The sequence below is a fragment of the Streptomyces sp. NPDC018000 genome (genome assembly GCF_044328025.1).
Classification (GTDB): Bacteria; Actinomycetota; Actinomycetes; order Streptomycetales; family Streptomycetaceae; genus Streptomyces.
This window is the reverse complement of the sequence record NZ_JBIRGM010000012.1, coordinates 57,250-166,997: the sequence shown is the minus strand read 5'-3', so window position 1 is coordinate 166,997 and position 109,748 is coordinate 57,250. Positions and strand designations below refer to the sequence as shown.

Annotated in this window: 97 protein-coding genes and 5 pseudogenes (1 of these 102 running past the window's edge); 43 read left to right on the top strand and 59 right to left on the bottom strand. The window is 69.4% G+C overall.

The window, feature by feature from the left end:
- The first annotated feature begins 1 nt into the window (after nucleotide 1).
- Nucleotides 2-349 carry an IS200/IS605 family transposase gene (gene tnpA / locus ACH4EW_RS23400; RefSeq protein WP_398259857.1) on the top strand — a complete coding sequence of 116 codons (348 nt, stop codon included), beginning with the start codon at nucleotides 2-4 and terminating at the stop codon, nucleotides 347-349.
- A 383-nt stretch (nucleotides 350-732) separates the two neighbouring features.
- On the opposite strand, the gene ACH4EW_RS23395 is transcribed toward tnpA (ACH4EW_RS23400), so the two are convergent.
- The 3 genes from ACH4EW_RS23395 to ACH4EW_RS23385 form a co-directional block, all read right to left on the bottom strand.
- Nucleotides 733-2,712: an ABC transporter permease gene (locus ACH4EW_RS23395; RefSeq protein WP_398259855.1), complete on the bottom strand. Its 1,980-nt coding sequence runs from the start codon at nucleotides 2,710-2,712 to the stop codon at nucleotides 733-735.
- Nucleotides 2,713-2,815: 103 nt separating this feature from the next.
- A complete protein-coding gene (modA, locus tag ACH4EW_RS23390) occupies nucleotides 2,816-3,622 on the bottom strand; it encodes a molybdate ABC transporter substrate-binding protein (protein ID WP_398259853.1) in 807 nt (268 codons plus the stop codon).
- 48 nt (nucleotides 3,623-3,670) lie between these two features.
- Nucleotides 3,671-4,066 (bottom strand): molybdopterin-binding protein, encoded by a 396-nt coding sequence (locus ACH4EW_RS23385; protein ID WP_398259851.1) that lies wholly within the window; start codon nucleotides 4,064-4,066, stop codon nucleotides 3,671-3,673.
- A 206-nt stretch (nucleotides 4,067-4,272) separates the two neighbouring features.
- Here ACH4EW_RS23385 and mutA point away from each other — a divergent pair, with 206 nt between their 5' ends.
- From mutA to ACH4EW_RS23365, 4 genes are all read left to right on the top strand, one after another.
- Nucleotides 4,273-6,138: a methylmalonyl-CoA mutase small subunit gene (gene mutA, locus ACH4EW_RS23380; RefSeq protein ID WP_398259849.1), complete on the top strand. Its 1,866-nt coding sequence runs from the start codon at nucleotides 4,273-4,275 to the stop codon at nucleotides 6,136-6,138.
- Nucleotides 6,138-8,339: a methylmalonyl-CoA mutase gene (scpA, locus tag ACH4EW_RS23375; RefSeq protein WP_398259847.1), complete on the top strand. Its 2,202-nt coding sequence runs from the start codon at nucleotides 6,138-6,140 to the stop codon at nucleotides 8,337-8,339. Before mutA ends, scpA begins: the two co-directional genes overlap by 1 nt.
- A gap of 12 nt (nucleotides 8,340-8,351) precedes the next feature.
- A complete protein-coding gene (gene meaB / locus ACH4EW_RS23370; RefSeq protein ID WP_398259845.1) occupies nucleotides 8,352-9,371 on the top strand; it encodes a methylmalonyl Co-A mutase-associated GTPase MeaB in 1,020 nt (339 codons plus the stop codon).
- A 226-nt stretch (nucleotides 9,372-9,597) separates the two neighbouring features.
- Nucleotides 9,598-10,596 carry an aldo/keto reductase family protein gene (locus ACH4EW_RS23365; RefSeq protein WP_398259843.1) on the top strand — a complete coding sequence of 333 codons (999 nt, stop codon included), beginning with the start codon at nucleotides 9,598-9,600 and terminating at the stop codon, nucleotides 10,594-10,596.
- Nucleotides 10,597-10,706: 110 nt separating this feature from the next.
- Here ACH4EW_RS23365 and ACH4EW_RS23360 read toward each other — a convergent pair whose 3' ends face one another.
- From ACH4EW_RS23360 to ACH4EW_RS23335, 6 genes are all read right to left on the bottom strand, one after another.
- On the bottom strand, nucleotides 10,707-12,068 hold the full coding sequence (locus ACH4EW_RS23360) for an NAD(P)/FAD-dependent oxidoreductase (RefSeq protein WP_398259841.1): 1,362 nt from the start codon (nucleotides 12,066-12,068) through the stop codon (nucleotides 10,707-10,709).
- A 133-nt stretch (nucleotides 12,069-12,201) separates the two neighbouring features.
- Nucleotides 12,202-12,543, bottom strand: coding sequence for a hypothetical protein (locus ACH4EW_RS23355; protein ID WP_398259839.1), 342 nt, complete (start codon nucleotides 12,541-12,543; stop codon nucleotides 12,202-12,204).
- Nucleotides 12,544-12,572: 29 nt separating this feature from the next.
- Nucleotides 12,573-14,303: a cytochrome c oxidase subunit I gene (ctaD, locus tag ACH4EW_RS23350; protein ID WP_398259837.1), complete on the bottom strand. Its 1,731-nt coding sequence runs from the start codon at nucleotides 14,301-14,303 to the stop codon at nucleotides 12,573-12,575.
- A 520-nt stretch (nucleotides 14,304-14,823) separates the two neighbouring features.
- Complete coding sequence (locus ACH4EW_RS23345) at nucleotides 14,824-17,046, bottom strand: NADP-dependent isocitrate dehydrogenase (RefSeq protein ID WP_398259835.1); 2,223 nt, start codon at nucleotides 17,044-17,046, stop codon at nucleotides 14,824-14,826.
- 37 nt (nucleotides 17,047-17,083) lie between these two features.
- Complete coding sequence (locus tag ACH4EW_RS23340) at nucleotides 17,084-18,193, bottom strand: glutathione S-transferase family protein (RefSeq protein ID WP_398259833.1); 1,110 nt, start codon at nucleotides 18,191-18,193, stop codon at nucleotides 17,084-17,086.
- Nucleotides 18,194-18,204: 11 nt separating this feature from the next.
- The gene (locus tag ACH4EW_RS23335; RefSeq protein ID WP_398259831.1) at nucleotides 18,205-19,719 is read right to left on the bottom strand and encodes an MFS transporter; all 1,515 of its coding nucleotides are present in this window, start codon (nucleotides 19,717-19,719) and stop codon (nucleotides 18,205-18,207) included.
- A 309-nt stretch (nucleotides 19,720-20,028) separates the two neighbouring features.
- Here ACH4EW_RS23335 and ACH4EW_RS23330 point away from each other — a divergent pair, with 309 nt between their 5' ends.
- The 5 genes from ACH4EW_RS23330 (at nucleotide 20,029) to ACH4EW_RS23310 (ending at nucleotide 24,590) form a co-directional block, all read left to right on the top strand.
- Complete coding sequence (locus tag ACH4EW_RS23330) at nucleotides 20,029-20,460, top strand: hypothetical protein (RefSeq protein ID WP_398259829.1); 432 nt, start codon at nucleotides 20,029-20,031, stop codon at nucleotides 20,458-20,460.
- 132 nt (nucleotides 20,461-20,592) lie between these two features.
- Entirely contained in the window at nucleotides 20,593-22,179 is a 1,587-nt protein-coding gene (locus ACH4EW_RS23325) for a N,N-dimethylformamidase beta subunit family domain-containing protein (protein WP_398259827.1), read from the top strand.
- Between the two features lie 369 nt (nucleotides 22,180-22,548).
- Nucleotides 22,549-23,541: a dihydroxyacetone kinase subunit DhaK gene (gene dhaK, locus ACH4EW_RS23320; RefSeq protein WP_398259825.1), complete on the top strand. Its 993-nt coding sequence runs from the start codon at nucleotides 22,549-22,551 to the stop codon at nucleotides 23,539-23,541.
- A 27-nt stretch (nucleotides 23,542-23,568) separates the two neighbouring features.
- On the top strand, nucleotides 23,569-24,183 hold the full coding sequence (dhaL, locus tag ACH4EW_RS23315) for a dihydroxyacetone kinase subunit DhaL (RefSeq protein WP_398259823.1): 615 nt from the start codon (nucleotides 23,569-23,571) through the stop codon (nucleotides 24,181-24,183).
- Nucleotides 24,180-24,590: a PTS-dependent dihydroxyacetone kinase phosphotransferase subunit DhaM gene (locus ACH4EW_RS23310; protein ID WP_398259821.1), complete on the top strand. Its 411-nt coding sequence runs from the start codon at nucleotides 24,180-24,182 to the stop codon at nucleotides 24,588-24,590. The genes dhaL and ACH4EW_RS23310 overlap by 4 nt, the downstream gene beginning before the upstream one ends.
- A 105-nt stretch (nucleotides 24,591-24,695) precedes the next feature.
- On the opposite strand, the gene ACH4EW_RS23305 is transcribed toward ACH4EW_RS23310, so the two are convergent.
- Complete coding sequence (locus tag ACH4EW_RS23305; protein ID WP_398259819.1) at nucleotides 24,696-25,190, bottom strand: hypothetical protein; 495 nt, start codon at nucleotides 25,188-25,190, stop codon at nucleotides 24,696-24,698.
- A 99-nt stretch (nucleotides 25,191-25,289) separates the two neighbouring features.
- Nucleotides 25,290-26,537 carry an RNA-guided endonuclease InsQ/TnpB family protein gene (locus ACH4EW_RS23300; RefSeq protein ID WP_398259817.1) on the bottom strand — a complete coding sequence of 416 codons (1,248 nt, stop codon included), beginning with the start codon at nucleotides 26,535-26,537 and terminating at the stop codon, nucleotides 25,290-25,292.
- A 27-nt stretch (nucleotides 26,538-26,564) separates the two neighbouring features.
- Between ACH4EW_RS23300 and tnpA (ACH4EW_RS23295) the strand changes: the two are divergent.
- Nucleotides 26,565-26,981: pseudogene (gene tnpA, locus ACH4EW_RS23295) on the top strand (IS200/IS605 family transposase).
- 84 nt (nucleotides 26,982-27,065) lie between these two features.
- Here the strand turns inward: tnpA (ACH4EW_RS23295) and ACH4EW_RS23290 are convergent.
- Nucleotides 27,066-28,316 (bottom strand): annotated as a pseudogene (locus ACH4EW_RS23290) (phosphodiester glycosidase family protein); the annotation flags it as partial.
- Between the two features lie 292 nt (nucleotides 28,317-28,608).
- Here ACH4EW_RS23290 and ACH4EW_RS23285 point away from each other — a divergent pair.
- On the top strand, nucleotides 28,609-29,136 hold the full coding sequence (locus ACH4EW_RS23285; protein WP_398259815.1) for an NUDIX domain-containing protein: 528 nt from the start codon (nucleotides 28,609-28,611) through the stop codon (nucleotides 29,134-29,136).
- 66 nt (nucleotides 29,137-29,202) lie between these two features.
- On the opposite strand, the gene ACH4EW_RS23280 is transcribed toward ACH4EW_RS23285, so the two are convergent.
- Complete coding sequence (locus ACH4EW_RS23280; protein WP_398259813.1) at nucleotides 29,203-30,147, bottom strand: M56 family metallopeptidase; 945 nt, start codon at nucleotides 30,145-30,147, stop codon at nucleotides 29,203-29,205.
- The gene (locus tag ACH4EW_RS23275) at nucleotides 30,144-30,476 is read right to left on the bottom strand and encodes a BlaI/MecI/CopY family transcriptional regulator (RefSeq protein ID WP_398259865.1); all 333 of its coding nucleotides are present in this window, start codon (nucleotides 30,474-30,476) and stop codon (nucleotides 30,144-30,146) included. The genes ACH4EW_RS23280 and ACH4EW_RS23275 overlap by 4 nt, the downstream gene beginning before the upstream one ends.
- Before the next feature lie 267 nt (nucleotides 30,477-30,743).
- Between ACH4EW_RS23275 and ACH4EW_RS23270 the strand changes: the two genes are divergently transcribed.
- Both ACH4EW_RS23270 and ACH4EW_RS23265 read left to right on the top strand, forming a co-directional pair.
- Nucleotides 30,744-31,412, top strand: a complete 669-nt coding sequence (locus ACH4EW_RS23270; protein ID WP_398259811.1) for a DedA family protein — start codon at nucleotides 30,744-30,746, stop codon at nucleotides 31,410-31,412.
- Nucleotides 31,412-32,014 carry a phosphatase PAP2 family protein gene (locus ACH4EW_RS23265; RefSeq protein ID WP_398259809.1) on the top strand — a complete coding sequence of 201 codons (603 nt, stop codon included), beginning with the start codon at nucleotides 31,412-31,414 and terminating at the stop codon, nucleotides 32,012-32,014. Before ACH4EW_RS23270 ends, ACH4EW_RS23265 begins: the two co-directional genes overlap by 1 nt.
- Nucleotides 32,015-32,081: 67 nt before the next feature.
- Here ACH4EW_RS23265 and ACH4EW_RS23260 read toward each other — a convergent pair whose 3' ends face one another.
- From ACH4EW_RS23260 to ACH4EW_RS23210, 11 genes are all read right to left on the bottom strand, one after another.
- The gene (locus tag ACH4EW_RS23260; RefSeq protein WP_398259807.1) at nucleotides 32,082-33,296 is read right to left on the bottom strand and encodes a PP2C family protein-serine/threonine phosphatase; all 1,215 of its coding nucleotides are present in this window, start codon (nucleotides 33,294-33,296) and stop codon (nucleotides 32,082-32,084) included.
- Between the two features lie 178 nt (nucleotides 33,297-33,474).
- Entirely contained in the window at nucleotides 33,475-34,251 is a 777-nt protein-coding gene (locus ACH4EW_RS23255; protein WP_398259805.1) for a GNAT family N-acetyltransferase, read from the bottom strand.
- The gene (locus ACH4EW_RS23250) at nucleotides 34,248-35,168 is read right to left on the bottom strand and encodes an NADP-dependent oxidoreductase (RefSeq protein WP_398259803.1); all 921 of its coding nucleotides are present in this window, start codon (nucleotides 35,166-35,168) and stop codon (nucleotides 34,248-34,250) included. Before ACH4EW_RS23250 ends, ACH4EW_RS23255 begins: the two co-directional genes overlap by 4 nt.
- A gap of 157 nt (nucleotides 35,169-35,325) precedes the next feature.
- Nucleotides 35,326-35,460: a hypothetical protein gene (locus tag ACH4EW_RS23245; protein ID WP_398259801.1), complete on the bottom strand. Its 135-nt coding sequence runs from the start codon at nucleotides 35,458-35,460 to the stop codon at nucleotides 35,326-35,328.
- Between the two features lie 240 nt (nucleotides 35,461-35,700).
- A complete protein-coding gene (locus ACH4EW_RS23240; protein WP_398259799.1) occupies nucleotides 35,701-36,609 on the bottom strand; it encodes an NAD(P)-dependent oxidoreductase in 909 nt (302 codons plus the stop codon).
- Nucleotides 36,610-36,663: 54 nt separating this feature from the next.
- On the bottom strand, nucleotides 36,664-37,287 hold the full coding sequence (locus ACH4EW_RS23235) for an adenosylcobinamide amidohydrolase (protein WP_398259797.1): 624 nt from the start codon (nucleotides 37,285-37,287) through the stop codon (nucleotides 36,664-36,666).
- A 211-nt stretch (nucleotides 37,288-37,498) separates the two neighbouring features.
- Nucleotides 37,499-38,722 (bottom strand): beta-ketoacyl-[acyl-carrier-protein] synthase family protein, encoded by a 1,224-nt coding sequence (locus ACH4EW_RS23230; protein WP_398259795.1) that lies wholly within the window; start codon nucleotides 38,720-38,722, stop codon nucleotides 37,499-37,501.
- Nucleotides 38,719-38,997 (bottom strand): acyl carrier protein, encoded by a 279-nt coding sequence (locus ACH4EW_RS23225; RefSeq protein WP_398259793.1) that lies wholly within the window; start codon nucleotides 38,995-38,997, stop codon nucleotides 38,719-38,721. The genes ACH4EW_RS23230 and ACH4EW_RS23225 overlap by 4 nt, the downstream gene beginning before the upstream one ends.
- A gap of 86 nt (nucleotides 38,998-39,083) precedes the next feature.
- Nucleotides 39,084-39,260, bottom strand: coding sequence for a hypothetical protein (locus tag ACH4EW_RS23220; protein WP_398259791.1), 177 nt, complete (start codon nucleotides 39,258-39,260; stop codon nucleotides 39,084-39,086).
- The gene (locus ACH4EW_RS23215) at nucleotides 39,257-41,128 is read right to left on the bottom strand and encodes an acyl-CoA dehydrogenase (RefSeq protein ID WP_398259789.1); all 1,872 of its coding nucleotides are present in this window, start codon (nucleotides 41,126-41,128) and stop codon (nucleotides 39,257-39,259) included. Before ACH4EW_RS23215 ends, ACH4EW_RS23220 begins: the two co-directional genes overlap by 4 nt.
- 13 nt (nucleotides 41,129-41,141) lie before the next feature.
- On the bottom strand, nucleotides 41,142-42,419 hold the full coding sequence (locus ACH4EW_RS23210) for a beta-ketoacyl-[acyl-carrier-protein] synthase family protein (protein WP_398259787.1): 1,278 nt from the start codon (nucleotides 42,417-42,419) through the stop codon (nucleotides 41,142-41,144).
- 198 nt (nucleotides 42,420-42,617) lie between these two features.
- On the opposite strand from ACH4EW_RS23210, the gene ACH4EW_RS23205 reads away from it, so the two are divergent.
- Nucleotides 42,618-43,910: a hypothetical protein gene (locus tag ACH4EW_RS23205; protein WP_398259785.1), complete on the top strand. Its 1,293-nt coding sequence runs from the start codon at nucleotides 42,618-42,620 to the stop codon at nucleotides 43,908-43,910.
- Nucleotides 43,911-44,087: 177 nt separating this feature from the next.
- Here ACH4EW_RS23205 and ACH4EW_RS23200 read toward each other — a convergent pair whose 3' ends face one another.
- Nucleotides 44,088-45,020, bottom strand: a complete 933-nt coding sequence (locus ACH4EW_RS23200) for a carbohydrate kinase (protein WP_398259782.1) — start codon at nucleotides 45,018-45,020, stop codon at nucleotides 44,088-44,090.
- Nucleotides 45,021-45,269: 249 nt separating this feature from the next.
- On the opposite strand from ACH4EW_RS23200, the gene ACH4EW_RS23195 reads away from it, so the two are divergent.
- On the top strand, nucleotides 45,270-45,830 hold the full coding sequence (locus ACH4EW_RS23195; protein ID WP_398259779.1) for a hypothetical protein: 561 nt from the start codon (nucleotides 45,270-45,272) through the stop codon (nucleotides 45,828-45,830).
- On the opposite strand, the gene ACH4EW_RS23190 is transcribed toward ACH4EW_RS23195, so the two are convergent.
- Nucleotides 45,789-46,988, bottom strand: coding sequence for an RNA-guided endonuclease InsQ/TnpB family protein (locus ACH4EW_RS23190; RefSeq protein WP_398259777.1), 1,200 nt, complete (start codon nucleotides 46,986-46,988; stop codon nucleotides 45,789-45,791). The two genes, ACH4EW_RS23195 and ACH4EW_RS23190, sit on opposite strands and share 42 nt — an antisense overlap.
- A 54-nt stretch (nucleotides 46,989-47,042) precedes the next feature.
- Here ACH4EW_RS23190 and tnpA (ACH4EW_RS23185) point away from each other — a divergent pair, with 54 nt between their 5' ends.
- Nucleotides 47,043-47,471 (top strand): IS200/IS605 family transposase, encoded by a 429-nt coding sequence (gene tnpA, locus ACH4EW_RS23185; protein ID WP_398259775.1) that lies wholly within the window; start codon nucleotides 47,043-47,045, stop codon nucleotides 47,469-47,471.
- A 235-nt stretch (nucleotides 47,472-47,706) separates the two neighbouring features.
- On the opposite strand, the gene ACH4EW_RS23180 is transcribed toward tnpA (ACH4EW_RS23185), so the two are convergent.
- Both ACH4EW_RS23180 and ACH4EW_RS23175 read right to left on the bottom strand, forming a co-directional pair.
- Complete coding sequence (locus tag ACH4EW_RS23180) at nucleotides 47,707-48,024, bottom strand: cupin (protein ID WP_398259863.1); 318 nt, start codon at nucleotides 48,022-48,024, stop codon at nucleotides 47,707-47,709.
- A 45-nt stretch (nucleotides 48,025-48,069) separates the two neighbouring features.
- Nucleotides 48,070-48,540 (bottom strand): annotated as a pseudogene (locus ACH4EW_RS23175) (GNAT family N-acetyltransferase); the annotation flags it as partial.
- 250 nt (nucleotides 48,541-48,790) lie between these two features.
- Here ACH4EW_RS23175 and pgm point away from each other — a divergent pair.
- Complete coding sequence (gene pgm, locus ACH4EW_RS23170) at nucleotides 48,791-50,431, top strand: phosphoglucomutase (alpha-D-glucose-1,6-bisphosphate-dependent) (protein WP_398259773.1); 1,641 nt, start codon at nucleotides 48,791-48,793, stop codon at nucleotides 50,429-50,431.
- Nucleotides 50,432-50,475: 44 nt separating this feature from the next.
- Here pgm and ACH4EW_RS23165 read toward each other — a convergent pair whose 3' ends face one another.
- Entirely contained in the window at nucleotides 50,476-51,747 is a 1,272-nt protein-coding gene (locus ACH4EW_RS23165; protein ID WP_398259771.1) for an MFS transporter, read from the bottom strand.
- Between the two features lie 200 nt (nucleotides 51,748-51,947).
- Here ACH4EW_RS23165 and ACH4EW_RS23160 point away from each other — a divergent pair, with 200 nt between their 5' ends.
- Both ACH4EW_RS23160 and ACH4EW_RS23155 read left to right on the top strand, forming a co-directional pair.
- The gene (locus ACH4EW_RS23160) at nucleotides 51,948-52,841 is read left to right on the top strand and encodes a hypothetical protein (RefSeq protein WP_398259769.1); all 894 of its coding nucleotides are present in this window, start codon (nucleotides 51,948-51,950) and stop codon (nucleotides 52,839-52,841) included.
- A gap of 195 nt (nucleotides 52,842-53,036) precedes the next feature.
- Nucleotides 53,037-53,633, top strand: a complete 597-nt coding sequence (locus ACH4EW_RS23155; protein ID WP_398259767.1) for a hypothetical protein — start codon at nucleotides 53,037-53,039, stop codon at nucleotides 53,631-53,633.
- Between the two features lie 86 nt (nucleotides 53,634-53,719).
- Here the strand turns inward: ACH4EW_RS23155 and ACH4EW_RS23150 are convergent, their stop codons facing one another.
- Both ACH4EW_RS23150 and ACH4EW_RS23145 read right to left on the bottom strand, forming a co-directional pair.
- Nucleotides 53,720-54,832, bottom strand: coding sequence for an XdhC family protein (locus tag ACH4EW_RS23150; protein WP_398259765.1), 1,113 nt, complete (start codon nucleotides 54,830-54,832; stop codon nucleotides 53,720-53,722).
- A gap of 48 nt (nucleotides 54,833-54,880) precedes the next feature.
- Nucleotides 54,881-55,180, bottom strand: coding sequence for a DUF1876 domain-containing protein (locus ACH4EW_RS23145; RefSeq protein WP_398259763.1), 300 nt, complete (start codon nucleotides 55,178-55,180; stop codon nucleotides 54,881-54,883).
- Between the two features lie 165 nt (nucleotides 55,181-55,345).
- Here ACH4EW_RS23145 and ACH4EW_RS23140 point away from each other — a divergent pair, with 165 nt between their 5' ends.
- From ACH4EW_RS23140 to ACH4EW_RS23130, 3 genes are all read left to right on the top strand, one after another.
- Nucleotides 55,346-56,176, top strand: coding sequence for a PP2C family protein-serine/threonine phosphatase (locus tag ACH4EW_RS23140; protein WP_398259761.1), 831 nt, complete (start codon nucleotides 55,346-55,348; stop codon nucleotides 56,174-56,176).
- Nucleotides 56,177-56,242: 66 nt separating this feature from the next.
- Nucleotides 56,243-57,235, top strand: a complete 993-nt coding sequence (locus ACH4EW_RS23135) for an MASE1 domain-containing protein (protein WP_398259759.1) — start codon at nucleotides 56,243-56,245, stop codon at nucleotides 57,233-57,235.
- Nucleotides 57,236-57,657: 422 nt separating this feature from the next.
- Nucleotides 57,658-59,205, top strand: a complete 1,548-nt coding sequence (locus tag ACH4EW_RS23130; RefSeq protein ID WP_398259757.1) for a sugar transferase — start codon at nucleotides 57,658-57,660, stop codon at nucleotides 59,203-59,205.
- Between the two features lie 114 nt (nucleotides 59,206-59,319).
- Here ACH4EW_RS23130 and ACH4EW_RS23125 read toward each other — a convergent pair whose 3' ends face one another.
- Nucleotides 59,320-60,303, bottom strand: coding sequence for a GDP-L-fucose synthase family protein (locus tag ACH4EW_RS23125; RefSeq protein WP_398259755.1), 984 nt, complete (start codon nucleotides 60,301-60,303; stop codon nucleotides 59,320-59,322).
- A gap of 113 nt (nucleotides 60,304-60,416) precedes the next feature.
- Between ACH4EW_RS23125 and gmd the strand changes: the two genes are divergently transcribed.
- The 5 genes from gmd to ACH4EW_RS23100 are packed head-to-tail and all read left to right on the top strand — an operon-like array spanning nucleotide 60,417 to nucleotide 65,509.
- On the top strand, nucleotides 60,417-61,430 hold the full coding sequence (gene gmd / locus ACH4EW_RS23120) for a GDP-mannose 4,6-dehydratase (protein ID WP_398259753.1): 1,014 nt from the start codon (nucleotides 60,417-60,419) through the stop codon (nucleotides 61,428-61,430).
- Nucleotides 61,427-61,735: a hypothetical protein gene (locus ACH4EW_RS23115; protein WP_398259751.1), complete on the top strand. Its 309-nt coding sequence runs from the start codon at nucleotides 61,427-61,429 to the stop codon at nucleotides 61,733-61,735. The genes gmd and ACH4EW_RS23115 overlap by 4 nt, the downstream gene beginning before the upstream one ends.
- On the top strand, nucleotides 61,732-63,993 hold the full coding sequence (locus tag ACH4EW_RS23110; protein ID WP_398259749.1) for a LamG-like jellyroll fold domain-containing protein: 2,262 nt from the start codon (nucleotides 61,732-61,734) through the stop codon (nucleotides 63,991-63,993). The genes ACH4EW_RS23115 and ACH4EW_RS23110 overlap by 4 nt, the downstream gene beginning before the upstream one ends.
- Nucleotides 63,990-64,685, top strand: a complete 696-nt coding sequence (locus ACH4EW_RS23105; RefSeq protein ID WP_398259747.1) for a hypothetical protein — start codon at nucleotides 63,990-63,992, stop codon at nucleotides 64,683-64,685. The genes ACH4EW_RS23110 and ACH4EW_RS23105 overlap by 4 nt, the downstream gene beginning before the upstream one ends.
- Nucleotides 64,682-65,509, top strand: a complete 828-nt coding sequence (locus ACH4EW_RS23100; protein ID WP_398259745.1) for a glycosyltransferase family 2 protein — start codon at nucleotides 64,682-64,684, stop codon at nucleotides 65,507-65,509. Before ACH4EW_RS23105 ends, ACH4EW_RS23100 begins: the two co-directional genes overlap by 4 nt.
- 54 nt (nucleotides 65,510-65,563) lie before the next feature.
- Here ACH4EW_RS23100 and ACH4EW_RS23095 read toward each other — a convergent pair.
- The 4 genes and pseudogenes from ACH4EW_RS23095 to ACH4EW_RS23080 form a co-directional block, all read right to left on the bottom strand.
- Nucleotides 65,564-66,186: pseudogene (locus tag ACH4EW_RS23095) on the bottom strand (transposase); the annotation flags it as partial.
- A 105-nt stretch (nucleotides 66,187-66,291) separates the two neighbouring features.
- Nucleotides 66,292-66,723 (bottom strand): adenylyltransferase/cytidyltransferase family protein, encoded by a 432-nt coding sequence (locus tag ACH4EW_RS23090; protein ID WP_398259743.1) that lies wholly within the window; start codon nucleotides 66,721-66,723, stop codon nucleotides 66,292-66,294.
- A gap of 495 nt (nucleotides 66,724-67,218) precedes the next feature.
- Nucleotides 67,219-69,966: a S8 family peptidase gene (locus tag ACH4EW_RS23085; protein WP_398259741.1), complete on the bottom strand. Its 2,748-nt coding sequence runs from the start codon at nucleotides 69,964-69,966 to the stop codon at nucleotides 67,219-67,221.
- A 107-nt stretch (nucleotides 69,967-70,073) separates the two neighbouring features.
- Nucleotides 70,074-71,648: a phospholipase A2 gene (locus ACH4EW_RS23080; protein WP_398259739.1), complete on the bottom strand. Its 1,575-nt coding sequence runs from the start codon at nucleotides 71,646-71,648 to the stop codon at nucleotides 70,074-70,076.
- A gap of 228 nt (nucleotides 71,649-71,876) precedes the next feature.
- Here ACH4EW_RS23080 and ACH4EW_RS23075 point away from each other — a divergent pair, with 228 nt between their 5' ends.
- Nucleotides 71,877-72,611 (top strand): hypothetical protein, encoded by a 735-nt coding sequence (locus ACH4EW_RS23075; RefSeq protein WP_398259737.1) that lies wholly within the window; start codon nucleotides 71,877-71,879, stop codon nucleotides 72,609-72,611.
- A 218-nt stretch (nucleotides 72,612-72,829) separates the two neighbouring features.
- Here the strand turns inward: ACH4EW_RS23075 and ACH4EW_RS23070 are convergent.
- Nucleotides 72,830-73,172, bottom strand: a pseudogene (locus ACH4EW_RS23070) (VOC family protein).
- A 30-nt stretch (nucleotides 73,173-73,202) separates the two neighbouring features.
- A complete protein-coding gene (locus ACH4EW_RS23065; RefSeq protein WP_398259735.1) occupies nucleotides 73,203-74,363 on the bottom strand; it encodes a glycosyltransferase in 1,161 nt (386 codons plus the stop codon).
- A gap of 102 nt (nucleotides 74,364-74,465) precedes the next feature.
- On the opposite strand from ACH4EW_RS23065, the gene ACH4EW_RS23060 reads away from it, so the two are divergent.
- The gene (locus ACH4EW_RS23060) at nucleotides 74,466-75,980 is read left to right on the top strand and encodes a hypothetical protein (protein ID WP_398259733.1); all 1,515 of its coding nucleotides are present in this window, start codon (nucleotides 74,466-74,468) and stop codon (nucleotides 75,978-75,980) included.
- Here ACH4EW_RS23060 and ACH4EW_RS23055 read toward each other — a convergent pair.
- From ACH4EW_RS23055 to ACH4EW_RS23045, 3 genes are read right to left on the bottom strand one after another with little or no spacing between them, the layout of a single operon-like run.
- Nucleotides 75,949-77,193: a hypothetical protein gene (locus ACH4EW_RS23055; RefSeq protein WP_398259731.1), complete on the bottom strand. Its 1,245-nt coding sequence runs from the start codon at nucleotides 77,191-77,193 to the stop codon at nucleotides 75,949-75,951. The two genes, ACH4EW_RS23060 and ACH4EW_RS23055, sit on opposite strands and share 32 nt — an antisense overlap.
- Entirely contained in the window at nucleotides 77,190-78,872 is a 1,683-nt protein-coding gene (locus ACH4EW_RS23050) for a lipopolysaccharide biosynthesis protein (protein WP_398259729.1), read from the bottom strand. The genes ACH4EW_RS23055 and ACH4EW_RS23050 overlap by 4 nt, the downstream gene beginning before the upstream one ends.
- A complete protein-coding gene (locus ACH4EW_RS23045) occupies nucleotides 78,869-80,134 on the bottom strand; it encodes a glycosyltransferase (RefSeq protein ID WP_398259727.1) in 1,266 nt (421 codons plus the stop codon). Before ACH4EW_RS23045 ends, ACH4EW_RS23050 begins: the two co-directional genes overlap by 4 nt.
- A 210-nt stretch (nucleotides 80,135-80,344) precedes the next feature.
- Here ACH4EW_RS23045 and ACH4EW_RS23040 point away from each other — a divergent pair, with 210 nt between their 5' ends.
- Entirely contained in the window at nucleotides 80,345-80,794 is a 450-nt protein-coding gene (locus ACH4EW_RS23040) for an adenylyltransferase/cytidyltransferase family protein (protein ID WP_398259725.1), read from the top strand.
- On the opposite strand, the gene ACH4EW_RS23035 is transcribed toward ACH4EW_RS23040, so the two are convergent.
- Nucleotides 80,760-81,491: a CDP-alcohol phosphatidyltransferase family protein gene (locus ACH4EW_RS23035; protein WP_398259723.1), complete on the bottom strand. Its 732-nt coding sequence runs from the start codon at nucleotides 81,489-81,491 to the stop codon at nucleotides 80,760-80,762. The genes ACH4EW_RS23040 and ACH4EW_RS23035 overlap by 35 nt on opposite strands.
- 174 nt (nucleotides 81,492-81,665) lie before the next feature.
- A complete protein-coding gene (locus ACH4EW_RS23030; RefSeq protein WP_398259721.1) occupies nucleotides 81,666-82,358 on the bottom strand; it encodes a ribonuclease H in 693 nt (230 codons plus the stop codon).
- Nucleotides 82,359-82,490: 132 nt separating this feature from the next.
- Here ACH4EW_RS23030 and ACH4EW_RS23025 point away from each other — a divergent pair, with 132 nt between their 5' ends.
- A complete protein-coding gene (locus tag ACH4EW_RS23025) occupies nucleotides 82,491-82,682 on the top strand; it encodes a DUF6381 family protein (protein WP_398259719.1) in 192 nt (63 codons plus the stop codon).
- A gap of 144 nt (nucleotides 82,683-82,826) precedes the next feature.
- Here ACH4EW_RS23025 and ACH4EW_RS23020 read toward each other — a convergent pair whose 3' ends face one another.
- From ACH4EW_RS23020 to ACH4EW_RS23005, 4 genes are all read right to left on the bottom strand, one after another.
- Nucleotides 82,827-83,456, bottom strand: coding sequence for a hypothetical protein (locus ACH4EW_RS23020; RefSeq protein ID WP_398259717.1), 630 nt, complete (start codon nucleotides 83,454-83,456; stop codon nucleotides 82,827-82,829).
- Nucleotides 83,453-84,163 carry a hypothetical protein gene (locus ACH4EW_RS23015; RefSeq protein WP_398259716.1) on the bottom strand — a complete coding sequence of 237 codons (711 nt, stop codon included), beginning with the start codon at nucleotides 84,161-84,163 and terminating at the stop codon, nucleotides 83,453-83,455. The genes ACH4EW_RS23020 and ACH4EW_RS23015 overlap by 4 nt, the downstream gene beginning before the upstream one ends.
- A 242-nt stretch (nucleotides 84,164-84,405) precedes the next feature.
- Nucleotides 84,406-85,434 (bottom strand): alpha/beta fold hydrolase, encoded by a 1,029-nt coding sequence (locus ACH4EW_RS23010; protein WP_398259714.1) that lies wholly within the window; start codon nucleotides 85,432-85,434, stop codon nucleotides 84,406-84,408.
- A 166-nt stretch (nucleotides 85,435-85,600) separates the two neighbouring features.
- The gene (locus ACH4EW_RS23005) at nucleotides 85,601-86,806 is read right to left on the bottom strand and encodes an aromatic acid exporter family protein (protein WP_398259712.1); all 1,206 of its coding nucleotides are present in this window, start codon (nucleotides 86,804-86,806) and stop codon (nucleotides 85,601-85,603) included.
- A gap of 332 nt (nucleotides 86,807-87,138) precedes the next feature.
- Between ACH4EW_RS23005 and ACH4EW_RS23000 the strand changes: the two genes are divergently transcribed.
- Both ACH4EW_RS23000 and ACH4EW_RS22995 read left to right on the top strand, forming a co-directional pair.
- Nucleotides 87,139-88,587, top strand: coding sequence for an aldehyde dehydrogenase family protein (locus ACH4EW_RS23000; protein WP_398259710.1), 1,449 nt, complete (start codon nucleotides 87,139-87,141; stop codon nucleotides 88,585-88,587).
- A gap of 217 nt (nucleotides 88,588-88,804) precedes the next feature.
- Nucleotides 88,805-89,353, top strand: a complete 549-nt coding sequence (locus ACH4EW_RS22995) for an Lrp/AsnC family transcriptional regulator (protein WP_398259708.1) — start codon at nucleotides 88,805-88,807, stop codon at nucleotides 89,351-89,353.
- A gap of 48 nt (nucleotides 89,354-89,401) precedes the next feature.
- On the opposite strand, the gene ACH4EW_RS22990 is transcribed toward ACH4EW_RS22995, so the two are convergent.
- Nucleotides 89,402-90,379 carry a hypothetical protein gene (locus ACH4EW_RS22990; RefSeq protein ID WP_398259706.1) on the bottom strand — a complete coding sequence of 326 codons (978 nt, stop codon included), beginning with the start codon at nucleotides 90,377-90,379 and terminating at the stop codon, nucleotides 89,402-89,404.
- A gap of 150 nt (nucleotides 90,380-90,529) precedes the next feature.
- Between ACH4EW_RS22990 and ACH4EW_RS22985 the strand changes: the two genes are divergently transcribed.
- From ACH4EW_RS22985 to ACH4EW_RS22965, 5 genes are read left to right on the top strand one after another with little or no spacing between them, the layout of a single operon-like run.
- Nucleotides 90,530-91,417 (top strand): ABC transporter substrate-binding protein, encoded by an 888-nt coding sequence (locus tag ACH4EW_RS22985; RefSeq protein ID WP_398259704.1) that lies wholly within the window; start codon nucleotides 90,530-90,532, stop codon nucleotides 91,415-91,417.
- 8 nt (nucleotides 91,418-91,425) lie between these two features.
- The gene (locus ACH4EW_RS22980) at nucleotides 91,426-92,400 is read left to right on the top strand and encodes an amino acid ABC transporter permease (RefSeq protein WP_398259702.1); all 975 of its coding nucleotides are present in this window, start codon (nucleotides 91,426-91,428) and stop codon (nucleotides 92,398-92,400) included.
- A complete protein-coding gene (locus tag ACH4EW_RS22975; protein ID WP_398259700.1) occupies nucleotides 92,397-93,170 on the top strand; it encodes an amino acid ABC transporter ATP-binding protein in 774 nt (257 codons plus the stop codon). Before ACH4EW_RS22980 ends, ACH4EW_RS22975 begins: the two co-directional genes overlap by 4 nt.
- Nucleotides 93,170-94,789: an amidohydrolase family protein gene (locus tag ACH4EW_RS22970; protein WP_398259698.1), complete on the top strand. Its 1,620-nt coding sequence runs from the start codon at nucleotides 93,170-93,172 to the stop codon at nucleotides 94,787-94,789. The genes ACH4EW_RS22975 and ACH4EW_RS22970 overlap by 1 nt, the downstream gene beginning before the upstream one ends.
- Nucleotides 94,786-95,631, top strand: coding sequence for a serine hydrolase (locus ACH4EW_RS22965; RefSeq protein WP_398259696.1), 846 nt, complete (start codon nucleotides 94,786-94,788; stop codon nucleotides 95,629-95,631). Before ACH4EW_RS22970 ends, ACH4EW_RS22965 begins: the two co-directional genes overlap by 4 nt.
- Nucleotides 95,632-95,650: 19 nt before the next feature.
- Here ACH4EW_RS22965 and ACH4EW_RS22960 read toward each other — a convergent pair whose 3' ends face one another.
- The 3 genes from ACH4EW_RS22960 to ACH4EW_RS22950 form a co-directional block, all read right to left on the bottom strand.
- Nucleotides 95,651-96,574, bottom strand: a complete 924-nt coding sequence (locus ACH4EW_RS22960) for a LysR family transcriptional regulator (RefSeq protein WP_398259694.1) — start codon at nucleotides 96,572-96,574, stop codon at nucleotides 95,651-95,653.
- Nucleotides 96,575-96,583: 9 nt separating this feature from the next.
- Nucleotides 96,584-97,933 carry a diaminopimelate decarboxylase gene (gene lysA, locus ACH4EW_RS22955; protein WP_398259692.1) on the bottom strand — a complete coding sequence of 450 codons (1,350 nt, stop codon included), beginning with the start codon at nucleotides 97,931-97,933 and terminating at the stop codon, nucleotides 96,584-96,586.
- Between the two features lie 253 nt (nucleotides 97,934-98,186).
- A complete protein-coding gene (locus ACH4EW_RS22950) occupies nucleotides 98,187-99,695 on the bottom strand; it encodes a glutamate synthase subunit beta (RefSeq protein ID WP_398259690.1) in 1,509 nt (502 codons plus the stop codon).
- Nucleotides 99,696-99,936: 241 nt separating this feature from the next.
- Here ACH4EW_RS22950 and ACH4EW_RS22945 point away from each other — a divergent pair, with 241 nt between their 5' ends.
- Complete coding sequence (locus ACH4EW_RS22945; RefSeq protein WP_398259688.1) at nucleotides 99,937-100,377, top strand: hypothetical protein; 441 nt, start codon at nucleotides 99,937-99,939, stop codon at nucleotides 100,375-100,377.
- Between the two features lie 141 nt (nucleotides 100,378-100,518).
- Here ACH4EW_RS22945 and ACH4EW_RS22940 read toward each other — a convergent pair whose 3' ends face one another.
- The 5 genes from ACH4EW_RS22940 to ACH4EW_RS22920 form a co-directional block, all read right to left on the bottom strand.
- Entirely contained in the window at nucleotides 100,519-101,763 is a 1,245-nt protein-coding gene (locus ACH4EW_RS22940; protein ID WP_398259686.1) for a cytochrome P450, read from the bottom strand.
- Nucleotides 101,760-102,734, bottom strand: a complete 975-nt coding sequence (locus ACH4EW_RS22935; RefSeq protein WP_398259684.1) for an amidohydrolase family protein — start codon at nucleotides 102,732-102,734, stop codon at nucleotides 101,760-101,762. The genes ACH4EW_RS22940 and ACH4EW_RS22935 overlap by 4 nt, the downstream gene beginning before the upstream one ends.
- The gene (locus tag ACH4EW_RS22930) at nucleotides 102,731-103,618 is read right to left on the bottom strand and encodes an NAD(P)-dependent oxidoreductase (RefSeq protein WP_398259682.1); all 888 of its coding nucleotides are present in this window, start codon (nucleotides 103,616-103,618) and stop codon (nucleotides 102,731-102,733) included. The genes ACH4EW_RS22935 and ACH4EW_RS22930 overlap by 4 nt, the downstream gene beginning before the upstream one ends.
- Complete coding sequence (locus ACH4EW_RS22925; RefSeq protein ID WP_398259680.1) at nucleotides 103,615-103,953, bottom strand: antibiotic biosynthesis monooxygenase family protein; 339 nt, start codon at nucleotides 103,951-103,953, stop codon at nucleotides 103,615-103,617. Before ACH4EW_RS22925 ends, ACH4EW_RS22930 begins: the two co-directional genes overlap by 4 nt.
- A 233-nt stretch (nucleotides 103,954-104,186) precedes the next feature.
- Entirely contained in the window at nucleotides 104,187-105,329 is a 1,143-nt protein-coding gene (locus tag ACH4EW_RS22920; RefSeq protein ID WP_398259678.1) for a PP2C family protein-serine/threonine phosphatase, read from the bottom strand.
- A 206-nt stretch (nucleotides 105,330-105,535) separates the two neighbouring features.
- On the opposite strand from ACH4EW_RS22920, the gene ACH4EW_RS22915 reads away from it, so the two are divergent.
- Nucleotides 105,536-105,691: a hypothetical protein gene (locus tag ACH4EW_RS22915; protein WP_398259676.1), complete on the top strand. Its 156-nt coding sequence runs from the start codon at nucleotides 105,536-105,538 to the stop codon at nucleotides 105,689-105,691.
- Nucleotides 105,692-105,870: 179 nt separating this feature from the next.
- On the opposite strand, the gene ACH4EW_RS22910 is transcribed toward ACH4EW_RS22915, so the two are convergent.
- Nucleotides 105,871-107,316 (bottom strand): glyceraldehyde-3-phosphate dehydrogenase, encoded by a 1,446-nt coding sequence (locus tag ACH4EW_RS22910; protein ID WP_398259674.1) that lies wholly within the window; start codon nucleotides 107,314-107,316, stop codon nucleotides 105,871-105,873.
- Between the two features lie 582 nt (nucleotides 107,317-107,898).
- Between ACH4EW_RS22910 and ACH4EW_RS22905 the strand changes: the two genes are divergently transcribed.
- Complete coding sequence (locus ACH4EW_RS22905; protein ID WP_398259672.1) at nucleotides 107,899-108,696, top strand: serine hydrolase; 798 nt, start codon at nucleotides 107,899-107,901, stop codon at nucleotides 108,694-108,696.
- Nucleotides 108,697-108,849: 153 nt separating this feature from the next.
- Nucleotides 108,850-109,302, top strand: coding sequence for a hypothetical protein (locus ACH4EW_RS22900; protein ID WP_398259670.1), 453 nt, complete (start codon nucleotides 108,850-108,852; stop codon nucleotides 109,300-109,302).
- Nucleotides 109,303-109,468: 166 nt separating this feature from the next.
- Here the strand turns inward: ACH4EW_RS22900 and ACH4EW_RS22895 are convergent, their stop codons facing one another.
- Nucleotides 109,469-109,748: the final stretch of an LLM class F420-dependent oxidoreductase gene (locus ACH4EW_RS22895; protein ID WP_398259668.1), read on the bottom strand. It continues 650 nt past the right edge of the window; the window shows 280 of its 930 coding nt (coding positions 651-930); its start codon lies off the right edge, out of view; the stop codon is at nucleotides 109,469-109,471.

Here is a 109,748-nt window from a genome sequence, read left to right as displayed (position 1 = left end):
CGTGACGAAGTACCGGCGCGGAGTCTTCAACGACGAGATGCTGACACGCTGCGAAGAGATCACGCGCAAGGTGTGCGAGGACTTCGAGGCGGAACTGAAAAAGTTCAACGGCGAACGCGATCACGTCCACCTCCAGATCGACTACCCGCCCAAGGTCGCCGTCTCCGAACTGGTCAACAGTCTCAAGGGCGTCTCCGCCCGCCGGATACGCCAGGAATTCACCGGCCACATCAACCGCGCCATCACGCACGGACACCTGTGGTCGCCCTCGTACTTCTCGGCATCCTGCGGCGGAGCACCGCCGGCGAACGTCCGTGAGTACATCGAGCAGCAAAAAAACCCGCTCTGAAGTGCGGGTCAGAGCAACCCTGAGACGCATTCATCCCCGGCGTGAACACCGGGTCCTTCTGCAAGAATCCCGGTAAAATGCCGGAGAAGCATCGATCGGCGACACCGAAGGAGAGAGAAGGAGATAAAGGAAATGTGAGATCGCAACCGCTCCGCTCCAGGTCAGGGGCGCAGCACATGCGATGTGCCATGTGGCCGCAGATTCTCGCTCGACGCAGAACAGGTCTTGGCGCGCAAGCGGATCCGACAGGCGTTGAATTTCCGGCCGCGTGAATCCCGCCGCAGCCCGACCGGGTCTGTCCGCCAGGATCTTCACCTTCGCGCAGCGGAGCTGCCCGGCAGCACCTGCTCCCCCCGGAACCCGGATGTCTCACGGGTGATTCCTCACAGGGTGACGACGGTGACCTCGGTCGCCTTCACGCTGGTCCACACGGCCGTCCCCTCGCTGAGACCCAGCTCGGTCGCCGCCTCGGGGGTGATCTCGGCGACCAGATCCGGAGCCTCGTCGGAGGCGATCAGCACCCGGAGCCGGCTGCCCACGGCGGTGAGCTCACGGACCGTTCCGGGCCAGACGTTGCGGGGGCTGCCGCCGGGCCTGTCGTGGTACACGGAGACGGCCTCCGGCGCGACGACCGCGAGGGCTGCCGTCCCCTCGGCGAGGGAGTCCGCGACGACAAGTCGGCCGCCGTCGGTGAGGGCGAGGGTGCCGTCGGGGGCTGCGGTACCGGGCCAGGCGTTGCGGCCGAGCATCCGGGCGACCCACGGCGAGCGCGGATGCCGGGTCACCTCGGCAGGTACCGCGTACTGGAGGGCGCGGCCTTCATCGAGTACGAGTACCCGATCGGCCAGTGAAACCGCCTCGACCGGGTCATGGGTGACGATCAGACAGACGCCGCCGAATCCGGCGAGATGGGTACGCAAGGTGTGCCGGACATGGGCGCGGGTGGTCTGGTCGAGGGCGGCGAGCGGCTCGTCGAGCAGCAGCAGCCAGGGGCTGGCGGCAAGGGCCCGGGCCAGGGCCACACGCTGGGCCTGGCCGCCGGAGAGCTGGGCGGGCCTGCGGTGGGCGAGATGGCCGACTCCCAGCCGGTCGAGCCACTGCTGCGCCTCGCGGCGGGCCTCGGCTCTGGGGACGCCGTGGGCACGGAGCCCGTACGCCGTGTTCGTCAGTGCGTTCAGATGCGGGAAGAGCGCACCGTTCTGCGGCACCCAGGCCACCTGCCGGCGGTGCGGGGGCAACGCGGTGACGTCGGTGTCGCCGAGGCGCAGTCGGGCCCGGGCGCGCGGGGTCAGGCCGAGAAGGGCGCGCAGCAGGGTCGTCTTGCCCGCGCCATTGGGTCCGACGACGGCGATCGTGGTGCCTGGCGCCGCGTCGAGAGTCAGCCGGTTGAAGCCGGTGACCTCGGCATGCAGCGACCGGCGCTCCTCCAGAACCGGGGGTATGTCATCGCTCCGTCGGGCGGCCGGGGGTCCTGCTGTGTCCGTACCGTCCCTGCCGTCCCTGCCGTCCCGGCCGTCGATGTCGTCGGCCGCGGGCTCGGGGCCGCGTGGGCGGTCGCGCGGCGCTCCGGTCCAGCGCCCGCGCAGAGCGATGAGTACGGCCATGGCGATGGCGAGCAGCAGGAGCGATACGGAGGTGGCGGCCTCCGGGGAGTCCTGGAGCAGCAGGTAGACCTGGAGGGGCAGCGTCTGGGTGGTGCCCGGCAGGTTGCCCGCGAAGGTGATGGTCGCACCGAACTCGCCGAGCGCACGCGCCCAGGTGAGTGCGGCACCGGCGGCGAGACCGGGGGCGACCATCGGGAGGGTGACCGTGAAGAACACCCGGGCCGGTGAGGCCCCCAGGGAGGCGGCGGTCTCCTCGTACGAGGGGCGCAGGCCGGCCAGTGCTCCTTCGAGGCTGATGACGAGGAACGGCATCGCGACAAAGGTCGCCGCGACCACCGCGCCCGAGGTGTGGAACGGCAACGTGATCCCGAAGGTGTCCTCCAGCCAGGGTCCGAGCAGACCCCGGCGACCGAAGCAGAGGAGCAGCGCCACGCCTCCGACGGTGGGCGGCAGCACCATCGGCAGGAGGACCAGCGAGCGGACGAGCGCCTTGCCGGGGAAGTCGACCCGCGCCAGCAGCCAGGCCAGTGGCACCCCGAGCAGGAGTGAGAGGCCCAGGGCCCAGAACGAGACGAGCAGCGACAGCCTGAGCGCCTGCGTGACATCGGGGCTGGTCAGATGGGTGCCCAGGTCGGCCCAGGAGGTACGGGCCAGGATGCTGATCAACGGCATCAGCAGGAACGCGACGGCGAGCAGCGCGGGGAGCGCCAGGGCGACAGGGGTGCGCGCGCCGGGCACACGGCTGCGGAGGGCTCTCATCGGAGGTTCCCGGGATCGGTCGGTATGTGCAGGACTGGCTCAGTCGCAGGGGCTGCCCCGGTTCCCGGCCCGGGCAGCTCCTGCGGTGCGTACGGCATGCCGGCTACGGCTGCTGGAAGCCTGCGGCCTGCAGGATCTTCTGCGCCTGTGGGGTGCTCAGCCACTTCACGAACGCCGTGGCGGCCTCGGCGTTCTTGGACTGCCGCAGCGTCGCCGCCGGGTAGGAGGCGACGGCGTTCTGCGCGTCGGGGATGTCGACGGCGTCGACCTTGTCGGTGGCCGTGGCGGCGTCCGTCCTGTAGACGATGCCCGCATCGGCCTCGCCCAGCTCGACCTTGGTGAGGACGGCGCGGACGTTGGGCTCCTGGGAGACCGGCTCGACGGTGAGCTTCTGGGCGTCGAGGACCTGCTTGCTGTAGCGGCCGACCGGAACCTCGGGTGCGGCCAGGACCACCTTGAGCTCGGGGTCGGTCAGGTCCTTCAGGTTCGCGATCTTCTCCGGGTTGCCCTCCCCGGTGGCGATGACGAGGCGGTTCTTGGCGATGACGGTGGGGGTACCGGTGTCGGACTTCAGCCCGTCCATCGTCCTGGTGTCTGCGGTGACCAGGACGTCGGCGGGCGCGCCCTGCTTCACCTGGGCAGCGAGTTCCTGGGACCCCGCGAAGGAGAACGCCACCTTCGTACCCGGGTGCTCCTTCTCGTACGCGGCGCCCGCGGTCTTGAACACATCGGTCAGAGAGGCCGCGGCCAGCACCGTCAGCCGGCCCTCGGGGGCGCCGGACGGCGCCGCGGACCTTCCGGCGGAGTCCTTCTTGTTGTCGTCACCGTTGCCGCAGGCGGCGAGCGGGAACAGCAGTGCGGCGGTCACGACCGCGGCAGCGGCTCGGCGTCTGGTGAGGGTGGTCGTCATGTTGCCGGGGACTCCTTGGATCTGATGCGCGTCGCAGGTGGTGCGTGATCAGGCGCGGTCGATGTGCACGTTGGTGGACTTCACACGAGCGGTGGCCTGCATGCCGACCTCCAGGCCGAGTTCCTCGACTGCCTCCCGGGTGAGCAGCGACACCAGCCGGTGCGGGCCTGCCTGGATCTCGACCTGGGCCACGACATCGCCGAGCTTCACTCCCGTGACGATGCCCGGGAAGGCGTTACGGGCCGACGTGTACGAGGTCTCGTCCTCGCCTCCCGCGTCCTGGCCGATCTCGATGGAGAAAGCGGCCAGATCACGGCCGTCGATGAGCCTGCGGCCGCCTTCGTCACGGTGGGTCGCGACCCTTCCGGCGTCCGCCCAGCGGCGGGCCGTGTCGGGGCTGACCCCCAGCAGACGCGCGGCCTGCCCGATTGTGTAGGACTGCATATGCGACAAGATATTCGGATTACCATCGCAGCTGCAATCCATTCAGCAGATCCGTGAAGCAAATGCCAGGCGTTACGGAGGAAGCACCGAGCCACGGACGCAGGTCGGTTACGCGACTGTGCGTGAAGGATCAAGCGCGTTCGGAGAGGGCAAGGTCACAGACGGAGCCCCTGCTGCTCGTCCTGGACCTGACCTAGCATCTGGGCATGACGGTCCTGCCTGCCGACGGGCTTTCGTTGGCCGCCGAATTCCCTCACCCCGCCCATGAGCAGTGGCAAAGCCTTGTTGAAGGCGTGCTCCGCAAGTCGGGCAAGGATGTTGCGGGTTCGGCCGCCGAGGAAGCGCTGTCCACCACGGTGGAGGACGGGCTCATCACCCGCCCCCTCTACACCTCGCGCGACAGCGCGCCCGATGCCGGATATCCGGGCTTCGCCCCCTTCACCCGCGGCGGCAAGGCCGAGGGCAATGCGGCGGGTGGCTGGGACGTACGGCAGCGGCACACCCTGTCGGATCCCGCTCGCCTCAACGAGGCGGTGCTCGCCGATCTGGAGAACGGTGTCACCTCGCTGTGGCTGACCGTGGGCGGTACCGGCGGCCTTCCGGTGTCCGCTCTGGCGGGGGCGCTGGACGGCGTCTATCTCGATCTGGCTCCCGTGGTGCTGGACGCCGGCAGCGAATTCGACGCCGCGGCGAGGGAGTTGCTGCGGCTCTACGCGGAGCGGGGCGTCGGCGCGAAGACCGCGCGCGGCAACCTCGGCGCCGACCCGCTCGGGCATGCCGCCCGCAGCGGCGCCGAACCCGGCCTGGCGGCGGCGGTCCACTGGGCACAGCGATGCGCGCAGGAGTACCCCGGGCTGCGGGCCCTGACCGTCGACGCGCTGCCCTACCACGAGGCCGGCAGCTCGGCCGCCGAGGAGCTGGGCGCTTCGCTGGCGACCGGTGTCGCCTATCTCCGGGCGCTGACGGAGGCCGGCCTCTCCGTCGAAGAGGCCTGCGCGCAGCTGGAGTTCCGGTACGCGGCCACGGTCGATCAGTTCCTGACCATCGCCAAGCTGCGGGCCGCCCGGCGGCTGTGGGCCCGGGTGGCCGAGGTGTGCGGGGCCGGCGACGCCGGGGCGCAGCGCCAGCACGCGGTGACGTCCTCGGTGATGATGACGCGGCGCGACCCTTGGGTGAACATGCTGCGGACGACGCTGGCATGTCTGGGCGCGGGTGTGGGCGGGGCCGACTCCGTCACCGTGCTGCCGTTCGATCACGCCCTGGGTCTGCCGGACGCGTTCGCCCGGCGTATCGCCCGTAATACCTCGACGATCCTGCTGGAGGAGTCGCATCTGGCCCGGGTGATCGACCCGGCGGGCGGTTCCTGGTACGTGGAGCGGCTCACCGCCGAACTCGCCGACGCCGCCTGGGCGTTCTTCCGGGAGATCGAGCGGTCGGGCGGCCAGGCGGCCGCCCTTCGCTCGGGAATGATCGGCGAGCGTCTGGCGGCCACCTGGGCGGCACGCAGCAAGGATCTGACGCGACGCAAGGAGCCGGTCACCGGAGTCAGCGAGTTCCCGCAGCTGGCGGAGCGCCCGGTGGAGCGCGAGGCGGCCCCCGCCGAGGTGTCCGTCACGGCATCGGGCGGTCTGCCCAGGGTCCGTCGTGATGAGGCGTTCGAGGTGCTGCGCGCCCGGTCGGACGCGCATCTCGCAGCGACCGGGAACCGGCCGCGGGTGTTCCTCGCCGCGCTCGGCCCGGCCGCGGCCCACACCGCGCGGGCGTCGTTCGCCTCGAACCTGTTCCAGGCGGGCGGGATCGAACCGGTCCACGACCCGGTCTCGGTCGACGCGGCAACGGCCGCCGACGCGTTCAGGGCCAGTGGGGCCACCGTGGCGTGCCTCTGCTCGAGTGACACGCTCTACGCCGAGCAGGCCGGGGCGGTCGCCGAGGCGCTGGGCTCGGCCGGCGCCCAGCGGGTGTTCCTCGCGGGCCGGCCCGGCGAGTACGCCGGTGTCGACGCGTACGTCTTCGCGGGCTCCGATGTGGTGGCCGTGCTCTCTTCCCTTCTCGACCGTATGGGTGTGGCGTAATGCGTATCCCTGACTTCTCCGACATCGAGCTCGGACCGGGCGGCGCCGCCGAGGTGTCCGAGGACCAGTGGCGCGCCTCGGTGAAAGAGTCCTCCGGAAGTTCCGACGGCGATCTGCTGTGGGAGACCCCGGAAGGCATCACGGTCAAGCCGCTGTACACCGGGCGCGACCTGGAGGGGCTCGACTTCCTCGGCACGTATCCGGGCATGGCCCCCTATCTGCGGGGCCCGTACCCGACGATGTACGTCAACCAGCCCTGGACGATCAGGCAGTACGCCGGGTTCTCCACCGCCGAGGAGTCCAACGCCTTCTACCGCCGCAACCTCGCAGCCGGGCAGAAGGGCCTCTCTGTCGCCTTCGACCTGCCGACCCACCGCGGCTACGACAGCGACCACCCGCGGGTGACCGGCGACGTCGGCATGGCGGGCGTGGCGATCGACTCGATCTACGACATGCGTCAGCTCTTCGACGGCATCCCGCTGGACAGGATGTCGGTGTCGATGACGATGAACGGCGCGGTGCTCCCCGTCCTCGCGCTGTACATCGTGGCGGCCGAGGAGCAGGGCGTCGGGCCCGAGAAGCTGGCCGGGACCATTCAGAACGACATTCTGAAAGAGTTCATGGTCCGCAACACCTACATCTATCCGCCGAAGCCCTCGATGCGGATCATCTCCGACATTTTCGCGTACACCTCGCAGAAGATGCCGCGCTACAACTCGATCTCCATCTCCGGCTATCACATCCAGGAGGCGGGTGCGACGGCCGATCTGGAGCTGGCGTACACCCTCGCGGACGGGGTGGAGTATCTGCGGGCCGGGCGGGACGCCGGGCTGGACGTGGACGCGTTCGCACCGCGGCTTTCGTTCTTCTGGGCGATCGGCATGAACTTCTTCATGGAGATCGCGAAGTTGCGGGCGGCCCGGCTGCTCTGGGCCAAGCTGGTCAAGGAGTTCGAGCCGAAGAACGCCAAGTCGCTGTCCCTGCGCACCCATTCGCAGACGTCGGGATGGTCGCTGACCGCACAGGACGTGTTCAACAACGTCACCCGGACCTGTGTGGAGGCGATGGCCGCCACCCAGGGGCACACCCAGTCGCTGCACACCAACGCGCTCGACGAGGCCCTCGCCCTGCCGACGGACTTCTCGGCGCGGATCGCCCGGAACACCCAGCTGCTGCTCCAGCAGGAGTCGGGCACCGGCCGGGTCATCGATCCGTGGGGCGGCAGCGCCTACGTGGAGCGGCTGACGTACGACCTGGCGCGCCGGGCCTGGCAGCACATCGAGGAGGTCGAGGCAGCGGGCGGCATGGCGCAGGCCATCGATGCGGGTATCCCGAAACTCCGGGTGGAGGAGGCCGCGGCCCGCACCCAGGCGCGTATCGACTCCGGGCGCCAGCCGGTGATCGGGGTCAACAAGTACCGGGTGGAGACCGACGAGCAGATCGATGTGCTCAAGGTCGACAACTCCTCGGTGCGCACCCAGCAGATCGAGAAGCTGCGCCGGCTGCGCGAGGAGCGCGACGAGTCGGCGTGCCAGGCCGCGCTGCGGGCGCTGACGGCGGCGGCCGAGCGGGCCCCCGGCCCCGGTCTCGAAGGCAATCTGCTGGCGCTCGCCGTCGACGCGGCACGCGCGATGGCGACCGTGGGCGAGATCTCGGACGCCCTGGAGAAGGTGTACGGGAGGCATGCGGGCCAGATCCGTACGATCTCCGGTGTGTACCGCAACGAGGCAGGTGAATCCCCTTCCGTGGACCGGACCCGGGCCCTGGTGGACCAGTTCGAGGAGGCCGAGGGGCGCCGTCCGCGCATCCTGGTCGCCAAGATGGGGCAGGACGGCCACGACCGTGGCCAGAAGGTGATCTCGACGGCCTTCGCCGACCTGGGCTTCGACGTAGACGTCGGCCCGCTGTTCCAGACGCCGGCCGAGGTGGCACGGCAGGCGGTGGAGGCGGACGTGCACATCGTGGGCGTCTCCTCGCTGGCCGCCGGGCATCTGACGCTCGTACCGGCGCTCCGCGAGGAGCTGGCCGCCGAGGGCCGCGACGACATCATGATCGTGGTGGGCGGGGTGATTCCGCCGCAGGACGTCGAGGCCCTGCACGAGGCGGGGGCGACGGCGGTGTTCCCGCCCGGCACCGTGATTCCGGATGCCGCGTACGACCTGGTGACGCGGCTCGGTGCCGCGCTCGGCCACGAGCTGTGAGCCGCTGACCCGATGCCTACGAAGATCGACATCGACGGCTATGCGAAGGGGGTACTCGACGGGAAGCGGGCGTACATCGCGCGCGCGATCACCCTCGTCGAGTCCACCCGCCCCGACCACCGGGTGCTGGCCCAGCGGTTGCTGCGCGAGTTGCTGCCGCACTCCGGCAACGCCCGGCGGATCGGCATCAGCGGCGTGCCCGGGGTCGGGAAGTCCACCTTCATCGACGCGCTCGGCACGATGCTCACCGGGCTCGGTCACCGGGTCGCGGTGCTGGCCGTCGATCCCTCCTCCAGCCGCACCGGCGGCTCCATCCTGGGCGACAAGACCAGGATGGAGCGGCTCGCGGTGGACCCGGCGGCATTCGTGCGCCCCTCCCCGACCGCCGGGACGCTCGGCGGGGTGGCCAAGGCGACCCGCGAGTCCGTCGTGGTAATGGAGGCCGCGGGATACGACGTGGTGCTGGTGGAGACGGTCGGCGTCGGCCAGTCGGAGACGGCAGTGGCCAATATGGTCGACACCTTTCTGCTGCTGACGCTGGCCCGCACCGGCGATCAGCTCCAGGGCATCAAGAAGGGCGTCCTGGAACTGGCGGACGCCATCGCGGTCAACAAGGCGGACGGCCCGCACGAACGCGACGCACGAGCAGCCGCGCGCGAACTGGCAGGCGCGCTGCGGCTGATGCACCCGGTCGACGCGGCCTGGACGCCTCCGGTCCTCACCTGCAGCGCCCGGGAGTCGACCGGTCTCGACACGCTGTGGGAGCGGCTGGAGCAGCACCGTGCGCTGCTCGAATCGACCTGCCGGCTCGCCGCGAAACGGCGTGAACAGCAGGTCGACTGGACCTGGACGATGGTGCGGGACGAACTGCTGGAGGGTCTGCGCGCCCATCCGCAGGTGCGCGCGCTCACCCCGGGACTGGAACAGCGGGTAAGGGACGGCGAGCTGACGGCCACGCTGGCGGCCGAGCAGATCCTTGGGGCGTTCCGGGGCACGGTCCCGGCGGCGCAGGACGGTGGCCCTGCGGGCTGACGGGCGCCGGTCCGGCGACCGGGTTCAGAGCTCGAGCCGGCACCCGCAGACGGCGCTCGAAACGCTGCTGGACCGGACCGGCACACTCCGGAGAACGCGGGCGTTCGCCGCACGGTCCACCGCACCGTCCCGGATGCCTGAACCTGTCCGCGCTGTGCCGGACGGCGCAATAGCATGGACCGCCCTCGCATGATCCGTCCCTCACGAGCACAGGGAGAGCAGGCACATGGAATTCCGCCGACTCGGCCGCAGCGGTCTGACCATCAGTGAGATCGCCTACGGAAATTGGCTCACCCACGGCTCCCAGGTGGAGGAGGACACAGCGATCGCCTGTATCCGCGCCGCCCTCGACGCCGGAATCACCACCTTCGACACGGCGGACGTCTATGCCGAGACACGGGCCGAAGCCGTCCTGGGCCGGGCGCTCAAGAACGAGCGCCGCCAAGGACTCGAGGTGTTCACCAAGGTCTACTTCCCGACCGGTCCCGGGCACAACGACCGGGGGCTCGGCCGCAAGCACATCATGGAGTCCATCGACAACTCGCTGCGCCGCCTGCAGACGGATTACGTGGATCTCTACCAGGCGCACCGCTACGACCACTCGACCCCGCTGGAAGAGACCATGGAGGCGTTCGCCGACGTCGTCCGCTCCGGCAAGGCCCTCTACATCGGCGTTTCGGAATGGACGGCCGACCAGCTCCACGCCGCACATGGGCTGGCCCGCGAACTGCAGGTGCCACTGATCTCCAACCAGCCGCAGTACTCGGCGCTTTGGCGGGTCATCGAAAGTGAAGTAGTGCCCGCGTCCGAGGAGTTGGGCATCGGTCAGATCGTCTGGTCACCGATCGCTCAGGGCGCCCTCACGGGCAAGTACAGGCCCGGTGCCCCGCTCCCGGCCGGCAGTCGGGCAACGGACGAAAAGGGCGGCGCGAGCATGGTCGCCGGCTGGCTCCGTGACGACGTGCTGGAGCGTGTCCAGCGGCTGCGGCCGCTCGCCGACCAGGCCGGTCTGAGTCTTGCCCAGCTCGCGGTCGCCTGGGTGCTGCAGAACTCCAATGTCTCCGCCGCGATCATCGGCGCCTCCCGGCCCGAGCAGGTGACGGAGAACGTCGGGGCGGCGGGCGTGACTCTCGACGCGGAGCTGCTGAAGGGCATCGACGACATCCTGGACCCGGTGGTGGAGCGGGACCCGGGGCTGACGGCAGGGCACGAGAGCAACAGCTGATTCGGCCCGCACGTGTGGGGCAGGGCCCGCCGGAACACCGGCCCCTGCCCACACCTCGGATCCGCACCGGCCGGGGGAATGCGACCCGGTGCGAGGCCGGAGTTCCGAGGTCAGGTGCCGGTGTGCAACGAGGCCGTTTGCTCGCGGACCTGCGCGGGCGTGAGGTAGGCGTCCGTGTACTCGAAGTCGCGTAGCGTGCCCGGCTTGCGGGCCTGGAATCCGGTGCGTACGAAATCGTCACCGGCGATGGCGTTGAGCAGCCAGTTCGTCATGACCCGTGCCTTGGCCACATTGGTCCGCAGTGCCGACCAGTGGTAGCCACGGGCGACGGCCTGCGCGGTGATGCCGTGCATCTCGATGCCGATCGGCTTGGATACCGCGTCCTTGCCGCCGAGGTCCACGACAAGACCGAGATCCTTGTGGACGTACGGCTTCAACGGCTGGTGCCGCAGCGTGGCGATGAGGTTGCCGGCGAGCCTGCGGCCCTGGCGCATGGCGTGCTGCGCGGTGGGCGGGCAGACCGCGCCGTCACCCTTGCTCAGGTCCGGTACGGCCGCGGCGTCGCCGAGCGCGAAGACTCCGTCGAAGCCCGGCAGGCTCATCTCGGGAGTCACCGCCAGTCGGCCGCGTACGGTCTCCGCGCCGAATGTGGCGACCAGCGGACTCGCAGTGACGCCCGCCGTCCAGATCAGGGTGCGGCAGGCCACCACCCGGCCGTCGGTGAAGATGACCTCCTGCGGCCCGGCCTCGGCGATCGAGACGCCGAGCGACACCTCGATGCCACGTGAGCGCAGCACCTCCAGGGCGCTTCGGCCGAGCCTGTCCCCCAGCTCGGGCATCAGCTTGGGGGCGATGTCGATGAGATGCCACTTGATCAGCTTCGGATCGAGCCGTGGGTAGTGCCTGACCGCGTTGGTGGTGAGGCGCTGCAGACACGCAGCCGTCTCGGTGCCCGCGTATCCGCCGCCGACCACCACGAACTGCAGGCGCGAAGCCCGCTCGTTCTCGTCGTGGCTGGCATCCGCGAGATCGAGCTGAGCGATCACGTGGTCACGTACGAACGCCGCCTCGGCCAGCGTCTTCATGCCCCGGGCGTTGTCCAGCAGGCCGGGGATGTCGAAAGTGCGGGTGACGCTCCCGGGGCTGAGCACGATGTAGTCGTAGGGCTCGTAGACGACCTCGTCGGTGATCTTGCGAATGACGCAGATCTTCGCCTTCGGATCCACTCCGATGGCCCCGCCCGGGATGATCCGGGTGCGGTGCTTGCGACTGCGGCGCAGCGACACCGCGACCGACTGCGGGGTGAGCACACCTGCCGCCACCTGGGGCAGCAGGGGCAGATAGAGCTGGTACGAGAACGGGGCGACGAGCGCGATCTCCGCCTCGCCCGGGATCAGACCGCGCTCCAGACGGCGTACGCACTCCACCCCGGCGAATCCGGCGCCGACGACGAGAATCCTGGGTCGTGCCACAGTGATCGTCCCTTCCCGGGCCTGCACGGTCGTCCGTTCGCTTGCCCCCGTCGCACGCGCCCGTCGTCTCACATCTTGACGAGCCGCATCCGACTTCGCCTGCTGGGGGCGGCGGACGGACGACACCACCGGGTCAGCGGGCCAGGAGGGTGACCGCCGTGCAGGTGCCGCCGACGGCACCCACGAGCACGACACCGGCGGCCACGCCGCGTGCCTTGAGCCTGCGGTAGCGCGCGTCGTATTCGCCGCGCAGTTCGGTGACGCGGACGGAGATACGGCAGAGCATGGCCTGCGAGGCGGCGAGGCGATCCGCGGTGTAGACACGTTCCACGTCCTCGCGCTGTGCCGTGGTGAGCCAGGGCAGCTCGTCGGTGAAGCGGCCGGCCTGCCGTCGCGCCTCCTCGACCTCGGCGTTCCAGAGCAGATAGCCCTCCAGCTGTGCCAGACCGCGGGCGCTGTCCTTGTCGGGGTTCACGCGCTCCTCCTCTCCTGGTGCCGCCGCGCTCACGCCTGCTGGTCCCCCGGGTTCCACGGCGCCCCGGTATCGGGGCGGTCGAGAGCTTCGTGGAGGCCGCGCACCGAGGGGTGGTGGAGTTCGAACGCCGGGGATTCGGAACGGATCCGCGGCAGCGTGTGGAAGTTGTGCCGCGGCGGCGGGCAGGAGGTCGCCCACTCCAGCGAACGGCCGTAGCCCCACGGGTCGTCCACCCCGACGTTCTTGCCGTATTTGGCTGTCTTCCACACGTTGTAGAAGAACGGCAGCATCGACAGGCCGAGGAGGAACGAGGAGATGGTCGAGATCGTGTTCAGCGCGGTGAAGCCGTCGGCGGCGAGGTAGTCCGCATAGCGACGCGGCATGCCCTCGGCACCCAGCCAGTGCTGCACCAGGAACGTGCCGTGGAAGCCCACGAACAGCGTCCAGAACGAGATCCTGCCAAGTCGTTCGTCCAGCATCTTGCCGGTGAACTTCGGCCACCAGAAGTGGAATCCGGCGAACATCGCGAACACCACGGTGCCGAAGACGACGTAGTGGAAGTGCGCGACGACGAAGTACGAGTCCGAGACGTGGAAGTCCAGCGGGGGCGACGCGAGGATCACACCGGTCAGACCACCGAAGAGGAAAGTGACCAGGAAACCGATCGACCAGAGCATCGGTGTCTCGAAGGACAGCGATCCCTTCCACATCGTGCCGATCCAGTTGAAGAACTTCACCCCGGTCGGTACCGCGATCAGGAACGTCATGAACGAGAAGAACGGCAGCAGCACACCGCCGGTGACGAACATGTGGTGCGCCCACACGGTCGCCGAGAGGCCCGCGATCGTGATCGTCGCGCTGATCAGGCCGATGTAGCCGAAGATCGGCTTGCGGCTGAAGACCGGAATGATCTCACTGACAATCCCGAAGAACGGCAGGGCGATGATGTACACCTCCGGGTGGCCGAAGAACCAGAAGAGGTGCTGCCAGAGCAGCGCGCCGCCGTTGGCCGCATCGAAGACGTGCGCACCGAACTTGCGGTCCGCCTCCAGCACCAGCAGGGCCGCCGCGAGGACCGGGAAGGCCAGCAGGACCAGCACACCGGTCAGCAGCACGTTCCAGACGAAGATCGGCATACGGAACATCGTCATGCCGGGGGCGCGCATGCCGATGATCGTGGTGATGAAGTTGACCGAACCGAGAATCGTGCCGAAGCCGGAGAAGGCCAGACCCGTGATCCACATGTCGCTGCCGATACCCGGCGAGCGGACGGCATCCGAGAGCGGGGAGTAGGCGAACCAGCCGAAGTCGGCCGCGCCGCCCGGGACGAGGAAGCCGGCCACCACGATGATCGAGCCGAAGAGGTACAGCCAGTACGCGAACATGTTCAGCCGCGGGAACGCCACATCGGGAGCGCCGATCTGCAGCGGCATGATCCAGTTCGTGAATCCGGCGAACAGCGGCGTCGCGAACATCAGCAGCATGATCGTGCCGTGGATCGTGAACGCCTGATTGAACTGCTCCTGCGAAAGGATCTGGATCCCGGGACGGGCCAGCTCGGCACGCATGACCAGGGCCAGCACACCGCCGACGACGAAAAAGGCGAACGAGGTGAGCAGGTACAGCGTGCCGATCGTCTTGTGGTCGGTGGTGGTCAGCCACTTGATGACGATGTTTCCCGGTTCCTTGGCCCGGACCGGAAGCTCGTTCGCGTACGCTTCCTCTCCCTCGGCTGCCCCTGTTGTGCCCGTCGTCGTCACTGGGACGCTCCTTCGATCGTCATTCGCGAGTGGCCCGAGCACCCGGCAGGGGCGCCGCCTCCACTGGACCGGCCGACAGGCCGATCCCGCGCGCGTCACACCAGATTCCAGGTGCAGCAAATCAGCCGCAGGGCCACTGAGTACGGCCCTGCGCCCGCCGTTGCGTGACTTTCACTCGTCAGGGCGTCCTCGGGCACAGGCCTCGCCCCGCTCGCGCACGGCCGATGTCGTTTCGGCCTTCCGCATCGGTGATGAACGTCTCGGAGCAGCACGAACTCCCGCACGATCCAACGCTGTTACCGAGGAAGCCGGTGAGCGCCCCGATCGGTGACCGGCCCTGGGCGGTCATTCGGACTCAACGGCACAGCAGCTCCGCGTACGCGATTGCGCGAAGAACCTCCGGCGCCGAGCGCCTCGGGTGACCGCTCGGAACACAGAACCGCCCCGGCCGGGCATGGTGCCGACCGGGGCGGGAGGAGTGACGGGGCGCCGAGACGCGCCCCCTCACGTAACAGTCTCGTCAGCAGATGCCGGCGATGGCCTGCGTGAACGTCGCCGACGGGCGCATGACGGCCGAGGCCTTGGCCGGGTCGGGCTGGTAGTAGCCGCCGATGTCGGCCGGTGAGCCCTGCACCGCGATCAGCTCGTCGACGATGGTCTGCTCCTGCTCTCCCAGCGTCTTCGCGAGCCCGGCGAACGCCTGGGCGAGCTGCGCGTCGTCGGTCTGCTGCGCCAGCTCCTGTGCCCAGTAGAGGGCGAGGTAGAAGTGGCTGCCGCGGTTGTCGATGCCCCCGAGCTTGCGGCTCGGCGACTTGTCCTCGTTGAGGAAGGTGCCGGTCGCGCGGTCAAGGGTGTCCGCGAGGACCTGGGCACGCGCATTGCCCGTGGTCGTCGCCAGGTGCTCGAAGCTGGCCGCGAGCGCGAAGAACTCACCCAGGCTGTCCCAGCGGAGGTAGTTCTCCTTGACGAGCTGCTGGACGTGCTTCGGCGCGGAGCCGCCGGCACCGGTCTCGAACAGGCCGCCGCCGTTCATGAGCGGAACGACGGAGAGCATCTTCGCGCTCGTGCCCAGCTCAAGGATCGGGAACAGGTCGGTGAGGTAGTCACGCAGCACATTGCCCGTGACCGAGATGGTGTCCTCGCCGCGGCGGATGCGCTCCAGCGAGAACGCGGTCGCCTTCACCGGCGACATGATCTCGATCTGCAGGCCGTCGGTGTCGTGGTCGGCGAGGTACGTCTTGACCTTGGCGATCAGCTGCGCGTCGTGGGCGCGGTCCTCGTCGAGCCAGAACACGGCCGGGACGCCGGTGGCGCGGGCGCGGGTGACGGCGAGCTTGACCCAGTCCTGGATCGGCAGGTCCTTGGCCTGGCACATGCGGAAGATGTCGCCCGCGCCCACGGCCTGTTCCAGCACGACGTTGCCGCTGCCGTCGAGGACCCGCACCGTACCGGTGGTGGGGATCTCGAAGGTCTTGTCGTGGCTGCCGTACTCCTCGGCCTTCTGCGCCATCAGGCCGACGTTCGGGACCGAGCCCATGGTCGACGGGTCGAAGGCGCCGTTGGCGCGGCAGTCGTCGATGACCACCTGGTACACACCCGCGTAGCTGCTGTCGGGGAGCACCGCAAGGGTGTCGGCCTCCTGGCCGTCCGGGCCCCACATGTGACCGGAGGTGCGGATCATGGCCGGCATGGAGGCGTCGACGATGACATCGCTCGGTACGTGCAGGTTGGTGATGCCCTTGTCGGAGTCGACCATGGCCAGCGCGGGGCCTTCGGCGAGCTCGGCCTCGAAGGATGCCTTGACCTCGGCGCCCACCTGCGGCACCGAGTCCAGGCCCTTGAAGATGGCGCCGAGGCCGTCGTTCGGGGAGAGACCTGCCGCGGCGAGCACCTCGCCGTACTTGGCAAAGGTGTTCGGGAAGAAGGCGCGGACCACGTGTCCGAAGATGATCGGGTCGGAGACCTTCATCATGGTGGCCTTGAGGTGAACGGAGAACAGCACGCCCTCGGCCTTGGCGCGGGCGACCTGCGCGGTGAAGAACTCGCGCAGTGCCGCGACACGCATGACCGCCGCATCGACGACCTCGCCCGCGAGCACCGGCACCGACTCACGCAGCACGGTGGTGCTGCCGTCGTCGCCCGCGAGCTCGATGCGCAGCGAACCCGCCTCGGAGATGACCGTGGACTTCTCGGTGGAGCGGAAGTCGTCGACGCCCATGGTGGCGACGTTCGTCTTCGAGTCGGCCGACCAGACGCCCATACGGTGCGGGTGCGCCTTGGCGTAGTTCTTGACCGAGGCGGGGGCGCGGCGGTCGGAGTTGCCCTCGCGCAGCACGGGGTTCACCGCGCTGCCCTTGACCTTGTCGTAGCGGGCGCGGACGTCCTTGTCCTCTTCGGTCTGCGGGTCGTCCGGGTAGTCCGGAAGTGCGTAGCCCTGTGCCTGCAGCTCGGCGATGGCAGCCTTCAGCTGCGGGATCGAAGCCGAGATGTTCGGCAGCTTGATGATGTTGGCCTCGGGCTTCTTGGCCAGCGCACCGAGCTCGGCGAGCGCGTCGTCGATGCGCTGGCTCTCCTCCAGGCGCTCGGGGAAGCCGGCGATGATGCGCCCGGCCAGAGAGATGTCACGGCTCTCGACCTTGACCCCGGCCGTCGAGGCATACGCCTGGACCACGGGCAAGAACGAATACGTCGCCAGGGCCGGGGCCTCGTCGGTGTGTGTATAGATGATGGTCGAGTCAGTCACCCTGTGCTCCGCTCCACGTCTACAACATTGCTTGACATCAAGATATCTCGTGATTGCCGCAGACTCGACAGGGCCCTGCCCCCTGCTTCGGCAGGAGCCGCCACGGGCGCCGGGTACAGGGACGCCCCGACGGCGGGACTTCCTCCCCGGGCGGCACCGGACCCGGCGGGGTGCCGTCGCCGAACGGGCGTCCACCCAGCTCTTCCCTGTGGTGCGGGGTCAGCCAGCCCGACAGATCGGGGCCGACGGGCACGATGCCGGTGGGGTTGATGCCCGTGTGGACCCGGTAGTAGTGCTGCTTGATGTGGTGGAAATCGACCGTGTCACCGAAACCGGGGGTCTGGTACAGATCTCTGGCGTACGCCCACAGGACGGGATCCTCGGCCAGCTTCGCGCGGTTGCACTTGAAGTGTCCGTGGTAGACGGCGTCGAAGCGCACCAATGTGGTGAAGAGCCTGATGTCGGCCTCGGTGAGGGATTCACCGACGAGATAGCGCCGGTCCGCGAGACGCTCTGACACCAGGTCCAGGCGGCCGAACACATCCTGGTAGGCGGCCTCGTATTCGGACTGCTGCGCCGCGAAGCCCGCGCGGTACACGCCGTTGTTGACATCGCGGTAGATGCCCTGCATGACCTCGTCGATCTCGTCACGCAGGCCATCGGGATACAGGTCGGGCGCCCCCTGCCGGTGCAGCGCGGTCCACTCGGTCGCGAAGTCCAGCGAGATCTGCTGGAAGTCGTTGGTGACGAGCCTGCCGCTGGGTACGTCGACGATCGCGGGCACGCTGACCCCGCCGGGGTAGTCCCGCTCCCGTGCGTCGTACGCCTCGCTCAGGTATCTGATGCCCAGCACCGGGTCCCTGCCGCCCTCGTCCAGGGTGAAACGCCAGCTGCGGTCGTCCTGGACGGGATCGGCGACGGCCAGTGAGAGGGCGCCCTCCAGCCCGAGGAGCCGCCGGGACACGAGCGCGCGGCTCGCCCACGGGCAGGCGCGGCTGACGACCAGCCGGTAGCGGCCGGCCTCGACGGGCCAGCCGTCCCGGCCGTCGGCGGTGATGCGGTCGGCGAAATGGCTCCTGGACCGTTTGAAGGCCTTGTGACCGTACGCCGCGTTGCCATCGGCCTCCGTGCCGGCGGTCGCGCTCATCCCGTTCCCCTTCACGGCGTTCTCCCTACGGACGGACTGCGGACGGACCGACGTGTGCGACTCCTGCTGCGGCGCTCCCCGCGTACATCAGCGAGCCCGATGAGCAGAGCGGCCAGGACGAAGACGATCGCGACGACGAGCCCGTCGTCGTACGCGGCGGCCCACCCGTCGCTGCCCACTCGGGCGAAGAACATCGACCCGACCGTGGCGATCCCGATCGCCGACCCGACGCGCTGGCCGGTCTGGAGGGTTCCGCCGGCGCTCCCCGCGAATGCCACCGGTACTTCGGAGAGGGTCAGCGTCTGGTTCGGGGCGACGACCAGGCCGCTGCCCAGACCCGCCAGGAGCAGTGGGGCCGCCATCGCCCACCCCACGCCTCGCCCGGGCACCAGATGCACGGCGACCACGGTGGTCGCCAGCCCCACGGCCACCGTGGTCAGCCCGGTCACGACGAGGGGGCGTCCGAATCGGCCGACCATTCGGCCGCCGGGGCTCGCCGCGATGGCCGCGCCCAGTGCGAAGGGTGTGATGGCGAGTCCTGCCTGGAGGGCCGAGTAGTGCAGCCCGCTCTGCAGATAAAGCGTGGTGATGAAGAAGATCGAGGTGAATCCGGCGAAGTACAGCAGGCTCAGCAGACAGCCCAGCCAGTAGGAGCGGACCCGGAAGAGCGACAGGTTGACGACCGGTTGCGTGCCCCGCCTGCCGCATCGGGATTCCCACCCGACGAAGGCGACGAGCAGCGCCACGGCCGCCGCGAGCAGCAGCCACTTCCGGTTGCCGGGCCACTGCTGCGACTGCACGAAGGGCAGTAGCAGAGCCAGTACCCCCGTGCCGAGCAGCAGCACGCCGAGGGGGTCGAGGGCACGCAGACGCACAGGGCCGGCCAAGGGGGTGTCCGGGAGCAGGCGTCGGGCAAGCAGGAGGCAGATGGCGCCGAGCGGCAGATTGACGTAGAACACCCAGCGCCAGCCGTGCTCGGCTCCGGCCGCCTGGATCAGCAGGCCACCGGCGAGCGGGCCGACAGCGGTGGAGACGGCGACCACGCTGCCGAACATGCCGAAGGCCCGGCCGCGCTCATGGCCGGAGAACATCTGCTGGATCAACGCGGAGATCTGTGGCGAGATGAGGCCTCCGGCAAGGCCCTGTACCAGGCGGGCGATCACCAGCCAGAGACTGGACTGAGCGGCTCCGCAGGCTGCTGATGCCAGGGTGAACAGGGCGAGCCCGGTCATGAAGACCACGCGTCGTCCCCGCGCGTCACCGAGGCGTCCCGCAGGGATCAGGAACAGGCCGAAGGCGAGTGAGTAGCCGGAAAGGACCCATTGCAGGTCTGACTCCGGGGTGTGGAGCCCTTCCCGGATCGACGGCAGGGCAACGTTGACGATGGATACGTCCAGCAGGGTCATGAACCCTGCGATCAGACACACCGCCAGCGCCTTCCAGCGGCGCGGGTCGTGGGTGTCGGGGCCGGAGGCAGAGTGGCCATTCCACCCCGCAGCACCCCAGTGAGCTGCACTCTCTGCCATGGCTCGCACCCTAGGACCAAGCACCCCGATCCTCGTTCCGGCAGGGCCGCGAAGGCGGAATTCCGGCATCCGTTGCAGTGGACGGCCGGCACCGGTCACAGGCCTCGGCCCGCGCCGTGCCGTCGGCCCCGCCGGGTGATGCGCACAGTCCAGGCCGCCGTGCGGACTACGCGATACGCTCGTTCTGCGGGCACAGTGCGGTCGCTCAGCAGCTGGGGCCGGGTTCGCCGGGAGGCCCCGCAGCGCTCGGGGACGAGCCCGGTTCGGGCGTCAGCCCCGCGCGTCCGTTCCCGGAGGAGGTGCGCCCGGATGGATGCGGAACGTGCTGACCGTCTGGTGTCGGCGCTTCGTGCTCGTGGTGTGATGGCCCATCTCGTGGAGGCAGGTGTCTACGAGTTCGGGATACGCGTCGTCCTCGACGAGGGAATCGAGGCGTTGTGGGACGTCGACGGGGCCTCGGGGCTCGACGCGGAGATCGTCAGTGACGGAGTGCTCATCGGCTTCGTACCTCATGTGCCCGGCTCGGAGGGCTTCACCGAAGAGCAGCTGGTGGACAGCATCGCGACGACGCAGTACTCGGCGGAGGGGCTCCGCCCGCCCAGTGACACTCCCCCGGCCGCGCCACGGACCAACGAGGCTGCTCCCGACAAGTCTGCGCCGTCGCCCGGTCCTCCGGTAGCCCGGTACCAGCGCCGGGCACACTGGATCCGGCGATCCAGCCATGAGGACCCCAGGCGCTGACCGGACACCCGACGCATCGCTCGCCGCACGCGCCTGCCCCCGTCCCCGGTTCGGCTCTTCCGGGTAGTCCCCGAGCACGTGGCGGGTGACTATGGCCCGTGACAGCGCTGCGGAACGGGTTTGGCGATCGACATGAAGCATGGTGAGGAAGAGAACACCGGGAACCCGGACCGGCTGGATCGCAGGCTGTTCCTCACTGCGGCGGCGGGCGGGGCGTTGGCAGGGGGCGTGGCGGCGACCGGTTGCCGTTCCTCCGCGCCCGCGGGCAGCGGCACCGGATCCCACCCGACAGGCGCCACCCACCGCGCTGAGGAAGGGGAGAGGACTCGGGCGGGGGACTCCGACTGGCGTATCCGTTCGGTGGGACCGCCCGGGGCCATCGAGGGCTATGCCGACAGGGTGAGCGTGTTGCCGGGTGAGGAGTTCGGCATGTACGTCTCCACCACCGCTCCCGCATTCCGGGTCTCGGCGTACCGGGTCGGCTGGTACGACGGGGCACAGGCGCGGCTGGTCTGGCGTTCGCACCGTGTCGCCGGGTCGGTCCAGGCCCGCCCCCGGCCGGCCCAGGTCACCCGTACCGTACGGGCAGACTGGCGACGCACACTCCGTGTCCGGACCACCGGCTGGCCGGAGGGCGCGTATCTGCTCCGGCTGGACGCGGACAACGGCCACCAGCGCTATGTACCCCTGATCGTCCGCTCGGCGAGCGCGGCAGGCAGAACCTTGCTGATGCACGCCGTTGCAACATGGCAGGCGTACAACGTGTGGGGTGGCTACAGCCTTTACCAGGGCAAGGACGGTGCATACGACACGCGTTCGCTCGCTGTGAGCTTCGACCGCCCCTATGACGGCAACGGCGCCGAGAAGTTCATGGTGTACGAACGGGCGGCGGTGGTGCTGGCCGAGAGGCTGGGCATCCCGCTCGCGTACACCACCGGCACGGACATCCATCGCGACCCCGGCATTCTCCAAGGTGCCTCCGGAGCCCTCTCACTGGGACATGACGAGTACTGGACGCCGAAGCAGCGCGCATTCGTCACCCGGGCGCGCGACGCGGGCACCAACGTGGCCTTCCTCGGCGCCAACACCTGCTTCCGCAGGGTCAGGCTGGAGCCGGACGCCACCGGGGCCGACCGCACGGTCGTCTGCTACAAGACCGACTACCGGAAAGACCCGTACCTTGCCGACCACCCGGACATGCCGACCAACGACTTCCGCCAGCCGCCCGGCGCCTCCCCCGAGTCCTCCCTGACCGGTGTCCTCTACGAGGGCTATCCCGTGGACGCCCCGTATGTCGTGCACAGGAGCGACCACTGGCTCTTCGAGGGGACGGGCGTGAAGCCAGGAGACTCGTTCGACCATCTGGTCGGGGTGGAGTACGACCGGGTCACGCCGGACATGCCCACCCCGGCGCCGCTCGAGATCATCGCCCACTCCCCTCTCGTCTGTCAGGGCAAGCACAGCCACGCCGACTCCGCCTACTACACCGTGCCGAGCGGAGCGGGCGTCTTCGCCTCCGGAACGATGCGATGGGTCGAGGCTCTGATGGCGGGGACCCGCGAGAACGGACGCAACCACGGCATGGACGCCCGCACAGGGGCCTTCGTCACCCGCGCCACGGAGAATCTGCTCCATGCGTTCGCGGCGGGTCCGTGCGGCCGGAGCAGGCCGAAGCCCAGGGACAACGTGAGAGACGTGTACGCGTCGGCACCACGCTGACGCCATGGGTACCGCCCTGTCGGCGAACACTGTTTGCCACAGGCGCAGCCGGGACGGGACGGTCGAAGGCCACCCGATCTCTTCGGCCGGTCCTCTTCCGGCCACCGCCTGTCAGGATGCGGGTGCCGCAGTCCGTGACCCAGGGCGGCGATCCCTCAATACTGTGCTGAGCCGACAGCTCTCAGCATCCCGAGCGACCGTGATTCAATCCGACGACCCTTCAGCACAATCGGCATCAGGTCGGGACCAGCCCAGCCGGGCTCGCTCCGGGCCGCCAGGAACCGCCTGGATCAAAAACCTGCCCCCAACGATCCGACGTGCGACGACCCGAGCCAGAAGGCCGGCCGCCAGTCTCACCAGGAGGTACACATGAGGATGCTCATCAACGTCCCCGAAACCGTTGTCGCAGACGCGCTGCGCGGTATCGCCGCCGCTCACCCCGAGCTGACCGTGGATGTCGAGAATCGTGTCGTCGTACGGCGTGACGCACCCGTGGCCGGGAAGGTGGCGCTCGTCTCCGGGGGCGGGTCGGGGCACGAGCCGTTGCACGCGGGGTTCGTCGGGCCCGGGATGCTGTCCGCGGCCTGCCCGGGAGAGGTGTTCACCTCGCCGGTGCCGGATCAGATGGTGCGGGCCGCCGTCGCGGTCGACAGTGGATCGGGGGTGTTGTTCGTCGTCAAGAACTACACCGGTGACGTGCTGAATTTCGAGATGGCCGCCGAGCTCGCCGAGGACGAGGGTGTGCGGGTCACCCAGGTGCTCGTCAATGACGACGTGGCGGTGACCGACAGTCTGTCCACCGCGGGGCGGCGAGGCACGGGCGCGACCCTGTTCGTGGAGAAGATCGCCGGGGCGGCGGCCGAGGAGGGTGGGCCGCTGGAGCGGGTGGAGGCCATTGCCCGGCAGGTGAACGAGTCCTCGCGGAGTTTCGGGGTGGCACTCGGCGCCGTCACCACGCCCGCCAAGGGGTCCCCCACATTCGATCTTCCGCCGGGCGAGCTGGAGCTGGGGATCGGGATTCATGGCGAGCCGGGGCGGGAGCGGCGTCCGATGATGACGTCGCGGGAGATCGCGGATTTCGCGGTGGATGCGCTCCTGGAGGACCTGCGGCCGCGTGGACCCGTGATCGTGCTGGTCAACGGGATGGGGGCGACGCCGCTCCTGGAGCTGTACGGGTTCAATGCCGAGGTGCAGCGGGTGCTGTCCGAGCGGGGTGTGGTGGCGGCTCGTACGCTCGTGGGGAACTATGTGACCTCGCTCGACATGGCGGGCTGCTCGGTGACGCTCTGCCAGGTGGACGAGGAACTGCTGCGCCTCTGGGACGCGCCGGTGGAGACGCCTGCGCTGCGCTGGGGCCGTTGACCCGCCGGAACCGGAAAAGGAGATCATGTGCTCGACGCCGACTTCTTCCACCGCTGGATGACCGCGGCCGCGGCTTCCGTGGACCGCGAGGCGAACCATCTCACCGAGCTCGACTCGGCGATCGGGGACGCCGATCACGGCAGTAATCTGCAGCGCGGATTCACCGCGGTGCGGACGGCCCTGGAAAAGGAGACGCCGCAGACCCCGGGGGCCGTGCTGATGCTCGCCGGGCGGCAGTTGATCGCGACGGTCGGCGGGGCTTCGGGCCCGTTGTACGGGACGCTGTTGCGGCGTACCGGTAAGGCTCTGGGCGAAGCGCCACGGGTGGCACGGCAGCAATTGGCGGAGGCGCTCGGGGTGGGCGTCGCGGCCGTGGCCCAGATGGGCGGGGCGCAGGCCGGGGACAAGACGATGCTCGATGCGCTGCTGCCGGCCGCCGAGGCGCTCGGCATGTCGTTCGGGGCGGCCCGGGAGGCGGCGGACGCAGGGGCGCTGGCGACGGTACCGATGCTGGCCCGCAAGGGAAGGGCGAGTTACCTGGGTGAGCGCAGTATCGGGCATCAGGATCCGGGGGCGACGTCCTCAGCCCTGCTGGTCGCCGCACTGGCCGAGACCGATGGTGCGAGTGGCGGTGACGCGTGAGCGGCAGGAAGCAGGTGGGGATCGTGCTGGTCTCGCACAGCGGCCCGGTGGCCGAGTCCGTCGCCGAGCTGGCCAGGGGTCTCGCGGCAGGTGGTGCGACGGCTCCGGTGGCCGCCGCGGGGGGCACACCCGCGGGTGGTCTCGGGACCAGTACTCAGCTGATCGCCGAGGCAGCCAGGTCGGTGGACGGCGGTGCGGGGGTGGCTCTCCTGGTCGATCTGGGCAGCGCGGTGCTCACGGTCAAGACGATGCTGGACGAGGGGGACGAACTGCCGGGCGGCTCGCGGCTGGTGGACGCGCCGTTCCTGGAGGGTGCGGTGGCCGCCGTGGTCACCGCGTCGGCGGGCGGTGACATCGCGGCCGTGGAGGCTGCGGCGTCGGAGGCGCACGGGTACCGCAAGGTGTAGGCACATGGGCTCCGCCGTCGTGAGGCCGCCCCGCACCGGTGTCCGGTGGTGCGGGGCGGCCCCGGGGCCTGTCCGGCCGTGATCGCCGGACGGGCCCGTGGTCCGTCAAGCCGTCGACGCGGCCCCGGCCGCCCCGATTCTGATCTGCACCTTCTGTGTCGTTCCGTTGACCGTCACGGCGAGCGTGATCGTGCCCGGTCGGAGCGCGGTGAGGGTGCCGGTGGACGGGTCGAGGACCGCCGTGTGGCGGTGGCGGGCGTCGTCCCGGTCGCCGATGTGGACGTTCGGGGATCCGGTCCAGTCCGCGGCCAGCGGGAAGCCGACCGGGACACTGCGGGCGCCCTGGGTGACGGTCGCCGTGACTCTCGTACGGCTCCCGGTGCCGAGAACCGGGGGCGCGTCGATTTCCAGCGCGTCGACATGCGCGCGGGTCTGCACGGAGACCCAGTCGGGCCCGCCCTGCCACGGCCGCTGTCGCGCTGCGGCCTGTTCACCGGACGTGACGTGGTCGGCGCCGACCAGCGACCAGCCGGTGAAACCGCCCTCGTCCGCCGGACCGGCCGGTGCCTTGCCGGAGTTGCCGTTGATCAGATACGGCACTCCGTCGACATGCGAGGCGTGAAAGACCCCTACATGGCTGCCGATGAAGGCCGCCCCCTTGCCCGTCGTACGGCGGAAGTCGTTGACGTGCTCCCTGGTCTAAAGTCCAGGGATTCCGGCCTGGGTCGTGTGACCCTTCCGGGGGCTTCCTGCTTCAACGCGCTGTGCCGGGACTTTCGCCCCGGTCCTACCGGCGCTCTGCGAGGCGTTTAGCGTCTCCGCCCGTCCGGCGGCGACGATACGACGTCCCTCGAACAGGACGTTGCGGGCTGCGTTGTGGTCACGGTCGTGCACGGTGCCACACGCACCGCACGTCCACTCCCTCACATGCAGGGGCTTGGGACCGTCCCGAAATCCGCAGGCCGAACAGACCTGAGAAGACGGGAAAGCACGGCCCACCTTGACGAACATGCGGCCGTGCTTGACCGCCTTGTACTCCAGCATGCCCACGAACGCGGACCACCCCGCGTCATACACGGACTTGGCGAGCCGGGTACGGCCGAGACCGGACACCGCGAGATCTTCCACATACACCGCTTGGTTGTCGCGAATGATCTGCGTGGACACCTTGTGGTGCCAGTCCCTGCGCCGGTTGGCGACCTTGGCGTGCTGGCGTGCGACCTTGATACGGGCCTTGGCCCGGTTCTTCGACCCCTTAACCTTGCGGGACAGCTCCCGCTGAAGACGCCTGAGCTTCTTCTCCGCCCTGCGCAGGAAGCGCGGGCTGTCGATCTTCTCGCCATTGGACAGGACCGCGAAGGCGGACAGACCGAGATCGATACCGGACTCCGTCTCCACCTCGGGAAGGATGTCCGGCTCGGTGTCCACCACGAAGCTGAGGAAGTACCGCCCCGAGCTGTCCTTGGTGACGGTCAGGGACGTAGGCGCGGCCGGAAGCCGACGGGACCATTTCACCTTGAGATCGCCGACCTTGGCCACATACACCGTGCCGTTCTCCTTCACGGAGAAGGCGTTGGTGTTGAGGCGGATCGACTGCCGTGTGTCCTTCTTCGACTTGTACCGGGGCGCCCCGACCTTCCGGCCCTGCCGCTTTCCCTTGAGACTGCCGAAGAAGTTCCTGTAGGCGGTGTCGAGGTCCCGAAGGGACTGCTGCAGAACGACCGCCGACACATCCGCGAGCCAAGCCCGTTCCTCGGTGCGCTTGGCCTCGGTGATACGAAGCCGGGACAACTGGGCCGACGTCACATACGGCAGCCCCGCAGCGTGCGCTTCCTTCCGGTCGCGCAAGCAGTCGTTCCACACCACCCGTACGCACCCGAACGCCCGGTCCAGCGCACGACGCTGCGCGGCATCCGGATAAGCCCGATAGTTGTAGCGAAGCTGCACAACCAAGACCCTACGACGCTTGATCTCATGAATCAGGAGAACGACTACAGGCGTGGCAGGCACGTTGTTTCGGCGATGCACGTCCACGTGGTCTTCGTGACGAAGTACCGGCGCGGAGTCTTCAACGACGAGATGCTGACACGCTGCGAAGAGATCACGCGCAAGGTGTGCGAGGACTTCGAGGCGGAACTGAAGGAGTTCAACGGCGAACGCGATCACGTCCACCTCCTGATCAACTACCCGCCCAAGGTCGCCGTCCCCAAGCTGGTCAACAGCCTCAAGGGCGTCTCGGCCCGCCGGATACGCCAGGAATTCACCGGCTACATCAACCGCGCCATCATGCACGGGCACCTGTGATCGCCCTCGTACTTCTCGGCATCCTGCGGTGGAGCACCGCCGGCGATCGTCCGTGAGTACATCGAGCAGCAGAAACGCCCGCTCTGAAGTGCAGATCAGAGCAGCCCTGAGATGCATTCATCCCCGGCGTGAGCACCGGGGCCTTCTGCAAGAGTCCCGGTAAGCCACCTTGAGCCGGCCGCTGCCGTCGGGGGCGGTGAGGGCGAGGCCGTTGGGGACGGTGCGTTCGCCGCCGTCGGACGGGCTGTTCTCCACCCGGAGCGCGTCGCTGCCGGGCTCGCGCGCGACGAGGGTCGACGATCCGCCGCCGTCCAGATTGAGTGCGTTGTACGAACCGGCCTGGCGCATCATCAGACCGAGTTCGGTGAGGGTGACGCCGCCGCTGTCGGCCTGCCGCCCGTCGATGGTGAGGATCTGCATGTTCCGGCCGTCCTTGGAGAAGCCGACGGCGGTGCGGGGTGCTGCGGTGTTGTTGCCCTCGCCGTCGTGGTTCTGCGCGACTCCGTCGACGACGAGAAGTTCACGGCCGCCGACCGCCGTGCGCGGCACGGCTCCGCTGTCAGTGCGTGCCCGGTAGGTCAGGGACACCGGGTCGCCGGGCTTCAGGGCGTCGACTGCGGCGGCCCCGGCTTCACGGCCGACCAGGACGGTGGTGCCGTCGGGGACGGCTCCCGATCCGGGGGTGTCCGAGACGGAGACGATTTCGCCGTCCCGTACGACCGCTTCGGCGACGGTTGTCGCCTTGTCCACGGTCAGGGCACGGTCGGCGGTTCCCCAGGCGGAGGTGTACGCGCCGACTCCCCCGGCGGGCACATTGGCGGCGTTGTACGCGCCGAGCGGATGCTGCCCGGAAGGCAGGGTGAGCGTCCCCTCGAAGTACAGGTTCAGGATGCGGCCTGCGCTTTCGGGGCCGATACCGACGGCCCGGTTGATTCCCGGGGCGGGCGACTGGACGGTGGCCCCGTCCTTGATACCGATCCCCTCCGGCGCGCCGGTCTGGTTGATGTCGAAGAAGTCGCCGTTGACCGCGGCGACAGTGCGCCGGCCCTGGCCGGCGTCGTGTCCGGCGGCGAGTTCGGAGACCGTGCGCCGGTCGGAGACCTTGCCGGAGGAGAGGTAGTCGGCTTGTACGCCGGTGCCGGCGAGGTCGACGGAGAGGGAGTCGACCCGCAGCCACTTGTCGGATTCGAGCCGGTCGTACGAGTCGAGACGGATACCCGGGGCGATCGGGCGCGACGTACGTGCGGTCTCGATGCCGTCGCCGTCCACGACGGATCCGGTCTCCCCTGCCGGGTTGCTCGCGGGTGGTGGGGCGACCGGTCTGAGGACTTCGGCGGAGGTGAGGGGGCGGGGGTCGGGGGTCGAATCGGCGAGGGCGGGAGAGATCGCGCCGACCGTCACCGCGGACACCGTCGCCAGCAGCACGAGCGGTCGGGCGACCGTCCCGTACCGTCGCGCCGTCCTCCCGCGCGGACCGGTCGTCTTTCCGACTATGCCAAGGACCACAAATCCTCCTGGAATCCCGATGGTTGCGCGCCGGCCCGCGGGCAGACAGCGCTGTCGGCGGACAGCATGGCCGCGCGCACAACCACGCACCAGAGGGCATCGGGAACCTCGGGGGAAACGGGGAACGTCGAGTCGATGACAGCGGTGATCACCGGGCAAGGGGTGTCGTGCGTGGCGGCGTACGCTACCGGGACGCAGACTTGACGGCATGCCGTCCCAGAAGCGCGCCACGCGCAGTGCGGGTCTTCTGCTGTTCCGCCGAGTGCAGGGGGCCGCGAACGACAGTGCCGGTTTCGAGGTGCTCATCGGGCATATGGGCGGTCCGTTCTGGGCGGGCCGCGAGAGTGCTGCCTGGTCGATCCCCAAGGGTGAGTACAGCCTTGACGAGGAGCCCGCGACCGCTGCCCGCCGTGAGTTCGAGGAGGAGTTCGGCCGGCCGGCGCCGGACGGTGAGTGGGTGGCGCTCGGTGAGGCCCGTCAGTCCCGTGGCAAGACCGTGATCGTGTGGGCGATGGAGGCGGACCTCGATGCTGCGGCGGCCGTTCCCGGGACGTTCGCCATGGAGTGGCCGAAGGGGTCCGGTGTGCTGCGCGAGTTCCCGGAGATCGACCGGTTCGCCTGGTGCACGCCCCAGGAGGCCGCGGAGCGGCTCGTCACGGGCCAGCGGATCTTCCTCGACCGGCTGCGGGTACACGTGGAGGAAGGAAGGGTGACGCCCGCTCAGGACGGGCCCTGAGTGGGCTTTTCGCCGCCTGTGCGGTTGATCTCCGGTCTGTGCAGGTGGTGTACGACCACGCCGAGATCAGTGCTGTGCGCTCTCACCCTGTGCTGCCTCGATACTGCTGTGCAGATCGCTCGTCGCGTCGAGCGCGGCGGCGCCGGAGACGACCAGGCAGGCCAGCAGCGCCGCAGCGGCCGCCCGGCCGGCGCGGGGCCGCGTGGCGCTGCGGCCGAGGAGTGCGGCGACGCGGCGCGGTACGGGCCCGGCCGCTGCGGCGAGCGCCACTCGTGGGCGAGACTGCGGTGCGCCTTCGGCGGCGCGTGCGGCGAGGGCGGCTCGGCCGATGGCCCGGGCGGCGACCCTGCGGTCACCGATGGCGGAGGCGGCGGCCTCGTCGGCGCAGCGCTCCAGGGCGTAGCCCATGGGCGCACGCAGGGAACGCAGCGCGGGGTGGCAGAGTGCCGCCACTTCGGCGGCGGCGATGAAGAGGTGGTGGTGGCCCGCGAGATGCGCGCGTTCGTGTGCCAGCAGGGCGTCGCGTTCGGCGGGGTCCAGGGCGCGCAGCATCCCCGTGGTGACGACGATCCGGCCGGGAGTGCCTGGACGTCCGGGCAGCGCGTACGCGTCGGGGCGGCTGTCGCGCAGGACGGCCAGCTCGCCACCGGCGTAGTCGGGCGACTGCGCGGCCCGGTGCAGCTCTGCCCAGTGGCGGCGGGCGGCGCGGGCGACGGCGGCGGCGCAGCCCGCGAGCAGCGCCAGCGCGGCAGCCGCGAGGGGCACGGCGACGGCGGGAGCGGTGTCGGAGAGCGGTCCGGCCAGTTCACCGAAGGCGGAGACGACGGAGAACCGGGTCGCGCCCGGCACCACCAGCAGGGCCAGGGCGAGCAGGCTGCACAGAGCGAGGCCGATGCCCGTAGAGGCGAGCAGCCGTACGGCCCGCGCCGGCGGCAGGGCGTCCGCCAGGCGACGGGCTGCGGGTACCGCGACGAAGGGCATCAGCAGCGGAACCCACACGGCATAGATCATCGGGCTTCTCCGTCGAGCAGCTCCCGGAGCAACTGCTCGTCCTCATCGGTGAGCTGCGACACGAATCGGGCCAGCACCGTGCTGCGGTCCTCCTCCTTCTGCAGTTCGCTGTGCATCCGGCGGGCGGTCAGCCCGGGCGCGTCCTCGGTGGGGGTGTACGCAAATCCGCGGCCGGCACGGGTGCGGCTGACCGTACCCTTTTCGTACAGTCGCGACAGGATCGTCGTGACGGTGGTACGGGCCAGCGTCGCCCCGATGGCACCCTGCACCTGGCCGGGGGTGAGGGGTGTTTCGGACGCCCACAGGGCCGCCAGGATCGTGGACTCCAGCTCGCCGGACGGGCGCCGCTCCGATGCGGTGTGGTGCCGTGACGGGCGCTCCGGCGCACGCGCCGGCCCGGCATCCGTTGTCGGCCCGTGGGCCGGTTCGCCGTACGAGCGGCGGTCGGGTTCTCCGCTCGATATCCCCTTCATCTGGGACATGGGAACTCTCCTCCCCCTTCGGGCGTCTACAGTGACGTAGACCGTCTACATCACTGTAGTCAGTCCGGGCGTTCCGCGAGGCCGCCCGCTCACCATTATGGGAGACCTTCCACCGTGTCCGTATTCTCACTGGCGGCCGCGCCACAAGCGGTGAATCTGCTCGACGCAGGTTCACTGCTCGGAGCGTTCGGTGCGCTCGGCATCGCCGTTGTGCTCTTCGCCGAGACAGGACTGCTCGTCGGCTTCTTTCTGCCCGGCGATTCCCTGCTGTTCACGGCGGGTTTGCTCTGCGTGTCGGGCAACCACGGTCCGGTCGAGCTGTCGTTGCCGCAGGTGCTGATCGCCGCGGTGGCCGGCGCGCTGCTCGGTGCGCAGGCAGGCTACTGGATCGGTCGCCGCGGGGGCCGGGCCCTGCTCGCCCGCAGCCGTGCCGGACGGCTGCACGAGGGTGCCGCTCGCGCCGAGGAGCTGCTCGGCAAATACGGCCATGCGCGGGCGATCGTGCTGGCCCGCTTCGTACCCGTCGTACGCACGGTGCTCAACCCGCTGGCCGGGGCGCTCAACGTCCCTGCCGGGGTCTTCACTCTGTGGCAGGTCGTCGGCGGGACGGTCTGGACCGTGGGGCTGGTCCTCGCGGGATACGCGCTGGGGTCTTCCGTGCCCAACGTCGACCGTTATCTGCTGCCGATCGTCGCTGTCGTGGTCGTGATCTCCCTCATCCCGCTCGCCGCCGAGCTGCTCCGCTCCCGCGGCCGGCGCACCGCCGAAGGAGACAACAGCTGATGCTTCTCGCCTCCACCGCCACCTCGATCGACGGCGACCTGTACACCTGGGTCACCGAGCTGGCCCAGCGCTCCCCCGCCGCTCTGGATTCCGCCATCCGGGTCTGGTCGGACTACGGGCTGGCCCTGTTCGGCCTGCTGATGCTCATGTCGTGGTGGCGCTCCCGCTCCGCAGACCCGGCCCGTACCGCCATGGCGCTCTGCGCCCCGCTCGTCGTGGTGGCCGCGTACATCGTCAACGACCTGATGAAGTCGGCATTCCATGAGCAACGGCCGTGCCAGACCCTGCATGTCGTGACCGTGGAGGCATGCCCCTCTCTCGGTGACTGGTCCTTTCCCAGCAATCACGCCGCCATCGCCGCGGCCGCGGCGATGGCGGTCTGGCTGACCGACCGTCGGCTCGGGGCGATCGCGGTGCCTGCCGCTCTGCTGATGGCGGCGTCCCGGGTGTGGATCGGTGTGCACTACCCGCACGATGTGCTGATCGGGCTGGCCACCGGCGCGCTCGTCGCCTGGCCGCTGACGACCGCGGCGCGGCGCTGCGCCCCGGCGGTGGTCCGGCTGCGCGAAAGTCCGCTGCGCCCCCTGGTCGCGACACGGTGACCCCGTCCCGACGCGACAGAAGTCTCGTCGGGCGTTCGATCAGCGTTCGGCTGCCCTGCCGGCCGCTCTACCGGCCGCTGAAGGTCTCAGCGGCCCGGCGAGCACCGTGGCCGGTCGCCACGGACCGGCGGCGGCTGCCTGCGGGTGCCCGGTGCAGGGCGAGGGCAGCGATGTCGTCGCGTCGCACGCCTCCGGAGAAGGACTCCAGGTCGGCGTGGAGCGCGTCCAGCACCTCGCGCGGACCGCGCTCTGCCCAGCGGCCCAGCCGGGCGTCCAGCGGATAGAAGGCACCCGATGTGTCGCGGGTCTCGGTGACGCCGTCGGTGAGGACCAGGAGCGTGGCGCCGGGCGGGAAGTCCAGCAATTCCGCGACCCGCGCCTCCGTGCTGAGCTCCGCCATGCCCAGGGGAACGGATGTGCGGTGCAGCGGAAGCGGGCAGGCCACGCCGTCGTGCAGCAGCCGGGGCGGCAGATGGCCGCAGTTGACGGCCTGTACCTGGTCGGTCCCGTCGAAGTCGAGCACCAGGGCGGTGACGAAGCGTTCCATTTCCCCGGTCTGGGCGCAGAACGCGTTGTGCCGGGCGACGGCGTCCTCCAGCGCATCGACCAGTCCGGTCAGGGTGGGTTCACGAATAGCCGCTTCCCGGAACGCTCCGAGCACGGCAAAGCCTGCCCCGATCGCCGCGAGCCCCTTGCCCTGGACATCTCCGATGATCACCCGGGTTCCGTAGGGCGACTGCACGACCTCGTAGATGTCACCGCCGACCAGGCGGTCCTCCTCGATCGGCGTATAGATGCCGTGGGCATGGATCTGCTCGGTCAGGATGGGCAGCGGGCGCAGAATCTGCCGCTGGAGCGCGACAGCGGCGGAGCGCAGCCTGGCTATCTCGGCGGCGTGACGGATGCGCAGCGCACAGGAGCCGACCCCGAGGTAACAGGCCAGCACAGTGAAGGCGATGCTGATGGTGACATCCCAGAACGTCCCCCCGGTCACCAGTCGGGAACAGACGACGACGGTCGTGATCCAGGTGGCCACGCCCATGGTCTGCCGGATCGTTCCGAAGACCGAGACAAGTGCGGGCACAACCACGAGCAGCGGTATGAGGCGCAGCTCGTCGCCGGTCCAGATGTCGAGGATGCCGATCAGGACGGTCAGCAGTGCCAGCCCGCCGAACAACGCCCCGTTCCCGATCCGGGGGGCGAAAGCGGCTTCCTCCCCCGCGTCCGTACCCGGGAGCGTCGCTCCACGCGTCGCCACCTGGCGCTGGAGCCCGATCGTCACGGTCCATTCCTCCCGGGTTCTGCCGGCCCCGCGCCGACATTCACACCCAGTCCATCCCGTACACATGGGGCAGCACACGAGGCTTACGACCTCTCGAAGTGCGCCGAAGGTCCCGGAATGGGATATACCAGTGACCTTCGGCCCGAAAGTCCCGGGCCGAAGGTCACTGTGTTGCGGTTCAGCGCACGGCTGCCGCACAGGCGTCGCCGTCGTGGCGCACACCGCCGGTTCCCGGCAGGCGCGTCGGTGGGTGTTCCGGTACGAGCGCCGAGAGGAAGGCCGTCCGGCGGCGGAGCGCGAATCCCAGCGATTCGTAGAGCCGGACGGCATTGGTGTTCGAGGCGGAAGCGTGCAGGAACGGTGTTTCGCCGCGTTGCCTGATCTCGTGGGCCACGGCGAGGACGAGGCTGCTGCCGAGCCCCTGTCCGCGCACGGACTCGTCCGTGCAGACGCCGCTGATCTCGCTCCAGCCGTATGGGTGGAGGCGTTCGCCTGCCATCGCGACGAGCGCTCCTTCGCGCCGGACGCCGAGGTAGGTGCCGAGTTCGACCGTACGGGGCAGGAACGGCCCCGGGCGGGTGCGGGCGACCAGGTCGAGCATCTCGGGCACATCGGCCGGACCGAGCCGCACGGCCTGCGGAAACGGAGCCGCCTCGACGCCGGCGTCGACGAGCTGTACGCCCTCGGCGTGGAAGGTGATCTCCCAGTCGTCCGGCGGCGGCTCGTGGAAGGCGGTGATGGTGACTGCACCACCGGGTCCGGCGAGCGCCGCGGCGTCGGCCCAGTCCTCGGCCTCCGGCGCGTCCGGGATCGCGACCCAGGGGGCCACATCCGCCGGGTAGCGCAGGATGCGGCCGCGGCGCTCGGCGAAGTGGGAGTGCGGGCCGGTCAGCGCGGCGCGGACCGGGCTGTCCAGCGGGTGCGCGTCACTGGCAGTGGCATGCGGCGCGCTCACGCGATCGCCTCGATCACGATCTTCCCGTGCGCATGTCCGCTCTCCACGGCGCGCAGCGCTTCTCCCGCCTCGGTGAGGGGGAAGGTCCGGGTCAGATGCGTCCGCAGTACTCCCGTGACGACGAGGTTCGCCACTTCGTCGAGGACCGCCGCGGTGCGGGTCCGTGCGACGGCCGCCCCGCCGAGCTCCACGGCCAGTGGCTTGCCTCCGGCGCTGATCAGCGTGGCCGGGTCCGTGAGCAGCGGGGCCACGGCCCTCAGGGTGTCGCCGCCGACCAGGTCGAAGACCGCGTCGATACCGTCGGGTGCCGCGGCACGGACCCGGTCGGCGACACCGGCGCCGGATTCGACGTGCACCGCGCCGAGCGACTCGATGAAGTCCTTCTTGGCCGCGCTCGCGGCACCGATGACATGGACACCGGCGTGGCGGGCGAGCTGGACCGCGAACGTTCCGACACCGCCTCCGGCCCCGGTGATCAGCAGGGTCGAACCGGGCGCGAGTCCGAGCTGGCGGACGCCGTCGTACGCGGTGGCCGCCGCAACCGGCAGCACAGCCGCGTCGGTGAACGACAGCTCGGCCGGCTTGTGCGCGGTCACGGCGACGGACAGCAGCGTGTACTCGGCGTATCCGCCGGTCGCCGGATTACCGAAGACCTCGTCCCCGACCGCGAATCCTTTGACGTCCGGGCCCACGCCCTCGACGACTCCGGCGGCCTCGCTGCCGAAGACGGTGGGAAACGGCTGCGGCTCGCTGCCGGGCCTGGTGTACCCCGTACGCAGCTTCCAGTCGACCGGGTTGACCCCGGCCGCCCGGACGGCGACGAGCAGCTGGCCGGGGCCCGGCACCGGCATGTCCTGCTCAATGAGGGCCTCCACCTCCGGTCCGCCGTTGCGGGTGAACACGTACGCCTTGGGCATGAGCTCCCTCTCTCCTGTTCATGACAGCGACGGTTCACGGCACCGACGGCCGGGCCGGTCACCGGTCGCTACAGCAGCAGGAAGGTCCTTCTCCATGCATGTATTCCCCGGCCGGTGAACTGTTCATCGGGTGAACTGTTCATCGGGCCGCAATGGTTCAGCGGACGCCGCCCGTGACCGGGTCCACGACCTTGTTCACGAGGAGTTCGAGAAGCCCCCGGTCGTCGCTCGCGGTGCCGCGTTCGGCGGGTGTGTCCGGGTTGACGTCGAGCAGCACATGGGTGGCCCCCAACTCGGGCGAGGCTCCCCGCCGTCACGCACACCGTCGTGGGCCACCCGCGCGACCGAGAGCCTGTCGGGCCTCGGTCCGCAGTCGGGGCACCGTCGATTTCGACTCAACTATCGCTGGATATACGCCGGTCGGCCCCGATACTCCCTCGGCTGTGGCAGTCTGGAGGCGACCGCCCCACCGGGCTCCCCCGTACCGGTGGGGCGGCTCTGCCGTCGACGCGGGCGGGCCGACCGGCGGGGCTCAGCCGCCGTCCCTCTGCTCGGCGCGGCCCGCGTAGTAGGTGGCGATCATGTCCTCGCCGCCGTGCCCTCCCGCCTCTGCGCGCGCGAAACGGTCGGCCGACGCGGCGACCAGGTCCAGCCTTACCCCCGACGTCTGTGCCGCGTCCAGGATGAGGCGGCTGTCCTTGAGCGCGTTGGACACGGAGAAGCTCGGGGTGAGGTCACCGGAGAGGACGGCGGCGGACTTGCCCGGGAGATAGGCCGAGTCCAGCGGTCCGCCCTTCATGACGTCGAGAAACGTCTGTGGGGCGACCCCCAGCCCCTCGGCGAGGTTGAGGCATTCCGCGACGCTGTTGACCACGGTGATCACCCAGGTGTTGACCACGAGCTTCAGCCGCGAGGCCGCCCCCGGGGCCTCGGCGACCCAGACCGTGCGCTGCCCGATCGCGTCCAGCACGGGGTCCACCGTGGCCCGGGCGGTGGAGGGACCGGACACGAAGACCGTCAACGCGCCCTGTTCCGCGGGCTGTTTGGTACCGGAGACCGGTGCATCGAGATAGACGAGGCCCAAGTCCGCCGCTCGGCGGGCGAGATCGGCGGTGGCGTCGAGCCCGACGGTCGAACTCTGGAGCAGGACCTGGCCGACGCGCAGCCCCGGAGTCGCGGCGGTAAGTGCGGTGGCGACGGCGGGGCCGTCGTTGAGCATGGTGAGAACGACATCGGCGCCGCGTACGGCTTCTTCAGCAGTCTCCGTGACCGTGGCGCCGTCGGCGGCGAGCGGGGCAGCCTTGGCCTGCGTACGGTTCCAGGCGCGGACGTCGAGTCCGGCCCGGAGCAGACTCCGGGCCATGCCGAATCCCATGATTCCGGTGCCGAGGACGGCGACTGTCGGCCGCTGCTGGGTGGCGTCGGCAGCGCTTGAGCTCATGAGAGCACTCCCTTTGTCGGCCGTGCCCCGGTCGGCTCGCGGCGCGGTGGGTTCTCAGGATCGCCGCAGCGCACCTTCGAGGACGGCAGCGTGCACGGCCCTGGCGAGTCGCGCACCCCAGCGGGATCGCGGTCCCGCAAAGGGTTCACCGGGAGCGGGTCCCGGTGAGGGGACGGCGATGCAGACGGCGTCGGTGGGGGTGCCCGAGCAGTCGAGTCCCGCGTCCAGGAGTGCCTGGACCTTGGCCTCGGTTGCAGTGGTAACCGCGTTGACAAGTGCGGCGTCGGAGAGTGCCACCGGCAGGGTGACGACGATATTGACCGTGCCCGGCCGCGGCGGCCCCTCGGTGCCCTCGGCCGGGGCGGCGGCCCAGCCCCGTACGCCGAGTCCGCAGGTGGCGGTCGCCGTCACCCCCTCGTCGGCCGCGACTGTGTACGCGGTGACATCGGCGGCCGTCATCAGTCCGGCGCCGGGTCCGGTGAGGTGTTCCGCAGCGGCGATCTCGGCGAGATGGCGGTCGGGGTCCAGGCGCGGATACCCGCCGGGCACCTGGGCGTTGAGGATCCAGGCACGCGGGCCGATGCCTCCGCCGAGCACGGCACTGCTGCACACCCGCCACCCCGGACCGAGCCGCCACACCAGATGGTGCAGGTCCAGGCCGTCCTCGTGCCGGGTCATCAGCTCACCGCGCTGTTCGGGCAGCCGGATACGTACGGAACGGATGAGGCACCCCCGGTGGCACGGCAGGACGGTGGGACGACGGTCGGCACTTGGCCGTCGATCATATGCGCCGGGGGCCCTCGTCAGGACCCCGGCCCCTCGCGGTACAGGCCCCGCCACGGCACCCGTCGCGGCGCGTGCCGATCCACCACGGATTGCGGGACAGCCCTCAGGCACGCTGGAGCGCGATCACGGCGTTGTGTCCGCCGAACCCGAAGGAGTGGCTGACGGCGCGCCGGATGGGCTGCCGCAGGGGTTGCTTGGTGACGCAGTTGATGTCGAACTCGGGCGCCGGGGCGTCCAGGTTGGCGATCGGCGGTACGACTCCGCGTTGGAGCGTCAGGACGGTCAGTCCGGCCTCGATCGCTCCGGCCGCCCCCATGCAGTGCCCGAGTACGCCCTTCGGGGCGGTGACGGGCGGCCGGTGCGGGTAGACCCGGCCGATGAGCGCGGCCTCGGTGGCGTCGTTGACCGGTGTCGCCGTGCCGTGTGCGTTGACGTGCTCGACGTCCTCGGCCGCCCAGCCCGCGTCGCGCAGCGCGGCCTCGACCGCGGCCCGGGCGACCGCGCCGGACGGGTGCGGGCTGGTGGGGTGGTGTGCGTCGGTGGTGGCGCCGGTGCCCGCGAGCAGTGCCCGCGGCGCGGCGCCCCGGGCGGCGGCGTCGTCCGCCCGTTCCAGCACCATGACGGCGGCGCCCTCGCCCATGACCAGCCCAGCACGGTCGGCCGCGAAGGGCCGGCACCGCCTGGCCGGGTCGCCGTCCGCCCGGGCCGCGGCTCCGGACCGGGCGAACCCGGTCATGGCGACCGGGTACACGATCGACTCGGTGGCTCCGGCAACCGCGATGTCGCACTGTCCGGTGACCAGAAGGTCGCGGGCGACGGACAGTGCGGTGGCGCCGGACGAGCAAGCGGTGCACGGCGCCAGGCTGGGACCGGTGGCCCGCAACTGGATGGCGATCTCGGCCGCGGGCATGTTCGGAATGGTGAGCAGGATGCCCGACGGCGAGGTGGCATCCGGTCCGCGCCGGTCGAGTACGACGGCCTGCTCGGTGAGTGAGGCGGAGCCTCCGCTGCTGGTGCCGACGACCACCGCGACCCTGCTGCCCTCCCACTGAGCCGGGTCGAGTCCGGCGTCGGCGACCGCCTCCCGGGCAGCGAGAACGGCGAACTTGACGTACTTCCCCATGCGGAAGGAGGTACGGCCGCCGATCGCGGCGTCCAGATCGATGCCGTCGACCGTGCAGGCGAAATCGATCGCGCACCCTTCGAGTGCCGCGACGGTACGCACCGGCGCGACTCCGGCGCACACGCCTTTCCAGGTGGACTCGGTGTCGTTGCCGACCGGGGTGATCATTCCCAGTCCGGTTACGGCAATCGCGGGCTTGTTCATCGTGCGTTGCTCATCGGTGCCTCGCCGCCCATCAGCGCCCCGCTGCCGGCTGTCGCGTCGATGAACCGCGTGATGTCGGCCAGGGTGGCATCCTTGGGCAGCTTGTCGAAGTCCCCGCCACCGCCCATCGCCTCCCTGATGAGGACGGCGAACTCGGCGACGGCGAGGGAGTCCATCTCCAGACTGTCCATCGTGGAATCCGGGCGGATCTCGGCGACGGGCACCTTGAAGGTGCGTGTCAGAACCTCGGTGATCTTGGGATGAATCGCACTCATGAGCTTCCTCTCCATCATTCGGTACGGGTGCCGGGGACGGCGGGGCACCGTCCCGACGCCGAATCAACGGGGTGACGTGCCTCCAGTTACGCCTTGTGCCGAACCGATTCGCCACCGCTCTGCTCCGGCTGCGTGCACCAGCGGGCCAGGACGGCTGCCGTACCCCAGAAGACCAGCAGCACAACGCGGACACCGAGGACCCCGGCCGCTTCCCGTACCCGGCGCCTGCGCACATCCGTTCCCGCCCCTGTCGCGGCCCTCACCGCTCCCCCGGAGTGGTCGTCCGGTCCCCGTCCGACTGCCAGGCGGCCGCCGGATCGTCGTACGCATCGACGTAATCGGCCCCCGCGATGGGCCAGTCCGCGAGCAGTTCCTTCGGCAGAGCGAAGGAGTCGGCGAGGGCGGGCAGATGAGTGGCGACGGCGCTGATCAGTTGTTCCAAGGCGTCCGGCAGCACATTGACCTGATCAACCGTCAGATATCCTGCGGCCAGCAGATCACCGCTGTTCCGGGCGATCCGGTCGAGCGCGAACAGCCGCTGCAGCTCGATCAGCCGCTCACGGGCCGGCCCGTCCTGCAGACGTGCCACCGCGTCGGTGTACGCCTCGGCCGCCTGCCGGTGGGCGTGCGCCTCGACGCCCCGCAGGGCGGGACCGGATGCGGCGTTCCACCGCTCCAGCGGGTCACCGTGCGGTGCGCGGCCCAGCCTTTCCCTGGCCCGGCCGAACCAGATCTCCTCCAGCGCAGCCAGGAGCCCGCCGAGGAACCGGGGGTCGGTGAGATCACCGGGTTCGCCGCCGAGGGGAGCGTCGTACGCGGCCGGTTCGGTGACGAAGAGCATTTCCGCGGCCGCCTTGGCGTGGATGGCCAGGTTGTCGCCCTCGGCTGTGATGACGCCTTCCACCCCGGTGATGAGTTCGGTCATGCCGTTGTTCTCCAGGAGCGCCTGCGCACCGCACCGTTCACGGCATTCGACGATCACGGTCCTGGCCTGCCAGGTGATCCACCCCTTGGCGACGGCGACCAGCCGCTCCGCCTCCTCCCGGCCCGGGCCCGAGCCGTCCTCCCGTCCCTCCCAGCGGTTCAAGGCCCTGCGGTGCAGCAGGCTCATCGCGAAGACGGTGGCCATGGCCCGGGCGAGCGGGCCATGGTGGCTGCGATGGGCAATCACCGGTACCTGACGCGATCCGCGGGGCCCGGAGATGTACCGGTGGCCGCCGTACCGGACGGCGACGGCGAGGGTTGCGCGCGCGGAGCCGACCGCGCAGGCGCTCATGGAGATCTTGCCGGAGGTGACACGCCCGATCGACGCGAGGAGGCGACGCCTGCGATTGCCGACGGCACTGCTGAACTCGCCGTCGTCGCCGATCCGTCCGTGGTCCCCGCCGAGCAGGGCGTCGCGCCCCACGAAGACCTGATCGAAGGAGGTCAGGCAGTGGTCCACCGGGCTCCCCATACGTGCGGGAAGTCTGCGGACCCGTACGCCGGGCAGGGCCCGTACGGCATCGGTGAGCGGTACGAGGAAAAGGAAGACGCCGTGATCGACGCCTTCGACGAGCAGACGCGCGGCCACAAGACCGGCCTTGGGGCCCCCTGCCGGACTGGTGTTGGGCATGAACTTCTGGGCTCCGGCGTGCGGTGTGTGCAGCACAAACCCGTCGCGTTCGCGGTCGTAGGCGGCCGTGGTCTCGACGGCCGTCGCGTCGTTGCCGTGCGCCACCTCCGTACAGAGGAAGGTGCCGATGCTGCGCAGCCGGAGGAAGCCCGACAGATCGCGTCGACTGTCGCCTTCGTGGTCGAGGAGGCTGCCGAGAAAGAGGTTGTAGTGGATGCCCGCCACCGTGGTGAGGGCCGGGTCGACCGGGCCGAGCCATTCGTGCAGGGCCGCGAGGGCGCGGGGCTCGGCGGCGAGACGGGCGCCGCTGTCGAGGCAGTCGTTGAGGATGCGCAGCCGCTCGTACGCGAGAGCCAGGCGCTCGTCAGGGGTGCCGCGGTCCGGGCGCCGGAATGGTTCTGTACTGATCAGTCTCTGCCAAAAACCGTGCTCCTGGCGGACGTTGTCGCCCAGGAGCACGCCGGTGAGGAGCTCCGCGGTCCGTTCGGTGGAAAGGCTGTCGATCGTTGCGGTCATGAGACAAGAACGATCAGCCGACGGCGAGGACACCGGGGGGCGTCCGCGACGGGTCGTTCGCGTCGGCGCGCTCGAAGGCGAGCGCGACGTTGTGTCCGCCGAAGCCGAAGGAGTGGCTGAGTGCCCGCTCGATGTGCTGTATGCGGGGCTCCTTGACCACACAGTCGAGGCCGGATCCGTCCGGCAGCGAGTCCAGGTTGGCGATCGGCGGGACGAGGCCGTGCTCGAGGGTCAGTACGGTGGCCACCGCCTCGATCGCCCCGGCCGCGGCGAGGGTGTGCCCGAGCACACCCTTCGGGGCGGTCACCGACGGCCGGTGGGGGAAGAGCCCCGAGATGAGGGCTGTCTCCATCGCGTCGTTCAGCGGGGTCGATGTGCCGTGCGCATTGATGTGGTCGACCTCCCGGGCCGCCCAGCCCGCCTCGCGCAGCGCCGCTTCCACCGCCCTGCGCGCACCGGCGCCTCCCGGGTGCGGGGCCGTGGGGTGGTGGGCATCGGTGCCGGAACCCGCACCGGTCAGCAGGGCGCGCGGCCGCCCCCCGCGGCCGTACACATCGAGTGTCCGCTCCAGCACGAGCACGGCGGCACCCTCGCCGATCACGAAACCGTCCCGGTCCGCGGCGAACGGCCGCGACGCCCCCGCCGGATCACCGGTACGCACGGAGAGCGCTCCCATGCCCGCGAAGGCGCTCACCACCAGTGGAGTCAGTACGGACTCCGCACCGCCGGCCACCACCACATCGCACCGGCCGCTCGTCAGCAGATCACGGGCCACGGCGATCGCGGTCGCGCCGGAGGCGCAGGCCGTGGCAGGCGCCAGGCTGGGGCCGTGGGCCCGCAGGGCGATCGCGACCTCCCCGGCGGCGGCGTTGGGCATCATCATCGGGACCAGGAGCGGCGAGACTGCCTCCGGTCCGCCGCCGTCCAGCTTGCGAAGATTGTCGACGAGCACGGACACCCCGCCCACACCGACGCCGAGCACCACTCCCACCCGGGCGCCGTCCCACCGCTCCGGCGACAGCCCGGCGTCCGCCACCGCCTGGCGGGCGGCGACCAGCGCCATCTTCACGAACCGTGCCATCCGCCACGCCGAGCGTCCGCCGACGGCCTCGTCCAGGTCGATCCCGTCCACCGGACAGGCGAAGTCGACCGGCAGCCCGGCCAGTTCGTCACAGCTCCGCGCCACGGACACGCCGGCGCACAGTCCCGCCCAGAAGGTGTGCTCGTCCGCCCCCGCAGGGGTCACCAGACCCACTCCCGTAACCGCGACGCCCATGTCGGCCCGCCCCATGCTGCGCACCCTCCTCCGTAATCGATCACGTCTACCGGTTGTCGAACGGAAGTCGCCCTGGCGAGGATGCGCTCACTGAGCCGAACGGGTGAACAATGGGCCGAGTGGACCGAGCCGCGCCGCGCGCCCGGTGAACGGGTTCACCCGTCCGCAGTAGTCCGCCGCGCTGTGTGCACCGGCAGGGCATCCCCTTGGGACATGGAAACGGACGGCGGCGAGCCGGATTCCCCGGCGGCGCGCGCGGAACTTGAGGCGCTGCGTGCCAGGGTGACGGCGCTGGAGGCGCGTGCCCCGGCACGCCATTGGCCGCGGGCCCGTTCGTTCTTCGCCGCGCTGCTCATCCTCGCCGCGGCTGTACTCACACCGCTGAGCATCGTGTCCGCCTGGGCGAAGAACCAGATCGGCGACACGGACAACTATGTGGCGATGATGGCGCCGCTCGCGTCCGACCCCGATGTGCAGTCCGCGGTGTCCGATCGCGTCACCGGCGCCGTGATGAAGCACCTCGACGTGAAGGCGCTGCTGGCGGATGTCGCCCCTGCGGACCGGACGGTTGTCGACAAGGCGCTCTCGAGACTGAGCGGCCCCCTGACCACGGGTGTTTCGGACTTCGTGCACGGAACCGTGGAGAAGTTCGTCACCAGCGACGCCTTCAAAACGATCTGGACCGACCTCAACCGGACCGCCCAGTCCTCGGCAGTCAAGGCGCTGTCCGGGAGCGGCGGCGGGGCGGTGAGACTCACCGATGACACCGTCACCATCGACCTGGCACCGGTGATCGACCGGGTGAAGAAACGTCTCGTCGACCAGGGGCTGACGATCGCCGCGCAGATCCCGGAAATTCACACCGACTTCACGGTGCTGACCTCCGACTCGGTCGGCAGGGCCAAGAAGGGGTTCCGGGCCCTCCAGGTCCTCGGTTTCTGGCTGCCGCCGGTCACTCTGGTCCTGGCCGCGGGTGGGGTGCTTCTCGCCGTGCACCGCCGTCGCACACTGGTCACGACGGCGCTCGCGGTCGCGGCGGGTGCTGCGGTGCTCGGGCTGGCCGTGTGGGTGGGCCGTGCCTTCTATCTCGACAGTCTCCCGTCCGATGTGTCGCAGCCGGCGGCCGGTTCCGTGTTCGACGCCCTGGTCGGTTACATGCGCACCATGGTCCGCCTGGTGATCACGCTCGGCATAGTGGTGGCCCTCGCCGCCTGGCTCACCGGTGACGGCCGCGCCGCCACCCGGGTCAAAGCGATGTGGAGCGGTGGCATCGGTGCCGTCAGGGACGCGGCCGGTGTCACCGGCGGCCCGGTCGGCAGGTGGGTGCACCGGGCCAGGCCCTGGCTGAACTGGACGGTGGTCGTGGTGTCCGCTGCGGTGCTGGTGGCGTGGAACCGGCCGACGGGCCTGGTCACCGTGTGGATCGCACTGTGCGCGCTGTTCGCCCTCGCCGTCATCGAGTTCCTCGACGACGACAGCACGCCGCATCCGGCGACGCCCGGGTAACGGCCTCACCCACGATTGGCAGCGGCAGAAGGAGCGGTTCTCTCGGGCACGGTCGACGGCCTGCGCGACGCACCCGACGCTCCCCCGGGCCGTCCCGGTCGGCCGGCCCCACCCCGGCGACACGATGGCGCCACCGTCTCTCAGAGCGCATTCCAGGGGGCGGTGGCATCGTCGTGTTCAGCGCCGGGCGAGCGCCGCCTTCAGCTCCGCCTCGTCCGGAGGATTGGCACCGGCCCGTGCGACGGTCACGGCGGCACAGGCCGCCGCGTGACGCAGGACATCGGTCACGGTGTCCCGGTCCGGCGAGCGCAGCCGTCCACGGCCGTCCGCGCCGAGCAACCCGTGCAAGGCAAGGGCATGCAGGGTGCCGGACATGAAGGCGTCGCCCGCCCCCACCGTGTCGACCACGTCGGTGGGCAGCGCGTCGACCGTCACATGCCCGTCGGGGAGGACGGCCAGGGCACCGTCGCCTCCCCGGGTGACGAGGACGACGGCCGGGCCCGCGGTGAGCCACCGCTCGGCGACCTGCTCCGGCTCCTGGCCCGGATACAGCCACTGCAGGTCCTCGTCGCTGGCCTTGACCACATCGCTGAGCGCGACGCAGCGCTCGACCTTGCGTACAGCCGCGTCGTGGTCCCCCATCAGCTCGGGCCGCACATTGGGGTCGTAGCTGACGGTCGCGGACGTGCGCAGCGACTCGACGGCGGCGAGGACGGTGGCCGCTCCGGGTTCCATCACCGTCGCGAGGGAACCGGTGTGGACATGGTGGGGCGGCCGGTCCAGGGAGACCGGGTCGAGCGTCCAGGTGATCTCGAAGGTGTACGCGGCCCGGCCGCCGTCGTCCAGGGTCACGGCGGCGGACGGGGTGGGCGCCGTGGCACCGTCCGTGCGGACTTCGACCCCGGCGCCGGCCAGCTGGTCCCTGATCAGCCGCCCGTTGTCGTCCGGGCCGAGCTGAGTGAGCAGGGTGGCACCGTGCCCGAGCCGGGCCAGACCGTACGCGACGTTGGCCGGACTGCCTCCCGGGTGGACCTGGTCGGCCGCACCAGGCAGCCGGACGATGTCGGCGACGCATTCGCCGATGACCAGCAGGTCGAGTCTGTCGAGCATGAGGTTGGGGTCTCCTATGGTGCGGTGACGAAAGTGTCCCGGGAGGCGGTGCGGCCTTCGAACACAATGAGCCCGATCCTGTCGCGTGCATAGCGGATCCGCAGCGGAAGGGTCATCCCGGTGTGTGGACACCGAGCCCGGTCAGGAACGCCGCAGCGGCCGGGATGGCAGGAACGCCTCGCCGGCCTGTTCGGGCGGCTGGCCTCCGGCGCACTGTCCGAGCTCGACGGCTGGCGGACCGCATAGTGGGTGAACGCGCTGCTCATGGCCGTCATGGCGATACTTCTGCACAACCGGCTCCCCCGGCCGCGCGACGCGGCCCCGATGTCGTGCACCGGACTTCTGCGCTCCACGCTGTCCCTGCTTCGGCGGGAACCTCTGCTCCGCCGACGGGCAGCCATCGGCGCGTTCTCCATGGCTTCGTACAGCGTGCAGCTAACCGCGCTGACGTTTCTGCTGGCCCGGCCCCCCTTCGACTGGAGCGCGGCCGCCATCGGGCTCTTCGGTCTGGTGGGCGTCATCGGTGTGGCGGGCATGAACTTCGTGGCCCGGTTGAGCGACCGGGGACGGGTGCAGGCGGTCTCGGGAACGGCGGCCGCGCTCCTCACTCTGTCCTGGCTGCCGCTGCTGGCCGGCGAATCCTCCCTGCTGTGGCCGGCGGTCGAGGTGATCTCGCTGAACCAGCAGGCGGGGCTCAACAGCAGTCAGAAAACGTTCATGACGCTCTTCTTCGTGACTCCTCCACCCCCTGGAGGGGGTGGCTTCTCGCTATGCCGGTTGGGCTCCGCGACGGACCAGCCCGGCCCGTAGAACGTTGATTGCTCCGACTGTGTCGGCGTGCGCGGTGTGGCCGCAAGCGGTGCAGTGGAACTTCTCCTGGGTGGGCCGGTTCTCCTTGGCGGTGTGGCCGCATGCGGGGCACCGCCGGGAGGTGTTGCGGGGGTTCACGGCCATCACTTCCCGTCCGGCGCTTTCAGCCTTGGCGGTCAGGATCGTCAGGAACACCCCCCAACCGGCATCGTTGATCGATCGGTTCAACCCGGCTTTGCCCGCGGCTCCATTGGGCAGGAAGCTTCCAGGCCGGCCAGGGTCCAGCTTCGGTGCGGGGGCCCGGCTCATGTGGGAGATCTTGAGGTCTTCGTGCGCGATGAAGTCATGCGCGCGTACGAGGTCGAGCGCGGTTTTGTGCGCGTGGTCAAGGCGCCGGCGACGGACCTTGCGATGCAGAGCGGCGACTTTCTCCACGGCCTTGCGGCGGCGCCTGGAACCGCGCTTGCACCGGGACAGCGCCCGCTGAGCCCCTTCGAGCTTCCCCGCAGCCTTCCGCCCGTGACGAGGGTTCTCGACGAACCCGCCGCCCGAGTCCGCGAGGAAATGGGCAATGCCCAGGTCGATACCGACCACGCTGCCGGTCGCGGGCAGCGGCTCGGGCCGGGGCCGCTCCGCGGTCAGCACGACGAACCACTTACGGCCCTCGCGCTTGACCGAGACCGTCTTGACCCTGCCCACCACCGGCCGGTGCTGGTGCACCTTGACGTGCCCGACCCCCTGGATGCGCACGCGCGTGACCGGATCGTGCGGGGTGGCATCCCAACGGCAGCCGTCCCCGTCCCTGGGGAAGTCCACCGTGTCGAAGTGCCCTACGCCCTTGAAGCGCGGATAGCCCGGCTTCTCACCGGCCTTGACACGGCGGAAGAACGCAGCGAACGCCTTGTCCAGACGCCGCAGCGTCGCTTGCTGGCTGGAGAACGACCAGCGGCCCTGACGCTCCGGGTCGAACGCCCGGATCTCCTTGAGCTGCACGGACTGCTGCCCGTACCGGACCGTGGTCTTCGAGGTGTGGTGCCAGGCGTCGCGGCGCTCCTGCAACGCCCCGTTGTAGAGCGAGCAGTGATCACGCAGCATCTCGCCGAGCGCGACCCGTTGACCCATGGTGGGCCTCAGGAGGAACTTGTACGCACGAATCACCCGGCCCACCCCCCTCTCCGACCCGATCCGACGGAACCACACTACTCTTGGTTCATGTCACCACGCTGGGAACCAAACCCCGATGTACGACGAGGCCGTCACGTAGTTTATAACCTTCACGCACACTTGGTGTTCGTTACCAAGTATCGGCGGAACGTCTTCGACGGCGAGATGCTGACGCGCTGCGAAGAGATCATGCGGAACGTCTGCACCGACTTCGGTGCGGACCTGATCGAGTTCAACGGCGAAGACGACCACGTCCATCTACTGGTGCACTATCCACCGAAAGTCGCCCTGTCGAACCTGGTGAACAGCCTCAAAGGCGTCTCCTCGCGCTACCTGCGCGCCGAGTTCAACGACCGCGTGAACCGGGCCACCCTGCACGGACGCTTCTGGTCCGGCTCCTACTTCGCCGGATCCTGCGAAGGTGCACCACTCCAAGCAGTCAACGACTACATCGAGAACCAGAAGCACCCCACCTGAGCAGGGCAGAGCAGGGCAGCATTCAGGATCGGATTCCCTCTCCGCCTGAAGGTGGGGATTCCCTCCGAAGAGAGGGATGGGCGGGGCGGCCGGATCCGCTCTCGCTTCGGTGGTCTGGGCGCGGGCGGGCTGGGGCGGCATCTGCCTCCTGGGCGGTTCGCTGGCCGCCGGAAGCCTTGCGCTGTGGGTCCTGGAACGCGTCCGGGCGGCCTCCGCCGTCCCGGTTCCGTCGCCGTCACTCGTTGACGGCCGTCAGCAGCACCACGGCGTCCTCCAGCGCCAGCAGCCCGTGCCGCTCCTGCGGGATCGGGTGGAGTCCTCCGGCGCCCAGCTCCACATCGCCGGAGGGCGCCGTGAGGCGCACCCTGCCGCGGAGCACCTGGAGAGAGGCCGCGGCGGGTGCGTTGTGCTCGTCGAGGGCGGAGCCGGAGGTGAGGGCGATGACGGTCTGGCGCAGGGGTTCCTCATGCAGCAGGCGGTGGGCGCTGCGGCCGTGTGGTGAGGTGCGGGCCGCGGCCAGATGCTCGTCGGCGAGGGCATTCAGATCGTCCATATGCCCACTGTGCCGCAGCCCTCGTCCCCCCGCGATCCTGCCGGAGGTCCACCGGTACCTGACGTCCGGTTCCTTCTCCTCGTTGCGGCTGCCGTCGTCGTACTCGACGGCGGTGAAGCCGTGCCGCGCGTAGAAGGCCCGGGCGTCGGTGTTGCGCTGGAAGACGTAGAGAGTGAGCTCGTCGGGGGCGATCTCGCGCGCCTTGGCCAGAAGCAGCGAGCCGATGCCCCGACGCCGTACATCGGGTCTCAGATACAGGTGTTCCAGCTCGGTTCCGTCGAGGGAGGCGAACCCCAGTATCTCCCCGGTCCCGGTCTCGGCGATCCACACCGTTGTTCCGGGCAGGACGACATGGGTCATCCAGGCCAGCGTGTCCTCGTCGCTGTGCACCTTCGGCAGGTACGGCATGGCTGCGGCGCGGGAGGCGAGGAAGAGCCTGGTGAGCGGCTCCGCGTCCTCGACGGCGGCCTCGCGCAGCAGGATGCGGTCTGCCGCTGCGGACTCGTTCGGTGCCATCTCGGTCCTTTCCCATCGGTCGGAACCAGCCACTTCCCGGACTCTGTGGTGGGCTGCTCGTCGTCGTGGACGAACATATGTCGGGGCCGAGTCACGCCTCCACAGGATTTGGCCTGTTCATCAGGGCCGGCACTCCCCCTCCGCCCCGGTGTGTGTGTCCACGGTGGGGCAGTCGCGGACCGACGCAGGCCACCCGCGAAAATGGCGGAGGGCAGATCGCAAGTACCGACCGATACGGAGGAGTGGGCAGATGCCGCACGAACGAGCCGGACAGCCGGCCCGGCCTGAGGATCTCACCGATGTGGCACGGCTGATGACGGCGTATTACACGCTGCACCCGGATCCGGCCGAGCCCGGCCAGCGGGTGGCGTTCGGCACCTCCGGCCATCGAGGGTCGTCCACGGCCACCGCGTTCAACGAGGACCACATCGCCGCCACCAGCCAGGCCATCAGCGAGTACCGGGCACGGCAGGGCACGGACGGGCCGCTCTTTCTCGGCGCCGACACCCATGCGCTGTCGGAACCGGCCCGGATCACCGCCATCGAGGTGTTCGCCGCCAATGACGTGACCGTGCTCATCGATCCGGCCGACGGCTACACCCCGACCCCGGCGGTGTCGCACGCCATCCTCACCCACAACCGGGGCCGGACCTCGCAGCTCGCCGACGGTGTGGTGGTCACTCCGTCCCACAACCCGCCCGGTGACGGCGGGTTCAAGTACAACCCGCCGAACGGCGGCCCGGCCGGCTCCGGGGCCACCGGCTGGATCCAGGAGCGGGCCAACGAGATCATCGCGGCCGGAATGAAGGACGTACGACGACTGCCCTACGTCCGCGCACGGGCGGCGTCGACCACCGGGACGTACGACTTCCTCGGCAGCTATGTCGCGGACCTGCCGTCCGTGCTCGACCTGGACGCGATCCGCTCGGCCGAAGTACGCATCGGCGCGGACCCGTTGGGCGGCGCGTCCGTCGCATACTGGGGCCGCATCGCCGAACAGCACCGGCTCGATCTGACCGTGGTCAATCCCCTGACCGACCCCACCTGGCGGTTCATGACGCTCGACTGGGACGGCAGGATCCGGATGGACTGTTCCTCGCCGTACGCGATGGCCTCGCTGATCGGGCAGCGCGACCGCTTTCAGATCGCGACCGGGAACGACGCCGACGCCGACCGGCACGGCATCGTCACACCCGACGCCGGGCTGATGAACCCGAACCACTACCTCGCCGCCGCCATCAACTACCTGTACGGCCACCGCGAGCAGTGGCCGGCCGCAGCAGGCATCGGCAAGACGCTGGTCTCCTCGGGAATGATCGACCGGGTCGCCGCTGCCCTCGGCCGTGAGCTGGTCGAAGTGCCGGTCGGCTTCAAATGGTTCGTGGACGGACTGGTCGACGGATCGCTCGGGTTCGGCGGCGAGGAGTCGGCCGGGGCGTCCTTCCTGCGCCGTGACGGATCGGTGTGGACGACCGACAAGGACGGCATCATCCTGGCGCTGCTCGCCGCCGAGATCCTCGCGGTGACGGGCAAGTCCCCGTCGGACCACTATGCGGCGCTCACCGCCCGGTTCGGCGAGCCGGCGTACGCCCGGATCGACGCTCCCGCCGACCGCGAGCAGAAGGCCGTTCTCGCACGGCTCTCCCCCGAGCAGGTCACCGCCGACACCCTGGCCGGTGAACCGGTCACGGCCGTGCTGACGGAGGCGCCCGGCAACGGCGCACCGATCGGCGGCATCAAGGTGACCACCGAGAACGCCTGGTTCGCCGCCCGCCCATCGGGCACCGAGGACGTGTACAAGATCTACGCCGAGTCCTTCCTGGGCGCCGACCATCTCGGCCAAGTGCAGGAGGAGGCCAAAGCCGTGGTCTCCGCGGCGCTGGACGCCTGAGTTCGGCCGGGGCCCCCTCGTGCGGCCCCGGCCGATCGGCGGGCTCAGCGCATGCCGTCGAGCTGCGGCGTTGCTCCGTGCCGTCGCACGGAGGGGAGCGCCAGTACCGCCCCGACCGCGGTCAGTTGCCACATCACGCCGAATGCCAGGAGCCGGCCTGCCCCCACGGCGCCCGACACCGGCCCAGCCAGCGCCAGCCCGAGCGGTCCCAGCGCGAAGGCGCCCAGGCTGTCGAACGCGCTGATGCGTCCGCGGACCTCGGCGGGAATCTCGCGCTGGATGACGGTCGTCGACAGGGTGTTGCACGCCGCTGCCCCGGCCCCCGCGGGGAATGCCGCCGCTGCCACCCAGGCCAGCGGCAACCCCGCGGCCAGCGCGGCTGCCGGTAGAGCCCAGCCCGCAGACGCAGCCATGGACCAGGCGAGTGCTCGACCGGGGTTCCTGCCGAGTAATGCCAGGCCGCCGACGACTGAGCCGGCGCCGTACAGGGCCAGCACGAGACCCCAGGAACTCGCGCCGCCGAGCCGCTGCTGGGCAAGAGCCGGCCCCAGCACCAGGAACGGCGCCCAGAGGACGAAATTGAACAGGCTGATGTGGAGGGTCGTGACCCACAGCCATGTGCGGGAGGTGAACTCCTTCCATCCGCGTCCCAGGTCGGTGAACAACCTGCCGCAGGGCGTGGCCACCCGCGGCAGGTGCAGTCCAGCCAGGGCCAGGGCGCTCACGCCGTAACTGACCGCGTCGACCGCGACCACTGTGCCTGTGTCGGAAACAGCGACGAGCACACCGGCCAGACCGGGACCCACCACCGAGGCGACTGCCTGGGCGATCTGCAGCAGCGAGTTGGCGTCCGCAAGGTCCTCCGCAGGAACCAGGCCGGGCACCAGGGCCGTCAGGCCCGGGCTGAACCCACCCTCGCCGATTCCGAGAACCGCCGCCAGCGCGACAATTTCCCAGAGCTGCGCGCTGTGGGTGAACAGCAGTACGGCCAGGACGCCCTGGGCGGCGAATCGGAGCAGATCCGCTGTCAGCATCACCGATCGGGCCCCGAGCCGGTCGGCGAACACACCGCCGAGCAGCAGCATGGCCAGGACCGCCAGAATTCGCACCGCCATCACCAGACCGACGGCGTCGACCCCGCCGTCAGGCAGCTGCAGTGCGGCGAAGGTCGCGCCGATCGTGCTCATGCCGGAGCCGAGCAGCGACGTGCTCTGGCCGACGAGGAAGCGGCGGAACCGGGAGTGCCGCAGCACGCGCAGACGGCGCGGGGCTTTCCGGGGACCCGCTGCCGCGGGAGGGCGAGTACGAAGTTTCATAGCCCGCAATGTTCCGCCGCCGGGCTATGCGCCACAAGCATTTCGGGAAAGAAAGTTGAGTCCCTTACGAGCAATTTCACTTGCGGAATGAATCAGCGCAGTAAATGGGCCCTATTTACTGCAACATGCCTGGTGGTAGGCTCCGTTACCGAAGAATGGAATCATCTCCAAAGAACTCATTTACTGCGGATGTGGTCAGCATGATTCAGCAGCGAACCGGCGGAGTGGGCACGCCTCGCCCGGCATCGGTGGAGTACGGAGCCGCGGTCGACCGCTACCTCGCCGCGGCCGGGCTGGGCAGCTCCTCCAGTCGCGTCTACCGCATCTCGCTGCACGGGTGGGCCTGGCCACTCGTCGGCCTCCGCGCCCCGACCGGTCGCGAACGCAGGGGCGCCCGCCCGCCCGTTGTGCCGCTGGCCCGGCTCGACGACCCGCAGGCCGCGCAGCGGTTGCAGCGGGGACTTGTCGACCGCGCCGCCGCCGCGGAACCACGCACGCTGGCCCGCGAACTGGCCTGCCTCCGAGCCTCGACCGCATGGTGGCGAGCACAAGGCTGGATCACCGCAGACCCGGCCGCTGAACTGGCACTGCCGATGCCATGCCCCGGACCGGCACCGACCCCCTCCGGTGCTTCCATGGCCGCGAGGGCAACTGCTGACAGCCCGGATCGGGCCCGCGCCGCCCTCGCTTTGCGGGCCCCGCTCAGGGAGTTGACCTTGTGGCACCTCCTTCACGAGTCGGGCGCCCCCGTCGAACGGGTGCTCGCCCTCGACATCGACCACCTCGACCTGCCCGGTCGACGCACCAGAGCGGGCACGGCAGCGCCCCTGAGCTGGGGATCAGGCGCCGCACGCCTGCTACCCATGCTGCTGGCCGGGCGCACCGCGGGGCCGGTGTTCGTCACCGACCGGCGGGCTCCCGCCACCACGCCGGCAGCCGACCGCTGCCCGGTGACCGGCCAAGGACGGCTCTCCTACCGCCGGGCCGCCGAACTGTTCACCGCCGCGACCAGTCCACTCGATCCAGCCGGCCGCGGCTGGACCCTGCTTGTCCTGCGCGACCGAACACCGCGGAGCAGACCGGTCCGCAGATGACACACCAACTGGTGATCCTCATCGCCCACGAGCGGACCCATTCCGCAGCTTCCCATGGCCGAAGTCACCGCTGATGGGTTGCCCGGGCGGCCGCGGACCGGCACTAGAATTCGGGGCATGGGAGGGTTCGCGGTCGCACGGCTGCTGCGCCGGCATGGACCCGCCGTCATGCGGAAGTAGGGAAAGCAGGCGCCCATGGTGACTCCGGAGTTCCGCCCGACCCATGTCGTCCCCCGGGGCGGGCTGCCCGCCTGGGAGGCGCCGGACGTGTCCCGTCCCATCGAACCGCTCGACCCGCTGCTCCCGGTACAGCTCATCGACCGGCGCGGGGACTGGGGGCAGGTTCTGTGCGCCAACGGCTGGTCGGCCTGGGTCGACGACCGCCTGCTCGTCTCCGTACCGCACGGGCCGCCGTTGGCCGGGCAGCCGCTCGCCCCTACGGCCGACCCCCGCCCCCTGCTGGCCCGCGTCCAGGAGTCGCTGGCCCAGTACCGGCGCGCGGTGGAGGAGCTGGCCGACGAGCATATCGACAGGGAGGCCTTCCGCCGCCGTACGCAGGGGCTGCGGGTGGGGCTGGTCGTGGACGGCGAGGCGGTGTGGCTGTATGACGCCGAGCGCGAGCGCTGGGTGTACTGCGACGGAACACAGCTGAGCACCTACGCGGCCTCGGTCGGTCCGGGCCGGCCGAGCGGGGCTCCGGCGGACGGCCCGGCGGAGGCGGTCGAAGCTGATCCGACGCAGGTCGTCGCGCCCGAGCAGTTGGCCGGTCCCCGGGCGCCGGAAGAGGCCTGACCACGGCGTACCGGCACACCCCGCCACAGCGGCTGCGGCTGCGGCTGCGGCTGCGGCTGCGGCTGCGGCTGGCAAGGATCACGGAATCATACGCACTTCAGCCGTGGCGGGTGGATGGCCCCGGCCGTGTCCGCGAGTGGGCTGCCGGTGCCGCCCCAGCGCAGTGCGACGATCTCCGCCGCGATCGACACGGCCACCTCCTCGGGGGTGCGCGCGCCGAGGTCGAGGCCGATGGGTGAGCGCAGTCGCGCCAGTTCCGCTTCGCCGAAACCGGCCTCGCGGAGCCGGGCCATCCGGTCCTCATGGGTCCGGCGACTGCCCATCACCCCGATGTAGGCAGCCGGAGTGCGCAGCGCCACCTCCAGCAGGGGGACGTCGAACTTCGGGTCGTGGGTGAGTACGCACATCACGGTCCGCCCGTCGATCGCCGTGCTGCGCAGATACCGGTGCGGCCAGTCGGCGACCACCTCCACGCCGTCCGGGAACCGGCGGGGGTCCGCGAAGGCGGGACGGGCGTCGCAGACGGTGACGCGGTAGCCGAGGAACGCACCGATCCTCGCCACCGCCGCGGCGAAGTCGATCGCGCCGAAGACCAGCATCCGGGGCGGCGGCGCGAACGACTGGAGGAACACCGTGACGTCGTCCTCGCGCCGCTCGCCGTTGGGACCGTAGTGGCGCAAGCCGGTTGCGCCCTGAGCGAGTTCTCCTCGTGCGTCGGCGGTGACGGCGGCGTCGAGGCCGCTTGCGCCCAGCGATCCCGAGACGGTGTCCGGCCAGACGGCGAGGGCGGCGCCGCGCGGGGCGGGTCCGTCGGTCACGGTGGCGAGGACGACCGGGCGGTGCCCTGCTACCGACGCAGCGACCTCGCCGAAGGTGACGTCGTACGCGACTGTCACGGGGCGTACGAGGAGTGTGATCTCGCCGCCGCAGGTGAGGCCGACTGCGAAGGCGTCCTCGTCGCTGTAGCCGAAGCTCTGGAGCCGGGCCCGGCCCGTTTCCACGACCTCCTTGGCCAGTTCGAAGACCGCACCCTCGACGCAGCCGCCGGAGACGCTGCCCACAACCTCGTCGTCAGGGCCCACGGCCATCGCCGCGCCGGGACCGCGCGGCGCGCTGCGGCTGACCGCGACGACGGTGGCGAGCCCGAACGGCTCCCCCGCGGTGTACCAGCTGCTGAGCGCCGGAAAAATCTCACGCATCGGCCGTCGCCCCCTGGGCCGTGTCCGCGAAGGAGCCTTTCCCGGGGCTCAGGCCGTGGTATCGGACCATGCGTACGGCGGCGCGACGGGCCCGCTCGCGGGCCCGGCTCCGACCATTTCCAGTTCCTGGTCGGCGGCCTTCATCAACTGTGCGGCGACATCCTTCATGGCGCGGCTCGCCGCCAGTTCGTCGCCGATGACGGGAACGTCCACATCCTGCGGGTTGCAGCGGGCGACCCCATGTCCGATGAGCTTTGCGGAGCCGGTGTCCAGCACCGCCTCGGCCCTGGTCGTACCGCCCTCCTCGGACAGACCGACGCGGACCGTCCACTCCAGCCTGCGAGTCATCGCGCACCTCCTGCGACCGCGCCCGGCCTCGGTCCGCCGCCACGTCGCGGTCCTGTGACCAGGATCCACCCGGCCGGACCCGTGCGCGCGTTCCGGCTCGTTCTGCGGGGATCACTCCGCCGAAATAGGATGCATGGAGTCACTTCCACCAAGTGCGGAGCGGCCATGAACCGGCGTCGTCCTGCTCGTTCGGCGAGCGCCGGTGAACTGCTCACCACTCTGCAGCAGCTCACCTCACGGGCTCGCCGTGAGGTGGAGCTGTATCAGGCGCGGGTGGAACTGGCCGAGGCGCTGCAGCGCGGGATGCTCCCTTCGGCGCTGCCCGCCCTCCCGGGGCTGCAGACCGCTGCCCGGTACGCGCCGGCCCGCAACGGGCTGGACATCGGCGGTGACTGGTACGACGGATTCGTGCTGCCGGACGGTGCGCTGGGGTTCGCCATCGGGGACGTACAGGGCCATGACGTCGAGGCGGCCGCTTTCATGGGGCAGATCCGCATCGCCATGCGGGCGATGGCCGCCACTGCCGCGGATCCCGGCGAGGTCGTGGGCCGGACCAACGATCTGCTGCTCTCGGCGGACTCGGGCCTCTTCGCGACCTGTACGTATCTGCGTCTCGACCCGGTCACCCGGGAGCTCCACAGTGCCCGCGCCGGGCATGTCGCCGCCGTATGGGCCACCGCCGACGGACGGTCCGGCTTCACTTCCGACGAGGGCGGCCTGCCTCTGGGGGTCAATCCGGGCGAGCACTACCCGGTCACGCGGCGGCGGCTGACAAGCCCTGGCGCGTTCGTCCTGGTCACGGACGGGGTGATCGAGGGGCCTTCGTTCCCGGTCGACGAAGGTCTGGACGCGGTCATGCGGCTGGTGGTCTCCCGGGCCACCGCCGACGCCGGTGAGCTGGCCGACGCCGTGCTGCAGACGGCGGACCGGACCGGGCACGAGGACGACGCCGCCGTGCTCGTCCTGCGCCACGGGGCCGCTCCCGGCCGACAGTGACGCCCGGGCGTCGGCCGAGCGTGTCAAACAACCGACACTCGTCCGGGCGGGTGTCTGATGAAATGTGTGATCCGCAGAGAGAAGACCAGATTTACGACGACCGCACTGTGCATCCTGGCCGTCGCCGCCGCCTACTACATGGCCGGGGGGCTCGGTCTGATCGGCGGGGTGTACATCAACGGCGCGGTCGCCACACCGCTCTGGCCGCCGACGGGCATCGCGCTGAGCGCCCTGATCTACCTGGGCCTGCGCGCCTGGCCCGGTATCGCGCTGGGCTCGCTGCTCGTCGTCGCCACACTCAGCGGCTCGGTCTCGCTCATCACCGTCGCAGTCGTGGCAGGCAACACGCTGGCCCCCGTCTGCTCGTACCTCATACTCCGCAGGGCCGGATTCCGCGGGGAACTGGACCGGCTGCGCGACGGAGTCATGCTGGTCTTCCTCGGCGCGCCGGCGGGCATGGTCATCAGCGCGACCGTGGGCACGGGCATGCTGGTACTGGACGACGACCTGCCCCTGAACGGATTCTGGCCGGTCTGGACGGCGTGGTGGTCGGGGGACGCGATGGGCGTGCTCGTGGTCACCCCACTGCTCCTCGTGTTGCGCAGGCTGCGGATGCCGCAGATCTCCGACCGGTGGATCGAGGCGAGCGCGCTGCTGGTGGTCTCCGTAGTGGTGTCACTGCTGGCCACCAGGAGCTCGCTGGCGGTGATCTGCCTGGTGTTTCCGCTGCTCGTCTGGGCGGCTCTGCGTTTCCAGCTGGCGGGGAGCGCGCCGTGTGCCTTTCTGGTGTCGGTGCTGGCGGTCATCGCGGGAACACAAGGCGTGGGACCGTTCGAGGGCCACAGCATCCCTCATGTGATGGTCAACCTCGCCGTACTCAACGGTTCCGTGGCCCTGACCGCGCTTCTGCTCGCGGCCGTCGTCACCGAACAGAGCAACATCCGCCGGAAAATCGAGCAGGCCTGCGAAGAGCTGGCCGATGTGGTGGAGCATCTGGCGCCGGGAAGAGCGGCGGCCGCCCGGCCGCGCCGGTCCGAGGACAACCTCGACGGCCCCTGACCTGCGGGCGCCAGGTCCGGCGTCAGCGCGGCAGCCTCGCCCCGAACGTGATGTTTCCGGCCCAGTTCTTCTCCTCCGCGGAAGTCACCGTACGTCCCCACTTTCACTCGAGGCCGGGTGTCGTGATCCCGGCGGTGCGTCCTCCCGGGCAAACTGTTGGTGGGATCATGTAATCGGCGCCGCAGATGTCCGCACACCATCCGATTCCGGCATCTTCCAAATGCGAACAGGTATACACAGAACAAGAGATCCAGTACGGAACGGGATGAGTTCCAAGCCAGTGTGCATGTCTGAACTTCACTGGAACTCCAGCGAAATGGCACGTGTGTGGATATCGTGCACCGAGCGAGGGCGCATCCGTCAGTCCATGGGATCGGCGGATGCGCCCCGTTTATGGCGATGCAACTGTGACTGGGGGGTTCATGGGGCATGTCGAGCTACCCGATTCGGACAGATCAGGACCTGTGGGGCTGGCGAAGGTTCCTCGTCCACGAACTGCTTCAACTCGGCCTCGCAACAAGGAACTCGACGATCTGTGGAGGGCGCCGACCGTACGGCGCGAACGTTCAGGACCGGCCGGAACGAAGAGAAGGACGGGCCGGTTTCTGTGGTTCGTCATCGGAGCCGAACTTCTCGGCCTGGGGGTCCCGGCATGGCTCGTCCTGCAAGCCGGCGGCCAGTCGCGGGCCGCGGTCGCCTCGGCAGTGACCGCGCTTGTGTGGTCCGGTGTGCGGGCCGCGCGCGGCCGGTACGCGGACCGGACTCCGGGCGATCCGCCGGGGGTACTGAGCACGACCGGCGACTGGCTGCTGCTCATCGGCGTACTCGCCGTGCTGGGGACCATGACCGGCGAGTACGCCGATCCTGCGACGGCGGTCGTGGCGCTGCTGCCCGGCCTGCTCGTAGGCATTGCGACATGGGGGGTGCGGCGGTTGCCCTGGCCGGGGCGGCAGCAGCGGGCGGTCCGGCGGGTACTGGTGGTCGGCGATGCTCCGGGGGTGGAACGCACGGTGCAGTTGCTCGGTTCCCGTGCGGACCATCCGTACTCGGTCGTGGCCGCCGTACCGGTGGGGACCACGCCGCTGGAGTGCGAGGTCCAGGTGCCGGGCCGGCTCGCACCGGCACCGGCCGACGACGATGCGTCGACCGTGCTGGGCGGAGCCTTCGCCCATGACGCGGATCTGGCTCTGGTGGTGCCCGGGCCGCAGCTCTGCGAGGAGCGGCTGCGCCGGCTCTCCTGGGGGCTGCACGACGGCGGACTTCCGCTGTCCGTGCTGTCGGGTCTCTCGGGTATCGCCGCCGGCCGAGTACGGCCGTCCGCAGCGGCCGGGCTGACCCTGCTGCACATCGCGCCGCCGCTGCGCCGGGGACCGCAGATGGCCCTGAAGGCCGCGGTGGACCGTACCGGCGCCGCACTGGGCCTGCTGGTTCTGGCACCGCTGCTGCTCCTGATCGGGGCGGCGGTGCGGCTGGGTTCGAACGGGCCGGTCTTCCACCGTCAGATCCGCCACGGGCAGCACAACCGGCCGTTCACCATGTGGAAGTTCCGGACGATGGTGGTGGACGCCGAGAGCCGCAAGGCGCAACTGCTCACGGCGAACGAGAACGACGGCCCGACGTTCAAGATGCGCCGCGACCCCCGGGTGACCGGGATCGGCCGTCTGCTGCGCCGGACGTCTCTCGACGAACTGCCGCAACTGCTCAATGTGCTCCGGGGCGACATGTCGCTGGTCGGTCCACGGCCTCCGCTGCCGGACGAGGTCTCCCGCTACGACGAGCGCGAACTCCGGAGACTCGCGGTCAGGCCGGGGCTGACCGGCCTGTGGCAGGTCAGCGGGCGCTCGGACCTGTCCTGGCAGGAGACCGTCTCGCTCGACCTGTGGTATGTCGACAACTGGTCGGTGGCCACGGACATGGGACTCATGGCCCGTACGCTGCGCGCCGTCACCGACGGCCGCGGGGCGTACTGAGTGCGGCGGCCGTCGATGCGAAGAGTGCGAAACCACCGGCCGTGCGGGGCCGGAGGGACGGGCGGCCGTCGCGTTGCGGCGGCCGGCCCGTGCCGGTCGGCCCGTCGGGTCCGCTCAGACCTGTGCGGTCTGCCGCTTCAGCCACCATGCGTAGGTACGCGCGATCCCGTCGGGCAGCGGAATCTGCGGCGCGAAGCCGAGGGAGGTGAGCCGGGTGACGTCGAGCAGCTTGCGCGGGGTGCCGTCGGGCTTCGACGTGTCCCATACGACCGAACCCTGATATCCGGTCACATCCTGAACGATGGCGGCGAGTTCACGGATGGTCAGATCCTCTCCGCAGCCGACGTTGACGGGCTCGTCACCGTCGTAGCGCTCCAGCAGCAGGAGGCACGCGGCTGCCAGATCGTCGACATGCAGAAATTCGCGGCGTGGGCTGCCGGAGCCCCAGAGCGTGACCGCGGGCGAGCCGTCCCGTCGCGCCTCGTGGAAGCGGCGGAGGAGCGCGGGCAGTACGTGCGAGGTCTCCAGGTCGAAATTGTCGCCCGGGCCGTAGAGGTTGGTGGGCATGGCGCTGATGTACGAGGCGCCGTACTGCCGGCGGTAGGACTGGATCTGCACGATTCCGGCGATCTTGGCCAGTGCGTATGCCTCGTTGGTCGGCTCCAACGGGCCGGTGAGCAGGGCGCTTTCGGTGATCGGCTGTGGGGCGCGCTTGGGGTAGATGCAGGACGAGCCGAGGAAGAGCAGCCGCTCGACCCCGGCGGCATGTGCTCCGGCGACGACGCTCAGCTGGATGCGCAGATTGTCCTCGAGGAACTGCACCGGATACGTGTTGTTGGCCATGATCCCGCCGACCTTGGCGGCGGCCAGCACCACGGCGTCCGGACGGACCTCGCGGAGAAATGCCTCGGTGCGCGCGGCGTCGCGCAGATCGAGGCGGTCGCGATCGCGGGCGATCACCTCGTGTCCGGCGGCGGTGAGGCGGCGTACCACCGCCGAGCCGACCAGACCGCGGTGACCCGCGACGAATATGCGGGCGCCGGGCCGTAGGAGGGGGCGGACGGATTCCTTGGGAGGGCCGGGGGGATCAGTCGTCATGGCTCGGATTGTGCCAGCAGCCGCAGCCCACGGTGATGTTTTGCCGCAAATTACTCAATTTCGATATTTCGGCGAGAACCAACAGCCTTTCAGGCGAACACAGAGGGGAAGTCGTGGCGAAGACCGCGCTCATCACCGGCGTGACCGGGCAAGACGGTTCGTACCTGTCCGAGCTGCTGCTCGAGAAGGGATACACAGTCCATGGACTGATACGCCGCTCGTCGAGCTTCAACACCGAGCGGATCGACCACATCTACCAAGGACCGGAGGAAGAGAACCGTTCGTTCGTCCTGCATCACGCCGACCTCGCCGACGGGGTCGCGCTGGTGAACCTGCTGCGCGACATCCGGCCGGACGAGGTCTACAACCTGGGTGCGCAGTCGCATGTCCGCGTCTCGTTCGACGCTCCGCTGTACACGGGTGACATCACCGGTCTCGGCACCATCCGGCTGCTGGAGGCCGTCCGCGCGAGCGGTATCGACACCCGTATCTATCAGGCGTCGTCGTCGGAGATGTTCGGCGCCACCCCGCCGCCGCAGAACGAGAAGACCCCGTTCCATCCGCGGAGCCCGTACAGCGTCGCCAAGGTCTATTCGTACTGGGCTACCGTCAACTACCGTGAGGCGTACGGGATGTTCGCGGTCAACGGAATTCTCTTCAACCACGAGTCGCCGCGCCGCGGCGAGACGTTCGTGACCCGGAAGATCACTCGCGGGGTGGCCAGGATCAAGGCTGGGCTGCAAACCCACCTCCACCTGGGCAATCTCGATGCAGTGCGCGACTGGGGCTACGCCCCCGAGTACGTCGAGGCGATGTGGCGGATGCTGCAGTGCGACAACCCGGACGACTATGTGGTGGCCACCGGCGAGGGCGTCAGTGTCCGGCAGTTCCTGGAGTACGCCTTCGCACACGCCGGCCTGGACTGGCGGGAGCACGTCCGCTACGACGCCAAGTACGAGCGCCCCAGCGAGGTCGACGCGCTGATCGGTGATGCCGCCAAGGCCGAGGAACTGCTCGGCTGGAAACCGGCCGTGAAATCGCAGGAGCTTGCCAGAATCATGGTCGAGGCGGACATCCGTCAGCTGTCCGACCAACTCACCGGAGCGGCCGTGCGGGTGGACCGATGAGCGATCCTGGCACATCCAACAGCCGCACCGCCCTGCCGGTCACCGGTGTGCGAACCAGTTCGGCAATCACCCACAACACCCGGCCGTCGCACCCCACGACCGTGCCGGGGACCGAAACGGGCACAACCTCGGCCTCCACCGGCTGCCCGGTGGACCCGAGCGTGTCCGCACCGGGCCGGGCCCATGGCCCGGACCACCCACTCGCCCTTGTCGGCAGCGGGACGTACCGTTTCCGCCGCCGTTCGGACGAGGCAGGAATCGCGGCCCTCCAGCCGCAGCTCGTTCTCACCTTCGGAGCTGAATGATGAACGGAAGTACGGGGCGCAGACCCATCGGACGCGGCAGGGCACGTGCCGCGGCCGCCGCGCTCTGCCTGCTCGCCGGAGCCCTGACCGCCGCCGCGTCCGGAGGCTCTCCGGTCGCGGCCCTCACATCGCCGGTCTCCCTGACCGCGGACGACCTCACCACCTGGCAGACCAACGGCATCGTCTGGTCGATGGCCGCGTCGGACGCCGGTGTCGTGTACACCGGCGGGACCTTCTCCACCGTCCGGCCGCCGGACGCGGCCGCCGGGACCTCGGAACAGCCCGCGGTGAACTTCGCCGCGTTCGACGCGGCGACCGGTGAACCGACCGGCTGCAGCCTGTCGTTCACGCAGTCGTCGGGGACGGCGACCGTACGGGCCCTCGCGCTCTCCCCCGACCAGAAGACCCTGTACGTCGGCGGGCAGTTCGGGGCCGTGAGCGGGGTCGGGGTGAGCAATATCGCCGCGATCGACACCGCGACCTGCACCCCGCGCCAGGACTTCAAGGTTTCCGTCTCGGCGACGGTACGGGCGCTGGCCGTCACGGCCGACACCGTCTATCTGGGCGGTGACTTCAACACGGTGGCGGGGCAGACCCGGAACAAGTTCGCCGCGGTCACCACGGGCGCCGCCCTCAAGCCGTGGACGGCCAACACCGACGAGGTGGGCAGGGCCGTGGAGCTGACGCCCGACCGGAAGCACGTACTGATCGGGGGAGACTTCTTCACCGTCAACGGCACCAACTCGCACGCGCTGGCCGTGGTGGACGCCACCACCGGGGCCGTCGCCAAGAGCTACCCGGCCGGCTTCATTCCGAACGCCTCCACGGTGAAGGACCTGACCACGGACGCCACCGGCTTCTACACCGCCAACGAGGGGACCGGCGGGGGCGTCTTCGACGGCCGGATCGCACTGAACCTCAGCAACTTCGAGCAGCGCTGGCGGGACACCTGCCTGGGCGCCACCCAGGCCGTGCTCGTGCACAACGGCGTTCTGTACAGCGGGAGTCACGCACACGACTGTGCCAGCATGGGTGAGTTCCCCGACCAGCCGCGCAAGCACCTGCTGGCCCAGTCCGTCGACGACCCGAAGCTGCTCCCCTGGTTCCCGGACACCAACGACGGCATCGGGGAGCCGGTCGGACCGCGGGTCATGGCGCAGACCGACAAGGGCGGCCATCACTATCTGTGGGTGGGCGGTGAGTTCACCACCGTCAACGGCTCCGCGCAGCAGGGCCTCACCCGGTTCGCCGACGGCCCCGACACCGGGGCTCCGTGGGTGCCCAACGTCAGCCTGTCCACCGTTGCCGCGGGCAAGGTGGAGGTCAACTGGCAGACGAGCTTCGACGCCGACGACGGGGAACTCACCTACCGGATCTACAAGGACGGTGCGAGTACCCCGGTGTACACCACGACGGGGTACTCCCTCTTCTGGGACCGGCCGCAGCTGAGGTGGACCGATACGAACGTGGCCGCAGGTGAGACCCACTCGTACCGGATCAGTGCGAGCGACGGCACCAACACCAGTGCCAAGTCGCCCGCCCTGTCCGCCACCGTGGCGTCAACGGCCGAGAAGTACCCCGCCAGGGTGCTGGCAGACGGTGCTTCGCTGTACTGGCGGTACGACGAAGGCACCTCAAGCTTCGCTGGAGACACCGGCAGCGAACTGGACAACGGATTCCTGCGAAACTCCCCAGCCTACCGCCGGACTCCGGCCGCTGTGGCGGGTGACTCGACCGCGATCGGCTTCAACGGATCGAACCAGTACGCGTACAGCAACAGGCGTCATGCGCAGCCCACCAGGTTCTCGGTGGAGACCTGGATCAAGACGACGACCACCACGGGAGGGAAGATCATCGGCTTCGGCAATGTGACCATGCAGAACAGCACCCAGTACGACAAGCATGTGTACATGCGCGATGACGGGAAACTGGTCTTCGGGGTCTACAGCGGCGGTACCCGGACCATCAGCACACCCGCCGCCTACAACGACGGGGCCTGGCACCATGTCGTCGCCACGCAGGGCACCGGCGGCATGGCGCTATACGTCGACGGGCAGCTCCGCGCCTCGAGCATTCTGTACACCGGCAACGAGAGTTACAGCGGCTACTGGCGAGTGGGCGGCGACAATCTGAAGAACTGGCCGAGCCAGCCGACGAGCAACTTCTTCGCGGGGCAGATCGACGAGACCGCCGTCTACCCGACCGCGCTGAGCAGTTCGCAGGTCAGTGCCCACTACGCTCTGAGGACAGGTGGATGAGGTATCTGTTCCCGGCCGGCGCCGCCGTCGTCGTACTGACGGCGGCGCTGGCCGCCTGCGGCTCGTCCTCCGACGGGCACAAGGCGGCGAGCGGCGACCTGCCATCCGCCACCCAGGCCCCTGTCATGGCCCCCTCGGCAGAACCCGGCGCCACCGCGTCCACCGGCCCTTCGGCTCCGCGGACGAGCGAACCACCGAAAATGCCCATCGATGAGCTCACCCCGGCCACCGGCTCCTTCAACAAGAAGCAGAAGGAGTATCTGGTCGACCGTGTGCCCAGGGGCATGGACCCGGCGGCCGTGCTCCAGACCGGTCAGGAGACCTGCGACAAGCTGACGTACCTCGTCAAGGTCGACCGGGACACAGCGGTCGGCGCGATCGTGACGGGCGAGATCACCGATGCGGAACCCGCGGTCGAGCACCTCTGCACCCAGCACAGCGAGCTGGTGCAGGAGGCCTCGCGGGGGTACGCGGACGACACGTACCAGGACGACCAGATCCGGCCGGGCCCCTACCACAATGTCACTCCCACCAAGAACTGCACCTGGCGAATCACCGGGGCGAACGGCAAGAACCTGGCGTCGGGCTTCTCCGCCTCCGGGAAGCGGGCCGAGATCACCGTCCCGAAGGCGGCCCGCGCCTTCACCTCCACAGGCTGCTACGCCTGGCTGCCCGAAGGAGACCATGGATGAGCAAGCTGCCGATAGCCGTGGTGATCCCGACGAAGAACGAGGGGCTGAACATCGCCGAGGCGGTGAAATCGGTGCTCGGCCACTTCGAGGCGGTCGTCGTCGTCGACTCGCACAGTACGGACGACACGGCGAAGATCGCCGAGGAGTGCGGGGCCGAGGTGATCACATACACCTGGGACGGTGGTCATCCGCGGAAGAAGCAGTGGTGCCTGGACCACGTCCGCACGGACCTGGACTGGATTCTGCTGCTCGACGGGGACGAGCGGCTCAGCCCCGGTCTGCTGGCCGAACTGCGGCAGATCTTCGCCGATCCCGGCGCGCCGAAGCCCGCGGCGTACGACATACCGCTGGGTTACTGGTTCTCCGGCAAGCGGCTGCGGCACGGCTACACCATCCGCAAGCGGTCACTCACCGACCGCACCCGCTGCCGGTACCCGGAGGTCGGGGATCTCGAAGCGCCGGGCATCGGTGAGGTCGAGGGCCACTACCAGCCGGTGGCCGAGTCGGCCGGCTCGCTCCGCAATCCGATCGAGCACCAGGACCTCGACCCGGTCACCGCCTGGTTCGAGCGGCACAACCGGTATTCGGACTGGGAGGCGTGGCTGGAACACCACCCCGAGGTCAAGGAGCAGGTGCGGAGGGTGAAGTCACGCCAGGGGCAGCTGTTCCACAAGGCGCCCTTCAAGCCCCTGGTTTCGTTCGCGTACATGTATGTGTACCGGCGGGGATTCCTCGACGGGCGGGCGGGCTTCGACTTCGCTCTGGCGATGAGTTTCTACCGCTGGCAGATCGATCTCAAGTCCCGTGAGGGAAGGACCGTTTGAATCAGACCGACCGGCAAATGGGGGTGGGAGAAGGAGCGGGGCTGGGTGCGTGCCATAGGAGCCGGAGCCGTCGCGGCAGACGTATTCGGCCCCGGAATACTCGCGCAGCCACGCGGCCAGGGTCTGGGCGGTGCGGTCGGGCAGGACGTCGATCCGCTCGCCGGTCTCGGCGTCGATGATCACAGTGGCGTAGCGGTGCCGACGCTTGAGGGCGAAGTCATCGATGCCGAGCACGCGCGGGACGCGCAGCGGCGGTACCGCCCTGCGCACGGGCATGCGCAGGGCGGTCGAGCGGGAGATCCCGCAAGCCAGCACGCGGGAGATGCGGGCGCCCGCTCGGCCCGCTAACTCCTTGACTGCGTAGCTGAGTTGGCTGGTCAGGCGGTTGGTGCGACGCTGGTAGCGCTCCACGACGCCGGAAATCAGCTCGCGGAACGTTTGCCGCGGCAGTCGAACTCCGGGCACACCATGCGCCGGACCCGCACCGACGCCACGACCCGCCCTCCGTCCACCGGCACGTCCGCGACCACCCGCCCGTGGAAGCCGTGCACCCACCCCGTCGACTGCCCGCACACGGGGCACGGCACCGGATCGTCCCGGGTCCGAGCCGACACCCGGATGGCCTCGCCCTCGTCCGTCACGCCTTCGACGACGAGGGTCGACAGTCCCGAAAACACCATATCCACAAGCTCATTGGCATCGAGCACACCGCGCCAACGACGTGCGACACCCTTCGTTACCACCGATTACGGGACAGAGCCGCTCGTGTTTGACAGACCCGGTCAGCGCTGGCCATCCGCGATCAGCTGTTGGATCAAACGACGCAGTTTGGTACTGGAAACATGCATCGTGTACGGCAGGTAGACGACTTCGACACCGACCGCGGCGAAGTCACGTTCCCACTGGGCACCTCGAGCAGTGCCTTTCCAGTCCTCGCCCTTGAACAGGCGATGAAAGCCCACCTGGTGCCAAGCCTCCATTTTTTCCAGTGTGTTGTCGATGATTGCCTCATCGACGTATGACATCGAGCGCACTATCTCCAGCCGCTCGTGGAGCGGTACGACAGGGGCGTGTCCCTTGTGGCCGGCGGCCTCGTCGGTCAGTACGCCTGCGACGAGGTAGTCGCATTGGGCGCGTGCATGCTTCAGCACGTTGAGGTGGCCTATGTGGAAGAGGTCGAAGACGCCTGATGCGTAGCCGATGATGCGAGACACGTGTCCTCCTGGGCAGTGCGATCTCCCCCGGATGCACTGGTTGTCGAAATCGTAAGTCAGCATGGCGCGAGTCGAGGGGCTTTTCGGGTGATGGATGCCCTCCGACGCGCGGCGCGAGCTTTCTCCGTCGCTTCAGCGGAGGGGCAAGAGGTCCCGCTCCCGCTCCCGCTCCGCAGCGCCGGAGCAGGACCGAACGAGCGGGGTCAGTTGATGTGCGGGTAGCCCGTGGCTGCCACGCTGCATGTCGAAACGAGCTCACCGCCGACAAGGCCCGGCTCTGCAACGAGGCAGCCCGCACCCGACCCGCATCAGCCCCGTCACCAGCAACTTCACGGTGAAATGAGTTCAGTGGTCCAATTCTCTTCACGCTGCCCGTGATGTGGCGGGCTGGCGCCATCGGGCCCGCGACTCACGGTACGCCTCCGGCCCGGGAGGAGATCCTCCCGGGCCTCGCTCTTTGAGGTGTGTCCAGTCAGGGACGGATCGCTGCCGCGGTCAGCTGACGGCCCAGCCGAATGCGCCGCCCGTAGCCGGAAGGCCGTTCTGGCCCGGCTGGTAGGTGGTTGCCGTGCCGGTCGTGCCGGTGCGGCCGCCGGTGGCATTGCTCCACGGCAGGCCGTACGCCGCGCCGTATGGGGCGGTGTTGGGCACACCGACGTAGAGCCTGGTGGCTGTGGCGCCGAGGTGACTGCCGACGGCGTGGCCGGCCGACGGCGTGCCGCCAATGCCGGAGGCGTCGCCGGCCTGGACCCAGTGGTCGTTGTCCCCAGGCGCACCGAACGGGTAGAAGGTCTGGATCGCGCCTGCGTCCGTGGTGGTGCCGACATCCTTACCCGGTATGCCGACCGCGAGAACGAGGGTGTTGGCAGCGCCGGTCGCGCTGGGATCGAGATTGACCAGGACGAGGTTCTGGCCGAACCTGTCGTCGGTCGCGGCCACGCCCGCCACGTTGGCAACCTCGGCGTGGATGACGGCGGCCCGGGTGACCACTCCGGCCGAGGTGATCCTCAAGGTGTGGACGGCACCTGCCTGGGCGACGGTTTCCAGGGCCTCACCGGGTGAGCCCACTGCGATGACGGTGTCGGTCGGGGTAGTCGCGCCGGACGGACTGTAGGCGACGGCCGCCAGGGATGCGCTGAACTGGTCTCCTGCTTCGGCCGCGCTGTTCACCTCGTTCTGGTTGATTCCCTGGACCGGGGTCGGAATGTTTTCAGCGCTCAGATTATGCATGAGCACCTGGACTTGGCCTGCGTTGGCCAGGGTGCCGATTGATTCACCCGGCGCGCCGATGACAACGTGGTTCGCCGAGGCTGCGATGGAGGAGCCGAACATGTCGCCGCTCTCGGCGACACCATCCACGCCGGGCTTGTCCTGGTTAATGGAGACGTTGATGCTGCCGCGCAGGTAGTAGGCGTTGCCCGCGTCCACGGTGGTGCCCAGGTCTTCGCCGGGCACGCCGATCACCAGGTACGGCTCGCCCTGGGCCGTGTGCCCGGCGGCGACGGCGTGGCCGAAGCGGTCGCCTTCATTGGGAGCCGATGCCGCGATCGCGCCCTCGCCCGTGCCCTGAATGAGGTTGAGGGTTGCCGCGCCGGTAGACAGGCCGTTCGGGGCACCATAGACGACGTGGACTGAACCGGCGTCCGTGTTGGTGTCGATGTCCTCGGCCGGGACACCCACGACGAGGTCGGTGCAGCCGTCCTTATTGTGGTCGAAGGTGGCCAGGTTCTCGCCGTACAGGTCGCCGGACTCTGCTTCGCCCGGGATGGCGGCGAGGTCCTGGTGGAGTTCTGCGGTGCCCTTGCCGCCGCCGTAGATCACGCGTACGACACCGGCGTTGGTGTCGGCTGCTACGGTCGCCTTCGGGTCACCGACGACGGTGTCCTCCGCGCCGTCACAGTTGAAGTCCGTAACCGTGGCGCGCGGCGACAGGTCGAGCTGGATACGCGGAGTGGTGGCACCCGTGTAGCCGATGGTCTTGCCGCCACTTTTCAGAATCGTCTCAAGCTCGGTGAGAGGCTTGTCGGGGTACGTTTGCCTCAGAATCGCGAGAGCCCCAGTGACGTGGGGGGCGGCCATGGAGGTGCCGTTCTTCGAGGCGAACCCACCGCCGGGAACCGAGGAGACGATGCCGGTGCCAGGGGCGAGCAGGTCGAGCAGCGGGCCACGGTTGGTGAACGTGGACAGTTGGTCGTCGTCGGTGGTGGAGCCCACCGTGATGGCGGAGGATACGCAGCCGGGGGCGCTGACCGCGTCGGTGTAGCCGTTGTTACCAGCCGCGATGACCGTGGCGACACCCTCAGTGAGCAGGTTGTCGATGATCATTTTTCGGGGGTCGGTGGCGCAGGCGGTGGTCCAACGTCCGCCGCCCAGGCTCATGTTGGCAGCGATGATGTTGGTGCCGGCCCTCTTCAGTGCGTAGACCTTCTCCAGCCCCTTGATCTGGGAGCTGGTGAAGCTGAGCACGCACGGGCTGTTCCCGGCTCCGCAGTAGCTGTCGGTGTCGAACTTGGAGAACACCTGGATGGCGATGATGTCCGCGCCGGGGGCGACGCCGCGCGTGGGTGCGCCGCTGATGCCGGTTCCGTTGCCGGCGGTGATCCCGGCGACGTGGGTTCCGTGGGAACACGCGGCACCCATGGTGGCGCACGGGCCGGTTTCGGCGTCGGCGCTGCCGGAGCCTTCTTGCTGGGTGGTACCGTTGGGGCACAGGCTGGTGGAGCCGTAGCTTTCGTCGATGACGGAGAAGCACGCCTCAGTCTTGACGCGGCCCGTGAGGAACGGGTGCTGGGCGGCGACGCCGGTGTCGAGGATCGCGACAGTGGTGCCGGTGCCGGTCTTTCCGGCGGCGGCGGCCCGGTCGCTGCCGATCAGAGCGGTGGACTCGTTCAGCGTGGGTGCGACCGGGATGTCTTCGGTGACGCTGATGACGCCCGGCTGGGTGTTCAGTTGCTGAAGGCCCGCGTTGTCCACGCGGAGGGTGACCAGGGGCAGGGTGTCGTAGGAGACGAGGGTTTCGCCTGCTTCGGAGGCGGAGGCCAGGTCTGTGCGCTGGTCGGTGACGACGTTGACGCGGACGGTTCCGCCGGATTGGGTTTCGTCGAACAGCGGCGGGTCAACCGGGCCGTTCTCCGCTGCGGCGGCCGGGCTGGTGCCGAGCAGGGGATTGGTGTCCACCGGTATCGCGGTGAACACCATGGCCGCCGCCGTGGCGGTGACCAAGGCCCATATAGGTCTCTTCACTTCCTACTCCATCGATAAGGGCGTCTGGGCGTGTAAAGGGGGCCGGGCAGCGAGGTGTTCTCGCTGCCCGGCCCCCTCGCGCTCAACGGGACGGGACAGCTGACGGATCAGGTCGCGTTGGCGCCGTTCTTGGCGCGGCCGAACACCGCCACAGCCCAGTAGTAGGTGCTTGCCGCGGTGCGGCACGCCGTCTTGAAGAAGTAGCGGGAGCAGGTCTTGTTGTACAACATGTCCCAGAACTGGGCGTCGGACTGCCAGCCCTTGTACTTGTCCAGGTAGTAGCGGTAGCCCTTGTAGGCGTTACCGATCGTCCCGTAGCTGTAGTCGTGCGAGTCACACGCCGGGCGGAAGTCGTAGCCCAGGGGCTTGTCCGGCGCGGTGGTGCAGTGGTCGTAGTTGATACCCCGCACCCATGTGCCGTTCGGCAGCTTCTTCCACGACGGGTTCCGCCACCCGTAGTGCGCGACCTTCGTCGAACAGCCCGAGTAGCTGTAGTACATCCACCTGTACGCCGTGCTGCAATGACTCGGGTAGGCGTACGGGTCGTCGATCTCCGAGCCGGTGAAGTCCTCCGCCGCCGGGACTACGCCTTCGGGCTCGTTCTGGCTCGGCGCGCCAGTGACCTCGCCGCCCGGCTCGGGCACCGTGCCGGTGGTCTCACTCACCTGCGGCGCGACCGCCTCACCGGCGTAGGACAGCTCCCAGTTGGCGCCCTCGTCGGTGGTCGCCGTCATCACACGGTCGTTGCTGTCGTAGGCGTAGGCGTTCAGATCCGTACCGGCAGCCGGGTTGGTCACCTTCCGCAGCAGACCCGAACCATCGTAGGAGTAGCGGGCCAGCGTCTCCACCGTCGCCCCGGAGGTGACGGTGATCTCCTTGACCTGACCAGCCACGTCACCGAGCGTGCTGCTGCCAGCAGCGGTGGTGGACGACGCGTAGGCGACCTTCACCGTCTGCGCCGCGTTCTCGCCCCTCGCGGGCTCGTTGATCTGCTGCACGCGGCCTTGGGCGTCGTAGTTCACCGTGGACACCTTGAACGCCGTGCTACCCACGCCAGTCACACGCCAGGAGTTACTGTCGCCGCTCACCTGCTTCCAGGTGAACTTCGGCTTCAGATCGGCGGCCGGGATCGGCTCACCGAGCGCGTTCACCGGCACATCGTCACCCGCCGCCGCGGCGGCGATGTTGATGTTGAGCGTTTCGGTGATCGTGGTCTTCAGCTCACCGGCAAGGTCGTCCCAGACGCTGCTCTGCACCACCTTGGAGCCGTCGGCAGCGGTGTAGGTGGCGATGCTGCCGCCGTCGGGACGCTCTACCGAGTCGGTGAAGTCGTAGCGCACGGACTCGGCGGTCCCCAGATCCTTGGTGCTGATGTAGCCGGAGCCCTGAGTCAGCTCGCGGTTGAGCTGGCCGCCGAGGAACTCAGCCGTCCAACTCGGCCCGAACACGCCGAGGTCGGAGCGGTTGCTGGGCGCGTCCAGCGCCTGTGACACACCTGCGGCCTGCCCTGTGACGGCGTGGCTGCGGGTCATCAGACTGATCGGAACATCATTCTCGATGATCTGGTATCGGTCGAATTCCGACTGGTACATGCCCGGACCGATGGTGCTGATCTCGCCGGTGGCCACCGGCTGATCTGGCACCTCGGTGGCCGAGGCTTGCTGCGGGAGCAGCAGGGCCATGGATAAGGCGGCAACGACAGGGAACGCGGTTCTTCGCACTATGTTCTCTCTCGGTCAAGTCGACCCGTGGTGATCGACGATCAAGGACCCTAAGCGCCTCGTAACGCTTTGCACAAGACATGTGAATCGGAGTCAATGGCTCAAACTTTTCCGGTAGTTGGCAGCCAATCGTGAAGGTGAGTACGCGTACTCACGTGCGCCGTCTCGATCACCGGGCATGATGCGCCCATGCGATCCATACGCGTTCCTGCCGCGCTGCTCGCGGCCAGTCTCGTCTCCCTCGCCGTGGTCGGGTGTGGCAGTCAGAAGCCCGGCGCCGACGCGGCGCCCCCGGGAAGCAGCGTGCGCGCAGGAAGCAGCCCGACTACGGCGGACAACAGTGCGGCCATGAAGCGGTTCTCGAAGCTCGTGCGCACCATCAACGCGGAGTGCAGGCAGGACCAGCCGGCCGACGCGAACGGCAAGAAGCCCCCCCGGCCGGAGGATGTTCCCGGGCACGAGGAGCAGCCGGTGGACGGGTACGGGCCGGACAACCCGCCGCCGACGATCGACGGCATAGGCCCGGACCCGAACTCCTCCGAAGGCCCTCCGGAGTACTACACCTCCGAGCTCAAGCCCAGGGACTTCGAAGCGATCCCGCTGGACGCGGAGGATCAGTGCATCGCCGGCAAGCACGCGGACCGTATCCGCGAGGGGTTCGGCGGCAAGGGCGCCATCAGCGCCAAGGATCTACGCAGCAAGCTGATGGAGCTGGACTACCCGGTGTCGCGTATTCATGCCATGCCCGCCCAGGGCGGCTCGCCGCGTGTCCGCCTGGACCTGCGGATCGATTCCCAGGCCGCACTGGAGATCGTCGGCACCTCCAGCACCCTGATCACCGAGCCGTTCGGGGCGGTGGCGGCCGCGAACCTGAAGATCACAGATGTCAAGCGCAAGCCAGGTATTGACGCCCCGTCATCCTGACCAGGCGGCCCATTCGTGTGTGCTCCGGCGGCCTCGTCGTAGAGGTGCTCGACGACGTATTCGCGCACGTCATCGCGGACGGCGTCGGCGTCCCAGGAGACCTCGAACGCCTCCCGCCATCGGGAGGGATCTATGCTGTGGCCTGCGGCCACCGTCTCGTCGTTAGTCCACACAACTCACGATGATCATCGGTGGCCGCACCCCTTCGGTGTCCCCTGTCAGTCCCGGACGAGACAGAACGGGTGCCCTGCCGGATCCGCAAAGATGCGCCAAGCGCCAACTCCGCTTTCCACCAACCTCATCGAGCAGTGTGGCGCCCCGATCAAGGACGTCTTCCTGGGCTCGTTCCAAGTCCTTGACCCCCAGGTCAAGGTGGAACTGCTGGGGGTGAGCGGAGTCCGGCCACAGCGGCGGCCGATGGTCTTCCACGCGCTGGAAGGCCAGCACGAACCCACCGCCGGTGTGAAGCGTCACCCAGCCCTCGCCGAGCGGCCACCGCGGATCCGGCTGGTTCACCACGCCGCCGAGAAGCGACTGGTAAAACCGGGAGCAGCGTCTCACGACGCCTGATCACGATCTGCAGCTGGAGTATTAGTGACCCTTCCTGCGGACCACGTCCTCGTAGGTCCGCCGGAGGGTCCGGGTCACGACCTCGATGGTGAAGTGCTCATTGACCAGGTCCCAAGCGGCCTTCCCCGACCGGTCGTTTGCCTCGGGTTCGAGAAGTTCCAGAATCGCCCCGGCGACCTTGAGCGCGTTCCTGCCGTCCTCGCCGACACGGCTGTCGATCACCCGGCCCGCCCCGGCCCGCGCGACATCGGGGCCGAGGCCACAGGTGCGTGTGATGACCACGGGGGTGCCGACCGACATCGCTTCGAGGACGGATACGCCCAGGGGTTCCTCGATGGACGGCAGTACGTACACATCGGCCTGCCGCCCCGCTTCCAGAACCTCTTCGTGGCCGAGCGGTCCCACGTGGTCGAGGCAGTCCATCACCCCCAGTCTGCGGGCGAGTTCGAGAGTTGCGGGCAGCGCTCCGGTGTCGGGACCGGCCAGCACGAACCGAGCGTCCGGATGCTCGGCCAGGACCGCGGGCATCGCGGCGACGAAGTCCTGCGGGCGCTTGCGCTCCTGGATCCGGGCCAGGAAGAGGACTGTCGGCGGCCGCCCCGGCTCGCGGGCGGGCTTGCGTTCCTGCGGACGTACGCCGTTGACCAGCCGTACCGTGCGGGTCAACGGCACCGATGCGGCAACGGCGTTCACATCGAGGCGTTCCGTCTCGGTCAGGTGCAGCACGGCGTCGGCGCCGCGCAGCACCTTGCGTACCCCCAGCAGATCGGTCAGCTGGGCGACCCGCTTCTCGGTCGGGTCCACCATGCCGTGGGTCTGGACGACCAGGGGTGTGCGGGTGGCCAGCGCGAGCAGCGCGGCGGGCAGCGTCACCAGGTCGCGCATCAGATGGACATGGACGAGATCGGCGCCGCGCATCATGCGACGGGCGGCGAGCAGGAGCGCACCGGAGGTGATTCCGCTGACCTCGAACATGGGGAGCAGATGGCGGGCTTGGAAGAGATGGACCGGTACCCCCTCGACCTCGCGCGGCAGTCGGCCTTCGAAGCCGTCGCCCAGTGCCATGATCCGGGCGTCGTCGCCCCCGGCCCGCTGGACCTTCGACAGGTTGAGCGCCACCCTGGTCGGGCCGCCGAACGCATGGTCCGGAGTGTGCAGAGTGACGACGTGCAGGATCCTCACCAGGGCCCCCTCAACCTCGGTCGGTCTTACAGACTAGTCATCCAAACCCCTCAAGTGGGTTGATTCGTTAGAGTGTTCACAGGTCCACGAAACGGGGAGCAGATGACGTCCGTGCACGAGACGGCGCCGTTCGCACCCGTACCGGAGCACGGTCCGCAAGACCCGGTCCAGCCGCCGGCGAAGCCCATGTCGTGGGCCATGCTGTCGCGGGCCCTGGCCGTGCCTCTCATCCTCGGCCTGGTCTGCTTTCTGCCCGCGGTGATCGCCGCGCAGCCGGGCGCGGGCGTCCGGGACACCGCGTACTGGCTGCAGCTCGTGCTGACCTGTTATGCCGGGGCCCGGCTCGCCACGATGATTCTGTCCACCCGGCGGCGTCTGCTGCAGGGCGTGTTCTGGATGTTCGTGTACATCGCGATGGGGGTGGCGCCGTTCGCGCAGGCCGTCATCGGGCAGACACCCACGCCGATGGTCGGGCCGAGGTCGGATCTGATGACGGCCATCGCGCTGATCCTGGTGGGTTGCGCCGCGTTCGACCTCGGGGCGCTGCTGGCGTCCCGGCGTCCGCTGCGCCGCCGAACCACCGCACGCTCCGGTGGCGGTCCGGCCACCGCGCACCGGGTGCGGCTCAGGCTGCTGGTGGCACTGGCCTTCACGGCGAGCGGCTACTACATCCTGAAACTCGGCGGGCCCGCGATCTTCTTCACCAGCCGCCAGGAGATCAGCGCCTCGGTCGCGGTCAGCGGGGTGGCGTCGAGCCAGTCCAACGTGGGATCGGCCTTCCTCAAGGGCTTCGGTACGGTACCCGCGCTACTGGGGCTGCTCTTCTGCACCCGTCGGCTGGTGACCTCGCGCAGGGCCCGCCATTCCCCTTCGACCGTTCTGGCCTGGTGTGCGCTCCTGATCCTCAACGTCGTCGTCAACAACCCTATATCCAACGCCCGTTACTGGTTCCTGACCGTACTGGTCTCGCTCCTGTTCACCGCCTTCCCGAGCAGCGCGGCAATGTACCGCTCGGTGCTGTCCATGGGGGTGGTCGGGGCGCTGGTGCTGTTCCCGTACGCGGACCGGTTCCGCTACGACAGCGCCGGTTACCGGCCGGTGGATTCGTCGTCGGTGTTCGAGCCGCTGGCCACCAAGGACTACGACCAGACGGTGATGTTCGCCAACACCATCACCTGGGTCGACACCCGCGGCCACACCTATGGACGTCAACTTGCCGGCTCCGCCCTCTTCTTCGTGCCCCGGTCGGTGTGGAGCGGCAAGCCGGAGGACACGGGGGTGCGCGTCGGCCAGTGGATGGGGATGAACATGACCAACCTCTCGGCGCCGTTGTGGACCGAACTCTGGGTCGACTTCGGTGCTCCTGGCATGGTCGGCGGTCTCGCACTGATCGGGTACGTCGCCGCACGCACCGACCGCCGCTACGCGCAGGCGGTGTCCCGGGACGGGCCGGGCCCCGGCAGCGTTCTGGCCATCGCCGCGCCGCTGATCGCCGGGTACACCTTCATTCTGTTGCGCGGACCGCTGCTGCAGTCCGTCGGAAAACTGGCGATCGCGGCGCTCTGTCTGCTGCTGGTCACAAGCTTCAGGAGCCGGGGCGGACAGCGCTCGCGCTGACGGTTGCCTGGTCCACCGCGGTGCGGCGTCCGAGCCGGGCCACCCGGGTCCACGTGGCCACTGCCTTGCAGACGGACCCCAGGCACAGGCCCCAGGCCGCGCCCGGCACCCCGCCGAGCGCATAGCCGCCGGTGAGGAAGGCGACGGCGGCGAGCGAGAAGACCACCTGGATGGAGAGGGTGGTACGGGGGTCGAGCATCCGGAGCGCCAGAAGCCCGCAGGTACCGACGGCCATCGCCGCGTACTGGCTGCCTGTCGCCGGGAGCAGGGAAGCGGCTGTGGGCCAGGTGTCGCCGAGCAGACTGCGGCCGATCCCGTCGGGCAGCAGGGCGAGTGCGGTGGCCCAGACGGCGGCTGTGGCGGCCAGGACAGCGGCGAGCATCGCCGTGGCGCGTATCCTGCGCCGTTCCGGGGCGAGCCGCCCCAGCAGTGGCGGTCCGAAGCCGGTGGCCGAGGTGAACAGCACGTTCAGCGGCCCGAAGAGGGTGGTCGCGCCGCGCAGGGCGCCCACCACGAGCGGGTTGCCGACCATGCCGAGTCCGAGCACGGAGAGCTGGCTGGTGGCGTTGCCCACCCCGAACTCCACCACGAAACGCCGCCCCAGATGCCCTCTCCGTAAAAGGGCCTTGAGCCGTATCGGCGTACCGGTCACCCTGCGGTGCAGCAGGGCGGCCGACAGCAGAAGGGCGGGCAGCGCGGACAGCCCCCAGACGGTGACGAGCCGGGCGGCCGGGGCACCGTACGGCTGCACCGCCAGCGCCCCCAGCACACCGGCCAGTCTGAGCACGTCGCCCGCCAGTGCCAGGTGCGGCAGGTGCAGGGTGGAGAAGGCGTAACGCATGGTGTCCTGCCCCAGAACCACCGGCAGGACGAGTCCCAGCATCAGCAGGGCCCGTGCGGTGGCCCCCGGCAGCGTCAGGCAGACGGTGGCGAGAAGGATGCCGAGCGTGGCCGCGGCGAGCAGGGTGAAGGTGACCGCGGACCGGCACGCGCCGCGGACCTCGTCGCTCTCGCCGCGTCGCAGCACGAGCGGCTGCCCGGTGTAGGCGCCGGATACCCCCAGCAGCACGGTGAAGACGAGGTAGACCGCCGAGAAGCGGGCGAAGTCGGCCACAGTGGAAAGCCGGGCGGCGGCCACCAGCACCAGGATGTTGGTGAGCGCCGCCACGCCCTGGTCCGCGACCGAGCAGACGATCGCGGTACGTGCCTTCATCTGTGTCCCGCGGTGGGGTCGAAGGTGCGCAGGCCGAGCGTCTCGGCCGGGTCACCGGTGTGCTCCCGGCCGACGCCGTCCTCCCGGCCCGATGCGGGGCGGGCCCGGCCGCCGGCCGTACGGCGCCTGCCGGCCTTCTTGCGGGACCGGCGCTCGTAACGGCTCCGGCCGGGGTGCAGCAGGGCGCCGAGCACGGAGCCTCCGGCAGCCCCGATGATCTCGCGGATCCGCTCCAGGTCGCTGCGGTGCACCTCGCGCGGGTGGCACACCACCACGACTCCCTCGACCCGGTCGATCAGTGCGACGGCGTCCGCGTACGAGAGCACAGGCGGGGCCAGCACGATGACGACGGCGCCCGGCCGGTCGCCCTCGGCGACGATCCGTCCCACGGGCGCGGAGGTCAGCGCACGCGGGACGTTGTCCGTGCGTCGGCCCGCTATCAGGGCGAAGGCGCCCGCCCCGGGTACGTCCACATTCATCCGGCTGTCCGACGGCCAGGCCGGTTCGCCCTGTGATGCCCAGCGGGGCCCGGCGCCCTGCACGGCCGGGCCGAGGTCCCGGGCCAGCGAGGGGGTACGCAGATCGGCCTCCACCAGGAGTACGTCACGTCCCATCTCGGCGAAGGCCGCAGCCAGGTTGACCGCGGCGGCGGGCGCCGCGTCGCTGTCCCCGCGCGGCGCCGTGACCAGGAGTCTGCGGCGCTGCGCGAACGACGGGTCGTAGGCGAGCCGGAAGGCGACCGCCCGGTACTCCTCGGCGAGCCGGCTCCCGCTTCGCCCGATGGCGAGCAGCGCGCCCGCGGATGCCCGTTCCCTGGGCAGGGTGCCGAGCAGTGGGGCGCCGAGCGCACGGACCAGTTCCCGGGTGGAACGTACGGCCGGGTCGAAGACCAGGCGTACCCAGGACAGGAGCAGTCCGAGTGCGAGCCCGACGACACCGCCGAGTCCCAGCAGCAGGGGCAGCCCCGCACCGGTGGGGTCCATGGGCGCGACGGGCTTCTTCGTCAGGTAGCCGGGAGTGGTGTCCAGGGCACGCAACTCCGAGATTTTTCTGCTCAGTTCGGAAATCGAGACCACGAGGTTGGCCCGTGCGCTGGTCACGTCGCTACCCGCCCCGACCTGCTCCGCCAGCTGATCGCGCTGTTCGGTGAGGGGCTTGAGCTGGGCGCGGTAGCCGTCGACCATGTTGGCGATGCTGTTCTCGGTGCGCTGCCTGCGGATCTCCAGATAGGCGTCGGCGAGCGCTTCGGCCCGCGCCTTCGCCAGGGCGGGGGTGCGGCCGGTGTAGGCGAAGCGGAGCACGAGGGTGTTCGGCGGGTTCGTGACCTGGAGGCCGGACAGCAGGGTCCCGACCTCCACCGGGTCGCCGTGCCTGGCCAGGGAGCCGGCGGCCAGGGTGCCCACGGTGTCGCTGACAGCGGTCTGCCGCTCGGAGCCGATGTTGATGCCCTTGTCGGCGGAGGCGCCTGCGGCGAAGGGGTCCGAGGTGGCTGAGCGTACGACCACCTCGCCCGTCGATGTGTAGCTCTCCTCGCCGCCCAGGGCGAGCCAGCCGCCGCCGAGCAGCCCGAGGACCACGCCGGAGGCGAGCAGTGCACGGTAACGCAGGAGCTGACGGAACTGGTCCCTCAGCAGCGCGGGTTCGTCCTGGTCCTCCAGGGCGCGGATCGGCTGGGTCATCGTCGTGGTCTCCCTTGTGCGTCCGCGAGGACCTCGGTGAGCAGTGCGTCGAAGCGGGCCAGGCCCGCCTTTCGGCTCAGGTGACGTGCGACGTACTGCGGTCCGTTGGCGCCGAGCCGGTCCGCCTCGGCCGGCGCTTCGACGAGCTTGCGTACGGCTGACAGCAGCGCGGCGGGATCCTCCGGTGCGACGAGGATCCCGGCGCCGGACCGGTGGACCTCCTGGGCGGTGCCTCCCCCGTCGGCGACCGAGGCGACGACGGGGCGGCCCGAGACGAAGTACGAGGTGAGCTTGGACGGGACGCTCATGTCGAGCACGGATGCCCGCTGGGTCACCGCGAGCACATCGGCGGCGGCGAGAATGTCCGTGAATTCGTCCGCGCCGGCGGGCGGCAGGAAGTCGAGGTTGCGCAGCCCCGTCGCACGCCCGAGCAGCGCCTCTCGCTGATTCCCGTCTCCCATCAGCACGACGCGTATCCCCGGTGCCAGCCGGGCCGCGTCGACCAGGACCTCCAGGCCCTGCTTGAGCCCCATGTTCCCGGAGTGCAGGACCACGGGAGTGCCCTCGCTCCAGCCGAGTCTCGCCCGCGTCCGGGCACGGTCGGCCGAAGGCGCCTGCACATGCGACCAGTTGGGAACGACACGGATGCGCCCCGGGTCCACGCCGTACGCGGTGACACGCGGGACGAAGCTTTCGTGGATGACTCCGACGAGGGCGGCGCTGCGCAGCGCGTAGCGTTCGGCCGCCGAGGCAACGGCTGCTGCCCGGCCCCCGCCCCGGATACCGCTCTGTGCGGCGGCGGCACCCATCAGATCCTGCACCACCGGTATGTGGGGGGCTCGGTGGCGGCCGGCCAGCCGGGCTCCGATGACACCGCCCGCGAGGCTGGGCAGCTGGGAGACGACCGCGTCCGGCGGACGCGGAACAAGCGGCGGCAACAGGCCGTGCCCGAGCACTGTGGCCTCGAACGCCGCCCTCCGCAGCGCAGTTTGACGGGACGGCACATAATGTCTTCGTCGATGGACGGTGACCCCGGCCCGCTTCTCCGTGACCCGCCACACACCCCGGTACTCCGCTTCGGTACGCCAGGACGGGTAGTGCGGCATGCCGGTCAGTACATGGGTCTCGGCCCCGGACGCGGCCCAGTGCTCGGCGAGCTGCGCGGCGTACGGGCCGATGCCCGTCACCTCCGGTGCGTAGTTGGTCGAGACGACCAGCAGAGTACGGTCCTCGAAAGGCTTGTGACGATCGGTTTCGGACACGGATGCCCCCCTTCCCCCGGAACATTCTGCGTTCCCCCCAAGGAACAGCCCCATAAGTGAGCTTATCCGTTCACGAGATGCGCAAGTGGCCTTCACAGTAAGGTCGTTGCACCATCAACACCGATACCGATATCCCGCAGCACCGGATGCCATGTCCGGACAACTGCTGCTGGACACGGACATCACGTTCACCGTGGGGGGAGAGAACGGATGGTGCACAGGGTCGGCTACTCGCCGGGGGTCTACGACCTGTTCCACATAGGGCACCTCAACATCCTGCGGCATGCCCGCAGCCAGTGCGACTACCTCGTCGCGGGCGTCGTCTCGGACGAGATGGCCGCACTCGCCAAGGGCCACAAGCCGGTGATTCCGCTGCCGGAACGGCTGGAGATCGTACGCAGCGTCCGCTATGTGGACGCCGCGTTCGTCGAGACCGTGCCGGACAAGGTCAAGACCTGGCAGCAGGTCAGGTTCGACGTCATTTTCAAGGGGGACGACTGGCGGGGCACGGAGAAGGGCAAGCGGCTGGAGCGCGACTTCGCCGAGGTCGGCGTCGAGGTGGTCTATTTCCCGTACACCGTGCACACGTCCAGCACCCAGCTGCGCCGGGCGCTGGACACGCTCGTCAGTCCGCAGTCCGGAGCTCCTTCAGCTCCCTGAACCACTTGGCGAGGAACGCCACCAGGAACAGTGCGTGCACGACGGCGAGCACCGCATAGCCGATGCGGAACGCGGTCCGGTCGCCGAGCAGCAGGAACACCAGGCAGAACACCCCGTAGTCGGCGGGCAGCAGTGCCACGGCCCGCACCCGGGACACCGGAACCGCGGCTCCGCTGCCCGCCGTGGGCCGGACGGCCGCCTTGCCCAGTTGTTCGCGCAGCAGCCCGGCGCAGAAGGTCAGCACGGCGGTGAACAGGAATCCCAGCGGCAGGAGCAGCCAGCCCTCGGCCGGCAGATCGAAGAACCGCTGGAACGAGATCAGCACGGCGGTGTGTACGAGGATCATCTTGGCGCAGTCCACGACATGGTCCAGCCACTCGCCGTCCGGGCCTCCCCTGCCGGTCAGCCTGGCCAGCTGCCCGTCGGCCGAATCGAAGGCGAAGCCGATGGCGAGCCCCGCATACACCGCGACCGCGAGGCCCCAGGACGGTCGGACGAGAGCCACCGAAGCAATGGCGGCGAAGGTGAATGCCGCACTGATCAGCGTGACTTGATTGGGCGTCAGCCCGATGCGGTATGCGCCTGCCGCGAACAGCCGTCCGGCCGGGCGGTTGACGTACCGAGAGTACAGCGACACCCCCTTGGCCGTCTTCTGCGCACTGCGCAACTCGCGCAGAACCGTGACTGTGCTTCCCATACGCCCCCCAGCGTGTCACCGTTGTCGGCGGCATCGGCGGAACACCGCGGACGCTGCCGTCGGAGCCGCATCATGGCACGCGGGCCCCGTTTCGTGTGGCCACTCGGCCGCTCCGCCCGGCGATCCTTGACCCGTCGGGCCTGCACCAGGCGCGCAGGCCGACGGGCCCGTGTCTCAGGCGGGCGCGGTGCGGCACTCCGGGTGGCCCCAGCCGTTCGGGTTCTTGGCGATCATCTCCTGTGCCGCGTAAGGCTTTCCGCAGCGGCAGCGGCCCGCGAACTTGGCCCGGATGGTTCCACCGGAGCGTGCGGAACGTGCCGCGCCCCCTGCCTTTTTCGCCGGAGCCCCCTTGCTCCACCCCTCGGTCGCCCGGGCCGGAGCAGGTGTCGGCAACTGCGAGCCGTGCGCGGTACCGGCCGGCCGCTGCGTCACCGCGGCCTCGCTGGCCGCCTGATCGGCAAGGGCGTTGAGCGGATCTCCGTCCACCTGGTGGGCGGGCACGTAGACGAAGTCCACGGTCCGGCCGGTCAGCAGGGAGTCGATGCGGGTCACCAGGTCACGGTTGGCCACCGGCTTTCCGGCCGAGGTCTTCCAGCCGTTGCGCTTCCATCCCGGCAGCCACTTGGTCACCGCGTTCATCGCGTACTGAGAATCCATCCGCACTTCGATCGCCACGGACGGATCCGTGGCCTCCAACAGCTCCTGCAAAGCAGTGAGTTCGGCGACATTATTGGTGGCGGTCCCCAGCGGTCCCGCTTCCCAGCGCTCCGGTCGCCCCTGCGCATCGGCCACGACCCATGCCCAGGCTGCAGGCCCCGGATTGCCCTTCGATGCCCCGTCACACGCGGCGATGATGCTTTCGTCCATGCCCTTGATCATGCCAGTGCCGCAAGACCCCCACGGCATGGCGTAACGCTGAGTGACGATTCGAGGTGCGGTGGACCGGCGACGCTGGTTCTCTGATGGAGCCCGCTCTTCCCAACCGCACAAGGAGCGATGATGAGCGCTGCACGTGAAACCAATGACCGTGCGCAGCAACTGCGCGAGAAGGCCCGGCAGATGACCGAGGCCGCTGAGCGCACCACCGACCCTGAGCAGCGCCAGCGGCTGCAGGAGAAGGCCCGGCAGCTGCAGGAGCAGAGTGACCAGCAGGGCAACATCGGCAGCAAGAACATCCGCCCGCCGAAGTAGTATCTGCCTCACACGAGCGACCGGCTGCCTGCCGCTCTTTCCGCGGATCACGCCGACCGACAACGTGTGAGGCGTAGGCGTACGGGGTGGGCGCGCACCGCTGCGCGCCCACCCCGTACGCTCTTTTCCATGACCGGGCGCGGTTCAGCCGACCAGCCGCACCAGCACCAGCAGTACGGCCGCGAACACCATGCCCATCACCAGCGTCCGGAAGCCGGCCGGAAAGCCACTGGCGCGGTTCTTCACCGCGGCCGGCGGTGTGAGGCTGTTCGCGCGGGCCAGCCATTCGCGAGGCGGGTTGTTGGGGATGACGACCCGCCAGGGCTGATCGGGGTCGTACTCGACGACCGCCCTGGACCGGTGCAGCAGTCCCTGTGCATCGAGGGGGTGACGGATCTCGATCCGGTAGGCGGGGAGCCCCTCGGGCACTACGGTCAGGTCGAAGGCGAACACGGAGTTCACCGCCTGCCCGTCGGCGGCAGGCCGGCCGTTCGCCTTGTTGACGGCCTTGACCCCGTGGACCACGGCGGGCGCGAAGGCGCGCGGTCCGCCGGAGCGCAGCCCGTGGACCACGGTGCCCGATTCCGACTGCTCGGCCGCCTTGCCGAGCGCTGTCAGCGCCAGGGCCGACGCGGGGAGGCCGGCCAGCAGCAGCCAGCGGGGGCCGTTCAGGGCGCCCTGGATCAGCGCGGCGAAGGCCAGGCCCGTGCCCGCCGCGGCCAGCAGGCTGAGCGCGCTGAAGATCCTGCGCAGGGAGGAAGGCGTGGGATTCATGAGAGGCGCAGCAGCTTTCGGCGGGGTATCGCGACCCGGGTTCGGGCGGGATCGTCGGGGCGGCCGGCGTCGTACACGGCGAGGACGTCGCGCTGGAGGGCGATGCGTTCCACGAGGGCCGGGACCTGGTGGCGCACCCCGGCCGTGTCATCGAAGACCACGGTGACCTCGCCGTACTTGCGGCCCACCGACCGCCAGCCCTCCAGCACCGCGTCGGCCGTGGTGTAGCGGCTGTTGAGTCTGCGCAGCGCGGCGGTGCGGCGCAGGCTCACCGCCGCGCCCCACCATGCGGCGAGGCAGCCCACGCCCGCGGCGGACCACAGGAAGGTGAGCCAGTCGGAGACGGAGAACCGGCCGACCGGGAAGAAGACGTGGAAGTCGGTGACGGTGCCGTACTCGATGCGGCCGTCCGCCACCGCGTCGTACCAGCCGGCGGCACAGGCGACCGCGGAGAGCGCGACCATCGCGCCCGGCGCCGCGCGGTGCAGGAACCGGGCGGAGAGAAGACCGAGCAGGATCGCGCAGAGCACCCCGACGTATGGAGCCCCGGCCGCGAACTGGTCGCTGGCGCAGCCGTCGGTCCCGTCGCAGGTCCATTGCACGGTGGACGCGTCGTAACCGGCGATGTGCCACATCATCCAGACCTGCCACACCATCAGCGCGCAGGCGATGACACGCATCGCCTGCGCGTAGGCTTTCTGCCGCACTGTCCGCCCTCGTTCTTGCCACGTCGCGGGGGTCATGGCATGCCCCGGTGGACGTTATACGTGCTGTCCACACTCTGCCGTGATCCACACCACGTGGCCGGACCGAACGAGGGCTCAGACCGCGTGCCGTCTCCTCATTCCGGGGCGGCTACGCCTCGAACGAGAGCGGCGGTGCCCCGGCCGTGGCGGAGGCACCGCCGCTCCCGGGGTGCTGTCTGCCTCCGGGTTCTCGCTGGTCGTTGTCAGGGGGCCGAGTGGCGCCCGCCGCCGGCCGCACGGCGCCTGCGGGCCGCCGCGACGAGGCCCGTGCCCGCCAGCACGGTCACGCCCGCGAATCCAGTGAGGCAGGCCAGGACCAGGGCGCCGGCGCCCGTCGCGCCCAGGGCGTTGGCAGCCTTCGTGGCCAGGGACTGCTCCTTGGGCGTTCCGGCTCCGGCGGCCTGCCTGATGAGATCGGCGACGACATCGGGGTGCGACATCATGGCGATATGGGAGGAGTCGACCTCGACGGTGTGCGACTTGGCGCGCTTGGCCTCGAAGCGTTCGAGATCCGGGGCGATCGCCTTGTCCCGGGTGGCGACCAGCGCCCAGGACGGAATGGTCTTCCAGGCCGCCGCAGCTGCCCTGTCCATGAACGCGGCTCCGTTGATGGGGCGCTGGGTGGCGGCCATCATGGCCGCGGTGCCCGACGGCACGTCCGCCGCGAAGACGTCGTGGAACCTGGCGGGCTGGATGTACAGATCGGCTCCCTCGTTGCCGTTGGCCTCCGGGAACGGCACCGGCTTCAGAGCCGCGTTCAGCTCGCTTCCCGCGAACTTCGCCGACAGATCCGCCAGCCTCTCCCCCTTGTCCGGCATGAGCGCGGACACGAACACCAGCGACTTCACTTGCGGGTTCCCAGCGGCGGCGTTGCTGATCACCGCACCGCCGTAGGAATGCCCGGCCAGCACGATCGGGCCTCTGATGGTCTTCAGCACGCCGGCTATGTACGCGGAGTCACTGGCAAGGCCGCGCAGCGGATTGGCCGGGGCCATGACCTTGTATCCGTCACGTTGCAGGCGTTCCACCACCCCGTTCCAGCCCGAGGCATCGGCGAACGCGCCGTGTACCACCACCACCGTGGGCTTGGCGGCGGCCGGATCGGCACCGCCGTCGGCTGCGGCAGGTCCGGAGGCCGCGGCAAGGGCGGCCGCGGTGAGCGCCGCGGCAGCGGTATGCGCGCGCCGCCCGCGTATCCGCATCCGCAGGGCGAGGAAGGTCGACACAGTCATGGCTCTTCTCTCTTCGTCGAGGAGCGGTTGGTGGGCCCAGCGTTGCCAGGCCCGGCCCGAACGGCGCGACACGCGACGCAGGGGAGTGAAAACGGCCGACCATCCGAGTGAGAGTTACGCAACGAAGAGTGATGGCCCTTCGGGGGCCCGACCGGCCCGGCCCGCTTCAGGCCCGGTCGGTTCGCAGCCGCCGCGATACGGCGCGCAGCCAGGGGTGACGTTCGTGCAGTTGTGCCGAGCGCCGGTCGAGTTCCTTGCCCAGACGCTCCGTGCGCTTGTCGATGTCGAGCTCGTCGAGGATCCGGTCGACCTCGGCGAGCAGGGCTCCGTGCAACTGCCACTGTCCGGGGTGTTCCCGAACGTCTTCGAGGAGCAGGTTCGCCACCCGGTCCCTGGTCGCGCGGCTGACGGCCAGGGCGTGGGCGAGCCGGTCCTCCGCCTCCTCTGCGTTCCCCGCGACGGGAGTGGTGATCAACTCCGAGAAGCTCTCGATGGCTCCGGCCATCTGTCCGAGCAATTCCGTCAGGGATTCGGCCACGTCAGCGGGGAACAGCGTCTCCTCGGTACGGGCCTTGGCGAGGTCGGTCAGAGTGCGTGACAGCACCCGCAGCACCACGGCGCAGATCTCCAAGGTGTCCAGACCGGTGCGCAGCACGACCCTGTACAGCAGCCCCTGCCGGACTCGTGGATTGAGCGTGAGGCTCTCCTCCGCCTGCCGCAGCGAGGCGTCGACCTCCACGATGTCATGGTCCAGCCGGCGGGCTTCGTGGAGTCGGTCGACCGCCCGCTGGACGGAGATGTGGCCGCCCACGTCCTGCCCCATCGCGCGGAACATCTGTCCCATCTCACGGGCCAGGCCGTCGATGGAGGCGCCCGCCGGCTGCACCCACACCGGGGGCGCCAGGAGCAGGTTGAACAGCAACCCCACGCCCGCGCCGATCAGCGTCTCCAGCACGCGGTCCCAGGCGGTGGAGGCGACCTGAGAGACACCCAGGACGAGCATCGCGCTGATCGCCACCTCGGGTACGAACTCACCGACGCGCACCAGGCGCCCGATGATCAGCGAGGTGAAGATCGCCAGTCCGAGGCTCCACCAGGTGAGGCCCACCAGGGAGCTGAGCGCAGTGGCGATGAGCACCCCGACGACGACCGAGTTCACCCGGCGGATCCCCGTGGTGAGGGTCGCGTACAGAGTGACCTGAACGACGAGGAGTGCGGTGAGCGGTGCCGTGAGCGGTGCCGGATGCGGAAGGGTCCACACCGCCACGACATAGGCGATGACGGCAGCCGCCGTGGAACGCACGGTCTGTGCTCCGACGGGCTCGGTCGTACGCCGGACAAGCTTGATCACGGGTTCGGATACTCCTGGCATCTCATTCCCATGCCCGCCCGCATGCCACCACAGCGCATCGGTGCACCGAACCCACCGTACGGACGTGCGTGCCGTGCCGGTGGCGCAGTGTCGGTCAGCAGGCGGATTCGGGGAACCAGGAGCAGCTAAGGCCTGGTGATAGATAGAGCGAAAAATACCTGTCCATACTCATGAACAAGCAGTCATCGAATTGCTTTTTTGCTGATTCCACAGCCTTGACAGTTCCTTATTGCTCAGCAAGTCTCCATTCAACGCTTCGCACCGGACCCGGGCCGGCGCGGCTCGGAGCCGACGCGCCCTTTCCCGTCAGGACAGGACAGAGAGGCCAACACATGACCACCCCGACCGCCGACCGGCACCAGCTCTTCATCAACGGCGCCTACACCGACGGCACCTCCGGGGCCACCCACGAGGTCATCAGCCCCGCGACGGGCGAACTCGTGGGCACCTTCCCGCTGCCCGAGGCCGCCGACGTCGACGCGGCGGTGCGTGCCGCGAACGAGGCCCAGCCGGCCTGGGCCGCGACCAATGTGTGGACCCGCGCCGAGCTCTGTCACCGCATCGGTACGGAACTCGGCAAGCGCGTGGACGAACTCGCCCGCCTCCAGTCCCTGGAGCAGGGCAAGCCGCTCGCCGAGTCCGTCGCCGACATCGAGGAGGCGGCCAAGCTCTTCCACCTGCACGCCGAGGACGCCGTACGACTGCACGGCGAGACGCTGCCCTCCACCGACAACACCAAACGAATGTTCACCTTCCAGCGCCCGGTGGGCACTTGGGGCATCATCACGCCATGGAACTTCCCGCTGCTGATGCTCGCGGAGTTCGTCGCCCCCGGGCTCGCCACCGGCAACGCCCATGTCGTCAAGCCGCCGGCCAACACCCCGCTCACCGTTCTCAAGGCGATGGAGGCGTTCGTCGCCGCCGGACTGCCCGACGGCCTCGTCAACATCGTGCCCGGCGAGGGTGACACCGGCGATGCGCTGGTACGCCACGAAGGCATCCACGCGATCGGCTTCATCGGCTCCACCGCGACCGGGGCGAAGATCCAGTCCGCCGCCGGCCTCAAGCGCTCCATCATGGAGTGCTCGGGCAACGGCCCGCTCGTGGTCCTCGCGGACGCCGATGTCGAGGCCGCCGCCAAGGCAGCCGTCGACGGCGCCTATCCGTGCGCCGGACAGGTCTGCTGCGCCACCGAACGCGTCATCGTGCACGCCGGCATCCACGACGAGTTCGTCGAGGCCGTGCTGCGCGAGGCCCAGCGCATCACCCTCGGCGACCCGTTCGACCCCAGGACGGTTCTCGGCCCCCTCAACAACGAGGGCGTCGCCGCCAAGATGGACCGTCACATGGCCGACGCCCGCGAGCGCGGCGCGCGCATCCTGCTCGGTGGCAAGCGCGCTTCGGGACACCCCACGGACCTCTACTACGAGTTCACGGTCGTGGACGGGGTGCCCGAGGACAGCCTGCTGTCCCGCGAGGAGTCCTTCGGCCCGGTCGTCCCGATCATCACCGGGCAGGACGAGGACGACCTGCTGCGCATCGCCAACGACGACAAACTGGGCCTCCAGGGCGCCGTCTTCACCCGCAGCATGACCTCCGCCTTCCGCTTCATCGAGGAAATGGCCGTCGGCCAGGTCGTCGTGAACGAGAGCAACAACTGGTGGGACATCAACATGCCGTTCGGCGGCGCCGGCAGCCGCTCCACCGGCTGGGGCCGCATCGGCGGCAAGTGGACGCTCATGGACATGACCGACACCCGTACCGGCGTCATCAGTCTCTGACCGCCCCCGCTCCCGCCCCCACTGTCCGCGGGCCGGGGCCCCGACCAGCATCGGGCCCCGGCCCGCGCCGTCGTCGTGGGCGGTTGCACCGGGCCGGCGGCAGGCGCCGTTGGCGAGGCCATGGGCGATGCTCCGAGCCGGGCAGGATAGGCCCGTACAACCGAAGATCCAGGCCCGCACACCGTGGTGGGCCGTACATGAGAGCCGGAGCAACAGAATGAGCACTCTGGGTGGCAGCCCCCTCGACGACACCGACCACCGGATCATCGCCGCACTTCAAGCGGACGGCCGCCGCCCGTACAGCCAGATCGCCGAGGAACTGAACATTCCGGCCTCCTCCGTGCGCTATCGCGTCCAGCGCATGGAGGAGAACGGCATCCTCCAGATCGTCGGCATCGCCAATCCGCTGACGATCGGCTTCGACCGATTCGCCATGGTCGGCATCCGGGTCGGGCCGGGCAGTGCCCAGGAGGTCTGCAAGCGGCTGCGTGAGCTGCCGGAGACCTCCTACGTCATCATGACGGCGGGCACCTACGACGTGATGGCGGAGGTGATCTGCCGGGACACCGACCACTTCACCGACCTGATGAACCGCAGGCTGCAGCTCATCGACGGGATCGTCTCGACCGACTCGTTCTTCGTACTGGAAGTGCACAAGCGCGCCTACGGGTGGGGTGTCGGCGAGGTGGACACCTCACTGCTGGACTCCCCGCAGCCGCCGCTCGGCGCCGGCCTCGACCAGCGCGTCCGAGAGCCTTTCGGGTGACCTGGCGATCAGAGATCGCCCGACAGGCTCAGAACCGTGCCGCGGGCATCAGCTCGCGAATCCCACGTGCACATGGTCGTGATGGGTGTTGTCGGTGAAGAACTGATTCGCCGTCGCGCCCCCGGAGAGCTGGAACGGTCCGCCGACGTTGTACGAGCCGGCCGCTGCCGCATCCCGCATGAACGACTCGGTCAACCGGCGCGAGGTGCCCGGATCGACGACCAGGTGTCCGTCGATCCGCCATACGTCGAAGGCCCGGCCCACCGGATGGTCGCTGGGCCGGTCGGTGCCGAACACATACAGCGGGTGCCCGGAGCGGATCACACTGATGTCGATCCGGTACGTACCGGCCAGCCCCAGCAGGGCCCGCAGTACCGTCGGGTGAATGTGTCCGCTGCGGATGTCGGCCTCCGCCGCGGGCGGCAGGCCGATCCGCGGTTCGTCCAGCACCTTCCTCGCCGCCATGGGCAGCGATGCCGCGGCGGCACCGGGGCGGGCCGGGTGGAGCGCGGTGACCTCCCACCGGGGCCTCGCCCGGCTCAGCCGCACGTCGACGGTCGTACCTCCCGCATGTCCGGGGATCCATTGACGGCACACCACCATCACACTGGCCGAGTCCGCCAGAATGCCGCCGTACTGCGCGTCGATCACCTGGAGCGCGGCCTCGTCCGCGTCGGGCCGCAGCGGGCCCGCCCGGTCCACCAGTGACGGCGGGGCCCCCAGCGCGGCCACGCGTCTCTTCGCCGCTGCCGCACCGCCCTGCCCGGCGGGCCAGGAACCGATCGCCTCCACCACCTGTACGGCGCGCAGCTTCACCGTGGGATCCACCTCGCCGCGCCCGGGGCGCCACGCCGTGGTCGCGGGCAAGGACGAGCGCGGGGACGGCGACGCTGTCACCGGCGTGGCCGGGGATACGGACGTGGCCGGGCCTGCCTCGGTCCGGGAGGCTGCCGAGCAGCCGGTGGTTCCCGCGAGCAGCCCACCGGTGCCGAGCAGCAGTGCGCGTCGGCCGAGCGGTTGTCGCATGCGATGCCCCAATCCCGTTCGGGCCCTCGTTCATCTGGACTCGGACCCGTACAGATTTCGATGGTCAGGCGTGAATAGCTTCATCATCTTCCATTCACCCGGGCACGACTGCCAGCATCGGCGCACCGCCACCCCGTGAGGGAGAATCCGATGAATCGTCCCCGTTCCCTGCGCTGCCTGGCAGCCCTGGCCGTGATGGCCCTCGCGGCCACCGCCTGTGGACGCTCCGGCCAGGGCGACGCCCCGTCCGGCAGTGCCTCGCAGGCCGCCGCCGGCCGCACCGCAGCCGAGCTGTTGCCTGCCGAGTACCGGCAGAAGGGTGTGCTGCGGGTAGCCACCGCGGTGGGATATCCGCCGATGGAGATGTACGAGCCCGGGACCACCCGGCTCACCGGTGTCGACCCCGACCTGGCCAAGGCCATCGCCGAGCGGCTGAAGCTGAAGCTCGAACTCACCAACGCCGCCTTCGACGGGCTGATCCCCGGTCTGGGGTCCGGACGCTTCGACCTGGTCATGTCCTCCATGACGGACAGTGCCCAGCGGCGCCAGGCGGTCGACTTCGTCGACTACTTCCGCACCGGCGGCGTCATCATGACGAAGAAGGGCAACCCTCAGGGCATCAAGTCCCTTGCGGACCTGTGCGGGAAGGCCGTCGTCCTCGCCAAGGGCAGCTCGAACCTCCGCATCGGCGAGGAACAGAACGCCAAGTGCCAGGAGAAGATGCAGATCTCGCAGAGCGAGGACGCACCGACCGGGCTGCTGCAGCTGGACAGCGGACGCGCGGTCGCGACCATCGTCGACTATCCCGTCGCCAAGATGTTCACCAAGAAGAAGAGCAGTGCGTACGAGGTCCTGCCGAAGCAGTACGGCACCGCACCGTGGGGCATCGCGTCCGCGAAGAGCCGGAGCGGGCTGCGCGACGCCGTCCAGAAGGCCCTGCAGGAACTGATCGACAACGGCAGTTACAAAAAGATCCTCGACGACTGGGGCGTCGGCGGCAGCGCCGTTTCCAAGGCCACCGTCAACGACGGGCAGTGAGCACGGACATGACCCACCAGAAAATATCCGGCGCCGCCCCCGGTTCGGCACCGGCAAGCACCACCGAAGCGACACCGCCGGACGAGGACCTCACCTTCCAGATGAGCCGGCGCCCCCGTCCCGGGCGCTGGCTGGCGGTCCTCGCCGCCGCACTGTTCGCGGTCTGGCTCGCCTACACGATCATCGTCAACCCCAACCTGCACTGGGACATCGTCGCCAAGTACCAGTTCGACAGCGTGATCCTCAAGGGTCTCTGGGTGACCATTCAGCTCACGCTCGTCTCGATGGCCGTCGGCATCGCCATCGGGGTCGTCGTCGCGGTGATGCAGCTCTCCGACAGTCCGGTTCTGCGTCTCACCGCGGGTGCGTACACCTGGTTCTTCCGGGGCACCCCGCTGCTCGTCCAACTCATCTTCTGGTTCAACCTGGCCCTGCTGTTCCCGGTGATCAGCATCGGTGTCCCGTTCGACGGCCCGAAACTCATCAGCTGGCAGTCCAACCAGGTCATCACCGGGTTCGTGGCTGCACTGCTCGGCCTCTCCATCAACGAGGGCGCCTACATGGCCGAGATCGTGCGGGCGGGCATTCAGAGCGTGGACCCCGGGCAGCGCGAGGCCGGTGCATCCATCGGCATGTCGAACCGTCAGATCCTGTCCCGGATCATCCTTCCGCAGGCGATGCGGGTGATCATCCCGCCGTTCGGCAACCAGTTCATCTCCATGCTCAAGACGACCTCGCTGGTCTCGGTCATCGCGGGCGCCGATCTGATGACCGTCTCCCAGCACCTGTATCTCGCCAACTTCGAGGTGGTGGCGCTGCTGCTGGTGGCTTCCATCTGGTATCTGGTGCTCACCACCATCGCCAGCATCGGCCAGCACGCCGTCGAACGCCGCTACAGCCCTGGCGCCGCCCCACGGCTGCGGCGCAGGGTCCTGGCCAATCTCGTACCCGGTCGTGCCACCAGGAAGGGGGCAGCGGCATGAACGACGTGATTCTCAGGGCCCGTGGGGTCCGTAAGCGATTCGGTGACACCGAGGTGCTGAAGGGCATCGATCTCGAAGTCCGCAGCGGTGAGGTGCTCTGTGTCATAGGCCCCTCCGGGTCCGGGAAGTCGACGCTGCTGCGATGCTTCAACCACCTGGAGCAGATCGACGCGGGGCGGGTGTGGATGGACGGTGAGCTGATCGGTTACGAGCAGCACGGACCGTCCGGCCGCGTCCTGCGCGAGCGGCGCCCCCGTGACGTCCGACGCCAGCGCGAGCGGATCGGCATGGTGTTCCAGCGGTTCCACCTCTTCCCGCACCGCACAGCGCTGCAGAACGTCATGGAGGGGCCCGTCGTCGTCAAGGGCCGGTCCCGTGCACAGGCCGAGAAGCAGGCCCGGGAGCTGCTGAACGACGTCGGTCTCTCGGACCGGGCGGACCACTACCCGGGCCAGCTGTCCGGCGGGCAGCAGCAGCGCGTGGCGATCGCCCGCGCCCTGGCCATGGAGCCGACGCTCATGCTCTTCGACGAACCCACCTCCGCCCTCGATCCCGAACTCGTGGGTGAGGTCCTGGGCGTCATGCGCGACTTGGCCCGCAGCGGTATGACGATGGTCGTGGTCACTCACGAGATGGGCTTCGCCCGCGAGGTCGCCGACCGCGTCCTGTTCATGGATCAGGGCACCGTGGTCGAGGCCGGGAGCCCGGACCTGCTGTTCACCGACCCGCGGCACGAGCGCACGCGGGCCTTCCTTTCGACGGTGCTGTGATGGGACGCCCAGTGGATCTGCTCCTGCGCGGCGGCACACTCGTCGACGGAACCGGCGCACCCGCCAGGGAGGCGGACATCGCGGTGGTGGACGGGCGGATCGCCGTACTCCCCGCCGGAACCGAGGCCGCAGCGGCCGAGACCCTCGATGTGACCGGCCAGGTCGTCACCCCTGGCTTCATCGATGTGCACACCCACTCCGACGCCCTCGCGGCACCCCATGGCGTCGACGGCGCCACGGAGCCGATCGACGATCTCCGCCTCGCGCCACTGCTCCAGGGCGTCACCACGGAGATCTGCGGCAACTGCGGGACCAGTCTGTTCCCCTCGCTCCCGGAACGGCTGCCGGTACTCGCCGAGCATCTCAGGGTGACTTTCGGGCTCGGACCGGTCCGGCCCGCGGTGGACTTCGACGCATTCGCCGCCGGACAGGACCCTGCCCTGCGCCGCACCCATATCGCCTCACTCGTCGGCCACGGCACCCTCCGCGCCGGAGTGATGGGCTTCGAGGCCCGGCCGCCCCGGCCCGACGAACTGGACACCATGTGCGCGCTGCTGGACCGGGCGCTGGCCCAGGGTGCGGCCGGCCTGTCCACCGGGCTGATCTACTCGCCCGGCACCTACGCCGACACCAAGGAGATCATCGCGCTGGCCGGGGTCGCCGCCCGTCACGGCAAGCCCTACGTCACCCATCTGCGCGACGAGATGTCACAGGTGGAGTCCGCCCTGGAGGAGGCCCTGGAGATCGCGGTGCGCTCCGGCGCCCCACTGCAGATCTCCCACCACAAGACCGCGGGCCGACACGCCTGGGGCGCCACGCTGCGCACCCTGCCCCGGCTGGAACAGGCCCGCGCCGAAGGCGTGGACGTGCTGTGCGACGTCTATCCGTACACCGCGGGAAGCACCGTCCTGCACGCCATGCTGCCCCCGTGGACGATCGAGGGCGGCGTCGGCGCCCTGCTGGAACGGCTACGCCGGCCCGAAACGCGCGACCGGATCAGGAAGGACATCGATCGGGGCGTCAAGGGGTGGGAGAACACCGTGGGAAACGGTGGCTGGGATCTCATCACGGTGGCCGCCGCGCAGGCGCATCCGGAGACCGAGGGCCGCAGCATCGCCGACCTCGCCGCCGAACGCGGTGTCCATCCGGTCGACTACGCGTGCGATCTGTTGCTGGCCGAGCAGGGCGAAGTGACCATCATCAGCCATTCCATGCGTGAGGACGACGTCCGCCGGGTGCTCGCCAGTCCGCTTTCGATGATCGGCTCGGACGGCGTCCCCAAACCCGGTCGGCCGCATCCTCGTTGGGCGGGTAGTTTCGCCCGCGTACTCGGCCATTACGGCCGCGACGAGCAGTTGCTCCCGCTGGAGAACGCGGTGCACAAGATGACCGGACTGCCGGCCCGGCGGTTCGGGCTGGCCGACCGCGGTGTGGTCCGCGACGGCGCCCTCGCCGATCTGGTCGTGCTCGACCCGGCATCGGTACGCGACACCGCCACTTTCGACCGCCCCCTGCTCGCGCCCGAAGGCATCGATACCGTCGTGGTGGCGGGACGGGTCGCGGCAAGAGGTGGCCGCCCGACCACGGTGCGGGCCGGAGAAGTGGTGAGGATCCGATGAGTCTGGCCCAAGTGACAGCGGCGGCGCGGCGCTCGGCCGCGCTGCCGCTCACCCTGGCTGTCGCCGCCGTCGACATCGACGGCGGCGAGACGGTGCAGGTCGACGAGCACACCGTGCTGCCGGTCGCGTCCGCCTCGAAACTGCTGCTGCTCGCCGAGGTCGCACGCCGGCTGGACACCGGGGAGCTGCTTGCCGACGGAACCGTGGAGGTCCTCGACGAGGACGTGGCGGACGGTACCGGCCTGCTGCGCCGGATGAGCAGGCGCGGCTGGACCGTCGAGGATCTGGCCTGGCTGACCGCTTCGGTGAGCGACAACACCGCCACCAACGCACTGCTGCGCCTGGTGGGGCGGGAGTCCACGGCCCGGCTGGCGAAGGAGCTCGGGCTCGACCGCCTCACGCTGCACGACAAGGTCCGTGACATCCGGGGCCCTGACGTGCCGCCCGTCTTCGCCACCGGCACCGCGAAGGACCTGGCGCAGCTGGTGACACATGCGGTACGCGGCACGATGAGCTCCCCCGCGGCCTCCGCACGGCTGCTGCGCTGGATGCGCGCCAACACCGACCACGGCCTGGTCCCCGCCCTGGTGGATCACGACCCTTACGCCCCGGGCTTCCCCAGCCCACTGCCCGACGGGCTCCTGGTGGCCAACAAGACCGGCACCGACACCGGGGTCCGCGCCGACGCCGGTGTCATCGTCGGGCGGCGTCGGCTGGCGTACGCGGTGGTGGCGCACTGGGACCCGGCGCTGGGCCCCAGCGCGGAGCGGGCCGCGGTGCAGGCCGTCCGGGACGTCGGCCGCACCCTCGCGGCCTGTTCCCGACGCCGCGCCGCGAGATGAGAGGGGCACGCCCCACCGGTCAGGACCACTGCATCTCCAGCAGCAACCGGACTTCCTCGGCGGCCGACCGCAGCTCCGCGAGGAAGATCCGCAGCAGCGGGTTGCGGTTGCTGGGCCGGGTGGCGACCCCGATCCGCCGGTGCAGTCGGGGATGGTCCAGCCGGCAGACGTGCACGCCCGTGGTGTCGCCGAGCCCGAGGGCCGGGACGAGTGCGATGCCCATGCCCGCGCGGGCCAGGTTGATCGTGACCTGGTAGTGATCGCTGCGGCAGCGGACGCGCGGCCGAAACCCCTCGGCCGCGCATGCGCGTTCCAGGACCGGCTCGCCGGTGTGGCCGCCGTGCGTACCGATCCAGCTCTCCCCCTCCAGAGCGGCGAGGCGGACGGCGGTGCGCCGGCCGAGGCGGTGCCGCAGCGGCAGGACCACCAGCTGCGGCTCGTCGAAGAACATCTCCACGTCCACGGCCGCATGCCGGCACCACGGGTCCAGCGGGTGTTCGAAGACGACCGCCGCATCCAGCCGGCCCGCCTCGAGATCGGGCACCAGCTCGTGAGGCTGCCCCAGGATCAGCTCGAGCTCGACCTGGGGCCGCTCGGCCGCGAACCCCGACAGTGCCCGAGGCAGCAGCTCCAGGCCGGAGGAAGCGAAGAAGCCCAGCCGCAGTACACCTGCGTCGCCTTCGGAGTGCGCCCGCAGATCGTCCTGAGCGACAGCCATCAGGTCGGCAACGGCCTGGGCGTGCTCGGCCAGTCGCACACCGGCCGCCGTCAGCCGCAGGCTCTGCGGCTGACGCTCCACCAACGCCACGGCGAGTTCCTGCTCCAGCCGGGCGAGTTGATGCGAGACCGCGGACGGGCTCAGATGCAGCGCCTGGGCCGCGGCCACGATGGTGCCCGTGCGGGCTATTTCCAGCAGGACGAGCAGTCGGGCACTGTTCAGCATCGGGTCAGGTTAGGCCGTGCCGACGCACTGCGCCGTGTCGGCCCCCGACTGTGCTGCCGGCGGCGCGATGAGCCCGGCGGGCTCGTCCACGTCCAGGCGCAGCAGGTCCTCCTCGGTCTCCCGCCGCACCACGGTGCGGGCACGGCCATCGGAAACGAAGACGACAGCGGGGCGCGGCAACTTGTTGTAGTTGGACGCCATGGCGTATCCGTATGCGCCCGTGACCGGCGTGGCCAGGAGATCACCCACCCCGACTCCGGCCGGCAGGGCGGCGTCGTCGACGATCACGTCACCGCTCTCGCAGTGCTTGCCGACCAGCCGTGCCCGCAGCGGTCGCGGTGCGAGGGGGCGGCTCGGCAGGAATACCTCGTAGCGGCTGCCGTACAGGGCGGGGCGCAGATTGTCGCTCATCCCGCCGTCGACGCTGACGTATGTCCGCACGCCCTCGATCCGCTTGATCGTGCCCACCCGGTACAGGGTCAGCCCCGCACGGGCGGCGATGGACCGGCCGGGCTCCACTGTCACGTCGCCGCTCCAGCCCGCCTCGCGCACCGCGGTGCGCACCCGAGCCGCCCAGTCCGCGAACGACGGTGGGGTCTGCCCTGCCTCGTACGCGACGCCGAGGCCGCCGCCGACGGTGAGCCGGTGCACCCGTGTCTGCGCGGCGAACCGTGCGACGGCCGCGGCTCCTGCCGCGAGCTCCGCCGTGTCCAGCACCTGGGAGCCCACATGCGCGTGGACGCCCTCCAGGATCATCGCCGGGGAGCCGGCGGCCCGTCGCACGGCGGCTGCGGCGGTTCCGCCGACGAGGCCGAAGCCGAACTTCGAATCGTTGCCACCGGTACGGATCGCCTCGTGCGCTCCCGCGGCGACACCCGGCGCCACCCTCAACTGAACACGGGCGGGGGACAGTTGTTCCTCGGCGTGCAGGCGCTCGATGCGGTCCATCTCGTCGAAGCTGTCGACCACCACGTACCGCACCCCGGCCGACATCGCCGTGCGCAGCTCCGCCTCGTCCTTGTTGTTGCCGTGCAGCACGATCCGTCCGGCCGGAACACCCGCGTGCAGCGCCACCCGCAGCTCGCCGCCGGAGGCGACATCGAGCAACATCCCCTCTTCATGGGCCAGTCGGGCCATGGCCGTGCACAGGAATGCCTTGGAGGCGTACGCGACATTGTCCCGGCCGAAGGCGGCGACCGCTTCTCGGCAGCGTCGGCGCAGGTGTTCCTCGTCGTACACGAAGAGCGGTGTTCCAAAGCGCTGTGCCAGTTCGCTGAGCAGGACCCCTCCGACAGCGAGCCCGCCCGGACGGATCTCGGAAGTGAAGGGCAGCAGACCCGTTTCGATTGCTGACGACATGGTTCCTCCACGTAGGCCGGTTTCTCCGCCATCCTCCGGCCTGTACGAGGGGTCACAAAAGCGCATTCTTCTATGGCTGAGCCTCACGTCTTTCGACGCTCGCAGCCAAGCAGCCGACATCCCGTTTCTCCACGCTCCGATCACGCCTCGCCGACGTGATCAGCAGTAACGACCTGGGGGACGATAGGGAGTGGATCAGGGCGGCGCGAGCCCGCTCCCTATCGTCCCCCAGGCCGTAAGCCGGTTGTCATGCTCAGGCGACCAGGGGCCGGTCCTGTGGGGCGATCGGCGCCGGAAGCACGGTGGAGCCGTTCAGATAGCGGTCCGTTGCGGCCGCGGCGGACCGTCCCTCGGCAATGGCCCACACCACGAGGGACTGGCCGCGTCCCGCGTCACCGGCGATGAACAGCCCGCCGGTCCCGGTGCGGGCTGTCCGCTCGGCCGACTCCGCCGTTTCGGCCACGAAGGCAGCATTCCGGGCGAAGTTTCCCCGGTCGTCCAGCGTGAGCCCGAGCTGGCGCATCAGACCGGTGCACCGTTCGGGACCGAAGAAGCCGAGGGCGAGCACGACCAGATCTGCCGGGATGACACGTTCCGTCTCCAGCCGCGGCCTTCTGCCCTCAGGCTCCACTTCCGCCAGGCGCAGCGCGCGCACTCGGCCGGACCGGTCCCCCTCGAAGCTGAGAGTGGCGGAGGAAAAGGCTCTCGGATCTGCGCCTTCTCGCCCCCGGGCCTCTTCATGAGCATGGGATATCCGATAGACCTTCGGATACACGGGCCAGGGCTCGGTGTCCCGTCGGGTGTCACCGGGCTCCGGATTGATGTCCAACTGCACGACGGAGGCGGCGCCCTGACGCAGGACGGTGCCCAGACAGTCCGAGCCGGTGTCCCCGCCACCGATGATCACCACGTGCTTACCCTCGGCGGTGACGGCAGGCACGTCGTGGTCGCCCTCCGCGACCCGGTTGGCCAGGGTCAGGTAGTCCATGGCCTGGTGGATGCCGTAGAGCTCACGGCCCGGGACGGGCAGCTCCCGTTGCCCCGTGGCTCCGACGGCGATGACGACCGCGTCGTTTCGCTCCGCGAGCTCGGTGGCGTCGAGATCGCTGCCGACGTCCACACCCGTGCGGAACTTGGTGCCCTCCGCCCGCATCTGCTCGATACGGCGGTCCAGGAAGCGCTTCTCCATCTTGAACGCGGGGATGCCGTAGCGCAGCAGCCCGCCGATACGGTCGGCGCGCTCGTAGACGGCAACGGTGTGACCGACGCGGGTGAGTTGTTGTGCTGCCGCCAGTCCCGCGGGGCCGGAGCCGACGACGGCGACAGTCCTGCCGCTGAGCCGCCCGGGCGGTTGCGGGGTCGCGTACCCGCGCGCCCAGATCTGGTCGGCGATCGCCTGTTCGACATTCTTGATCGTCACTGGATCGGCATTGATGGTGAGCACGCAGGCGTCCTCACACGGCGCCGGGCACAGCCGCCCGGTGAACTCCGGAAAGTTGTTCGTCGCGTGCAGCCGCTCGGCCGCCGCCCACCAGTCGCCCTTCCTCGCGTAGGCGTTCCACTCGGGGATGAGGTTTCCCAGCGGGCAGCCGCTGTGGCAGAACGGAATGCCGCAGTCCATGCAACGCCCCGCCTGCTCGGACACGAGCGGGAGTCGCACCTGCCCCGCGTAGACCTCGTTCCAGTCGCTCAGCCGTTCCTGGACGGGGCGCGCAGGGACGGCCCGACGGGAGGTCTTGAGGAAGCCGTAGGGGTCGGTCATGCGCCGCCTCCGTCGCTCACTCGCGGTGTGCAGGCGTTACGGCAAGAGTACGCCTGCATACCACCGCGACCACCTGCTCGGCGCAGCGGTTTCCACGCAAGCCCGGGGGGCCGCACGGGTGAGCCCGGCCGATTTCACGGTGCTTCGCCTGCACGGGTGGTGCATCCCTGGCCACGGTCGTAGCGTCGACTCAGGAACAACTGCTGGACAAGGGCGCCACCACCACAGCTGGGGAGCCGATATGCCAAGAGACACGCTCAGAACAGCGGTCATGCTGTGTGCTGCTGCCGCACTCGCAGCAGCAGTAGTGCCCGCATCCGCATCCGCAGGGTCACGCTCGGCCGCTCATGTGGTGGCCGTCGACTGTTTCCGGAATCCGCAAGTGCGCCCCGGCGACTTCTTGCTCGCCTGCGGGGACGGCAACAACCGCCTCGTCTCGCTCCGATGGTCCGATTGGGGACGTACGTCGGCTGTGGGCAGCGGACTCGACGCAGTGAACGACTGCCGGCCCTACTGTGCGGCAGGCACATTCCACTCCTACCCGGTCACCGTCAGACTCGACCGCCCGCAGTCCTGGCAGAAGCGCCCCGAGCTCCAGCACTTCACCCGCCTGCAACTCACCTACACCGACGACCGGCCGTCGCACACGGAGCGGCACGTGACTTACAACCTCTGGGACTGACGCTCATGTCCGTCGGGGATGACCGCCGGGGTGGCGTCGGACAGCCACCGCGTCCGGAACCGATGCCCCGAGGCGGCCGGGCCGCCCCGGGGGGCTCCGAGGCGGCCCGGACAAGGATTGCCGATGCCTTCCCGCTGGGGGTCACGGCACGGCAGGCTTGAGCACGACAGGCAGCTCCGTGAGGCCGCGGAAGGCCGGGAACGGAACCTCCAACCAGCGTGTCTCACGCGCGGGGTCTGCCAAAGCCACCGTCGGAAAGCGGCTGAACAGACCCGTGAGAGCGAGTTGCATCTCCAGCCTGGCCAGAGGCGCTCCCAAGCAGTAGTGGATGCCGTGTCCGAACCCCAGATGGGCACTTTGCACATTCTCCGGTCGGGTCACATCGAACTTGTCCGGAGAGTCGAATTTCAGCGGGTCGCGGTTGGCCGAGCTGAGCGCGACCTGAACCAGGGAGCCCTTCGGAATCCACGTCCCGGCGATCTGAACGTCCTCGGTCGCGAAGCGGAACGTCGCGCTCTCCACCGAGCCGTCGTAGCGCAGCAACTCCTCCACCGCCCGTCCGACCACCTCCGGGTTGTCCTGCACAGCGCGGAGCTGGTCAGGATGGGTGAGGAGGTGGTGGACGGCGTTGCCGATGAGGTAGGCGGTTGTCTTGTGGCCCGCGAACATCAGCAGAAACGCTGTCGAGATCAGTTCCTGATCAGTGAGCCCGCCATTTTCGTCCCGGGCTGCGGTGAGCGCGCTGAGCAGGTCCTCATCAGGGTGGCTGCGCTTGCGCGCGAGGAGATCCTCGAAGTACGCGTGCAGGTTCTCCTCCGCTTTCTGCTGGGCCTGCTTGGATTCCTTGCTGAATCCTGTCTGCGCCACCGTGGTGGAAAGGTGTTGGAGCTCCGACTGTTCGTCCGACGGCACGCCGAGCAGTTCACTGATCACGGTGATCGGCAGCGGGAACGCGAACGCGGGCAGCAGGTCGACCGGTTCGCGGGGCGCGCAGTTGTCCAGCAGCGTGTCGACGATGTCCTGGATCCGCGGCCGCAGCGACGCGACGCGGCGCGGAGTGAACGTGGAGCTGACGAATTTGCGCAGGCGGGTGTGCTTGGGCGGGTCGGAATTGAGCATGTGGTCGTCCAGAGCCACGGACGAGTCACCGAAGATCCTCCGGTAGGCGTCCATGGCCCCGTACATGTCCTTGCTCAGGCGCGGATCCGCCAGGGCCGCCCTCGCGTCCGCGTACCGCGTGATCAGGTAGGTGTCGATGCCGTGCGGCGGCCGCATGGGGCAGACGGGCGCCGTATCCCTGAGGCTCGCGTAGACCGGGTGCGGGTTCCGTCGGAACTCGGGGGTGCACCGTTCGGCTGCGGCGACCGGGTCGTCCACTGTGGTCACGGACGGCTCCTCAGGTCGAAGAGGGCCTCGGCGTTCCCGCCGAGGATGAGCTGCCGCGACGCCTTGTCGACCGGCAGCTTCTCGATCAGGCGGATGAACTCCTCCAGGGGCACGGACATCGGCGGCGAGTCGGTACCGAACAACATCCGCTCCGGCCCCAGCACCTCGGCGTTGAGGCCCAGGTGCGCCGGGCTGAACGTGCTGGTGTCGACGTACATACGCCGGAGTGCGCCGCCCGGGTCGGCCGACGGTGGAGTGGAGGACGGAGCCGGGGCCGAGGACTGCGCCGACGGCTTGCCACCGCCCCAGTGCCGGGGACGCGCCGCTGTCTGCAGGCGATCCGGCAGCAGCGCCATCGCGCCACCGCCGGTGGCACCGATCAGTCGCAGGCCCGGATATTTCTCCAGCCACCCCGCGAACGCGATCATGGCCATGCCCATGGTGACATCGCCGAACCGGCCGATCTGCTCGACGAAGCCGAAGTCGTCGACCCGGTCCGTTCCGATCGGTTCGGCCGGGGCATGCACGAGGACCGGCACTCCCGCCTCGGCTGCCAGCGCGAAGAAGGAGTCGGCCCGTGGAGAGCCGAGCAGTTCGCCGTGGACGCTGGAGGTGGTGATCAGGCCGACGAAGGCAGGATCCGCCAGCGTCTCGCGGACTCCTTCCAGATGATCGTCGTCGCCGAACGGGTTGGCGTACACGTACCCGCGCAACTGGTCGGGGAATGAGGCGATCAGGCCCGACATCCATGCGTGGAAGCTCCGGAGCCGGTCTCGCGGTTGCGCGTAGTTGTCGACTCCCGGCACTCGCGCCATGGCGCCGGCACCGACCGGACTGCCGATGATGGTGAGGTCGATCCCGGCCTGGGCGCGGGCAGCCAGCATTCCGTCGACGTCGGTCAGGCTGGGAGGCATGGGGAAGCGTCGGGCGGCCTCCGGTGGGGACAGATGTCCGTGGATGTCAATGATCACGTGTGAGTTCCTGGGTTCGGTGTGAGTGCGTGGGCGACCGCGACGCAGTCCTCGTCTCCGTGTCCCTGGTCGGTGGCACGGACGTGGGTCTGCGCGGCTGCGGAGACGAGAGGGAGCCGCAGTCCGGCCGCTGCGGCCTGGTCCGCGGCGAGCAGGAGATCCTTGGCCATGAGGCTCAGCCGGAAGTCGGGCTTGTCGAAGCGCCCGGCTGCCAGCCTCTTGGACTTGAACGACATGACGGGCGAGGCGAAGCCGGTGCCCGCGATCGTGGCGAGGACGAGCTTCCGGTCGAGTCCGGTGGCGGCCGCCAGCTCGACGGCCTCGGCCAGAGCCTGCACCTCGATCCCCATCAGCAGGTTGAGGAGCAGCTTCATCCGCATGCCGGAACCGAGTTCGCCGAGGTGGACGACCTCCTTGCCCAGCAGTTCGAGCAGCGGCCGGCCTGCGGTGAAGACCCGTTCCTCGCCACCGACGAACAGCCTCAGCTCGCCGCTGCGGGCGTGCTCCCGGTTGCCGAGCATGCCGACGTCCAGAACGGAGTGCATGTCGCCGGTGAGGCGGACGACCTCTTCGGGAGCGACCGTGCTGGCGCAGACCAGGGCGCCGGGGTACGGGCCCCCGGTCAGAATCCCGTCCGGGCCGTGCAGCACGGCGGCGAGGGCTTCGCCGTCGGTCACGGTGCAGATGGCAGCGCTCGTGCCCTCCACGGCATCGGCCGGATGGGCTGCGGCGACGGCGCCGGATCGGGCGAGCTGTTCGGTCCGCCCCGCGGTGCGGTTCCAGACCCGCACCTGAACGCCCTGCTCGAGAAGGCGATTGGCCAGGCCGGTGCCCATCGCGCCGAGCCCGAGGACGGCGACGGGGCCAGTGGTGGGGCGTGTCATGACTTCACCCCCACGGTCTCCTTGATGACCCGGTATCGCAGCGATTGGGTCTGGTCGACCCAGGCGCGCAGCGGAGCCACCAGTGCGCGATGTTCTTCGCCCTGTTGCCAGGCGAAGAAGTGGTCGGGCGTCTCCCACTCGCTGGTGATCACCCACTGGCGGGAGTCGTCGATGGGTTCTCCCAGCCGGTCGATGATGTGTCCCGGGACGCTGGCGACGGACTTGCGTACATGCTCGTACGCGTCCAGAAACCCCTGCTCACCGCCCTCGATGACGTGAACCGTGTACACCACGGAAAGCTTGTCGGCCGAGCAGCCGTTCTGCTCAGTGTGCATGTCTACTCCTGGAGGCTGAGATCTGGCAGAGCACGATTCCCACAGACTCATGGCCCCCGTGGCCACGCAACTTCGGTGTGGCCACACAGCCCAATGGCGAGAAGGCATTCCCACGTTTGCCGACCCGGTCGAGTGAGTCCGAAGGACCTGCTCGGCACCCACTCGAGAGGCGAGGCAGCAGCCCTGGCCCGAACAGTGTGAGCAGTGACAGCGACCCCCCTCGGCGCAAACCGTCAGGCTGGACGGTCTCCGTGATTGCGTCCCGGAAGGGGGACGGGGTCGCGGTGGATCGCGATGAAAGCGGCGTCGTCGCCCAGATGTCCGCCGACGTGGGCGAGGAGGTCGCCTCGCAGGTGGTGCAGTAGTGCCTCTGGAGAGCTCTCGGTCCACCGGGCTGCCCGTTCTGCGAACGGGTAGAAGTCTCCCTCTCGGTCGCGTGCTTCGATCACGCCGTCGGTGTAGAGGAGGATGGTGTCACCTTCCTCGAATGTGAACATGTCAACACTGTAGCTCGTCTGCCCCATGCCGCCCAATCCCAACGGGGGCGCGGGGTGCAGACTGGGGACGGTGATGGCGTGCCCTGAACTCAGCAGCAGCGGTGCAGGGTGTCCACAGCTGGTCATTCGGCTGATCCGGCCCAGGTCGGGGATCTCCAGCAGCAGGGCCGTGGCAAAGCGCTCTCCGGCCTCGTCTTCCGGCTCGAAGTCGGCCTGGTAGCGGGAGACACTCAGTTCGAGGGCCGCGGCCAGTGCGGGCAGGCTGGTGTGCTGGTAGGCGGCCTCGCGAAACGCGCCGAGCAGGGCGGCGGCTTCTCCGATGGCGGCCAGGCCCTTGCCTCTCACGTCACCGATCATCACCCGGGTTCCGCCTTCGACGCGGGTGGTCGCGTACAGATCGCCGCCGATCTGGGCCTCGTCCTCGGCAGCCAGGTAGATACAGGCGATCCTCAGCGGACCGATACGGTCCGGGAGCGGCCACAGCAGGACGTGCTGCGCGGCTTCGGCCACCGACCTCACCTGTGCGAGTTCCCGTCTGTGCCGCTCGCGTATCACGCAGAAGGACACGATCAGGGCCGAGAGCACAGTGAGGGCGGCGATCTGCACCAGCACGTTCCGGGAGGACAGTACGCCGAGGTGCAGGCCGATGTATGCCTGGGCCGCCACGGCAAGGAGCCCGATCGCTCCGGTCAGCAGAGGCCCGGCGAACGAGGCAGTGATCGCGGGCGCGATGACCAGCAGCGGTCCCAGATGGATGTCCTGCGGTGCCAGGATGTCCACGGCGGTGATCACGACGATGAGCACAACGGGAATCGCCAGCAGGGCATGACTCGAGCGCCATGGCTCCCGCAGACCCGCAAAACCCTCGCTGAGGCCCACGTCTTCCACAGTGCATCGCCCCTGGGCGGCTGACGAGTCGGCCAGGGGCGGTCGGGCCCGGTGAGCTCCTCGGAAAAGGCTTGTCAGCAGCGCTCTCCGCCGAGACCTGCCCCTCCCCCGCCATGTCCGTCGAGCAGCCCGGGCCGCCGACCGGGCTACGCGTTACGCTCGTTCTGAATGCACGCGTCCCGACCGTGGAGGCGGCCATGAGCGAGAGCGACGAGTACCCGACGCCATCGCAGGCAGAGGGCGAGAGGCTGGAAGAGGACATGAATCCGGCCGAGGAGCGGCACCCCGCCACGATGCGCACCCAGCCGTCCCAGGCGGAAGGTGAGCGCATCGCGGAGGATACCGAGAGCTGACAGAGGCGGCCGCTGCTGCCGGTCGGCGTCGCCCGCGCAGGACCGGCACGGCTGCCCGCAGGCGGAGTCCCTCGATGTCGGCGGGGGCGGTGGGAGAGCAACCGGATACCGATCGGGATCGGTTGCCGCCCACCTGCCGCCCCGCCTGCCGGGACACCGGATCGGGCAGTCTGCCGAGATCAGACCGCCGGGGCCGGATAGGTCGGGTACTCCACTCCGGAGACGTGCTGGACGACGCGGATGACCTGGCAGGAGTAGCCGAACTCGTTGTCGTACCACAGGTAGAGGATCGCGTTGTCGCCATCGACCTTGGTGGCGCCGGCGTCGACGATCGAGGCGTGGCGCGAGCCGATGAAGTCGCTCGAGACCGCGTCGGGCGCCGTGGTGAAGTCCATCTGGCGCTTGAGCGGGGAGGTCAGCGACACGTTGCGGAGGTAGTCGAGAACCTCCTCGCGGGTGGTCTCGCGCCCGAGCCGCAGGCTGAGGATCGCGATCGAGACGTCCGGCACCGGAACGCGGATCGAGCTGCCGGTGATCGGCGCCTTGAGTTCGGGCAGCGCCTTGGCGACGGCGGAGGCCGCACCGGTCTCGGTGATGACCATGTTGAGCGGCGCCGAGCGGCCACGGCGGTCGGCCTTGTGGTAGTTGTCCAGCAGGTTCTGGTCGTTGGTGAACGAGTGGACGGTCTCCACGTGGCCACGCAGGACGCCGTACTCGTCCGCCATCGCCTTCAGCGGCGGGACGATCGCGTTGGTGGTGCAGGAGGCGCAGGACAGGATCTGCTCGTCCGGCTTGATCGTGTCGTGGTTGACACCATGGACGATGTTGAGGACGTCGCCCTTGCCCGGCGCGGTCAGGACGACCTTGTCGATGCCGGGGCGCAGGTGCTTCGAGAGACCCTCGCGGTCGCGCCACTTGCCGGTGTTGTCGATGAGGATGGCGTCATTGATGCCGTACGCCGTGTAGTCGACCTCCGACGGGTCGTTGGCGTAGATCACCTTGATCTCGTTGCCGTTGGCGACGATCGTGCTGTTCGCCTCGTCAACGGTGATCGTGCCCTGGAACTGGCCGTGGATGGAGTCGCGGCGCAGCAGGGAGGCGCGCTTGACGATGTCCTGGTCGCCGCCCTGGCGGACGACGATGGCGCGCAGTCGCAGGCCGTTTCCGGAGCCGGCCTTCTCGATCAGCAGGCGGGCGACGAGGCGGCCGATACGGCCGAACCCGTAGAGGACGACGTCGCGGCCCTCGCGGCGCTCGATCTTGTTGACACCCGTGGCGCCGGCGACGGCCTCGGCGGTGAAGTCCTCCACCGAGAGACCGCGATCGTCGGTCTTGTACGTCGCGGCGAGCATGCCGATGTCGATCTGCGAAGGACCGAGGTCGAGCGTGGTGAGTGCCTGCAGGAACGGCAGCGTCTCGGTGACCGAGAGTTCCTCACCGTCGATCTGCCGGGCGAATCGGTGGGTCTTGAGGATGCTGACCACCGACTTGTTCACCAAGGAGCGGCTGTGAAGCAGGACCGTGACGTCCCGCTCCCGATGCAGCTTCCCGATGACGGGGATCATCGACTCCGCGATCTCTTCGCGGTTCTTCCAGTTGGTGAACGAGTCGTCATTGACAGTCACAGGTTTATCTTTCGAGCTAGGCGGCGCTCATATGCTAACCCCCCACCACTTTGATCATTCAAGTGGTGCCACCTGAGCCCCCGGAGCCGGCCGAGCATCAAGACGCACCGCGTCGACGCACACACCCCGGGCAGGACGTGCACCTTCCCGCCGCATCGACGTTCCAGGGGTGCGCCACCCCAGGCTGCCGATTTGGCGAACATCACACATCGCCAAAACCCCTATATCGGACATTTCCACCCAAATATTCAAGATCGCTGACTCCGGGCCACGTATGGTCGCGGTGGCCTATGAGTTGGGATCCGATCCGGTATGGCTGAGCCCCGACTCCCGTTCATCGATTCTCCGCGGCCCGACCAGATGCCAGGGCGGCAACCTGCTGCAGCCCACTCTGCTGAGCGGTTGTAAGCAAACGCAGCGGGAGCCCGACTCTCAAACCAACCGCGCGAGGACCGGCGAGATGCCCTACGGCAGACAGCGAGGCAGGACACAGCCTTCATGTATGGATCGCACATATTGACCTGCTCGCGGCGCGGTCTGGCTGCTGCCCTGGCCGCAAGCTCATTGCTCACCGTACTCACCTTGGCAACCCCGGCCTCGGCCGGCACCACCAGTGCTGCGGCTGGTGATTCGAAGGTTGTCTGCACCTCGCAGAAGCCGGGACTGGCATCCGAGCTGTCCCACGACATAGCCGGTGCTCTCAACGGGCGACAGGGCACATGGTCGCTGGCCCTGTACGACCGGATCACCAAGACCACCTGCGAACTCAACGCCAATACGCATTTCGACTCCGCCAGCGTGGTGAAGGTTTCGGTACTCGGTGCACTTCTGCGGCAAGCCGAGGAGGCACACCGGCAGCTGACTCCGCGGGAGGTGAACCTGACCACCGCCATGATCACCAAGTCGGACAACGACTCGACCTCCGCACTCTGGCACCAGATCGGTGCCGCAGGCTTCCAGAAGTTCCTCGCTCTGGCACACATGCGGCACACCGTTCCCGGGCCCGGTGGAAGCTGGGGCCTCACCCGGATCACCGCCGGCGACCAGCTCCGGCTGATGCAGCTGCTGACGGCTGAGAACGAAGTACTCACCCCCTCCTCGCGCAGCTACGCTCTCGACCTGATGAATCGCGTCACCCCTGACCAGAGGTGGGGGGTGCCCGCCGGATCGCCCGCTTCGGCAACCGTGCATGTCAAGAATGGCTGGCTGCCGCGCACCACCGGCGGATGGCGGGTGAACAGCGTGGGCGCCTTCACCGGCGGTGCTCACGACTACGGCATGGCTGTCCTCTCGACCGGCAACGGCACCATGGACTACGGCGTCGTCACAGTCGAAGGAGCGGCCCGCACCATCCATCGTGATCTGACAGGTGCCGCTTGACGGTCCTGGAGCTCACCATTCTCAGCTCCCTTCCCGTGCCGAGAGCGGTGGAGCTCCGGCAGAAGCAGGTTCGCACCCTGCGCGAGGAGCCCATGCGGCACCGAATCGTCGGAAGGAATCCCTCCGCGGCGATCGGTGGTTAGTGTCCGTCGCATGACACATATGAGGAAGATCCAGGCGCGACGGATGACGGTGGCGCTGGTGGGCGCGGCCACCGCGATGGTGCTGGGTGTGGGCGGGGCGATTGCCGTGGCCGACCAGGACGGCGAAGCGTCCGGCCCGACTCCTGTGTCCGCGGAGACGTCCGATACGGGAAGCGGCGGTCTCGCGGGCGGCGCGGACACCGGCGCTGGGGACAGTAACTCCGTCAGTGGTTCAGGTAGCACCGACGGCGGCAGCTCCGGCGGTACGGATGCGGGCCCGGTGCCGTCCGAGTCCCCAGCTCCTACGGACGGGCCCACATCGCATCCCACGGCTCCGGCAAGCCTGGACGACCTGGCGGAACGCATCGACGGTCTGGAGAAGAAGGTGGATGAGCTGCCCACCAAGAAAGAGCTGGCCGATGCCCTCCGTGCCTTCGCCGACGCGTTGGAGCAGCAGGACTGAGCCCACGGACGGAACATGCTGCGGCGCGCGCTTCGAGCCCTCATGGAGTACACCCGGCCGGAACAGACCTTGCCCTGGTGGGACCGGGTGGAGGCGGCGCTCGCCCAGGCAGCTCCCACGACCGCCCGAACCGGTCGAAGACCATCAGAACGCGGTTCCTCAATCGTCAGACGCCCGCGGCCCGCGCCGCCTCGTACACCTCGGCCGCCACGTCGATCAGCTCCGCGGCATCGCGTGTCGTGCCCTGGAGATCCAGCAGGATCTCCGGCACGCCCGTTTCGGCATGTGCCACCAGGTCTTCGACGATCTGCGCCACGTTCCCGTGGAAGGGCTGGCGGCCCGCGCCCTCGAACGGCTTGGCGCTGTACCGCGCATTGGCACGGGCGCAGACGTCGATCGGACGCTCCCGGCCGCGCTCGGCGGCCACGTCCTGTACCCGCTGCCAC

Bases quoted from the DNA above. Each gene is read 5' to 3' on its own strand.
- ACH4EW_RS23395 (WP_398259855.1), bottom strand. From the start codon at position 2,712: ATGAGAGCCCTCCGCAGCCGTGTGCCCGGCGCGCGCACCCCTGTCGCC.
- modA (WP_398259853.1), bottom strand. From the start codon at position 3,622: ATGACGACCACCCTCACCAGACGCCGAGCCGCTGCCGCGGTCGTGACC.
- ACH4EW_RS23385 (WP_398259851.1), bottom strand. From the start codon at position 4,066: ATGCAGTCCTACACAATCGGGCAGGCCGCGCGTCTGCTGGGGGTCAGC.
- mutA (WP_398259849.1), top strand. From the start codon at position 4,273: ATGACGGTCCTGCCTGCCGACGGGCTTTCGTTGGCCGCCGAATTCCCT.
- scpA (WP_398259847.1), top strand. From the start codon at position 6,138: ATGCGTATCCCTGACTTCTCCGACATCGAGCTCGGACCGGGCGGCGCC.
- meaB (WP_398259845.1), top strand. From the start codon at position 8,352: ATGCCTACGAAGATCGACATCGACGGCTATGCGAAGGGGGTACTCGAC.
- ACH4EW_RS23365 (WP_398259843.1), top strand. From the start codon at position 9,598: ATGGAATTCCGCCGACTCGGCCGCAGCGGTCTGACCATCAGTGAGATC.
- ACH4EW_RS23340 (WP_398259833.1), bottom strand. From the start codon at position 18,193: ATGAGCGCGACCGCCGGCACGGAGGCCGATGGCAACGCGGCGTACGGT.
- ACH4EW_RS23335 (WP_398259831.1), bottom strand. From the start codon at position 19,719: ATGGCAGAGAGTGCAGCTCACTGGGGTGCTGCGGGGTGGAATGGCCAC.
- ACH4EW_RS23330 (WP_398259829.1), top strand. From the start codon at position 20,029: ATGGATGCGGAACGTGCTGACCGTCTGGTGTCGGCGCTTCGTGCTCGT.
- ACH4EW_RS23325 (WP_398259827.1), top strand. From the start codon at position 20,593: ATGAAGCATGGTGAGGAAGAGAACACCGGGAACCCGGACCGGCTGGAT.
- dhaK (WP_398259825.1), top strand. From the start codon at position 22,549: ATGAGGATGCTCATCAACGTCCCCGAAACCGTTGTCGCAGACGCGCTG.
- ACH4EW_RS23285 (WP_398259815.1), top strand. From the start codon at position 28,609: ATGCCGTCCCAGAAGCGCGCCACGCGCAGTGCGGGTCTTCTGCTGTTC.
- ACH4EW_RS23280 (WP_398259813.1), bottom strand. From the start codon at position 30,147: ATGATCTATGCCGTGTGGGTTCCGCTGCTGATGCCCTTCGTCGCGGTA.
- ACH4EW_RS23265 (WP_398259809.1), top strand. From the start codon at position 31,412: ATGCTTCTCGCCTCCACCGCCACCTCGATCGACGGCGACCTGTACACC.
- ACH4EW_RS23250 (WP_398259803.1), bottom strand. From the start codon at position 35,168: ATGCCCAAGGCGTACGTGTTCACCCGCAACGGCGGACCGGAGGTGGAG.
- ACH4EW_RS23240 (WP_398259799.1), bottom strand. From the start codon at position 36,609: ATGAGCTCAAGCGCTGCCGACGCCACCCAGCAGCGGCCGACAGTCGCC.
- ACH4EW_RS23235 (WP_398259797.1), bottom strand. From the start codon at position 37,287: ATGACCCGGCACGAGGACGGCCTGGACCTGCACCATCTGGTGTGGCGG.
- ACH4EW_RS23230 (WP_398259795.1), bottom strand. From the start codon at position 38,722: ATGAACAAGCCCGCGATTGCCGTAACCGGACTGGGAATGATCACCCCG.
- ACH4EW_RS23225 (WP_398259793.1), bottom strand. From the start codon at position 38,997: ATGAGTGCGATTCATCCCAAGATCACCGAGGTTCTGACACGCACCTTC.
- ACH4EW_RS23215 (WP_398259789.1), bottom strand. From the start codon at position 41,128: ATGACCGCAACGATCGACAGCCTTTCCACCGAACGGACCGCGGAGCTC.
- ACH4EW_RS23210 (WP_398259787.1), bottom strand. From the start codon at position 42,419: ATGGGGCGGGCCGACATGGGCGTCGCGGTTACGGGAGTGGGTCTGGTG.
- ACH4EW_RS23205 (WP_398259785.1), top strand. From the start codon at position 42,618: ATGGAAACGGACGGCGGCGAGCCGGATTCCCCGGCGGCGCGCGCGGAA.
- ACH4EW_RS23200 (WP_398259782.1), bottom strand. From the start codon at position 45,020: ATGCTCGACAGACTCGACCTGCTGGTCATCGGCGAATGCGTCGCCGAC.
- tnpA (WP_398259775.1), top strand. From the start codon at position 47,043: ATGTCACCACGCTGGGAACCAAACCCCGATGTACGACGAGGCCGTCAC.
- ACH4EW_RS23180 (WP_398259863.1), bottom strand. From the start codon at position 48,024: ATGGACGATCTGAATGCCCTCGCCGACGAGCATCTGGCCGCGGCCCGC.
- pgm (WP_398259773.1), top strand. From the start codon at position 48,791: ATGCCGCACGAACGAGCCGGACAGCCGGCCCGGCCTGAGGATCTCACC.
- ACH4EW_RS23165 (WP_398259771.1), bottom strand. From the start codon at position 51,747: ATGAAACTTCGTACTCGCCCTCCCGCGGCAGCGGGTCCCCGGAAAGCC.
- ACH4EW_RS23160 (WP_398259769.1), top strand. From the start codon at position 51,948: ATGATTCAGCAGCGAACCGGCGGAGTGGGCACGCCTCGCCCGGCATCG.
- ACH4EW_RS23155 (WP_398259767.1), top strand. From the start codon at position 53,037: ATGGTGACTCCGGAGTTCCGCCCGACCCATGTCGTCCCCCGGGGCGGG.
- ACH4EW_RS23150 (WP_398259765.1), bottom strand. From the start codon at position 54,832: ATGCGTGAGATTTTTCCGGCGCTCAGCAGCTGGTACACCGCGGGGGAG.
- ACH4EW_RS23145 (WP_398259763.1), bottom strand. From the start codon at position 55,180: ATGACTCGCAGGCTGGAGTGGACGGTCCGCGTCGGTCTGTCCGAGGAG.
- ACH4EW_RS23140 (WP_398259761.1), top strand. From the start codon at position 55,346: ATGAACCGGCGTCGTCCTGCTCGTTCGGCGAGCGCCGGTGAACTGCTC.
- ACH4EW_RS23130 (WP_398259757.1), top strand. From the start codon at position 57,658: ATGGGGCATGTCGAGCTACCCGATTCGGACAGATCAGGACCTGTGGGG.
- ACH4EW_RS23125 (WP_398259755.1), bottom strand. From the start codon at position 60,303: ATGACGACTGATCCCCCCGGCCCTCCCAAGGAATCCGTCCGCCCCCTC.
- ACH4EW_RS23115 (WP_398259751.1), top strand. From the start codon at position 61,427: ATGAGCGATCCTGGCACATCCAACAGCCGCACCGCCCTGCCGGTCACC.
- ACH4EW_RS23110 (WP_398259749.1), top strand. From the start codon at position 61,732: ATGATGAACGGAAGTACGGGGCGCAGACCCATCGGACGCGGCAGGGCA.
- ACH4EW_RS23105 (WP_398259747.1), top strand. From the start codon at position 63,990: ATGAGGTATCTGTTCCCGGCCGGCGCCGCCGTCGTCGTACTGACGGCG.
- ACH4EW_RS23100 (WP_398259745.1), top strand. From the start codon at position 64,682: ATGAGCAAGCTGCCGATAGCCGTGGTGATCCCGACGAAGAACGAGGGG.
- ACH4EW_RS23080 (WP_398259739.1), bottom strand. From the start codon at position 71,648: ATGGCCCTGCTGCTCCCGCAGCAAGCCTCGGCCACCGAGGTGCCAGAT.
- ACH4EW_RS23075 (WP_398259737.1), top strand. From the start codon at position 71,877: ATGCGATCCATACGCGTTCCTGCCGCGCTGCTCGCGGCCAGTCTCGTC.
- ACH4EW_RS23060 (WP_398259733.1), top strand. From the start codon at position 74,466: ATGACGTCCGTGCACGAGACGGCGCCGTTCGCACCCGTACCGGAGCAC.
- ACH4EW_RS23055 (WP_398259731.1), bottom strand. From the start codon at position 77,193: ATGAAGGCACGTACCGCGATCGTCTGCTCGGTCGCGGACCAGGGCGTG.
- ACH4EW_RS23050 (WP_398259729.1), bottom strand. From the start codon at position 78,872: ATGACCCAGCCGATCCGCGCCCTGGAGGACCAGGACGAACCCGCGCTG.
- ACH4EW_RS23040 (WP_398259725.1), top strand. From the start codon at position 80,345: ATGGTGCACAGGGTCGGCTACTCGCCGGGGGTCTACGACCTGTTCCAC.
- ACH4EW_RS23035 (WP_398259723.1), bottom strand. From the start codon at position 81,491: ATGGGAAGCACAGTCACGGTTCTGCGCGAGTTGCGCAGTGCGCAGAAG.
- ACH4EW_RS23030 (WP_398259721.1), bottom strand. From the start codon at position 82,358: ATGGACGAAAGCATCATCGCCGCGTGTGACGGGGCATCGAAGGGCAAT.
- ACH4EW_RS23025 (WP_398259719.1), top strand. From the start codon at position 82,491: ATGAGCGCTGCACGTGAAACCAATGACCGTGCGCAGCAACTGCGCGAG.
- ACH4EW_RS23020 (WP_398259717.1), bottom strand. From the start codon at position 83,456: ATGAATCCCACGCCTTCCTCCCTGCGCAGGATCTTCAGCGCGCTCAGC.
- ACH4EW_RS23010 (WP_398259714.1), bottom strand. From the start codon at position 85,434: ATGACTGTGTCGACCTTCCTCGCCCTGCGGATGCGGATACGCGGGCGG.
- ACH4EW_RS23005 (WP_398259712.1), bottom strand. From the start codon at position 86,806: ATGCCAGGAGTATCCGAACCCGTGATCAAGCTTGTCCGGCGTACGACC.
- ACH4EW_RS23000 (WP_398259710.1), top strand. From the start codon at position 87,139: ATGACCACCCCGACCGCCGACCGGCACCAGCTCTTCATCAACGGCGCC.
- ACH4EW_RS22995 (WP_398259708.1), top strand. From the start codon at position 88,805: ATGAGCACTCTGGGTGGCAGCCCCCTCGACGACACCGACCACCGGATC.
- ACH4EW_RS22990 (WP_398259706.1), bottom strand. From the start codon at position 90,379: ATGCGACAACCGCTCGGCCGACGCGCACTGCTGCTCGGCACCGGTGGG.
- ACH4EW_RS22985 (WP_398259704.1), top strand. From the start codon at position 90,530: ATGAATCGTCCCCGTTCCCTGCGCTGCCTGGCAGCCCTGGCCGTGATG.
- ACH4EW_RS22980 (WP_398259702.1), top strand. From the start codon at position 91,426: ATGACCCACCAGAAAATATCCGGCGCCGCCCCCGGTTCGGCACCGGCA.
- ACH4EW_RS22975 (WP_398259700.1), top strand. From the start codon at position 92,397: ATGAACGACGTGATTCTCAGGGCCCGTGGGGTCCGTAAGCGATTCGGT.
- ACH4EW_RS22970 (WP_398259698.1), top strand. From the start codon at position 93,170: ATGGGACGCCCAGTGGATCTGCTCCTGCGCGGCGGCACACTCGTCGAC.
- ACH4EW_RS22965 (WP_398259696.1), top strand. From the start codon at position 94,786: ATGAGTCTGGCCCAAGTGACAGCGGCGGCGCGGCGCTCGGCCGCGCTG.
- ACH4EW_RS22960 (WP_398259694.1), bottom strand. From the start codon at position 96,574: ATGCTGAACAGTGCCCGACTGCTCGTCCTGCTGGAAATAGCCCGCACG.
- lysA (WP_398259692.1), bottom strand. From the start codon at position 97,933: ATGTCGTCAGCAATCGAAACGGGTCTGCTGCCCTTCACTTCCGAGATC.
- ACH4EW_RS22950 (WP_398259690.1), bottom strand. From the start codon at position 99,695: ATGACCGACCCCTACGGCTTCCTCAAGACCTCCCGTCGGGCCGTCCCT.
- ACH4EW_RS22945 (WP_398259688.1), top strand. From the start codon at position 99,937: ATGCCAAGAGACACGCTCAGAACAGCGGTCATGCTGTGTGCTGCTGCC.
- ACH4EW_RS22930 (WP_398259682.1), bottom strand. From the start codon at position 103,618: ATGACACGCCCCACCACTGGCCCCGTCGCCGTCCTCGGGCTCGGCGCG.
- ACH4EW_RS22925 (WP_398259680.1), bottom strand. From the start codon at position 103,953: ATGCACACTGAGCAGAACGGCTGCTCGGCCGACAAGCTTTCCGTGGTG.
- ACH4EW_RS22915 (WP_398259676.1), top strand. From the start codon at position 105,536: ATGAGCGAGAGCGACGAGTACCCGACGCCATCGCAGGCAGAGGGCGAG.
- ACH4EW_RS22900 (WP_398259670.1), top strand. From the start codon at position 108,850: ATGACACATATGAGGAAGATCCAGGCGCGACGGATGACGGTGGCGCTG.